Annotated in this window: 80 protein-coding genes, 2 pseudogenes and 1 riboswitch; of the genes and pseudogenes, 45 read left to right on the forward strand and 37 right to left on the reverse strand. The window is 67.8% G+C overall.

Translation table 11 applies throughout. From position 1 onward, the window contains the following. Together ACTRWB_RS36710 and ACTRWB_RS36715 are read left to right on the forward strand one after the other, a co-directional pair. Positions 1-123, forward strand: a pseudogene (locus ACTRWB_RS36710) (c-type cytochrome biogenesis protein CcsB); the annotation flags it as partial. 135 nt (positions 124-258) lie between these two features. Next, positions 259-768 carry a DUF1269 domain-containing protein gene (locus ACTRWB_RS36715; protein WP_412022174.1) on the forward strand — a complete coding sequence of 170 codons (510 nt, stop codon included), beginning with the start codon at positions 259-261 and terminating at the stop codon, positions 766-768. A 134-nt stretch (positions 769-902) separates the two neighbouring features. Here ACTRWB_RS36715 and ACTRWB_RS36720 read toward each other — a convergent pair whose 3' ends face one another. Beyond that, on the reverse strand, positions 903-1,532 hold the full coding sequence (locus ACTRWB_RS36720; RefSeq protein ID WP_412022173.1) for a lytic transglycosylase domain-containing protein: 630 nt from the start codon (positions 1,530-1,532) through the stop codon (positions 903-905). A gap of 540 nt (positions 1,533-2,072) precedes the next feature. Here ACTRWB_RS36720 and ACTRWB_RS36725 point away from each other — a divergent pair. Next, positions 2,073-2,858, forward strand: coding sequence for a response regulator (locus ACTRWB_RS36725; protein ID WP_412023410.1), 786 nt, complete (start codon positions 2,073-2,075; stop codon positions 2,856-2,858). A gap of 63 nt (positions 2,859-2,921) precedes the next feature. Here ACTRWB_RS36725 and ACTRWB_RS36730 read toward each other — a convergent pair whose 3' ends face one another. After that, entirely contained in the window at positions 2,922-4,202 is a 1,281-nt protein-coding gene (locus ACTRWB_RS36730; RefSeq protein ID WP_446904790.1) for a histidine kinase, read from the reverse strand. A gap of 481 nt (positions 4,203-4,683) precedes the next feature. Here ACTRWB_RS36730 and ACTRWB_RS36735 point away from each other — a divergent pair. The 13 genes and pseudogenes from ACTRWB_RS36735 to ACTRWB_RS36795 form a co-directional block, all read left to right on the forward strand. Further along, positions 4,684-5,247, forward strand: a pseudogene (locus ACTRWB_RS36735) (SCO family protein); the annotation flags it as partial. A gap of 202 nt (positions 5,248-5,449) precedes the next feature. Then, positions 5,450-6,124, forward strand: a complete 675-nt coding sequence (locus ACTRWB_RS36740; protein ID WP_412022171.1) for a response regulator — start codon at positions 5,450-5,452, stop codon at positions 6,122-6,124. Positions 6,125-6,306: 182 nt separating this feature from the next. Further along, entirely contained in the window at positions 6,307-6,756 is a 450-nt protein-coding gene (gene gspG, locus ACTRWB_RS36745) for a type II secretion system major pseudopilin GspG (RefSeq protein ID WP_048251278.1), read from the forward strand. 55 nt (positions 6,757-6,811) lie between these two features. Continuing rightward, the gene (locus ACTRWB_RS36750; RefSeq protein WP_446904791.1) at positions 6,812-8,014 is read left to right on the forward strand and encodes a type II secretion system F family protein; all 1,203 of its coding nucleotides are present in this window, start codon (positions 6,812-6,814) and stop codon (positions 8,012-8,014) included. A gap of 18 nt (positions 8,015-8,032) precedes the next feature. After that, positions 8,033-9,754, forward strand: coding sequence for a GspE/PulE family protein (locus ACTRWB_RS36755; RefSeq protein WP_412022169.1), 1,722 nt, complete (start codon positions 8,033-8,035; stop codon positions 9,752-9,754). Beyond that, entirely contained in the window at positions 9,735-10,616 is an 882-nt protein-coding gene (locus ACTRWB_RS36760; RefSeq protein ID WP_446904792.1) for a hypothetical protein, read from the forward strand. The genes ACTRWB_RS36755 and ACTRWB_RS36760 overlap by 20 nt, the downstream gene beginning before the upstream one ends. After that, entirely contained in the window at positions 10,613-11,143 is a 531-nt protein-coding gene (locus ACTRWB_RS36765) for a hypothetical protein (RefSeq protein ID WP_412022167.1), read from the forward strand. The genes ACTRWB_RS36760 and ACTRWB_RS36765 overlap by 4 nt, the downstream gene beginning before the upstream one ends. Further along, positions 11,140-11,706 (forward strand): hypothetical protein, encoded by a 567-nt coding sequence (locus ACTRWB_RS36770; RefSeq protein WP_419686797.1) that lies wholly within the window; start codon positions 11,140-11,142, stop codon positions 11,704-11,706. Before ACTRWB_RS36765 ends, ACTRWB_RS36770 begins: the two co-directional genes overlap by 4 nt. Continuing rightward, entirely contained in the window at positions 11,703-12,317 is a 615-nt protein-coding gene (locus tag ACTRWB_RS36775; protein ID WP_446904793.1) for a hypothetical protein, read from the forward strand. The genes ACTRWB_RS36770 and ACTRWB_RS36775 overlap by 4 nt, the downstream gene beginning before the upstream one ends. Then, positions 12,318-14,606: a secretin N-terminal domain-containing protein gene (locus tag ACTRWB_RS36780; RefSeq protein ID WP_446904794.1), complete on the forward strand. Its 2,289-nt coding sequence runs from the start codon at positions 12,318-12,320 to the stop codon at positions 14,604-14,606. It abuts the gene before it with no gap. A gap of 3 nt (positions 14,607-14,609) precedes the next feature. After that, complete coding sequence (locus ACTRWB_RS36785) at positions 14,610-15,167, forward strand: type II secretion system protein (RefSeq protein WP_419686803.1); 558 nt, start codon at positions 14,610-14,612, stop codon at positions 15,165-15,167. A 9-nt stretch (positions 15,168-15,176) separates the two neighbouring features. Next, positions 15,177-15,566, forward strand: a complete 390-nt coding sequence (locus ACTRWB_RS36790; RefSeq protein ID WP_446904795.1) for a type II secretion system protein — start codon at positions 15,177-15,179, stop codon at positions 15,564-15,566. Further along, a complete protein-coding gene (locus ACTRWB_RS36795; protein ID WP_446904796.1) occupies positions 15,563-16,186 on the forward strand; it encodes a type II secretion system protein in 624 nt (207 codons plus the stop codon). The genes ACTRWB_RS36790 and ACTRWB_RS36795 overlap by 4 nt, the downstream gene beginning before the upstream one ends. Positions 16,187-16,358: 172 nt before the next feature. Here ACTRWB_RS36795 and ACTRWB_RS36800 read toward each other — a convergent pair whose 3' ends face one another. The 3 genes from ACTRWB_RS36800 to ACTRWB_RS36810 all read right to left on the reverse strand — a co-directional run bounded on the left by ACTRWB_RS36800 (position 16,359) and on the right by ACTRWB_RS36810 (position 20,282). Next, complete coding sequence (locus ACTRWB_RS36800) at positions 16,359-18,323, reverse strand: PhoX family protein (protein ID WP_193097965.1); 1,965 nt, start codon at positions 18,321-18,323, stop codon at positions 16,359-16,361. 165 nt (positions 18,324-18,488) lie between these two features. Next, complete coding sequence (locus tag ACTRWB_RS36805) at positions 18,489-19,682, reverse strand: ammonium transporter (RefSeq protein WP_174915174.1); 1,194 nt, start codon at positions 19,680-19,682, stop codon at positions 18,489-18,491. Between the two features lie 264 nt (positions 19,683-19,946). Next, a complete protein-coding gene (locus tag ACTRWB_RS36810) occupies positions 19,947-20,282 on the reverse strand; it encodes a hypothetical protein (protein WP_193097966.1) in 336 nt (111 codons plus the stop codon). A 193-nt stretch (positions 20,283-20,475) separates the two neighbouring features. Between ACTRWB_RS36810 and ACTRWB_RS36815 the strand changes: the two genes are divergently transcribed. The 4 genes from ACTRWB_RS36815 to ACTRWB_RS36830 all read left to right on the forward strand — a co-directional run bounded on the left by ACTRWB_RS36815 (position 20,476) and on the right by ACTRWB_RS36830 (position 22,972). Continuing rightward, complete coding sequence (locus tag ACTRWB_RS36815) at positions 20,476-20,904, forward strand: hypothetical protein (RefSeq protein ID WP_446904797.1); 429 nt, start codon at positions 20,476-20,478, stop codon at positions 20,902-20,904. Between the two features lie 90 nt (positions 20,905-20,994). Beyond that, positions 20,995-21,426 carry an Rrf2 family transcriptional regulator gene (locus tag ACTRWB_RS36820; RefSeq protein ID WP_129514135.1) on the forward strand — a complete coding sequence of 144 codons (432 nt, stop codon included), beginning with the start codon at positions 20,995-20,997 and terminating at the stop codon, positions 21,424-21,426. 155 nt (positions 21,427-21,581) lie between these two features. Further along, positions 21,582-22,223, forward strand: a complete 642-nt coding sequence (locus ACTRWB_RS36825; protein WP_446904798.1) for an NAD(P)-dependent oxidoreductase — start codon at positions 21,582-21,584, stop codon at positions 22,221-22,223. Positions 22,224-22,501: 278 nt separating this feature from the next. Further along, positions 22,502-22,972, forward strand: a complete 471-nt coding sequence (locus ACTRWB_RS36830; RefSeq protein WP_129514137.1) for an Lrp/AsnC family transcriptional regulator — start codon at positions 22,502-22,504, stop codon at positions 22,970-22,972. Positions 22,973-23,021: 49 nt separating this feature from the next. Here ACTRWB_RS36830 and ACTRWB_RS36835 read toward each other — a convergent pair whose 3' ends face one another. From ACTRWB_RS36835 to ACTRWB_RS36845, 3 genes are read right to left on the reverse strand one after another with little or no spacing between them, the layout of a single operon-like run. Then, entirely contained in the window at positions 23,022-23,795 is a 774-nt protein-coding gene (locus ACTRWB_RS36835; protein ID WP_446904799.1) for an ABC transporter ATP-binding protein, read from the reverse strand. A gap of 4 nt (positions 23,796-23,799) precedes the next feature. After that, positions 23,800-25,488 carry an ABC transporter permease gene (locus ACTRWB_RS36840; RefSeq protein WP_446904800.1) on the reverse strand — a complete coding sequence of 563 codons (1,689 nt, stop codon included), beginning with the start codon at positions 25,486-25,488 and terminating at the stop codon, positions 23,800-23,802. Further along, a complete protein-coding gene (locus tag ACTRWB_RS36845) occupies positions 25,478-26,521 on the reverse strand; it encodes a Fe(3+) ABC transporter substrate-binding protein (RefSeq protein ID WP_129514140.1) in 1,044 nt (347 codons plus the stop codon). Before ACTRWB_RS36845 ends, ACTRWB_RS36840 begins: the two co-directional genes overlap by 11 nt. 242 nt (positions 26,522-26,763) lie before the next feature. Here ACTRWB_RS36845 and ACTRWB_RS36850 point away from each other — a divergent pair, with 242 nt between their 5' ends. Beyond that, a complete protein-coding gene (locus ACTRWB_RS36850) occupies positions 26,764-26,925 on the forward strand; it encodes a hypothetical protein (protein ID WP_009688068.1) in 162 nt (53 codons plus the stop codon). A 147-nt stretch (positions 26,926-27,072) separates the two neighbouring features. On the opposite strand, the gene ACTRWB_RS36855 is transcribed toward ACTRWB_RS36850, so the two are convergent. Together ACTRWB_RS36855 and ACTRWB_RS36860 are read right to left on the reverse strand one after the other, a co-directional pair. Further along, entirely contained in the window at positions 27,073-28,440 is a 1,368-nt protein-coding gene (locus ACTRWB_RS36855) for an amino acid permease (protein WP_412022154.1), read from the reverse strand. 285 nt (positions 28,441-28,725) lie between these two features. After that, positions 28,726-31,017 carry an FUSC family protein gene (locus ACTRWB_RS36860; protein WP_343491703.1) on the reverse strand — a complete coding sequence of 764 codons (2,292 nt, stop codon included), beginning with the start codon at positions 31,015-31,017 and terminating at the stop codon, positions 28,726-28,728. 182 nt (positions 31,018-31,199) lie between these two features. Here ACTRWB_RS36860 and recC point away from each other — a divergent pair, with 182 nt between their 5' ends. From recC to arfB, 4 genes are read left to right on the forward strand one after another with little or no spacing between them, the layout of a single operon-like run. Continuing rightward, entirely contained in the window at positions 31,200-34,538 is a 3,339-nt protein-coding gene (gene recC / locus ACTRWB_RS36865) for an exodeoxyribonuclease V subunit gamma (RefSeq protein ID WP_446904801.1), read from the forward strand. Beyond that, positions 34,535-38,245, forward strand: coding sequence for an exodeoxyribonuclease V subunit beta (gene recB, locus ACTRWB_RS36870; RefSeq protein WP_446904802.1), 3,711 nt, complete (start codon positions 34,535-34,537; stop codon positions 38,243-38,245). The genes recC and recB overlap by 4 nt, the downstream gene beginning before the upstream one ends. After that, complete coding sequence (locus ACTRWB_RS36875) at positions 38,242-40,548, forward strand: AAA family ATPase (RefSeq protein WP_446904803.1); 2,307 nt, start codon at positions 38,242-38,244, stop codon at positions 40,546-40,548. The genes recB and ACTRWB_RS36875 overlap by 4 nt, the downstream gene beginning before the upstream one ends. Beyond that, positions 40,545-40,949, forward strand: coding sequence for an alternative ribosome rescue aminoacyl-tRNA hydrolase ArfB (gene arfB / locus ACTRWB_RS36880; RefSeq protein ID WP_048251302.1), 405 nt, complete (start codon positions 40,545-40,547; stop codon positions 40,947-40,949). Before ACTRWB_RS36875 ends, arfB begins: the two co-directional genes overlap by 4 nt. A gap of 58 nt (positions 40,950-41,007) precedes the next feature. Here arfB and ACTRWB_RS36885 read toward each other — a convergent pair whose 3' ends face one another. The 5 genes from ACTRWB_RS36885 to thiC form a co-directional block, all read right to left on the reverse strand. Beyond that, positions 41,008-42,288: an EAL domain-containing protein gene (locus tag ACTRWB_RS36885; protein WP_446904804.1), complete on the reverse strand. Its 1,281-nt coding sequence runs from the start codon at positions 42,286-42,288 to the stop codon at positions 41,008-41,010. Positions 42,289-42,620: 332 nt separating this feature from the next. After that, positions 42,621-43,547, reverse strand: a complete 927-nt coding sequence (locus ACTRWB_RS36890) for a DMT family transporter (protein ID WP_446904805.1) — start codon at positions 43,545-43,547, stop codon at positions 42,621-42,623. Between the two features lie 125 nt (positions 43,548-43,672). Beyond that, positions 43,673-43,921: a hypothetical protein gene (locus ACTRWB_RS36895; protein WP_446904806.1), complete on the reverse strand. Its 249-nt coding sequence runs from the start codon at positions 43,919-43,921 to the stop codon at positions 43,673-43,675. Between the two features lie 190 nt (positions 43,922-44,111). Beyond that, positions 44,112-44,324: a glycine zipper 2TM domain-containing protein gene (locus ACTRWB_RS36900; protein ID WP_048251306.1), complete on the reverse strand. Its 213-nt coding sequence runs from the start codon at positions 44,322-44,324 to the stop codon at positions 44,112-44,114. A 233-nt stretch (positions 44,325-44,557) separates the two neighbouring features. After that, on the reverse strand, positions 44,558-46,489 hold the full coding sequence (gene thiC, locus ACTRWB_RS36905) for a phosphomethylpyrimidine synthase ThiC (protein WP_446904807.1): 1,932 nt from the start codon (positions 46,487-46,489) through the stop codon (positions 44,558-44,560). A gap of 124 nt (positions 46,490-46,613) precedes the next feature. Next, positions 46,614-46,730: riboswitch (TPP riboswitch) on the reverse strand. 270 nt (positions 46,731-47,000) lie between these two features. Here thiC and ACTRWB_RS36910 point away from each other — a divergent pair. The 3 genes from ACTRWB_RS36910 to ACTRWB_RS36920 all read left to right on the forward strand — a co-directional run bounded on the left by ACTRWB_RS36910 (position 47,001) and on the right by ACTRWB_RS36920 (position 48,800). Beyond that, positions 47,001-47,273, forward strand: coding sequence for a pentapeptide MXKDX repeat protein (locus ACTRWB_RS36910; protein ID WP_048251308.1), 273 nt, complete (start codon positions 47,001-47,003; stop codon positions 47,271-47,273). Between the two features lie 76 nt (positions 47,274-47,349). Further along, positions 47,350-47,982: a cytochrome b/b6 domain-containing protein gene (locus ACTRWB_RS36915; RefSeq protein WP_343491695.1), complete on the forward strand. Its 633-nt coding sequence runs from the start codon at positions 47,350-47,352 to the stop codon at positions 47,980-47,982. A gap of 29 nt (positions 47,983-48,011) precedes the next feature. Beyond that, the gene (locus ACTRWB_RS36920; protein WP_343491694.1) at positions 48,012-48,800 is read left to right on the forward strand and encodes a molybdopterin-dependent oxidoreductase; all 789 of its coding nucleotides are present in this window, start codon (positions 48,012-48,014) and stop codon (positions 48,798-48,800) included. A gap of 25 nt (positions 48,801-48,825) precedes the next feature. On the opposite strand, the gene ACTRWB_RS36925 is transcribed toward ACTRWB_RS36920, so the two are convergent. Then, the gene (locus ACTRWB_RS36925) at positions 48,826-49,107 is read right to left on the reverse strand and encodes a helix-turn-helix domain-containing protein (protein WP_446904808.1); all 282 of its coding nucleotides are present in this window, start codon (positions 49,105-49,107) and stop codon (positions 48,826-48,828) included. Continuing rightward, positions 49,104-49,457, reverse strand: coding sequence for a type II toxin-antitoxin system RelE/ParE family toxin (locus tag ACTRWB_RS36930; RefSeq protein ID WP_129514152.1), 354 nt, complete (start codon positions 49,455-49,457; stop codon positions 49,104-49,106). The genes ACTRWB_RS36925 and ACTRWB_RS36930 overlap by 4 nt, the downstream gene beginning before the upstream one ends. A 525-nt stretch (positions 49,458-49,982) precedes the next feature. Between ACTRWB_RS36930 and ACTRWB_RS36935 the strand changes: the two genes are divergently transcribed. Then, the gene (locus tag ACTRWB_RS36935) at positions 49,983-51,164 is read left to right on the forward strand and encodes an EamA family transporter (RefSeq protein ID WP_446904809.1); all 1,182 of its coding nucleotides are present in this window, start codon (positions 49,983-49,985) and stop codon (positions 51,162-51,164) included. 21 nt (positions 51,165-51,185) lie between these two features. Here ACTRWB_RS36935 and ACTRWB_RS36940 read toward each other — a convergent pair whose 3' ends face one another. The 9 genes from ACTRWB_RS36940 to ACTRWB_RS36980 form a co-directional block, all read right to left on the reverse strand. Then, on the reverse strand, positions 51,186-52,385 hold the full coding sequence (locus ACTRWB_RS36940) for an MFS transporter (RefSeq protein ID WP_129514154.1): 1,200 nt from the start codon (positions 52,383-52,385) through the stop codon (positions 51,186-51,188). A gap of 182 nt (positions 52,386-52,567) precedes the next feature. Further along, a complete protein-coding gene (locus ACTRWB_RS36945; RefSeq protein WP_446904810.1) occupies positions 52,568-53,392 on the reverse strand; it encodes a phosphodiesterase in 825 nt (274 codons plus the stop codon). 109 nt (positions 53,393-53,501) lie between these two features. Next, on the reverse strand, positions 53,502-54,533 hold the full coding sequence (locus ACTRWB_RS36950) for an ABC transporter ATP-binding protein (RefSeq protein WP_129514156.1): 1,032 nt from the start codon (positions 54,531-54,533) through the stop codon (positions 53,502-53,504). Positions 54,534-54,546: 13 nt separating this feature from the next. After that, positions 54,547-55,443: an ABC transporter permease gene (locus tag ACTRWB_RS36955; protein WP_446904811.1), complete on the reverse strand. Its 897-nt coding sequence runs from the start codon at positions 55,441-55,443 to the stop codon at positions 54,547-54,549. Positions 55,444-55,453: 10 nt separating this feature from the next. Then, the gene (locus ACTRWB_RS36960) at positions 55,454-56,278 is read right to left on the reverse strand and encodes an ABC transporter permease (protein ID WP_446904812.1); all 825 of its coding nucleotides are present in this window, start codon (positions 56,276-56,278) and stop codon (positions 55,454-55,456) included. Between the two features lie 17 nt (positions 56,279-56,295). Next, positions 56,296-57,324, reverse strand: a complete 1,029-nt coding sequence (locus ACTRWB_RS36965; RefSeq protein ID WP_193097985.1) for an ABC transporter substrate-binding protein — start codon at positions 57,322-57,324, stop codon at positions 56,296-56,298. A gap of 74 nt (positions 57,325-57,398) precedes the next feature. Next, the gene (locus ACTRWB_RS36970; protein WP_129514160.1) at positions 57,399-58,424 is read right to left on the reverse strand and encodes a LacI family DNA-binding transcriptional regulator; all 1,026 of its coding nucleotides are present in this window, start codon (positions 58,422-58,424) and stop codon (positions 57,399-57,401) included. 275 nt (positions 58,425-58,699) lie between these two features. Next, the gene (locus ACTRWB_RS36975; RefSeq protein WP_446904813.1) at positions 58,700-59,788 is read right to left on the reverse strand and encodes a hypothetical protein; all 1,089 of its coding nucleotides are present in this window, start codon (positions 59,786-59,788) and stop codon (positions 58,700-58,702) included. 1,028 nt (positions 59,789-60,816) lie between these two features. Then, positions 60,817-61,974 (reverse strand): LysR family transcriptional regulator, encoded by a 1,158-nt coding sequence (locus ACTRWB_RS36980; protein ID WP_446904814.1) that lies wholly within the window; start codon positions 61,972-61,974, stop codon positions 60,817-60,819. Between ACTRWB_RS36980 and ACTRWB_RS36985 the strand changes: the two genes are divergently transcribed. From ACTRWB_RS36985 to lpdA, 5 genes are all read left to right on the forward strand, one after another. Then, the gene (locus tag ACTRWB_RS36985; RefSeq protein ID WP_446904815.1) at positions 61,903-62,934 is read left to right on the forward strand and encodes an alcohol dehydrogenase catalytic domain-containing protein; all 1,032 of its coding nucleotides are present in this window, start codon (positions 61,903-61,905) and stop codon (positions 62,932-62,934) included. The two genes, ACTRWB_RS36980 and ACTRWB_RS36985, sit on opposite strands and share 72 nt — an antisense overlap. A gap of 488 nt (positions 62,935-63,422) precedes the next feature. Then, positions 63,423-64,655 carry a 3-methyl-2-oxobutanoate dehydrogenase (2-methylpropanoyl-transferring) subunit alpha gene (locus tag ACTRWB_RS36990; protein WP_412022142.1) on the forward strand — a complete coding sequence of 411 codons (1,233 nt, stop codon included), beginning with the start codon at positions 63,423-63,425 and terminating at the stop codon, positions 64,653-64,655. Further along, a complete protein-coding gene (locus tag ACTRWB_RS36995; protein WP_129514173.1) occupies positions 64,652-65,698 on the forward strand; it encodes an alpha-ketoacid dehydrogenase subunit beta in 1,047 nt (348 codons plus the stop codon). Before ACTRWB_RS36990 ends, ACTRWB_RS36995 begins: the two co-directional genes overlap by 4 nt. A gap of 1 nt (position 65,699) precedes the next feature. Continuing rightward, positions 65,700-67,016 carry a dihydrolipoamide acetyltransferase family protein gene (locus ACTRWB_RS37000; protein WP_446904816.1) on the forward strand — a complete coding sequence of 439 codons (1,317 nt, stop codon included), beginning with the start codon at positions 65,700-65,702 and terminating at the stop codon, positions 67,014-67,016. Positions 67,017-67,021: 5 nt separating this feature from the next. Beyond that, positions 67,022-68,413: a dihydrolipoyl dehydrogenase gene (gene lpdA / locus ACTRWB_RS37005; RefSeq protein WP_412022140.1), complete on the forward strand. Its 1,392-nt coding sequence runs from the start codon at positions 67,022-67,024 to the stop codon at positions 68,411-68,413. A 178-nt stretch (positions 68,414-68,591) separates the two neighbouring features. On the opposite strand, the gene ACTRWB_RS37010 is transcribed toward lpdA, so the two are convergent. Next, positions 68,592-68,795 (reverse strand): hypothetical protein, encoded by a 204-nt coding sequence (locus tag ACTRWB_RS37010; RefSeq protein WP_446904817.1) that lies wholly within the window; start codon positions 68,793-68,795, stop codon positions 68,592-68,594. Between the two features lie 243 nt (positions 68,796-69,038). On the opposite strand from ACTRWB_RS37010, the gene ACTRWB_RS37015 reads away from it, so the two are divergent. Next, positions 69,039-69,668, forward strand: a complete 630-nt coding sequence (locus ACTRWB_RS37015) for an NAD-dependent epimerase/dehydratase family protein (protein WP_446904818.1) — start codon at positions 69,039-69,041, stop codon at positions 69,666-69,668. Positions 69,669-69,692: 24 nt separating this feature from the next. Here ACTRWB_RS37015 and ACTRWB_RS37020 read toward each other — a convergent pair whose 3' ends face one another. Further along, positions 69,693-70,610, reverse strand: a complete 918-nt coding sequence (locus ACTRWB_RS37020) for a LysR family transcriptional regulator (RefSeq protein WP_446904819.1) — start codon at positions 70,608-70,610, stop codon at positions 69,693-69,695. 128 nt (positions 70,611-70,738) lie between these two features. Between ACTRWB_RS37020 and speB the strand changes: the two genes are divergently transcribed. From speB to ACTRWB_RS37040, 4 genes are all read left to right on the forward strand, one after another. Then, positions 70,739-71,689: an agmatinase gene (gene speB / locus ACTRWB_RS37025; RefSeq protein WP_446904820.1), complete on the forward strand. Its 951-nt coding sequence runs from the start codon at positions 70,739-70,741 to the stop codon at positions 71,687-71,689. A 129-nt stretch (positions 71,690-71,818) separates the two neighbouring features. Beyond that, entirely contained in the window at positions 71,819-72,496 is a 678-nt protein-coding gene (locus tag ACTRWB_RS37030; protein ID WP_446904821.1) for an SOS response-associated peptidase family protein, read from the forward strand. Positions 72,497-72,799: 303 nt separating this feature from the next. After that, a complete protein-coding gene (locus ACTRWB_RS37035; protein ID WP_419686858.1) occupies positions 72,800-74,230 on the forward strand; it encodes a purine-cytosine permease family protein in 1,431 nt (476 codons plus the stop codon). A gap of 161 nt (positions 74,231-74,391) precedes the next feature. After that, complete coding sequence (locus tag ACTRWB_RS37040; RefSeq protein ID WP_446904822.1) at positions 74,392-75,462, forward strand: porin; 1,071 nt, start codon at positions 74,392-74,394, stop codon at positions 75,460-75,462. 58 nt (positions 75,463-75,520) lie between these two features. Here ACTRWB_RS37040 and ACTRWB_RS37045 read toward each other — a convergent pair whose 3' ends face one another. After that, complete coding sequence (locus ACTRWB_RS37045) at positions 75,521-76,477, reverse strand: LysR family transcriptional regulator (protein ID WP_446904823.1); 957 nt, start codon at positions 76,475-76,477, stop codon at positions 75,521-75,523. 191 nt (positions 76,478-76,668) lie between these two features. On the opposite strand from ACTRWB_RS37045, the gene ACTRWB_RS37050 reads away from it, so the two are divergent. The 4 genes from ACTRWB_RS37050 (at position 76,669) to ACTRWB_RS37065 (ending at position 80,726) form a co-directional block, all read left to right on the forward strand. Beyond that, complete coding sequence (locus tag ACTRWB_RS37050) at positions 76,669-77,979, forward strand: MFS transporter (RefSeq protein WP_446904824.1); 1,311 nt, start codon at positions 76,669-76,671, stop codon at positions 77,977-77,979. 31 nt (positions 77,980-78,010) lie between these two features. Further along, positions 78,011-79,282, forward strand: a complete 1,272-nt coding sequence (locus ACTRWB_RS37055) for a Zn-dependent hydrolase (protein ID WP_446904825.1) — start codon at positions 78,011-78,013, stop codon at positions 79,280-79,282. A 25-nt stretch (positions 79,283-79,307) separates the two neighbouring features. Continuing rightward, the gene (locus ACTRWB_RS37060) at positions 79,308-80,330 is read left to right on the forward strand and encodes a histone deacetylase family protein (protein WP_446904826.1); all 1,023 of its coding nucleotides are present in this window, start codon (positions 79,308-79,310) and stop codon (positions 80,328-80,330) included. A 105-nt stretch (positions 80,331-80,435) separates the two neighbouring features. Beyond that, positions 80,436-80,726: a hypothetical protein gene (locus ACTRWB_RS37065; protein WP_129514186.1), complete on the forward strand. Its 291-nt coding sequence runs from the start codon at positions 80,436-80,438 to the stop codon at positions 80,724-80,726. Between the two features lie 16 nt (positions 80,727-80,742). On the opposite strand, the gene ACTRWB_RS37070 is transcribed toward ACTRWB_RS37065, so the two are convergent. The 6 genes from ACTRWB_RS37070 to ACTRWB_RS37095 form a co-directional block, all read right to left on the reverse strand. After that, complete coding sequence (locus ACTRWB_RS37070) at positions 80,743-81,705, reverse strand: Csu type fimbrial protein (RefSeq protein WP_446904827.1); 963 nt, start codon at positions 81,703-81,705, stop codon at positions 80,743-80,745. Further along, positions 81,702-84,086: a fimbria/pilus outer membrane usher protein gene (locus ACTRWB_RS37075; protein ID WP_446904828.1), complete on the reverse strand. Its 2,385-nt coding sequence runs from the start codon at positions 84,084-84,086 to the stop codon at positions 81,702-81,704. Before ACTRWB_RS37075 ends, ACTRWB_RS37070 begins: the two co-directional genes overlap by 4 nt. A gap of 7 nt (positions 84,087-84,093) precedes the next feature. After that, on the reverse strand, positions 84,094-84,813 hold the full coding sequence (locus ACTRWB_RS37080; protein WP_129514189.1) for a fimbrial biogenesis chaperone: 720 nt from the start codon (positions 84,811-84,813) through the stop codon (positions 84,094-84,096). A gap of 15 nt (positions 84,814-84,828) precedes the next feature. Beyond that, entirely contained in the window at positions 84,829-85,326 is a 498-nt protein-coding gene (locus ACTRWB_RS37085) for a Csu type fimbrial protein (protein ID WP_226800118.1), read from the reverse strand. Positions 85,327-85,885: 559 nt separating this feature from the next. After that, positions 85,886-87,091, reverse strand: a complete 1,206-nt coding sequence (locus tag ACTRWB_RS37090; RefSeq protein WP_446904829.1) for an MFS transporter — start codon at positions 87,089-87,091, stop codon at positions 85,886-85,888. A gap of 753 nt (positions 87,092-87,844) precedes the next feature. Beyond that, positions 87,845-88,756, reverse strand: coding sequence for a LysR family transcriptional regulator (locus ACTRWB_RS37095; protein WP_446904830.1), 912 nt, complete (start codon positions 88,754-88,756; stop codon positions 87,845-87,847). Between the two features lie 265 nt (positions 88,757-89,021). Here ACTRWB_RS37095 and ACTRWB_RS37100 point away from each other — a divergent pair, with 265 nt between their 5' ends. Beyond that, positions 89,022-89,942, forward strand: coding sequence for a pyridoxal-phosphate dependent enzyme (locus ACTRWB_RS37100; protein WP_446904831.1), 921 nt, complete (start codon positions 89,022-89,024; stop codon positions 89,940-89,942). Positions 89,943-90,186: 244 nt separating this feature from the next. Here ACTRWB_RS37100 and ACTRWB_RS37105 read toward each other — a convergent pair whose 3' ends face one another. Beyond that, positions 90,187-91,284 carry a DUF2242 domain-containing protein gene (locus ACTRWB_RS37105; RefSeq protein ID WP_446904832.1) on the reverse strand — a complete coding sequence of 366 codons (1,098 nt, stop codon included), beginning with the start codon at positions 91,282-91,284 and terminating at the stop codon, positions 90,187-90,189. A gap of 114 nt (positions 91,285-91,398) precedes the next feature. Continuing rightward, the gene (locus ACTRWB_RS37110) at positions 91,399-92,292 is read right to left on the reverse strand and encodes a LysR family transcriptional regulator (protein ID WP_412022123.1); all 894 of its coding nucleotides are present in this window, start codon (positions 92,290-92,292) and stop codon (positions 91,399-91,401) included. A gap of 108 nt (positions 92,293-92,400) precedes the next feature. Between ACTRWB_RS37110 and ACTRWB_RS37115 the strand changes: the two genes are divergently transcribed. Continuing rightward, entirely contained in the window at positions 92,401-93,156 is a 756-nt protein-coding gene (locus ACTRWB_RS37115) for a TerC family protein (RefSeq protein ID WP_446904833.1), read from the forward strand. The last annotated feature ends 67 nt before the right edge of the window (positions 93,157-93,223 follow it).

Here is a 93,223-nt window from a genome sequence, read left to right on the forward strand (position 1 = left end):
ATGAAGGGCCTGCGCGGCGCGGTTGCCGCGTGGTGGGCGCTCACCGGCCTGCTCGTGACGACGTTCGCGTTCCTCGGCGTCAACATGTTCCTGTCCGGGCTGCACAGCTACGGGAAACTTTGATGCGCACGCATGATGTCCTACCGCCTTCTACCCATGTGTTTCGGTGGGTGTTCCCACTTCAAGCGGGGTGCGCGCCGAACAAGAATGTCATCAGCGGGGCCAATGCATGCCTGACGTGAGATGGGGGGAGTCACCATGAGACGCATTTATTTTCTGTTGCCGACGCCGCAAAGCGCGCTGTCGATCGTCGACGAGTTGCTGTTGCTGCGTATCGAGTGGCGGCATATTCATTTCATCGCGAATCACGGCGTCGTGCACGATGGTTTGCAGGAGGCCACGCTGACGCAGCGCAGCGACTTGCTGCCGTCGCTTGCACGCGGCACGATGGTCGGTTGCGCGACCGGGGCGCTGCTGGGGCTGATCGCGCTGGTGTTCCCGCCCGCGGGCTTGCCGATCGCCGGTGGCGCGTTCGTGACGATCACGTTGTCCGGCGCCGGCTTCGGTGCCTGGGCGGCGTCGATGATCGGCGTCAACGTGCCGAGTACACGCCTGAAGCGTTTCGAGGAAGGTATCGAGCGCGGCGAGTTGCTGTTGATCGTCGACGTTCCGAAGGACCGGGTCCACGAGATCGAGCACCTGATCACGCTTCACCACGCGGACGCGCATCTCGAAGGCGAAGATCCGACCGTTCCCGCGTTTCCCTGAACCGTCGGCCGGCCGGCGTGGGTCGGCACATGTTGCCGGGCATCGCGGCAGCGCGATATCCGGCAACGCGTTCGTCTGCGCTGCACGGACTGCGGCGCCGCGGCGCGGATTGCCGGAAACATCAGCCGGAAACTTCAACTCGAATCGAGGAGCCGTTTGTAGCGCGCGAGCACGCGCGGGACATACACGCGCGTTTGCGGCGACGACGGAATGCGATAGCCGGCGCGAATCACGGCATTTTCTCCGGCATTGTAGGCGGCCAGCGTGAGTTCGACGTTGTCCTTGAACATGTCGAGCAGGAAGCGCAGATAGCGCGCGCCGGCCAGCACGTTGTCGCGCGGATTGAACATGTCTCCGCTCGAAAAACGCCGCGCGGTGTCGGGCATCAACTGCATGAGCCCTTGCGCGCCCTTGTCCGAGACCGCCTTCGGGTTGTATCCCGATTCGACGTCGATCACCGCGCGCAACAGTTCGGGTGGTACGCGAAACGCGCGGCTCGCTTCCTCGATCACGTCGGCGAACGAGGGCAGCGCGCCGCCGGCCAGCTTCGATGCGGCGTGCTTCATGTCGGGTGGGGCGGGCGCGTTGCTCGCGACGATCACCTTCAGGCCGGCCGTGCCGAGTTCGTTGGTGAGGATGATCGCACCATTGCTGGTCACCGTGCCGAATATCTGCGCGTTCGCGGCGCACGTCCACGCCGAGCCGAGTGCCACGCATGCGGCAGCGATCGCGATTCTCAATCCGGATAAAGGTCGACGGTGCATCTTCCAGGTCTCCTGCACCTGGATTGTCGGCGACGGGGAATCGGACCGGCAATGGGGCACCTCCCTACACTTCGAGGCCAAAACGGCGGCCGCAAAAAACGGTGCAAAGTTGTTACTCCCGTAACGGCCGGTAATGGGCGGTAACCGGAGAAGATTAACAATCCTTACTACACGGCGTTGGTTTCTTCTCGATTTGGCGTAGTCGCGGCGGGAATGTTTTTATTCATGTTGGAATGCGAGTGACATTCCCGCCATCGGTATTCACACTGACGCGCTGAAAAACATGAAATCGATACAGTTCTGAAACATTTCCGGAGGGCGGCGAGGGTGCGCCGCGGACAGGCGGAATCCGGATCGCCGCCGCCGCAGGCTGGTGGCGCGATGGCGCGATCCTTGCTGTAGCGACACGCATGGCTGTTGGTTGTCGCGAAATTCAATCATCAATCCGGGCAGGGGAAACCACGCAGCGAGCGTTTCCGGAACTGCGCAGGATGTGTCGGTGCGACACGCCGCGCAGGGATGGAGGAACGGGGGATCGTCGTGAATACCAAATGTCGCGTTGTAATTGCAGAGGACCATGACCTGCTGAGAAATGGCCTGCGGTCGATGCTGTGCGCGCAAGGCGACTATGACGTCGTCGGCGAGGCACGGGACGGCAAGGAGGCGTGTCATCAGGCATTGGCGCTGGCTCCCGATCTGATCCTGATGGATCTGTCGATGCGCGGGATGAACGGCATCGATGCGAGCGCAACGATCAAGCGGCGCACGCCGACGGTCCGGATCATCGCGCTCACGGTTCACCAGAGCGAGGAGTACGTGCGGGAGGCGCTGCGGGCGGGGGTCGACGGTTACGTGCTCAAGGACGTTTCGTTCGACGAATTGCTCCTCGCGATGCGCATGGTCAGGCAGGGGAAGAAGCATCTGAGCGCGGACGTGTATGGCTACATGGTCGACTCGTTTGTGACCGGCCGCGAAATGCCTGCGCCGAGAAAGGCCTGGGACATCCTCACCGCGCGCGAGCGTAGTGTGCTGAAGCTGATTGCCGAAGGGCGCACCAACCGACAGGTCGGCCAATACCTGAATCTGAGCCCGAAGACGATCGAGAAGTATCGGGCGAGCATGATGCACAAGCTCCATCTCGCGAACGTGACCGAACTGGTGCTGGTCGCGATGAGCATGGGCTTGTTGACCTCGCTCGCGGCGAAGTGCGCGGAGCCGGATGCGGACGACGTGCCGACTCACTCGATCGACGACGTCGGGGCCCCGGAAGACGCCGGCGCGCATGCGAGACTGGACGATTATCCGCTCGGCGGCATGAAGGATTGACTGCGGGATTAACCGCGCGATTGACGGCGGGGTTGACTGCTTGACCGACTGCGATCGCGCGCGTCAGCAGGCCCAGCTCGCCGAGATGAGCGTGCCCGTGGCGGCCGACGACTGGATCGAGAACGTGCCGCCGTGCGACTCGACGCGGTGCTGCATGCCGATCAGGCCGAGCCCGTCCGTGTGCGCGTCTTCCGTCGTCAGCGTGCGATGCTCGTAGCCGATGCCGTTGTCGCGAATCGTCAGCAGCAGGCCGTCGGCGTCGTGGCGCAAGCCGAGTGCGATCTTGGTGGCCTCCGCATGCTTGACGATGTTGTTGAGCGCCTCCTGCGCGACCCTGAACATGTCCGCCTTCAGATGGTCGGGTATGTCGTCGTCGTCGACATCGCAATCGAACTCGACCGTCAGCGTGTTCACGTCACGCTCGATGCGCCGGCACAGCGAAGCGAGGGCCGCCGACAGGCCGAGCTTGTCGAGCATCGGCGGCCGCAATTCACCGCATATCTGCCGTACTTCGCCGATCGTTTCGCGGATCCGGAGCACCGTCGAATCGAGCAGATTCGCCGCCTCGTCGATTTCGCCGCGACGAATGCGCATCAGCGCGTCTTCATTCATCAGCTTGATGAGCGTCAACGCCTGACCGAGCCCATCGTGCAATTCCGCGGCAAGCCGGTAGCGCTCCTTCTGCTGGCCCATCAGCAGATAGGCGTGGCGGGCAGGCGCGCCCGCGTAGTGCTCCGCGGCTGCATCGTGCGGCTCGGGCTCGAGGGCCGGCGGTTCCTCGAACAGCGTCAGCAACAGGCGCTCGCTGGTTGTCGTGGCGGGAAGCGCCTGCTGGTGCACCATGAACTGTGCGGGATGGCCGGTTCGACCGCTGAGCATCGTCGTGAACGAATGACAGGGAAGGGTGGCGCCTCTGGATAATTCGTCTGCCAATTCGCCGTGGGCATCGTCGAGCGCCATGTCGGACAGATGCTTGCCGACGAGCTCGGCGCTCGAATAGCCGAACAGTGCCTCGGCGCTGCGATTCGCCGAGACGAAGGTTCCGTCGGCCGTGAGAATGGCAAGGGCGGCGCCGCGTGCATCGGTGACGATACCGTCGCCGCGATCGCCCGTGCGCACCGCACCGCGAAGCTTGCGCATCGCATCGATCAGATCGAGCAGCCTGATTTGTGGCCTGGCTGGCTGGCGTTCAATCATGGGAGCTCCCGATGCGCAGTTTTCAGGAAACCGTAAGATTGCGTCCATTCTAGGACGCGACCGACGCACGCCGCAACAAGGGGAATGCGGGGTTGGAGCATGGGGACATCCCGGCACCCGCCAGCGGGTAATCCAGCAAGCGGACATACCCTACCGGCCTTTGGGGGGCGTCATCCCATGACGCTCGGGACCGAATTCAAGACACTGCGCTGACGAGGCACGGAAACGGCCATTGTCTTGTTTATCGTCAGGGGAGGTCGGTATGAAACGGATTGCCAGATCGACGATGGGGGCATTCGTGGTGGCGGGTATCACGATCGCCGCGACCGCCGCGTGGTGCGCGCCCGTCGATAGCGTCGCCGAGGGCGTGGGCGAGAACGTCAGCGAGCGCGTTGGCGAGCATTCCGCCGCGAGTGTCGATGAAAATGCGATGCCTGCGATGCCGGATGTTGCCGCGAGCCCCGACGACCACGCGATGCCGGACGCCGTCGGGCACGTCATGGAGCACGACGCGCAGGGCGCCGCCGGGAGCGCGGTCAAGCAAGCTGATGAAAGCACAACCGAAAGCACGCGCGGAAAAACCGCGGAAAGCAGTACCGGGGACGCCGCCGGACCCGCCACGGAAAACGCGGAGCCAGCCACCGCCGGGACCGCACCCGAAGCAGCCGGCATGCACATGCATCACGTCGTGATGCCGGGCACGATGCACACGACGGCCCAATACACGCTGCCGTCGGTCGACCTCGTGCGAGACGACGGCAAGACCGTATCGCTGGTCAAGGAAGTGGACGACGGCAGGCCGGTGATCCTGACGTTCATCTACACCACCTGCACGACCATCTGTCCGATGATCAGCCAGACCCTCGAGCGGCTGCAGGGCGAGCTGGGCCCCGACCGCGACAAGGTGCACATCGTGTCGATCTCGATCGATCCGGAGCAGGACACGCCGGAGCGGCTCAAGGCCTATGCCGCGCACTTCGAAGCCGGGCCCGAATGGCAGCACTACACGGGCACGGTCGAGGCGAGCATCGCGGCGCAGCGCGCGTTCAACGTCTTTCGCGGCGACAAGATGGCTCACACGCCGGTGACGTTCATGCGGGCCGCACCCGGCCAGCCGTGGCTGCGCATCGACGGCTTCGCGACGCCGACCGAACTGCTCGCGGCCTATCGCGACGTCGTCGCTTCCAACTAGTGTAGTGGCCGGTGCTAAGCGGTACTAAGCGGTGCTTATGTGCCAGCGGAGTCGTGCTCGTGGCAAGGCGCAAACCGCAGCGATGCCCAGTGGCATCGCGAGGATTTGCCACGCAGCCACGGGCGCGAAGGCGCAGCGCATAAGTGCCGATTAGCGCCGTACGCTGCACTAGGTGCAACGCGTCCGTCAGGGAGCGTCGAAATTGGAAAAGAAGCATCGCGTGCTGATCGTCGAGGATCAGCATCTGCTGCGGCTCGGTCTCAGCCACATGGTGTCCGAGCTGGACGACTACTGCATTGTCGGCGAGGCGAGCGGAGGGTTCGAGGCCTGCTGTCTCGCCGCGCAGACGCTGCCCGACCTGATCCTGATGGATCTGTCGATGCCGGGCGGCAGCGGCTTCGAAGCGATTGCCGCGATCAAGCGCGATGCGCCGCGTACGCGGATCATCGTCCTCACCGTCCATCGCAGCGAAGACAACGTCAGGGAGGCGTTCGCGTCCGGTGCGGACGGCTACGTCGTCAAGGATTCGTCGTTCGCCGACCTGGTCCGCGAGATGCGCTTCGTGATGCAGGGCAAGTGCGTGATCAGCCTGGACGCGTATCGGGCCCGCGCCGGCCTGCAGGGGCTGCACGAGACGAGCGCTCACAAGGCGCGCCTGTGGAATGCGCTGACGACCCGCGAGCGCACGGTGCTGCGTCTCGTCGTCGAGGGGCACACGAGCCGGCAGGTCGGCGAGTGCCTCCAGCTCAGCCCGAAAACGGTGGAAAAGCATCGTGCGAACCTGATGCGCAAGCTCGGCATCGTGAACCTGACCGGCCTCGTCCACTTCGCGATCGACATCGGCGTGCTCGCGCTGACCGACGACGACCGTGTGTGAAAACCCTCCATCGCGCCATCGCGCAACTGGGGGGGATCTACCCATGTCGATGGACGGCCCTCCCTACTTCTGACGCGTATCGCCCTGAACAAGAATGCAATCAACGGCTTCAGCGGTGCTGAAGCGGCAGGCGATACAGGGAGAAAGCCGTGCGCGACGAATTGTCCTCGATCCGGCCCGGCATGCCGGGGCTGCAGCGGCAGGGCGGCGGGCTCGCTCGCCGCATCCGTGCGAACCGCGGCTTCACGCTGCTCGAGCTGCTCGTCGTGATGGTCATCATCGGGTTGCTGGCGGGGCTCGTCGCGCCACGGTATTTCGAACAGGTCGGCAAGTCGAACGTGAAGATCGCCCGCGCGCAGATCGTGTCGCTCGGCCAGGCCCTCGATCAGTACCGGCTCGACGTCGGTTTCTATCCGACGACCGAGGAAGGGCTGGATGCGCTCGTCAACAAGCCGCAGAGCGCGCCGCGGTGGAGCGGCCCGTATCTGCAGAAGGCTGTTCCGGTGGATCCGTGGGACCGTCCGTACCAGTATCGCTCGCCCGGCGAGCACGGCGACTACGACCTGTATTCGCTCGGCAAGGATGGGCGCGGCGGCGGCACCGGCGAGAACGTGACGATCTCGTCGTGGTAAGGCGGCGAGGCCCGGCGGCCGTGCCTGTCGTGAGCAGTCAGCAAGGAGAGTCGACGTGAAGTTCGTGCTGCGTGTCTTCGATACGAATGGCTCGGTCCAGACGCTTCGCCTCGACAGCGACTCGCTGGCGACCGCGGCGGCGCTCGCGCGCTCGCGCGGCCTGCGGGTCGTGTCGGTGAGCACCGACGCGCGGCGGCAGCGGCGCGGCGCGCGCCGGTTCGGAATGCCGGGCGCGCGGTTCGACGTCGCGATGTTCGCGCGCGAGCTCGCGGCGCTGCTCGACGCGGGCGTCGGCGTCGTCGACGCATTGCGCACGCTCGGCGGCAACGTGCGGCGCGAAGCGTCCGCGCAGGTGTATCGCGACCTGCTGCGGCAACTGGAGGAGGGGCAGTCGCTGTCGGCGGCGCTCGAGCACGCGAGCCCGATCTTCCCGCCGGTGCTGATCGCGTGCGTGAAGGCGAGCGAGCAGACCGGCGGCCTCGCCGACAGCCTGACCCGTTACTCGCGCAATAGCGCGACGCTCCACGAGCTGCGCGCGCGTGTGGTGTCGGCGGCGATCTATCCGACGGTGCTGTTGTTCGTCGGCGCGGCCGTCGTGCTGTTTCTGCTCGGTTTCGTGGTGCCGCGGTTCGCGTCGCTCCTCGAACACAGCGGCCGCGAACTGCCGCTGATGTCGCGGCTGCTGATGGCGTGGGGCGGCATGGTGCACGCGCACGGCGCCGGGCTGGCGGCCGCGTTTGCGGTGCTGGCCGTGGCAACCGGCGTTGCGCTGCGCCGGCCGGCGCTGAGGATCTGGATCGCCGATCGCCTGCTGGCGCTGCCCGGCATCGGGCAGCATTTCCGCGTGTTTCGCCAGTCCCAGTTCTATCGCACGACGGCGATGCTGGTCGACGGCGGCATTCCCGCCGTTCGCGCATTCGATCTGGCGCGCGGCCTGGTAGGCCGCGCGGACCAGGCCGCGCTCGCGGGCGCGCTGCAGCAGGTCCGCAATGGCGCGAGGATCTCCGATGCGTTCCAGCAGGCCGGCCTCGCGAACGCGATCGGCTACCGCCTGCTGACGGTCGCCGAAAAAACCGGCGGCCTCGGGCCCGTGCTCGACCGGATCGCCGCGTTCCAGGAAGCACAGGTGTCGCGCACGATCGATCTGATCTCGCGACTGATCGAGCCCGCGATGATGATCGTGATCGGCGTGGTGATCGGCGGCATCGTCGTGCTGATGTACCTGCCGATCTTCGAGATCGCGTCGAGCATTCAGTAGGCTGCCCTGGAGACACGCGTGGATACCGTCACCCCCCCACCGGAAGACTTCCCCGACGCGGGCCCCGCGTTGCGCGACGTCCTGCGCGCGCTCGGCAGACAGCACGGCTCCGGCATTCGCGCACTCGAAGTGCTGATGGCGCAGACGGCGCTCGGCGCGGACGAGATGCGCGCGCAGCTCGCCGCGCAATTCCGGATGAAGCCGATCGGGATGCGCGAGCTGGGCCGCCTCGAGCCGGATTTCGACACGGTGCCGTTCGTCGATGCGACGGCGCGCCTGTGCGTGTGCTTCCGCGATCCCGACGGCGGCGACGCGCGGTTGTTCGCGATCGCCGATCCGCTCGATGCACGTACGCGCGGCTGGGTCGAACACCGAATGCGTGCGCGACCGGCGGTGCCGTACGGCTGGGCGCTTGCGAGCGCCGGGGATCTCAACGCGTATCTGACCGTGCGCGAGAAGGATATTCGCGCGATGGACTCGCTCGCGTTCGACGATCCGATCCAGAACGCGCCCGATCCGGCGTCGCTCGCGCTGACGCTGCAGGGCATCAGCAGCGACGACAGTCCGGTGGTGCGCCTGCTCAATTCGACGATCTACGACGCGCTCAAGATGCTCGCGAGCGACATCCACCTGGAATGCCGCGCGAACGGCCTGATGATCAAGTGCCGTGTCGACGGCGTGCTCACCGTGGTGGGCCGCGTCGAGGGCCGGGATGTCGCCGACCAGGTCCTGTCCCGCGTGAAGGTGATCTCCGAGCTCGATATCGCGGAGCGCCGCGTTCCGCAGGACGGGCGCTTCAAGGCGATGTACGCCGGGCGTGAGATCGATTTCCGCGTGTCGATCATGCCGAACCAGTTCGGCGAGGACGCGGTGTTGCGGATACTCGACCGCTACCAGCTGTCCCAGGCCGCGGGCGGCCTGACGCTCGAGGCATTGGGCTTCCAGCCGGGCGACACGCGCTTCATGCGCTCGGTTGCGTCGATGCCGTACGGGATGCTGCTCGTCACGGGGCCGACCGGCAGCGGCAAGACCACGACGCTTTACGCGATCCTCACCGAGATCAACAACGGTCTCGAGAAGATCGTGACGATCGAGGATCCGGTCGAATACCAGCTCGGCGAAATCCTGCAGATTCCGGTCAACGAGGCGAAGGGCCTGACCTTCGCGCGCGGGCTGCGGTCGATCCTGCGGCACGACCCGGACAAGATCATGGTCGGCGAGATCCGCGATCCGGAAACCGCGCAGATCGCCGTGCAGGCCGCGCTGACCGGCCACCAGGTGTTCACGACCGTGCACGCGAACAACGTGTTCGACGTGATCGGCCGCTTCACGAACATGGAGGTCGATCCGTACAGCTTCGTCTCCGCGCTCAACGGCGTGATCGCGCAGCGGCTGCTGCGCCAGTGCTGCCCGGATTGCCTGGCCGAGGACGCGGTGGACGCGGATGCGCTCGCCCGCTCGGGCATCGACCCGGATTCGGCCGGCAGCTACCTGTTTCGGCGCGGCACGGGGTGCGCGATGTGCCGCGGCAGCGGCTATCGCGGCCGGCGTGCGATCGCGGAGGCGCTGCGCATGAACGACGAGCTGAGGCAACTGCTGTCGGAGCGCGCGCCGCTCGGGCACATCAAGGCGGCGGCGCTGCGCCACGGGATGACGACGTTGCGATCGGCGGCAATCGAACTGGTGCGGCGCGGCGAAACGACGCTCGAGGAGATCAATCGTGTCACGATGGTTGAATAACCCGCTTGCGATCGGCGTCGGGACGCGCGAGATCGTCGTCGGCGTCCGTTCGCCCGCACTGTGGCGACCGCGCAAGCGCGCGTTCGCCGCCGATCCGGTCAGCGTCGCGATTCCCGACGCGCAGTTCGGCAGCGAGACGGGCGTGCTCGACGCGCTGCGCGCCGCGCTGGCCGCGACCGGCACGCTACCCGGCGGCGCGGCCGATGCCGCCACCACGCAGGGGCAGGCGCGCGGCGCGCACGTCGTGCTCGACGATTTCTGGTGCCACCACGCGATATTGCGCGGCGACTTCCGTGCGTTGCGCATGCGCGAACTTGAAGAAATCGTGCTCGCCCATTTCTCCGACACATACGGGATCGACGGTGCATCGCTGGTCGTGCGCTTCTGCGTGCAGCAGGGCGGCCGCGCGCTTTTCGCCGGCGCGCTGTCGCGCACGCTGCACGACGGCATCCATGACGCGGGGACATCCGCCCGGGTCCGCATCCGCAGCCTGAGATCGGGTCTTCCGGAGACGCTGAATCGCATCGCGGTGAAAGCCGGCGCCGATGGGCTGCTGATTGTCGTCGCCGATGCGTTGATGCAGGCGATCATGATCGAGCGGGGCGGCTGGGCCGCCTACGATGCGCAACGCCTCTTTCCCGGCGAGTCCGACGACGCGTCGCGGCTGGCCGAACTCGCGGAGCAGTTGTTCGAACGTTCGGCAACGCGGACCGGCCTGAAGTGCGAGGACTGCCCGGTCTATCTGACCGGGATCGACATGGACTTCGCGCCGTTCGATGCGCGATTCGCGGCCGCGGTACGGCTGCCAGGGCCGGCGCTCGCCGGCTCGTCCGCGAGCCGGCTGATGGAGTACGCGCCATGATGCCGATGCTCGATATCGACTTTTGCCGGCGCGGTGCCCGCACCGGGACGAGCGGGGTGATCCTGCTGGGCGTCGCCGTGCTGCTGTGCGCCGCGTGCGGCGCATGGCTGTGGCATGCCTATGCGGAGAACGACCGCGCGCGGGCGAACGCGGAGGCCGCCGAGCATCGGACGCTCGCGCAGCGGCACGTCGTGAAGCCGCCGCCGACGGCGGCCGCGAAGCTCGCGGAAAAGCAGAGCCAGGCGGTGCTGCGCGAACTGACCGTGCCGTGGCAGACGCTGTTCGCGCTCGTCGAGGACTATCCCGACCATGACGTCGCGCTGATCGGCATCGACCAGAACCCGGCGCAAGGCCAGATCCGCATCACTGCCGAAGCGAAGAATCCGGACGCGATGATCGCGTACCTGAAGTATCTGCAGACGAGCGTCGTGCTGCGCGAAGCGGTGCTCAACGGTCATCTCGTCGAGGACAACGTTCCGGGCAAGCCGGTGCGTTTCCAGATCACGGCCGTCTGGAGGACGTCATGAAAACCGACCGGTTGACGGACCGCCTGGCCACGCTGCGTTTCGAGTTGCGGCGCGCCTTCGGTCTGCCGGGACTCGTCGGCCTGCTGCTGATCGGCGCGGCGGCCATCGCGGTCGCGGCGATCGCCAGCCTGGAAGCCGATACGCGCGCGATGCAGGCGCCGGCCGGGGTCGTGCGGGCGACGCACGGCCATCGTCCGGTCGCGGCGCGCGGCGCGCAGGCGGACGCGGTAGCGCTCGACACGTTGCCCGAGCTGTTCCCGCGGTTCTCGCAAAGCGCGGACGACATCGCGTCGATCTTCGCGCAGGCGCGCGACAGCCATCTGACGCTCGGTTCGGCCGAGTATCAGGTGACGACCGAGTCGGGCGCGCACTTCGCGCGCTATCAGGTGCTGCTGCCGGTCAAGGACCAGTACGGTGCGATCCGGCAATTTCTCGCGTCGGTGCTCAATCACGTGCCGAACGCGGCGCTGCAGGAAATCCACGTCGAGCGCCCCGCGGTGGGCAGCAACATCCTCGATGCGCGCGTGCGCTTCGAGCTCATCTACCGGAGCGCCCAGCCATGATTTCCGCCGTCATGAAGCCCGCGTCGCACCGGCGCATCGCGCTGGCGCTGTGCTGTGTCCTCGTTGCCAGCGCCGGGTATCGCGTGCTGGTCGCGGCGATGCAGCAGCCGGCAGCGGTCCCGGCATTCGGCGGCCTGCATCGCGACGGCGGGCATACGCCGCCGGCGCGGACCGCCGCGCACGCCGCGGTGCCCGCGTCCGTGTCCGTGTCCGTGTCCGCGCCACGACCTGCGTCGGCCGGCGCGGCAGCGGCGACGCCGCAGGAGAAGCTCGCCGCGTTGCGCGCGCCGGTGTCCATCGAAGCGGCGCACGACCCGTTCACCGCGTCGTCATGGCTGCCGCCGGCGCCCGTCGTCGTGCCGACGCTGCCCGACACGCGCCCGGCGCCACCGTCGGCGCCGCCGGTCCCGTTCACCTATGTCGGCGAGCAGGACGCCAAGGCGGCGAAGCCGCATGTGTTTCTCAGCAACGGCGATCAGTTGCTGATCGTTTCGCCAGGTGACGTGATCGATGGCCAGTATCGCGTCGAGTCGGTTTCGGAGTCGAACGTGGTGCTGACCTATCTGCCGCTGAACCAGGTGCAGGTGGTGGCCATTCCAAGGGAAAAGTAGATGAAAACCTCATGCACACGGGGTGCGCGCCGCGCTGGGGACAGCGGCCCATCGACATGCCTTTCGCCCTTCACGCCGTTCGATTTCCGGCACGCGCCGGCGAGCCGGATCGCGACGAAACGCGCGCTGGCGATCGCCGTGGCGCTGCTCGCGTGCGGCGGCTGCGCGCATGTGCCGAACGTCCAGGACGATCCGACCAACGCGCAGGTGAGGATCGACGCGTTGCACGCGCGCGACGCCGAAGTCAACCAGTTGCTCGATAACGCCGACCAGTTCCGCAAGCAGAACCAGTTCGACGATGCGGCCCGGTCCGACTACATGGCGACCCAGCTCGATCCGTCGAGCGAGCGCGCCCGCAGGATCGGCACGATGATCGAGCAGGACCGCAAGCATCTGGCGATCCTGCAGGAAGCGGACCGCATGATGAAGCGCGGCTCGTACGCGCAGGCGGCCGAACGCGTGCATCGCGTGCTGGTCGAGGACCCGAGCAATGCGATGGCCGGGCGGATGCAATCGGAGCTCGACGACAAGCGCCGGCAGCAGCACTCGGAACGGGACGACAAGCTCGCCGCTTCGTCGATCATGCGCACGCCGGTGTCGCTGCAGTTCCGCGACGCGAACGTGCGGATGGTGTTCGAGGCATTGTCGCGGACGTCGGGGCTGAACGTCATCTTCGACCGCGACGTGCGCGCCGACCTGAAGACGACGATCTTCGTGCAGAACGCGTCGCTGCAGGACACGGTCGACATGATCCTGTTGCAGAACCAGCTCGACAAGAAGCAGATGAATGCCAACACGCTGTTCATCTACCCGGCGACGCCCGCGAAGGAGCTCGAATACCAGGAGCTCAAGGTGCGCACGTTCCAGCTGTCGAACGTCGACGCGAAGCAGGTCCAGTCGCTGCTCAAGAGCCTGTTGAAGGTGAAGGAGGCCGTGATCGACGAGCACGCGAACACCGTGACGATCCGCGGCACGCCGGACATGATCAAGGTCGCCGACGAGATGATCGCGGCCCAGGACCTGCCGGAGCCGGAGGTGATGCTCGAGGTCGAGGTGCTGGAGGTGTCGCACGAGCGGATGTCGCAGCTCGGCATCAACTGGCCCAACTCGTTCACGGTATCGACGCCGAGCACGGCGAGCACCTGGGGCGCGCTGCATCATCTGCCGGTCAATGCGCTGAATGTCAGCGGCCTGTCCGCCACCGCGGACTTCAAGCTCACGGACACCGATGCGAACCTGCTCGCGAGCCCGCGCATCCGCACGCGCAACAAGGAGAAGGCGCGCATCATGATCGGCGACAAGGTGCCGGTGATCTCGAGCTCGAGCACGCCGAGCACGAGCGGTCCGTCGTTCACGCAGATGATCCAGTACCTGGATGTCGGCATCAAGCTCGAGGTGGAGCCGCAGGTCTATCGCGACGGCGACGTCGGCATCAAGCTGAATCTCGAGGTCAGCAACATCACCAATACGATCCAGAGCAGCAATTCGCAAGGGCTGAACTCGCTCGCGTACCAGATCGGCACGCGCAGCGCGTCGACGAGCCTGCGCCTGCGGGACGGCGAAACCCAGATCATGGGCGGGCTGATCTCGGACGAGGACCGCCGCAACGCGAACAAGGTGCCGGGGCTCGGGCAGATGCCGTTGCTCGGCCGCCTGTTCTCGGATCATGAAGGCGATCACAAGAAGACCGAGATCGTGCTGCAGATCACGCCGCACATCGTCCGGCCGCAGGTCGCGGCGGATGCGGACACGCAGGAAGTGTGGTCGGGCACCGACGTCAACGTGCATGCCGACCAGTTGCGGCTCGATCCGGTGGCGCTGAACGCGGAAGATGCCGCGGCCACGGCCGCGACGCCCGCGACGAAGCCGATGCCAGGCAGCGTGGGCGGCGGCACCACGGGCGGCAGGGCGCCGTCGCCGCTGGAGGCGGCGGCGATCCGGGCGCAGCCGTCGCCGGAGAGCGGGGCGTTCGGGCAGATGCCTGCCGCGCCTCGCACGACGCCGCCGCCCGAACCGTACGGCGGGCGTTTCTCGAGACCGCAGCCCGCGCTGCCCGCGCCCGCGGCGGGCGCGGCACCCGCGAATGGTGACGCGCAGGCGGCCGGGCCGGTGGGCAACGAAGTCGCGCCGGCCCCGGGCACGACCGTGACGCCGGTGGCGTCGCCGGCTGTGCAGGCTGCCGCGCCGGCTGCACCGGCCGCGCCAGCGACGCCGCCTCCGACGCTGCAGATGCCGGCGGGCGATATCCCGAGCGATAACCCGCTTCACCCGATTCAGAACGGGAATTGAACCGTGGCTACCCGGACCGGCACGACGCGCAGCGGCTGCACCGGCCGTCCCGGGCAGCGCGGCTTCACGCTGATCGAGATGGTGATCACGCTCGCGCTCGTGGCGATACTCGCGCTCGCGGTCATGCCATTTTCCGAGCTGGTCGTGCAGCGCCAGAAGGAGCACGAGCTGAGCGTCGCGTTGCGGGAGATCCGCACCGCGCTCGACGCGTACAAGGACGCAAGCGATGCAGGGCAGATCGAAAAGGAAGCGGAAGCGTCCGGCTATCCGCCGTCGCTGGCCGTGCTGGTGACCGGCGTGAAGAACGCCCGGGATCCGAAGGGCGGCCTGCTGATGTTCCTGCGTCGGGTGCCGCGCGATCCGTTCTTCGCGGGCGATCCCGACACGCCCGCCGAGGAGACCTGGGACGTGCGCGCCTATGGCACACCGCTGGATCCGGCGGCCGGCGGTCCGCCGGCTGGCGACGCATCCGGGAGCGCCGAGGCCGGCAAGGACGTGTTCGACGTGACGTCGAAATCCGCGGTCGTCGGCATCAACGGCATCCCGTACAAACAATGGTGACGGTGCAACATGAAACACGCTCGCACGCGCAGGTCCCGCGGATTCACGCTGATCGAGATCGTGGTCGTTATGGCCATCATCGGCCTGCTTCTGACGTTGGCCGTGCCGCGCTACATGCACAGCATCGAGCGCGGGAAGGAACAGGTCCGGCAGCAGAACATCGCCGTGATGCGCAGTGCGATCGACCAATACTACGGCGACAACGGCCAGTACCCGGACACGCTCGACGAACTGGTCGCGAAGCACTATCTGCGTTCGGTCCCGCTCGATCCGGTGAATGGCGACGACAAATGGGCAGCGGTCGCGTCGCCGGACGAGTCGAAGCCGGGCGTCTACGACGTGGTGCCCGCGAGCGGCCCGCAGGGTGTGCCGCCGAGCGCGGCCGGAGCGGCGAAATGAGCCGGGCCGGCCGGACGGCGCGCGCGATGCGCGGCTGCCCGCGTGCCGCGCGTCAGCGCGGACTCGTGCTGCTGGCGCTGCTGATCGCGCTGATGCTTATGTCGATCGCACTGGCAGGGGCGCTGGATGTCTGGTCGCTGCAACGGCGCCGCGAGGACGAGCGGCAACTGCTGTTCGTCGGGGATCAGTACCGGAAGGCGATCGTCCGCTACTACCGTCTGGCGCGCGTGTACCCGCAAACGGTCGACGACCTGCTGGACGACAACCGGTTCGTCAAGCCGGCGCATCATCTGCGCCGTGCCTATCCGGATCCGATTACCGGACAGAACGACTGGGCGTTCCTGTGGCGGGACGATCGCTTCTATGGCGTCTACAGCAACTCGGATCAGGCGACGGTCAAGCGGGCGGGATTTCCGCTGCGATACATGGACTTCGAGGGCGAGGAGACTTACCGCAAGTGGAAGTTTCTGTACCTCGCGCCCGGCCTCACCCTGCCGGCCAGCGACGCGGCCCCGGTGTCCGCGTCCGCGGCCGTGCCTGCCCAGGCGGCGAGCTTCCCGAGCCTGTCCGGGTTCGCGGGCGGCTACCTGCCGGGGCAGTCGCCGTCCGGCCTGCGTTGACGGTCGACCGGTCGCCGCGCGCGCCGGCGTGCGCGCAAAAAAAGGCGCGATGCCCGCATTGGGCATCGCGCACAAACCGGCGTGGAGCGCCGACGAATGAACGGTGATGAAGAAAGGGACGCCCGGTTAGGGACGCCCGGCCAGGGGAGCAAGCCCCCCTCGCGCGAGTCGGTCAGGCCTTCGCGAGCTTGATGCTGGTCTGCTCGGCCGTCAGGTAGCCGACACTTGCGCCGAAGCGATCCTTGAAGTTCGCGCGCACGAGCGGATCGAGCGTCGGCTTGACCTTGTCGTGCAGCGGCGACTCCCAGTCGCCCGCGTGCTGGAAGTTGCTCATGATGTACGTCCAGCCGTTGATCTCGTCGACCGCGTGCAGGCCCGTCGATTCGGCGCCGGCCGGGCACGACAGCACGCGCACGAGCGACTTCGTGTCGACGTTGTAGGCCCACAGGAAGTTGTTCACGTGCATGCCCGAGTCCTCGCCGATGAAGAGCGTGCGCAGCTTTTCGGAGAACTTCAGGTTGTCGGGGTTCGCGATCCTGTCCGGGTTCGCGAGGTTGCCGAGCCCGTCGGCCGCGGCGAGATCCTCGCCGACGAGCGCGGCCGGCGCGCCCATGTCGACCGGCACCCATTCGCTGTCGATCGCGCTGCCCGTCGTGTCGCGCTGGCTGCCCTTCAGGTTCAGCGCGTAGACGGCGCCCGCGGCGATCTTCTTGTCGACCGCGACGTCGCGCGACACCGCGTTGCCCTTGACCATCGACGTCTCGATCCGCGACATCGCCGTATAGACGATCTTGTCCTTCGCGTTCACGGTCGTGCCTTCGAGCTTCGTGAAGGCCATGCTGCCGCCGAGCAGCGCCGCGTAGCGGTGCGTCTCGAGGAATGCGGCCGCCTTTTCCATCCCCGGCTTCACGCGCATCCAGTTGAACTTGCCGCCGAAGTGGATCTTCGCGTAGCTCGCATCGTTCGGATCGGTGGTCGTCAGGTCCATGATGTCCGACGCCTTCAGCGTATTCGCGAGCGCTTCGATCTCGCTGCTGGTCGCGTGGCCGATCTTGATCCACGTGAGCGTCGCGGTGCCCGCGCCGGCCGACGACGTCTGCGTCCACTTCGCGACGTACAGCGTGCCGGCCGACAGGTCGGCCGCCTTGTCGGCGACGAACATGAACAGGCCGCCGTTGGTTGCGTCGTCACCCATCATCACGGTGCGCTGGTCCGGCATCACCTGGATCAGCTCGTGCGAGATGCGGCCGAGGCAGTAGTGCTTCTTCACGGTGCCCGTGCCGTCCGCGTTCACGGTGATCTCGGGCAGGTGGCCGTAGTGGTAGGGGTTCGCCTTCGTCTCGTCGCCGAACGTGTTCTTGCTGAACGCCTTGAACTGCGCGTCGGTCGCGACCTTGGTCGCGTCCGGCTCGTATTCCTCGCTCGACAGGTGCGTGCCCCACGGCGACAGGCTCGCGCCGCAGGTGATCCACAGGCCGTGCGCCTTCGACGTGTCGACGTTGTGGTACTTGACGACCTTCAGCGCGCCGTTGGCCGGATCCTGGTCGAGCGTGAGCACCGCGATCGGCGACGGCAGCTGGCCGTACTGCGATGCGCTGGCCTGGTCACGCGTCGTGTATTCGAACTGCACGACCGCGAACACCGTGTTGCCCTTCACGCCGGGCACGTTCGCGTTCTTCAGCGTGAGCAGCGAGCTGCCGTCCGGGCAGTCGGAATAGAACTGGCGCTCCTTGCCGGCCACCGAACGGTCGATGATCGGCTGGTTGTTGATGTCGTAGTAGCCGCCCGCGAGCGTCGTGCCGCCCTTGCCGTCCGGCACCATGTCGCCCGTCACGAAGAACGGCCGGTACGCGAGCTTGAAGTTGCGCGCCGAGCCGTCCGAGAACGACACCGACAGCGTCGAGCCGACCGTCGTCGTGGCCATCGCGGCCGCGTTGTCGAGCGTGGGTGCTGCCATCGCCGAGAACGTCGCCGACGTATACGCGGCGGCGACCGGGGCCGGCGTCGACGCCGGATTGTCGTCGCCGCCGCAACCCGTCAGCAGGGCCGGCAGCGCGAGGCCGGAAAGAGGCAGCATCGGCGCGCCGGCGAGAATCTTCAGGGCCTGACGACGGGCAGCATTGGGCAACGCGGGCATGTGGAGTCCAGTTTCAGTTGTTGGAAGAATGGCCTTCGCGAAACGGAAGCAGGCGACAAGCAAGCTTCGCGAAGGCAAATTGAAAACTGGACCGAAGTGTAAGGACGCTCGATGAAAGTTTTTTGAATTGAAAACGTAATATTGCGTCGAATGTTCGTCAGGGGCTCAATCGCGTTCGGGCGTCGCCGAGATGCGATGGATCGACAGGTCGGCGCCGTCGAATTCGGCTTCGCGGTCGAGGCGCAGCCCGACGGTCGCTTTCAGCGCGCCGTAGACGAGTGTGCCGCCCGCGGTCGCGATCGCAATGCCGCCGAGCGTGCCGACGAGTTGCGACATGAACGACACGCCGCCGAGGCCGCCGAGCGCGGGCAGGCCGAACACGCCGGCCGCGAGGCCGCCGAGCGCGCCGCACATCCCGTGCAGCGGCCACACGCCGAGCACGTCGTCGATGCGCCACTTGTTCTGCACGCAGGTGAACATCGCGACGAACAGCGCGCCGGCCGCGGCGCCGGTGACGAGCGCACCGATCGGGTGCATCACGTCGGAACCCGCGCATACCGCGACGAGGCCCGCGAGCGGCCCGTTGTACGTGAAGCCCGGATCGTTGCGGCCCGCCATCCACGCGGCGAGCGTGCCGCCGACCATCGCCATCAGCGAGTTCACGGCGACCAGGCCGCTGATCTTGTCGAGCGTTTGCGCGCTCATCACGTTGAAGCCGAACCAGCCGACCGCGAGCACCCATGCGCCGAGCGCGAGGAACGGGATGTTCGACGGCGGGTGCGCGGCGATGCGGCCGTCCTTCGCATAACGGCCGTGACGTGCGCCGAGCAGCAGCACGGCCGGCAGCGCGACCCAGCCGCCGAACGCATGCACGACGACCGAGCCCGCGAAATCGTGGAACGGCGCACCGAACGCATGCGTGAGCCACGCCTGCACGCCGAAGCGCTCGTTCCACGCGATTCCCTCGAAGAACGGATAGATGAAGCCGACGATGATCAGCGTCGCGACCAGCTGCGGGTTGAACTTCGCACGCTCGGCGATGCCGCCGGACACGATCGCCGGGATCGCCGCCGCGAAGGTCAGCAGGAAGAAGAAGCGCACGAGCGCATAGCCGTTGTGCTGCGACAGCGTGCCGATGTCGTCGAAGAATTCGACGCCGTAGGCGATCGTGTAGCCGATGAAGAAATACGCGAGCGTCGACACCGAGAAGTCGACCAGGATCTTCACGAGCGCGTTGACCTGGTTCTTCTTGCGGACCGTGCCGAGTTCGAGAAATGCGAAGCCCGCGTGCATCGCGAGCACCATGACGGCGCCGATCAACAGGAACAGTGTGTCGACGCCGGATTTCAGACCATCCATGCCGTGGCTTCCTTGCGCAAAAAACGGGCAAGGAATGCAAGTATCGAGCCAACTTGGTGAACAGCTGCGTGGAGTTGGTGCTCTGGCCCCGCGCGATGCGGCATTCCGGTGAATCGTGCACGGTCCGGGGGCGCGGCCGGCAGGGGCTGGTGGCCACGTCGGATGCACGCGCGTGGTGCGACGCGTGCGGAACTGGTGCGTGCGGCGGGGCCGGCGGTGCGATGTGGTGCGCAACGGTGCGTCGCAGCGCACCGATCTGGCGCGTCAGTGACGCACGAACAGCACGCGCGGCCGGCGCAGCCGTAGCGCGCACGCGGACCAGTACGCGGCGACGGTTGCCAGCCCGAGCGCGGCGAACGCGAGCGCCGCGAAGCCCGCAAGCGACTGGCCGTCGCCGTCGGGGCCGAGGATGCCTTGCGCGACGATCAGCGCGGCCGTCCAGAAGCCGATCACGGCCTGCGTGAACAGGCGCGCGGACGCGACGCGGCGCGGGCGCCCGGCTTCGGCCAGGCGGCGCGCCGACGGCGGACGCAGGCACAGGAACAGGGTGGCGGCGAGCAGTGCGGCCAGCGCGATGAACCAGTCGATGAGGAAAGCCATGAGAAAAAGGGGACACGTACGAAGCGGATTGAAGCGTGCCCACTTTAGTGGTGTAGCGCCTGCGATTGAATCAGACGAATCCGAAATTGAAAGGCGTTTCTCATCACGGATCGTTATTTGGCGTGTTCCACAGGCGGTATCATCGACGTCGATACAACCACGAGGCCGTGCGACGCGCGGCCGGAGATTGCTGATGAACATGAAGACTTCGCGGGCGCATCGCGTGCCCGGGTCCGCACTGGCGGCCGTCGCCGTCGGTGCGCTGCTGTTGCTCGCCGGCTGCGAGAAATCCGGCGCGCCGGCCACGCAACCCGATACGGCCGCGAGCGCGGCCGCCGATGCCGCGAACAATGCGGCCAAGGCGATCGACCAGGTGGCGAGCACCGTCAACCAGCAGCTCAACGCCGCGAAGGCCGGCATCGCGTCCGCGGCATCGGCCGTGCCGCCGCTGTCCGCGAGCGGACTCGCATCCGCCGCGCAGGCGCAGATCGACGCAGCGGCTTCCGCGGTCGTCGCGCATGCGGCTTCCGAGGCGGGTGCGAAGATCGCGGAAGCCGGCAAGAAGCTTCAGCAGTGGAGCCAGCAGAACGCCGCGGGTGCCAAGCCCGCGAGCGGGGAATGACGCCCGCTTGCACAATTCCCTAAATGTAATTATGATGGTTACACATATCATCGGCTGCGGTACGGGCCGGCGTCGCCGAGTGGGTGAGGAATGAATACCAGCAGCCGCTTCGCGTTTGCCGTTCACGTGCTTGCCTTGCTGTCGATGCAGGAGGGCGTGCCGTTGTCGTCCGACATCATCGCGGGCAGCGTGAACACGAATCCGGCCCTGATCCGCCGGCTGCTGTCGATGCTGGCGGCTGCGGGGTTGACCACGTCGCAGCTTGGCGCGGGCGGTGGCGCGCTGCTGGCGCGCGAGCCCGGCGAGATCACGCTGCTCGACGTGTATCGCGCGGTCGACGATGCGCAACTGTTCGCGCTGCACCGCGAGGCGCCGAACCCCGCGTGTCTGGTCGGGCGGCACATCCAGGGTGTGCTGACCGACTACATCGGCGACGCGCAGCGCGCGATGGAGGCATCGCTCTCCACGCGCACGCTGGTTGACGTCACGGCCGACATGCTGGATCTGGAGCAGCGCACGTAACGCACAGCACGCGTCGGCGGGTGACCGGCGGCAGGCAGGGTAGGAAGTTGGGCGGCGGGCGGTGCCGCAATCGGCGCAACGGTTGGTTCGCTCCGTTTTTTTCGGCCTTATATGTAATCGATTATGTTACACATTTTTCTTTCTGGAGAATCGAGATGACGCAACGTACCTTGAACATCGCGCTGTTTGGCGCCACCGGCATGATCGGCTCGCGTATCGCGGCGGAAGCGGCCCGGCGCGGCCATCGTGTCACCGCGCTGTCGCGCAATCCCGGCGCGGCCGGCGACGGCATCACCGCGAAGGTGGCCGACCTGTTCGACGCGGCCAGCATCGCGGCCGCGCTGCCGGGTCATGACGTGGTCGCGAGCGCGTACGGTCCGAAGCAGGAAGATGCGGCGAAGGTCGTCGCCGTCGCGAAGGCGCTGGTCGCCGGCACGCGCCAGGCGGGCCTGAAGCGGCTCGTCGTCGTGGGTGGCGCCGGTTCGCTCGAAGTCGCGCCCGGCAAGCAGCTCGTCGACAGCGAAGGCTTCCCGGACGCGTACAAGCCGGTCGCGCTCGCGCACCGCGAGGCGCTCGACTATCTGAAGACCGTCGGCGATCTCGACTGGACGTTCTTCGCGCCGGCCGCGCTGATCGCACCGGGCGAGCGGACGGGCACGTTCCGCACGGGCGCCGGCAAGCTGATCGTGGACGCGCAAGGCAACAGCAAGATCTCGGCGGAAGACTACGCGGCCGCGTTCGTCGACGCGCTCGAGCAGGACAGCTTCGTGCGCGAGATCGCGACGGTCGCCTATTGAGCGGCATGACGGCCGGCGGCGCGTAAGCGCCGGCCCGGACGCGGCGCGCCAGCCGCCACGCGCGCGAACTTCAGGCGACGCTACCTTGACGGGTGGCGTCGCCTGTTTCGTTTGGAAAGCGGCGATGGCCGGCGGGATCGTGCACGGGGCGGATTCGTTCGCGCCGCGCGCGTCCCGGATTGGTATTTATACCGGTCGACGCGGTGGGGTGGTTTCCATATTGTTCCCCGTTGTGCAGGATGCATAGAATAAATTTCTATCTACGAGGGACTGGAGAAATGGACGCCATCGATCGCAAGCTGCTGGAGTTGTTGCAGTCGGATGCCACGCTGCCGATCGCGGAACTGGCACAGCGCGTGAACCTGTCCCAGACGCCGTGCTGGAAGCGGGTGCAGCGGCTCAAGGAAACCGGCGCGATTCGCGCGCAGGTGGCGCTGTGCGATCCGCGCAAGCTCGGGGTCGGCACGACCGTGTTCGTCGCGATCCGCACGAACCAGCACACCGAGGAGTGGGCGCAGCGTTTCACGCAGGCGGTGCGCGACATGCCGGAAGTGGTCGAGGTCTACCGGATGAGCGGCGAGACCGATTACCTGCTGCGCGTCGTGGTGGCCGGCATCGACGATTACGACCGCGTCTACAAGCAGCTGATTCGCGCGGTGCCGCTGTTCGACGTCAGTTCGTCGTTCGCGATGGAGCAGATCAAGTATTCGACCGCGCTGCCCGTACGCGATCTCTCCGAGCCGGCTTGACGCGGCACGGGCGCTGCCCGCGCCGCGTGGCGAGGACGGCAGCGCGGGTTCAGCGGCCGCGCGCCAGTGCGCGCGCGCGTTCGTCGGCCAGCGCGTCGCGGCGCACGAAATCCGCGACGAACGGGCTGGCCGGATGGTGATGCAGCGCGTACGGCGTATCCCATTGGGCGAGCTGGCCGTCCTTCATCACGCCGACCCGGTCGGCGATCGCGAACGCTTCGGCCTGGTTGTGCGTGACGAGGATCGCGGTGTGGCCCGTGCGTTTCAGGATGTCGCGCAGCTCGAACGCGAGCCGCTCGCGCGTGTCGACGTCGAGATTCGAGAACGGCTCGTCGAGCAGCAGCAGCTCCGGCGACGGCGCGAGCGCGCGCGCGAGTGCGACACGCTGCTGCTGGCCGCCCGACAACTCGTGCGGATACGCGCCGCCTGAATCGGCCAGGCCGACGAGTTCGAGCATTTCCGCGACGCGCATGCGCCGTTCGGCCTTCGGTATGCGCTGCAGGCCGAACGCGACGTTGTCGGCCGCGCTCAGGTGCGGGAACAGTGCGTAATCCTGGAACATCATGCCGATGCGGCGCCGCTCGGGCGGCACGTCGAGCGACGGCGCCGCAACGGGCGCGCCGTCCAGCACGATGCGCCCCATCCGCACCGGTTCGAAACCGGCGATCGCGCGCAGCACGGTGGTCTTGCCGCAACCCGACGCGCCGAGCAGGCAGCCGATGTCGCCACGCGGCAGCGCGAGGCTCAGCCCGTCGACCACCGTGCGGCGGCCCTGCGGCGTGTCGTAGGCGAGGCAGAGGTCATCGAGTTCAAGCAGGTTCACGGTGTCAGGCTCCGATCTTGTGGCGGGTGCGGGCGAGCAGGATCACGGGCACGAGCCCGGCCAGCACGATCGCGAGCGCGGCGACCGCGCCTTCTTCGTAGGTGCCGCGCGCGGCTTCCGCATACAGCCAGGTCGCGAGCGTGTCGAAGTTCAGCGGGCGCAACAGCAGCGTCGCCGGCAATTCCTTCATCGCGTCGACGAACACCAGCAGCGCGCTCGTCGTGAGCGCGGGCCGCAGCAGCGGCAGGTGCACGCGGCGCAGCGTGCCGCCGGCCGTCTCGCCGAGCGAGCGTGCCGCCTGTTCGAGCGACGGCGGAATGCGTGCGAGTCCGGCCTCGATGCTGCCGGCCGGGATCGCGAGAAAGCGCACGGTATAGGCGATCACGAGCGCGGCCGTGGAACCCATCAGCAGCAGCCCGTCGCGGCCGAGCGCCGCGCCGAACAGCCGGTCGGCCGCCGCGAACGGGATCAGCAGGCCGATCGCGAGCACGGTGCCCGGCACCGCATAACCGAGGCTCGCGATCCGCGCGCACACGCGGGCAGGGCCGGCACGGGCACTGTCGCGTTGCGCGCGCGCGGCCCAGGCGACGACGAGCCCGCATGCGAGCGTCGCGGCGGTGGCGGCGGTCGCGATCGTCAGCGTGTTGGCCAGCCCCGTCATCAATTGCGCGGACACGCCGCCGACGAGATGCAGCCGCTTGCCGGTCTCGACCGCGAGGTATGCGGCCGGCGCGCCGAAACCGAACAGCACGGGCAGCCAGCCGAGCACGGCAGCGCCCAACGCGGCTGCTCCGGTGAGGCGGCGCGGCGCGATCGGCCGCATGCGGCGGCCATGCGCGTAGCGCTGGCGGCGGCGCCCGTAGCGTTCGAGCACGATCATGCCGACGACGATCGCGAGCATCGCGAGCGCGATCTGCGCGGCGCCGGCAAGATCGGAGCGCGTGATCCATGTCGTATAGACGGAGACGGTCAGCGTTTGCACGCCGAGGAATTCCGACGCGCCGATGTCGTTCAGCGTTTCGAGCAGCGCGAGGCTCACGCCGACCGCGATCGCGGGCCGCGCGAGCGGCACGACGACGCGCCAGAACGTCGCGATGCGTCCCGCGCCGAGCGTGCGCGCGGCTTCGAGCAGGCTCGCGGACTGCGTGACGAACATCGCGCGCGTGCTCAGGTAGACGTACGGATACAGCACGAAGCCGAGCACGAAGATCGCACCGGGCAGCGAGCGCAGATCGGGCAGCCGGAACTGGCGCGGGCTGTCGAAGCCGAGCAGCCAGCGGATCGCGCCTTGTACGGGGCCGATCGGGTGCAGCAGGTCGAGATACGCGAATGCGACGATGTAGGTGGGGACCGCGAGCGGCAGCAGCAGCGCCCACGTCAGCATCCGGCGGCCGGGAAAATCGTACGCGGTGACGAGCCACGCGCAGCCGGTGCCGACGATCGACACGATCGCGCCGACACCTGCCAGCAGCAGCAACGTATTGACGAGCGCCTGCGGCAGCACGAATTCGGCGAGATGCCGCCAGTGCGCGAGATCGGCGCCGAACGCGGCGGCCACCAGCACCGCGAGCGGCGCGGCGACCGCGGCCGCGATCGTTAGCGCCGCGATCAGCCACAGGCTGCCCGCGCGCGGCAGCAGGCGCGGCCGGCAGGGCTGGCCGCGGGGGCCGGCGCGCGCTGCATCAGTTGTCAAAACCGACCTTGTCGACCAGCTGGCTTGCCTGCTTGCGATGCTTCGCGATGTCCGCCAGCGGCAGCGGATCGACCTTCAGCGTGCCGAAGCTCGCGATCACCGGATCGAGTTTCACGTTCGCGCGCACCGGGTATTCGTAGTTCGCCTGCGCATACAGCGCCTGCGCTTCCGGCGACACGAGGTATTCGAGCAACTTCACCGCGTTGGCCTTGTGCGGCGCGTGCTTCGCGACCGTCGCGCCGCTGATGTTGACGTGCGTGCCGCCGCTCTTCGCGTTCGCGAACGTGGGCCGCACGACCTTGATCGCGTCGCCCCACTTGCGCGCATCGGTGCCCGGCTCGGAGTTTTTCATGTGGCCGACGTAGTACGCGTTCGCGAGGCCGACGTCGCAGATGCCGCCGAGAATGTCGCGCGCGACGTCGCGGTCGCCGCCCGTCGCCTTGCGCGCGAGGTTCGCCTTCACGCCGCGCAGCCATTTCTCGGTCGCGGCTTCGCCGTCGTGCGCGATCATCGCCGCGACGAGTGCCGTGTTGTACGGATGCTGACCCGAGCGGATGCACACCTTGCCTTTCCATTTCGGATCGGCGAGATCCTCGTAGCGGAACGCGTCGACCTTGAGATCCTTTTCGACGTACAGCACGCGGTCGCGCAGCGACAGCGCATACCAGTCGCCGTTCGCGCCGCGCAGGTTCGCGGGAATCGCGTCGTCGAGCACCTTCGAGCGCACCGGCTGCGCGAGCCCGCCGTCGACGAGATCGAGCAGGTTGCCGACGTCGACCGTCATCAGCACGTCGGCCGGCGACTGCGCGCCTTCCGCCTTCACGCGTTCGAGCAGGCCGTCCTTCACGAACACCGTGTTCACCTTGACGCCGCTCTGCTTCGTGAACGCATCGATGAGCGGCTGGATCAGCTTCGGTTCGCGGGTGGTGTACAGGCTTACTTCCTCGGCGGCATGGGCAAGCGGCGCGAAGGCGGCCGCGGCGAGGGCAAGGGCGCCGGCGAGCGGCAGCAGGCGGGTGCGCGGATTCGACATGGAGACTCCGGTGGGGCAGGTGGACGAGGGAGCGTTCCGGGGCGCGCCTGCCGCCCGAGCGATCCGGAACATTACAAAATGAAAGACTCCGGATTCTAGATCGAAATGGGAACGATTATCAAATGAAAGCTTGAGGCGGGCGGCGGGAAAGGTGGGGAGGGGGAACGGAAACGGGGCGTCGCAGCGGGGGCGCAAGCGCGTAGAATGCCCGCTTCGATGAAATTGACGGAGTTGGCCCGACCATGAACGATCAGCGCAAGAAGAACCCTGTCCGCAACGTGAGCATCCTGATCGTCGTGGCCGTGCTGCTCGTGATCGGGACGATCCTGTACAACGCGATTTCGCAGAAGCGCGCGTACGACGAGGCCCATCCGGCCGAGGCCGCGAGCGCGGCATCGCACTGACGTGACGGCGCGCGGCCCGGTCAGGCCGCGCGTGTGTGCATGAGAAAGGGCGGGAGCCCGCGGCTTCCGGCGCGGCAGACGCCGCGCGGAGCCGGGCAAGACGCGGGTGCCGGAGCCGGCACGCCGCGCAGGCAGGTCAGTCGTGCGTCAACGTGACGCAGGGGCGAACTTCGGGCGGATCCGTGCGTAGAACACGACCGCCAGCAGCGCGAGCCAGGCCGCGCCGACATACAGCGCGACGCGCGTGTCTTCGAACCAGCCGAGCATCACGATCACGAAACCCATGAACGCGATCGTCAGCGCCGGTGCGACCGGCCACAACGGTACCTTGAACTTCAGCGCCGCGACTTCGGCGTTCGACAGGCGACGGCGCATCGCGACCTGCGACAGCAGGATCATCAGCCAGACCCACACGGTCGCGAACGTCGCGATCGCCGCGACCATCAGGAATACGTCCTTCGGCATCAGGTAGTTGAGCACCACGCCGACGAGCAGCGCGCCCGCCATCACGAGCACGGTGACCCACGGCACGCCGTGCCGCGACGTCGTCATCAGCACGCGCGGCGCCTGGCCCTGCCGCGCCATCCCGAACATCATCCGGCCGGCGCCGAAGATGTCGCTGTTGATCGCCGAGATTGCCGCGCTGATCACGACCAGGTTGAGGATCGTCGCGGCCGACTTCACGCCGAGCGCCGAGAAGATCTGCACGAACGGGCTACCGTCGCCGCCGACGCCGGTCCACGGGCTGATCGACATCAGCACGACCATCGTCAGCACGTAGAACAGCAGGATGCGCGCCGGCACCGCGTTGATCGCGCGCGGAATCACGCGCTCCGGGTCCTTCGCCTCGCCGGCGCTCATCCCGATCACCTCGATCCCGCCGTACGCGAAGATCACGACCGACAGCGACGCGATCAGCCCGCCGACCCCGTTCGGCAGGAAGCCGCCGTGGTTCCACAGGTTCGCGAATGTCGGTACGTCGGCCGAATGGCCGAAGTGCATGCCGGTCAACAGGATCGCGACGCCGCCGCCGATCATCGCGACGATCGCGCCGACCTTGATGATCGACAGCCAGAACTCGAGCTCGCCGAACACCTTCACGTGGCACAGGTTCAGCCCGCAGATGATCGCGACGACCCCGAGCACCCAGATCCATTGCGGGACATCCGGAAACCAGAAGCCCATGTAGATGCCGAACGCGGTGATGTCGGCGATTGCGACGATCACCATTTCGAGCGTGTAGGTCCAGCCGGTGACGAATCCCGCGAACGGGCCGAGGTTCTCGGTCGCGTAGTGGCCGAACGAGCCGGCGACGGGTTCGCGCACGGCCATCTCGCCGAGCGCGCGCATCACCATGTAGACGGCCGCGCCGCCAAGGATGTACGCCAGGATCACGGCCGGGCCCGCGAGCTGGATCGCGGACGCCGAACCGTAGAACAGGCCCGTGCCGATCGCCGAACCCAGCGCGAGAAAGCGGATGTGCCGCGCGCTCAGGTGGCGCTGCAAGTTTTTCATCGAGTCTCCGATATCGTTATGCGACGGACCGGGCGAGCGGGGCCGGTCCGATTGGCTCAAGTTGTCTATACAACTTAAATGTGAACGAATGATAACAAGCCGGGCCGGGTGACCGGAATCGGGTATTCCCTGACTGGCGCGATCGGCGCAATAGGGGGTGGGGCGGTCGCGCCGCGTACGGGCGGGCCGCGTGAAGCGGGCGGGTCATGCTTCGGGAGCGTGGTGAATCGGGGCGCGCCGGTGGCCGATCCGCGGTGTGTGCGGGCCGGCCACCGGCGGGGAACGTCAGGCCGGCAGGCGGATCACGCTCGCGTCCTTGCGGATCAGCAGCGACGACGCGAGCATCTGCTTGCACTGGTGCGCGAGCACCTTCAGGTCGTGCGTGAGCTCGGCGCCCACCGCCTCGGACTTTTCCGCGGACACGACCATCGCATCGAGCTCGCGCGTGATCTGCTTCGACGCCTCGAGCTGATCGGCGGGCGGCGGCTCGCCGGCTTCGGCCTTTTCGAGATTGTCGAGCACGGCGGCAAGCCCGCGCTGCAGCGCGTCGTCGTGGACGAGGCCGCCGTCGACCGCACACGCGCTGCGGATCAGCGGCGCGGCGGCCGTGATCTGCGCGCCGAGCACGTGCGTCTGCACGAGCAGGTCGTTCAGTTCGGGCACGAAGCGCTGGTGCGCCTTCGGCTCGATCATCATCCGCTGGAATGCCTGCCCGAGGTTCGCGAACGCGATGTGCACGTCCTTGCGCGCGAGGCGGTAGCGATAGTCGTCGTCGAGGCTCGCAGCCGGGGTCTCGACTGCCGCGGCGATGACCGGCACCACGGCCGCGCCATCGGCGGTGGGCACGGGCGGCGGCGACGCGCCACGCCCGGCGCGCCACACGGCCTCGAAATACTTGCGGGTCGCGGTGAGCATGTCGGTGACCTGCTTGCCCATCAGCCGGTATTCCCAGTACGGGAACAGCCGGCTCGCGGCGATCGCGATCATGCAGCCGACCACCGTGTCGATCGCGCGCTCGCCGATGATCCGCATGCTGCCCGGCGCGAGCAGGTGGAACATCAGCAGCACGTACGACGACGTGAATACGACGCTCGCCGCGTAGTTGAACAGCAGCAGGCTGTAGCTCATCACCATCGACCCGAACATGATCGCGATCAGCAGGTGCGGCTCCTTCACCGTGTAGATCAGCGCGATGCTCGCCGCGCAGCCGATCATCGTACCGATGATCCGCTGCGCGTTGCGTTGTTTGGTGAGCGAATAACCGGGCTTCAGGATGATGATGGTCGTCATCACGATCCAGTACGCGTTCGTGAGCGGCAGCAGCCGGCCGAGCCAGAAGCCGACGGCCACCGCGATCGTCACGCGCAGCGCATGGCGGAAGCTCGGGGAGCTCATGTTCAGGTTCGAGAAGATCAGCAGCGGCGACATCCGGCGGCGCTGCAGGAAGCGCGCGAGCGCCTTGTCGATCTTCAGTTCGGTCTGCTGCGGATCGGCATTGCCGGACAGGTTGCGCCGCATCCGGTCGATCAGGCGCGTCGCGCTCCAGATGCGCCTGAACGTCGCGAGCACGGCCGCATACGCTTCCGCATTGGTGGCCGCGAAGTTCTTCTTGCGCATCAGCTCGATCTCGTACTCGATCGCGCGCAGTTCGGCCTTGACGCTGACGTGCGAATGAGGCGCGCGGTTTTCGAGCACCGCGAGGCCGATCTCCTCGAGATCGGCGGCCGCCTTGCGGATCAGGTCGCGGTAGAAAATGATCAGATCCGAGCCGCCGAAGGTGTTGCGTACGAGCGGGTAGTCGGTGTGCGCGCCGACGAACAGCTCGTGCAGGTCGACGCTGTTGATGAACAGGTTGTACATCGTCGTGCGGCCGGGATCGAGCTTGCCGCGGCGCAGCTTCGGCAGGTTGCGCAGCACGATGTCGCGCGCGGTTTCCTGCGTTTCGACCGCGGTGATCTGCTTGGCGACGAGATTGCGGTAGCACTCGTCGAGATCGGCATCGAGATCGTAGAACTGCGCGCGCGCGAGCAGGTAGTCGGCGCACGCGAACAGGCTCTCGGCGAGCGCCTGCTGCTCGATCCGGCGTGCCTGCCATTGCGACACGAGCGTCGCCCAGTACGTGTACCAGAGGCCGCCCGCGAGAATCCAGCCGGCGTTGATGAACGCCTGCAGCGGCGTGAACTGCTCCTCGAGCGTCATCACCATCATGAACAGCGTCGCGAAGCTGATCTGCGGCCAGCGGTTGCCGTAGACGACGATCAGCGACAGCACGAACGTGAGCGGCACGATCGTGAGCCACAGCGCGAAGATGTTCGGTGTCGCGAGGCCGGTCGCGAGCGCGGCCAGGAAGCCGATCACGCTGCACGCGAGCATTTCGTTGTGCTTGTACTTGAGCGGGCCCGGCATGTCGACGACGCATGCGCCGAGCGCGCCCGTCGAGATCGTGAAGCCGAGCTCCCGGTTGTGAAACACAATGAGGCACAGCACGGCCGGCAACGAGACGCCGACCGCGATCCGCAGGCCGCCGAAAAAGTACTGGCTATAGAAAAACTTTCTGATTTCGACCGAATAGCGCATCGATGGGCTGAATGGCAGACGAAGACACCCGGGGGCGGCGTGTTGACTGGCGACGAGTCTATCGTATTTCGCGGTCCGCAAAACCTGGCTTTCCGGATGACCCTCGCGGCGGCGGTCCATTTGCTATCCTTGGTGATCCTGTTCGCCCGGCCCGGCCGGTGCGAGGTTCCGACGCCCGCTTCATGCTCCATCTCTTCTATTCGAACCGTCACGAAACGCTGGCCGATGCGCTGCTCGAGGATCTGGCCGCGTTCCCGGCCCGCAACGGCCCGTGGGCGCCGCAACAGGTCATCGTGCCGAGCGCGGCGCTGCGCCGCCGCCTCGAGCTCGACATCGCCGCGCGCAGCGGCGTGTGCGCGAACGTCGAGTTCACGTATCTCGCGCAATGGCTGTGGGCGCAGATCGGCCGCGTGCTGACGGTACCCGCGCGTTCGCCGTTCGCACCCGACCGCCTCGTGTGGCGCTGCTACCGGCTGTTCGCGCAGGCGGCCGGCGGCGCGCCGTGGCTCGCGTCGCCGCGGCTTGCCGCGTATCTGTCCGCATCCGACGATGCGATGCGCTACGAACTCGCGCACCGCGTCGCGGCCGTGCTCGATCATTACCTGACGTATCGCCCCGAATGGCTGGCCGCGTGGCAGGCCGGCGAATCCGTGCTGGCCGGCGACGGCGCGCCGCGCGGGATCAGCGACGCCGCGCGCGACGACGAGCGCTGGCAGGCCGCGCTGTGGCGCGCGCTGCTCGCCGAACTGAGCGACAGCGGCACGCCGCCCGCGCATCGTTTCCTCGTCGACGCGCGCCATCTCGATGCGGATGCTGTCGCGCGTGCCGACTGGCCGGAATCGGTCAGCGTGTTCGCGCTGCCGACGATGCCGCCGCTGCATATCGCGCTGTTGCGCGAACTGTCGCGCTGGATCGACGTGCGCGTCTATGCGCTGAACCCGTGCCGCGAATTCTGGTTCGACATCGTGACCGCCGCGCACGCCGAGGCGCTCGATGCGGCCGGGCGGCTCGACTACCAGGAAGTCGGCCATCCGCTGCTCGCCGAATGGGGCAGGCAGACGCAGGCGCAACTGCACATGCTGCACGAACTGACTGAAAGCGCGGCGTCAGGCGACGCGGCGCGTTTCGTCGAGAATCCCGCGCCGACGTGGCTGGCGCGCGTGCAGAACGCGATCCTCGACCTGCAGCCGGAAGCCGAAGCCGGCGACGCACCGGCCGAGCGCGGGATCGAGGTGCACGTGTGCCACAGCCTCGCGCGCCAGCTCGAGGTGCTGCACGACCGGCTGCTCGCGTGGTTCGACGCGGACGCGAGCCTGCAGCCGTCCGACGTGCTCGTGGCGGTGGCCGACCTCGCGGCGGCCGGGCCGCTGATCGATGCCGTGTTCGGCACGGCCGGTGGCGGCGGCGCGCGCGTGCCTTACCGGATCACCGGGCTGCCGCCGTCGCAGGCGAACCCGGTCGCGCGCGTGCTGCTCGACTGGCTCGCGTTGCCGGAACGGCAGGTCGGCGCGCCGGAACTGGTCGAATGGCTGCGCGTCGACGCGGTGGCTGCGCGCTACGGCATCGACGCGGCCGCGCTCGAGACGGTGCAGACCTGGCTCGCGGCCGCCGGCGCGCGGCGCGGGCTGTCGCCGCTCGCGAGCGACGACGCGGCCGTGCCGTCGCCGCGCCATACGTTCTCCGATGCGCTCGCGCGGCTCTTTCTCGGTTATGCGATGCCCGAAGGCGCGGCGCCGGTCGGCGCGTGGCTGCCGATCGAGGCGGCCACGGGCAGCGAGGCCGAACTGCTCGGCCGGCTCGCGCGCTTTACCGACGATCTCGACGGCTTCGCGCGGCGGCTCGCCGAATCGCACACGCCGCGCGGCTGGAGCGAACTGTTTGCCGACACGCTCGCGCGTTTCTTCGATTCGGGTGCCGCGTATGCGGACGCGCTCGCGGGCGTGCGCGACGCACTCGACGCGATGCTGGCCGCGATGACCGAGGGTGCGCCCGACGAAGCGTTGCCGGCGGCCGTCGTCCGAGCGGGGCTGGCCGCGGCGCTCGACGACCCGGCGCGCGGCGGGGTGCCGTGGGGCGGCGTCACGTTCTCGTCGCTGACGAGCCTGCGCGGCCTGCCGTACCGCGTCGTCTGCCTGCTCGGGATGGACGACGGCGTGCTGCCGAGCCTGGCGCGCGCGGATGAATTCGACCTGATGGCCGTGTTGCCGAAGCTCGGCGACCGGCAGCGCCGCGACGACGAGCGCAACCTGTTTCTCGACCTGCTGCTCGCAGCGCGCGACCGGTTGCTGATCGCCTATACGGGCCGCAGCATCCGCGACAACGCACCGTTGCCGCCCGCGGCACTCGTCGACGAACTGCTCGACCATCTCGCGCTCGTCACGGCCGGTCCCGACGCCGTGCCGGACGCGGTCGATGCCGCACGGCGCGCGTTCATCGTCGAGCATCCGCTGCAACCATTCGCGGCCGCCTATTTCCAGCCCGGCAGCGAACTCGTTTCGTATGACGCCGAGCGTGCGACGCTCGCGTCGCTGCTGGCCGCCGATGCGTCGCGCGACGGGTCGCGCGAGCTGCCGTTCTTCGCGCAGCCGCTGCCGGCCGAACCAGTCGAGCCGGTCGCATTCAGCGAATTCGAACGCTTCTGGCGGCATCCCGCGCGGGCGCTGCTGCGCGCGCGGCTCGGCATCGTGCTTGCCGACGCGCAGGCCGAACTGCTCGACACGGAGCCGTTCGCGCTCGACTTCGCCGGTAGCGACGCGCTCGCCGAGCGCGTGCTGCCGCTCTTGATCGAATCGGGCGACGGGGCCGTGCACGATCACGCACTGCGCATCGCGGACGCGAGCCCGGAATTGCCGGGCGGCGCGACGGGCGCCGTGTGGCGCGACCAGGCGCTCGGCTCGATGACGCAGCTCGCGTCGAACGTACGCCGCGCGCTGGCCGACGGCATGGAGCGCCGGCCGTTCTCGCTCGTCGTCGTGCCGGCCTGGCCCGACACGGAACAGGCGCTGTTCGGCGCGGACGACGCGATGCTGTCGGGCGATGCGGTGAGCGCGCCGCTCGAACTGCACGGCACGCTGAACCGGCTGACGCCGGCCGGGCAGATCATCTACCGATATGCGCGGTCGAGTGCGCGCGACTACCTGTCCGCGTGGCTGGCGCATCTCGTCTACTGCGCGGTCGAGCCCGACGGCCCGCGCCGCACGCTGTGGTTCGGCAGCGGCGGCACGTTCGAGCTGACGCCGGTTGCGGCGCCACTCGAGCGGCTCGCGCCGCTTGCCGCGCTGTTTCGCGCGGGGCGGCGCATGCCGCTGCGGTTTTTCCCGCGCAGCGCGTGGGCGAGGGTGTCCGATGGCGAGGCCAAGGCCGCGAGCGTCTGGATCAACGAGCGCGTCGTGAGCGAAGCCGACGATCCGGCCATCGCGATCGCATGGCGCGGCGCGCATGCGTCGCTCGACGAGCCGTTCGGCACACTTGCGCGGCTCGTGTTCGAACCGCTCGTCGAGCATCTGAAGGAGGTCGCATGAGTGCCGTGTCGCAGCCGCAGCAGGCGCTCGAACTCGATGTGTTCGCGTGCCCGCTCGACGGCGTCAACCAGATCGAGGCGTCGGCCGGCACCGGCAAGACCTGGAACATCTGCGCGCTGTATGTGCGCCTGCTGCTTGAAAAGGATCTCGGCGCGGACGAAATCCTCGTCGTGACCTTCACGAAGGCGGCGACGGCCGAGCTGCACGAGCGGATTCGCAGTCGGCTCGCGCAGCTCGCGCATGTGCTCGACACGGGCGACGATGGCGGTGATCCGTTCATCGCGCGCCTGCTCGACACGACGCTCGGCGAAGCAGGCTCGCTCGACCCCGAGACGGCCGCGAAGCGGATCCGCCGTGCACTGCGCGCGTTCGATCAGGCCGCGATTCATACGATCCACGCGTTCTGCCAGCGCGCGCTGCAGGAAGCGCCGTTCGCGGCCGCGATGCCGTTCGCGTTCGACATGGAGGCCGACGACGCGTCATTGCGCTTCGAACTCGCGGCGGACTTCTGGCGCACGCGCGTCGAACCGGCGGCCGCGCGCTGGCCGGGCTTCGCGACCTGGCTCGTCGAATCGGGCGCCGGCCCGGCCGCGCTCGATGCGCAGCTCGCGCGCCGGCTGAAGAAGCCGCTCGCCGCGCTGCGCTGGGACGGTGTGACCGAGCCTGACGAGTCGGCCGAGGCCGCCGCGGCCGAATGCTTCGCCGAGGCGGCGCGGATGTGGGCGGCCGAGCGCGATGCGATCGATGCGCTGCTGCGCACCGCGCAACCCGCGCTGAACCAGCGCTCGCACAAGCCCGATGCGGTTGCCGATGCGCTCGACGCGTGGGCCGCGCATTTCACGCAGGGCGCCGCGACGGCCGCGTTGCCGAAAGCCGCACTGAAGCTCACGCATTCCGCGCTGGTGAAGGCGACGAAAAAAGGCGGCGCAACCCCCGAACATGCGTTTTTCGACGTGGCCGACGCGCTCGAAGCGGCCGTGGCGGCGGCCGAGGCCGCGCAGCGCGCGCGCTGGCTGATGCTGATCGCCGAATGGCTCGACATGGCGCCGGGCGAGCTGGCCGAGCGCAAGCGCACGCGGCGCGTCGTCTCGTTCGACGATCTGCTCGCGAACCTGTACCACGCGCTGCATGCGCACCCGTGGCTCGCCGAGACGCTGCGCGCGCGTTATCCGGCCGCGCTGATCGACGAGTTCCAGGACACCGATCCGCTGCAGTTCGCGATCTTCAACCGGATCTTCGCGCCGGGCGGCCCGCTGTTCCTCGTCGGCGATCCGAAGCAGGCGATCTACAGTTTCCGCGCGGCCGACCTGCATACGTATCTGGCGGCGCGCGCGAGCGCGAGCGCGTGCTACACGCTCGCGGTCAACCAGCGCTCGACGCCCGCGATCGTCGATGCTTGCAACCGCTTCTTCATGTCGAATCCGCGTGCGTTCGTGCTCGACGGGCTCGACTACTACGCGGTGCGTGCCGGCACGCGCGTGCGTGCGCCGTTCGTCGACGAAACCGATCCGGGGCCGGCCGGCGACTTCCGCGTCTGGGCGTTGCCGGGCGGCGAAGGCACGCTGCTCAAGCGCGACGCGCAGGCGCAGGCCGCCCAGGCCTGCGCGGCCGAAATCGCGCGGCTGATGCGCGGCGCGCGCGAAGGGCGCGTGCGGCTGGGCGACACGCCGCTGTCGCCGGGCAACGTCGCGGTGCTCGTGCAGACGCACCGGCAAGGCAGTCTCGTAAAGCGCGTGCTCGCGACATGGGGCATCGGCAGCGTCGAACTGGCGCAGGCCTCGGTGTTTTCGACCGATGACGCCGAGCAGCTCGAACGCGTGCTGGCGGCGATCGATGCGCCGGGCGACCTGCGGCGTTTGCGCGCGGCGCTCGCGGCCGACTGGTTCGGCCTCGATGCCGGGGCGCTGTGGCGGATGGAGCAGGGCGACGGCGATGCGCAACGCGAAGCGTCCGCGGCCGACAGCTCCGACGCGATGAGCTGGGTCGAGCGCTTCTCGCGGTATCGGCTGCTGTGGCGCGAACGCGGTTTCGCGGTGATGTGGCGCACGTTCACGCGCGAGCTGCGGATCGCCGAGCGGCTGATGGCCGGCGCGGACGGCGAACGCCGCGTGACCGACATCAACCATCTGGCCGAACTGACGCAGACACGCGCATCCGCGCAGCCGGGCATCGCGCCGACGCTGCGCTGGCTTGCCGCACAACGGCTCGACGGCGGCGGCGAGGAAGCGCAGTTACGTCTCGAATCCGATCGCAACCTGGTGCAGATCGTGACCGTGCACAAGTCGAAGGGTCTCGAATACGCGATCGTGTTCTGTCCGTTCCTGAACGACGGCGGGCTGCGCGAGCCGCCCGCGTCCGCGCTGCCCGATGCACGCGAGTATCACGACGACGCAGGCGATGCGGTGCTGCATTACGGGTGCGACGACGAGGCGGCCGCACACGCGGCGCGGCAGGCAATGCGCGAGCAGGCCGCGGAACGCGCGCGGCTCGTCTACGTGGCGCTCACGCGCGCGGTCTATCGCTGCTACGTCGTTGCCGGGCCGTATCTGTCGTCGCGCTCGACGCGCGAAGCGCGGCGCAGCGTGCTCAACTGGCTCGTCGCCGGCGCCGGCCAGTCGTTCGATGCGTGGCTCGACGAGCCGCCCGACGAAGCCGCGCTCGACGCGACGTGGCGCGCGCTCGCGGGCGGCCCCGTGAGCGTCGCGCCGCTGCCGGCGCCCGCGCGTCCCGAGCGTCTCGCGGCCGGGCACGATGCATCGCAGACACTCGCGGCGCGTCATGCGACACGCGTGCTGCGCGATGCGTGGCGCATGGCGAGCTTCAGTTCGCTGACCGCGTCGATGGCGCGCGAGGAAGCGGGTATCGCGGCCGTGCCCGACGACGAGTTGCGGCCCGATCACGATGCGCTTGCCGAGGTGGTGCCGGAAGGCGAGTTCATCCTGGCCGATACGGTCGCGCCAGAACCGCCGGACGATGACATCCTCGTGTTTCCGCGTGGTGCGGCGGCCGGCGAGTGCCTGCACCGCCTGTTCGAACTCAGCCGGTTCACCGAGCCTGAGTCGTGGCACAAGGCCGCGCTCGGTGCGCTGCACGACCGGCCGGTCGAGGCCGAGCCGGAACTCGCGACGCGGCTGCCGGCGATGATGGCGCGGCTCGTCGACGACGTCGTGCGCACCGAGCTCGTGCCGGGCATGCGGCTCGCCGATCTCGATCCCGCGAAGCGGCTCGACGAAATGGGGTTCCTGTTCCCGGCGCCGTCGCTCGACCTGACGGCGCTGCGCCGGTTGCTGGTCGCGCACGGTTACCCGGACGTTGCACTGGAGGCGGGCAATCTCGCCGGTTTCATCAAGGGTTTCATCGACATGATCGTCGAACACGACGGCCGCTTCTGGATCGTCGACTGGAAGTCGAACCATCTCGGCACGACGCCGGATGCCTACGGCCCGCGTGCGCTCGACGTCGCGATGGCCGATCACGCGTATCACCTGCAGGCGCTGCTCTACACGGTCGCGCTGCATCGCTACTTGCGCGGGCGGCTGCCCGCTTACGACTACGACACGCACATCGCGGGCTACCTGTACCTGTTCGTGCGCGGCGTGCGGCCCGACTGGCGCAGCGGCGGCGAGCCGGCCGGCGTGCATGCGCGGCGGCCCGCGCGCGCGCTCGTCGACGCACTCGACCGGATGATGGAAGGGGGCCGCGCATGAACGCATCCGACGACTTGCTCGAATTCACCGGCGGCCTCGTCGCGCGGCTGCCCGAACCCGCCGATTTCGGCATCGCGCTCGCGGAAGGCTTCGCGCGTCGCATCGGCGACCTCGCGCGGCGTGCCGGCGCGCCGGCCGCGTCCGCGCGCTGGGCGGCGCGCGCCGCGTTCGCGACGAGCCGTGCGACCGCGGGCGGCCACGTATGCGTCGCGCTCGGCGCGCTCGCGCAGCGCTACGAGGAACCGCTCGACGATATCCGTGCGGCGCTCGCCGCGAGCGGCGTGGTGGCGTTCGGCACGCTCGCGCGCGGCGACGAGCGGCCGCTGATCGTCGACCGGCACGATCATCTGTACCTGTCGCGCTATTTCGATTACGAACGGCGGTTGGCCGATGCGCTCGTGGCGCAGGCCGGTGTCGCCGCGCCGGACGAAGGTCTGTCGCCCGCCCGGTTGCGCGACAGCCTCGCGCGTTACTTCGGGCCCGCGACGGGCGAAGTCGACTGGCAGCGTGTCGCGGCGATCGTCGCGCTGACGGGCAGCGTGACCATCGTCAGCGGCGGTCCCGGCACCGGCAAGACGACGACCGTCGTCGGCGTGCTGGCCTGTTTGCTCGACGCGCACCCGGGGCTGCGCATCGCGCTGGCCGCACCGACCGGCAAGGCCGCGCAGCGGATGCAGGAAGCGCTGCATGCGCGGGCCGGCGACCTGCCGCCCGAACTTGCGGCGCGTTTGCCCGATACGTCGTACACGCTGCATCGGCTGCTGGGCGGCGGCGGGGCGGCCGGTTTCCGGCACCATCGCGACAATCCGCTGCCGTACGACCTGATCGTCGTCGACGAGGCGTCGATGATCGACGTCGCGCTCGCCGCGCATCTGCTCGACGCGCTCGCGCCGGGCGCGCGGCTCGTGCTGCTCGGCGACAAGGATCAACTGGCCGCGGTCGAGGCGGGCGCCGTGTTCGCCGAGCTGAGCGCGCGGCCGGCGTTTACCGCCGCGGCGCGCACGCGCATCGCGCGGGCGCTCGGCATCGACGAGGCGGCATTCGTCGCGGCATTGCCGGTGCCGGACGAAGCCGCTGCGGCAGCAATTCCGGCGGCGAATCCGGTTTCCGAGGTGGCCCGGGCCTCGGCGCCCCCATCGGCATCGGCCGCCGCTCCAACACGCAAGCCGGCGGCTCGGCGGCGAGTCGACGCTCGACAGGCATCGCTCTTCGACGATGAACCGCAGCACGACGAAATTACCGCGGTCGACACTGCGCCGCCTCCCGCAGGCCCGGCACTGACCGATGCCGGTGATGCAGGTCAGGCGGGCGGCGCCCCCGCGTGGATCGAGGCCGACGAACTCGCGTGGCTCGACGCTGTCGAGCTGCCGCCGTTCGACGCGGGCGATGCCGCGCTTGCATCGGTCACGGCGGCGGCGCATGACGAAGCTGCCGCCGTATCCGCCACACCGGCACTCGCACCGGCGCCGCTCGCGGACTGCGTCGTCTGGCTCGAACGTAACTACCGCTTCGGTCTCGATTCGCCGATCGGCCGGCTGTCGCTCGCGATCCGTAGTGGCGACGTGCAGGCCGCGCTCGACGCGCTGCCGGCGGACGACACGGCGGCTGCGTCGTTCCACGACGATGCGGGCGAGTCGCTCGCGTCGACGACGGTCGAACGGCTCGCACGGCGGTTCGGCGCGTACCTCGACGCATTGCGCGATACGCTGGCGGCGCCGGTGCCCGATCCGCTGCCGCTGTTCGATGCGCTCAACCGGTTCCGGATCCTGTGCGCGACCCGCAGCGGCTCGCGCGGCGCGGAGCATGTCAACGCGCTCGTGGCCGCGCATGTGCGGCACGCGGCGCGCGTGCCGCTCGCGGTCGGTGCGCACTGGTTCACCGGGCGGCCGATCATGGTGACGCGCAACGACTATGCGCTCGGGCTGTTCAACGGCGACATCGGCATCGCGCTGCCCGACGCGCACGGCGTGCTGCGCGTGTGGTTCAGGCGCGCGGACGGCACCGTGCGCGCGGTGTCGCCGGCCGCGCTGCCGCCGCACGAAACCGCGTTCGCGCTGACGGTCCACAAATCGCAGGGCTCGGAATTCGACGAAGCCGCGCTCGTGCTGCCGGCATCGTTCGGCCGTGTGCTCACGCGCGAACTCGTCTACACGGCCGTGACGCGTGCACGTACGCGTGTGCAGGTGATCGGGCCGCGGCGCGTGCTGGCGCAGGCGGTCGCAACACGCACGCAGCGCGATTCGGGGCTCGCGGCCCGTGTCGACGAGGCGCTTGCACGGCGCCGCACGGAGGTTTCGCGATGATGATCCGCTATACGCTCGATCCGGCCGAAGTCGAATGGACGGCCGTGCGCGCACAGGGTGCGGGCGGGCAGAACGTGAACAAGGTGTCGAGCGCGATTCACCTGCGCTTCGACATCCGTGCATCGTCGCTGCCGCCTGTCATCAAGGAGCGGCTCCTCGCGCTGTCCGACCAGCGCATCACGCGCGACGGCATCGTCGTGATCAAGTCGCAGGAATACCGCACCCAGGAGAAGAACCGTGATGCCGCGCTGGCGCGCCTCGACACGTTGATCGGCAGCGTCGCGTACACGCCGCGCGCACGGGTCGCGACGCGGCCGACGCGCGCGTCGAAGGAGCGGCGGCTCGAGCACAAGTCGCGCCGCAGCGTGGTGAAATCGGGACGGGGGAAGGTGGTCGACTGACGCACGGTCGACCGGACGTTCCGCGGGCATCGCGGTCGCGCGCACGCCGCGGCGCCGGCTACCGCATCACGGTGCCCGCGCTGTCGAGCACGAAGTCGACGCAGAACACGACGAGCCGGCTCTGCGCGCGGATCGCGACGGCGGCCGTATAACAATCGCGGCCTTCCGTCAGCGAGAAGTGCGGGCCCATCAGCGCGACGCGCCCGGGGGCGGCGATCGCGCGCTGGAAGTACGGGCGCCGCGACCAGTTGCTGTGGGTTTCCGGAAAGAGCGGCGCGAGGCGGGCGACGTTCGGCTGGCCGTCGTCGGACCGCGCACCGATCGACGGCAGGAACTGCTCGCCGATCTCGTCGGTGACGAACACGCGGCGCGCGGCCGGCACCGCGAACACGCGTTGCGCGGCGTCCTGCAGGCTGCCGCTCGCGGAGAACGCGGCCGCGCCGGCGAGCACGAGCCGCTCGATCGCGTCGAAGCCCGGCTGTTCGGCGATGACCGGCGTGTGCCGGCGGGCGATGAAGCGCTGCCACGCGGCATCGAGCATTGCGGGTGCCGCCGCGCTCGCGTTAGCGATCGACATATCGGGCTGGCCGAACTGGAAGCCCTGCACGAAATCGATGTCGGCCTCCATCAGCGACTGCAACGCGTCGTCGCTTTCGACGCCCTCGGCAAGCACCATTGCGCCGGCCTGGTGCAGCATCGACACGAGGTGATGCATGATGCGCCGATCGTCGGCCGACCCGGTCGAGCGCTCGACCAGCGAACGATCCAGCTTGACGATGTCGGGTCGCGCACGCCACACGCGGTCGAAGTTCGAGAAGCCCGTGCCGAAATCGTCGATCGCGATCAGGAAGTCGCGATGCTGGATCATGTCGATCGTACGGGCGAGCGCGGCTTCGTCGCGTGACGGCTGTTCGACGACTTCCAGCACGATCCGGTTCGGCGTCAGCGCGAAATGCCGGCACAGCGCCTCGACGAACTCGCGCTGCACGAGGCCCGAATCAAGCACGCGCGGCGTCACGTTCAGGAACAGCCAGCCGTCGCCGATGCCCTGCGCGACGAAGTTGGCCGTGTGCAGGCAGCGTGCGAGCCGATCGAGCAGCAGCGCATCGGCGTCGCCGCGTGTCTTGTCGAACAGCGCGGTGGGCGAGACCAGCGCGCCGTTTGCGTCGACGACGCGCAGCAGCGCCTCGTAACCGACGACGCGCTTGTGCGTGATCGACAGCACGGGCTGGAACACGCTGCGCAGCGTCGTGGTGCGATAAGTGGCGAGCCAGCCGCTGGGCGTCGGCGTGAGGCGTTCGAGCAGGGATTCGAGGGATAGGTCGCGGGCGGGCTTCATGTCAACGGTGCCCAGGGGCGAGCGGCGGGGCTGCGTCGCGCCGCCACGCTGAAGCCGTCGCACGCGAACGTGGACGCGAAAGAACGTGGGGCATCGTGACCGCCTTCTGCGGATGAGTGTTCGAAGTGTAACTGGAATGCGGTGGCCCGCGTATCAGGGAAATTCCAGACGCACCCGGTGCGCGGCTGCGGCCAGGCCGGCGCCGGCATGCAGCGGGTTTCGGCCACGTGCGCGCGTCACCGTCAGAAGAATGCCGGCACGCCGCCGGCGAACAGTCTTTGCTCGGCCGCCGGCGCGCACCGTGAGGCGGGCGGCCGCGCGCGCCCGAATCTTCAGGTCGCTTCGCCGCTTCGCGGCCCGAGACCGGGAATCCGCTTGATCGCACCGGTCGCGAGCGCGGTGCCGACGAGCACGATCGCGCAGCCCTCGATCATCACGGCTGTCACGTGTTCGCCGAGGAACAGCGCGCCCCACAGCAGGCCGAACACGGGGATCACGAACGTCACGGTAATCGCACGGGCGGGGCCGACGTGCGCGATCAGGTAGAAGAAGATGAAATACGCGATGCCCGTGCATGCGACGCCGAGGCTGAGCACGGCGCCCCATGCGTGCGCGCTGACCGGCGCGGCCGGCCAGGTGGCGATCGCGAACGGCAGCAGCAGGATGGTCGAGCCGATCATGCTGCCGGCCGCGTTGACGAGCGGATCGACGCCGCTGAGCTTGCGCTTCGTGTAATTGGCCGCGATGCCGTACAGCAGCGTCGCGCCGAGCGCGGCGGCGGCGGCGAGTGCGGTCGCGCTGGCGCCCGTGTCGCCGTGCGCATTCGCGATCTGGTTCCACACGAGCGTGAGCACGCCGGCAAAACCGATCACGAGACCGAGCGCGCGCGGCAGCGACAGCTTGTCCTTCAGCCACAGGTACGCCACGAGCGCGCCCCAGAGCGGCGTCGTCGCGTTGATCACCGACGTCAGGCCGGCCGACAGCGTCAGTTCGGCGAACGCGAACAGGCAGAACGGAATACCCGAGTTCAGCGCGCCGACGACAAACAACGGCCACGCATGACCACGCAGCCGGGCGCCGAGATCGGCGGGTTTGAAGCGCGTCAGCGCGAAGCCCGTGAGAAACAGCGCGCCGATGCCCACGCGCAGCGCCATCAGCGGCGCGACGCCGAAATCGACGACGCCGACCCGGATGAACAGGAACGACGCGCCCCACAGGGCAGCGAGTACGGTCAGCAGAATGGCGTTCTTGGGCGACATCGATCGAGGGGGCGGAGGAGGACGGGATGCGGAGAATCTTACACCCCGTTACCTCGCCGTCGTTTCACGATTCGATGAAACGACAAGAAACGGGAATTTCGCCGGCTGACGGCGGCGCGGCCCGCTCAGTGATGGCGCCAGCCGCCGCGTCCGCCGAAGCCGAAATTGAGCGATAGCGCCGGTCCCCAATAACCGCCCCACGCGGGCGCATACGCAGGCGCCGGGTAGTAGTAGACGGGGCCCGGATCGGCGTACACGGGCGCCGGCTGTACCGGTGCGGCCGTGTAATAGCCGCCAGGATAATAACCGTACGGGTAGTAGCAACCGGCGAGCGTCGCGCAGGCGAGCACCGCTGCGGCGAGGGTCCTGTTCATGATGTCTCTCCGGCGGAGCCGGCAATCGGCAGATGCTTAAGCTTAGGCCGCGCACCGATGACACGGTGTGCAAAACGGTAACGGATCATTTCCGGGCGCGCTGTCGCGCGCATCGCGGCGCCGCATGCGAAAACGGCGCTTCCGCACTGCGGAAACGCCGTCCGGCCGACTTTCGCGGCGCGTGGCCGGCTTACTTGCCGACCTGGTTACCGATGATGCCGCCGGCCGCCGCGCCGCCCAGCGTCGACAGCGCACTGCCGCCGATCGCCGCGCCGGCGACGCCGCCGACACCCGCACCGATTGCCGTGTCACGCTGGCGCCTCGACATCGAATCGCAGGCCGACAAACTGGCCACCGTCGCAACGAGGAGCGCACATACCCCAATACGCCGAATCGAGTTCATGATCGTTGTCCTTGTGGTAGTGAATGGAGGACGCGCGACCGGTTGGCGGCCACGCATGAACCCAATCTACGCGCCGCTCCGCGACGCTGCTGTAAGGACTTGTTAAGGCGCTCGCGGTTTCGTAATCAATTGTTTCCCGTGGGTGCGCAGGGACGCGACATGCGCAAAAAAGCCCGCTCGAGAGCGGGCTTCGTGCATCGCGATGCGTTTCCGGTGCGGATCGCCGCGTTCGCTTACTGACGGTGATAGATCTCGGCGCCGGTCTTGACGAACTCGACCGCCTTGACTTCCATCCCCTTCTTCAGCGCTTCGGATTCCGACACACCCTGCTGCGCGGCGAATTCACGCACGTCCTGCGTGATCTTCATCGAGCAGAAGTGCGGGCCGCACATCGAGCAGAAGTGCGCGACCTTCGCCGAATCCTTCGGCAGCGTCTCGTCGTGGAATTCGCGCGCCTTGTCCGGATCGAGACCGATGTTGAACTGGTCTTCCCAGCGGAACTCGAAACGTGCCTTCGACAGCGCGTTGTCGCGCACTTGTGCGCCCGGGTGACCCTTCGCGAGGTCGGCGGCGTGCGCGGCGAGCTTGTACGTGATGATGCCTTCCTTCACGTCGTCCTTGTTCGGCAGGCCGAGGTGCTCCTTCGGCGTCACGTAGCACAGCATCGCGGTGCCGAACCAGCCGATCATCGCGGCGCCGATGCCCGACGTGATGTGGTCGTAGCCCGGCGCGATGTCGGTCGTCAGCGGTCCGAGCGTGTAGAACGGCGCTTCCTTGCACCAGTCGAGCTGGAGATCCATGTTCTCCTTGATCAACTGCATCGGCACGTGGCCGGGGCCTTCGATCATCACCTGCACGTCGTGCTTCCACGCGATCTGCGTGAGTTCGCCGAGCGTCTTCAGTTCGCCGAGCTGCGCTTCGTCGTTCGCGTCGTAGATCGAGCCGGGACGCAGGCCGTCTCCGAGCGAGAAGCTCACGTCGTACGCCTTCATGATCTCGCAGATCTCTTCGAAGTGTTCGTACAGGAAGCTTTCCTTGTGATGCGCGAGGCACCACTTCGCCATGATCGAGCCGCCGCGCGACACGATGCCGGTCATCCGGTTCGCGGTGAGCGGCACGTACTGCAGGCGCACGCCCGCGTGGATCGTGAAGTAGTCGACGCCTTGCTCGGCCTGCTCGATCAGCGTGTCGCGGAAGATTTCCCAGGTCAGGTCCTCGGCCTTGCCGTTGACCTTTTCCAGCGCCTGGTAGATCGGCACCGTGCCGATCGGCACCGGGCTGTTGCGGATGATCCACTCGCGCGTTTCATGGATGTGTTTGCCGGTCGACAGATCCATCACCGTGTCGCCGCCCCAGCGGATCGCCCACGTCATCTTGTCGACTTCCTCGCCGATCGACGACGTGACGGCCGAGTTGCCGATGTTCGCGTTGATCTTCACGAGGAAGTTGCGGCCGATGATCATCGGCTCGGATTCCGGGTGGTTGATGTTCGCGGGGATGATCGCGCGGCCGCGCGCGATTTCGTCGCGCACGAATTCGGGCGTGATCTCGGCCAGCGCGTTCGCGCCGAAGGCCGCGGCGCCGAACGCCTGGCCCGGGTGCTGGCGGCCCATCATCGCGGCGAGCTTCGCGCCGTTCGGGCCGCTCGACTTCAGGCTTTCGAGGTACTCGGCGCGGCGCTGGTTCTCGCGGATCGCGATGTATTCCATTTCCGGCGTGATGATGCCCTGGCGCGCGTAGTGCATCTGCGTGACGTTCTTGCCGGCCTGCGCGCGGCGCGGGTTGCGGTGCAGGCCCGGGAAACGCAGGTCGGCGGTGGCCGGGTCGGCCGCGCGCTCGAGGCCGTAGCGGCTCGACAGGCTGGAGAGCCCTTCGGTGTCGCCGCGCGCTTCGATCCAGCCCTGGCGCAGCGCGGGCAGGCCCGCGCGGATGTCGATCTTGGCTTCCGGATCGGTGTAGGGGCCCGACGTGTCGTACACGTAGATCGGCGGATTCTTTTCGCCGCCGAAGCCGGTGGGCGTGTCGGCCTGCGTGATTTCGCGCATCGGCACGCGGATGTCGGGCTGCGAGCCGGTTACATAAACCTTTCGCGAATTCGGCAGCGGCGCGACAGCGGCGGCGTCGACATGAGCGTCGGCGGACAGAAACTTCGGATTGGCGTTCATGCAATCTCCTGTGTGAGCGCCGGACAGGCGCGTCGGCGCTTGCCCGGAGCCCTTGACGTATGTGGGGCTCGAGCTAAGCAGGAGACGAGGCTTGGTGAGGCGGCGGATTTCGTCAGAAGGATGGCGGCGAAATCCGTACGCTTCCCTGCGCTGGCATTATCCAGATCAGGTTCAAAGGGTATTTCTCACCCGCAATGCCGGTTGTTTGACCGAACGCATTGCAGGACCCCCGCGTTAGCAAGGGCACACGATACACCGGGTTTGCGGCGGTTTCAACCGGGCGTACAGTGGTTATCCCGGTGCAGCCGCAACATGGCGGGCGGCGCGGCAGGCCGGGTGCACCGCAGCACATGCCTTTGCCGTTCGGTCCGGCACCCCGATCGGCGGCGGCCGAGCGGCGCAGCATGACGGGTTGTCCGGCCAGCATAAAAAATATTTTCAGAGCGGCTGTCATTTCCCGCGACGTCGTCCGTCTATTCGGCTCCTTAAACCCATGTTTCGGAGAGATGTCATGAAAAACGTACTGATTGCCGCTTGCGTCGCCGCTCTTGCCACGATTGCAACGGGCGCCTATGCGCAGAACGATGCGATGTCGAAGGACGGCACGTCGATGTCGAAGGACGCGATGGGCCACGACGCGATGGCGAAGGATGGCGCGATGAAGAAGGACGGCATGAAGAAGCACGCGATGAAGAAGGACGCCATGAAGAAAGACGCGATGGGCCACGACGCGATGTCGAAGGGCGACGCGATGAAGAAGGACGCAATGAGCCCGTCGAACTGACGGATGCGCGCGGGGCGCGGCCAGCCGGCTGCACGCGCGCATCGCGTCCCGTCGCAGCACCCCTGGAGTCTTCATCATGCAAACCGTTCCCGCAACGGATCGCGCGCCCGCGACGCCACCCGCGCGCCCGATCCATCCGCCATGGGTGCGCGTGAGCCACTGGCTCAACGCGCTCGCGGCGATCCTGATGGCGCTGTCCGGCTGGCGCATCTACGACGCGTCGCCGATCTATCCGTCGTTCACGTTCGCGCACGGCATCACGATCGGCGGCTGGCTCGGCGGCGCGCTGCAATGGCATTTCGCGGCGATGTGGCTGCTGGTCGCCAACGGGCTGTTCTACCTCGCGATGTCGATCGCGACGGGGCGCTTCGCGCGCAAGATGCTGCCCGTCACGCCGGCGTCCGTGTGGCGCGACGTGCGCGCCGCGCTGGGCGGGCGGCTGTCGCACAACGACCTGAGCGTCTACAACGCGGTGCAGCGTGCCGCGTACCTGACCGCGATCGTCGATCTCGTCGTGCTGGTGCTGTCGGGGCTCACGATCTGGAAGTCCGTGCAATTCCCGCTGCTGCGCGAACTGTTCGGCGGCTATGACAATGCGCGCGTCGTGCATTTCTGGGCGATGTCGCTGCTCGTCGCATTCTTTGTCGTTCATGTCGCGATGGCGCTGCTGGTGCCGCGCTCGTTGCTCGCGATGCTGCGCGGCCGCTGACCCGCACGCCGCGGGCTAAGGAAATCATCATGTCGGAATCCGAAAACAGGCGCGGCGACCCGCGCTGGACGCTCGACCGGAAGTCGCTCGAACTCGATGTGCGCCGCGAGCTCGAGATGCCGTCGCGGCGCCTCTTCAACCGGCGCGTGCTGACGCTCGGTGGCCTGACGATGCTCACCGGCTGCACGCTGCAGGATGACGCATCGGTCAACACGTTCCTCGAGACAGTATCGCGCATGAACGATCGCGTGCAGGCCTGGCTGTTCAGCGGCGAACGGCTCGCGCCGACCTACACCGAAGCCGATATCACGCGGCCGTTCCCGTTCAACGCGTTTTACGCGATCGACGACGTGCCGCACGTCGATGCGTCGACGTATCGGCTCGTGCTGTCCGGCCGCGTGACGGGCAAGCGCGTGTGGACGCTCGACGAGCTGTATGCGCTGCCGCACGCGGAACAGATCACGCGGCATATCTGCGTGGAAGGGTGGAGTGCGATCGGCCGCTGGGGCGGCACGCCGTTCGGCGCGTTTCTCGCGCGCGTCGGTGCCGACACACGGGCGAAATACGTCGGCTTCAAGTGCGCGGACGATTACTACGAGAGCATCGACATGCCGACCGCGCTGCATCCGCAGACGCTGCTCGCGTTCGACTACGACGGCCAGCGGCTGCCGCCGGAATTCGGTTTCCCGATGAAGCTGCGGATGCCGACCAAGCTCGGCTACAAGAACCCGAAGCACATCATGGAAATCTTCGTGACCGATACGTATCCGGGCGGCTACTGGGTCGATCAGGGGTACAACTGGTTCGGCGGATCGTGAGCGGCGCGCGTGACGCGCTCACGCGTCACACCGATTCGCGCACCTGGAGATCGACGCGCAGGCCGACTGCCGCCGCCATGTTCACGAGCGCGTCGAGCCCGAACAGGTTGATCTTGCCGCGCAGCAGGTCGGAGACGCGCGGCTGCGTGACACCCAACTGCTTCGCCGCCTGGGCCTGGCTGAGCTCGAGTTGCGCGATGCGCTGCTTGAGCGCGATCATCAGTTCGGAGCGCAGCTTCATGTTCTCGGCTTCGGCCGGCTGGCCTTCGATTGCGTCCCAGACGTTGGTGTAGCGTTCATTGGTCATCGTTTCAACTCCATCATCAGCGTGCGATAACGCCGGGCGGCCAGGTCGATATCGGGTTTGCTCGTGCGTGCCGATTGCTTCCGGAAACAGTGCAGCACGTAGACGGCATCGGCGAATGTCGCGACGTAGACGATCCGGAACGCGCCGCTCGCATCGCGCAGGCGAATTTCCCGCACGCCGACGCCGATGGTGCGCATCGGCTTCCAGTCGTCGGGCGCGAAGCCGCGCTGTACCTGGTCGATCTGGTGGCCGGCGTCGCGTCGCGCGGGCAGTGGAAAGCCACGAAGATCGTCAAGCGCGCTGCCGACGAAAACAACCGGCTTCGGCGGAAGGATGGTTGGATTATACAAAATTTTGTATGGATGGTGCGGGTTTCGAATGGAGGTTGTGGACCGCTGGAAGAGGGCGTGTCGACCGTCACGATAAGCGCGAAGTAGCGGCCGGCGCGCATGATTGGCCGTCAGGCCGATGGTGGGTTCGAGCGGGGCGGATTGCGATGGATTGCGTGTGGAATCGGCACCGACGCCGGCAACGCGCGCGCGTTGCGAATCCGGCCCCGGATTTCACCGGCCCGCCGACCGGAAGCCCGCCAGCCGGATAATGTCGCGCCGAAACATCAGTCCCTATCCTTTCAGACAGGTCTGACGATGCTTTCGAATCCTTGATGCCATAATGCCGAGCGTGCGCAGCCGAAACGGTTGCGCGCGTTTTTTTTGTCCCTCTGCCGCCGCTTGCCGGTTCTCTTTCGTCGCCGTTCGCACTGCCATGTCGTTCCGCACGTTCGCTCTGCCTTCCCGGTCCCGTCAGGACCGTTTGCCGGCATTGCCGGCGTTTTTCAGCGGGGCACGCGGCGCGACGTGCGGGCGGGTCACACGATGACGCCGCTCGACCGCCTCCTCGATTTCCTCGCCCGCTTTTCGTTCCGGATCCGCCTGCCGCAAAGCCGCGGCGGCCGCGTCGCGCTGGCGCTCGTGTTCATCTATTTCGTCTGGGGTTCGACCTACAGCGGCCTGCATTTCGCGCTGCAGTCGTTCCCGCCGCTGCTGCTGTCGGGGATGCGCAACCTGCTCGGCGGGATCGGCCTGTTCATCTTCGCGCTGCGGCGCAAGCCCGAATGGCCGACGTTGCTGGAGATCCGCAATGCGGGGATCGTCGGCACGATGCTCGTCGCGCTGTCGTCCGGCACGATCGCGCTCGGGATCAGCTCGGTCAGCAGCGGCTCGGCCGCGGTGATGGTCGCGACGGTGCCGTTGTTCGCGACCGTGATCGCGGCGGTCGCCGGGCGGCCGGTGACGAAGGGCGAGTGGGCGGCCATCGCGCTCGGGATGGTCGGCATCGTCGTGCTGAATTCGGGCGGCGCAGCGGCGCAGAATTCGGCGCTCGGCACGATCTGCATTCTGGCTGGTGCGCTGTTCTGGGCGGGCGGCGCGCACCTCGCGACGCGGCTCAAGCTGCCGTCCGACCTGTTTCTGTCGACGTCGCTGCAGATCGGCCTCGGCGGCCTGATTTCGACGCTCGTTGCATGGCTGATCGGCGAACGCATCGAACACGTGATGGCCGGGCCGGTGTTCGCGTTCCTGTACCTGATGGTGTTCTGCACGATGGCCGCGTACGTCGCATACGGCTACCTGATCCGTCACACGAGCCCGATCATCGCGAGCAGCTGCATGTATGTGAACCCGATCGTCGCGGTCGCGCTCGGTGCGCTGCTGCTCGGCGAACCGGTGACGATGGCGACCGTGGTCGCGACCGTCGCGATCCTCGGCAGCGTCGGGCTGTCGTTCCTGTTCGATCCGGCCCGCCGGCCCGCGGCGCGCGCGGCGGCCGCCAGTGCGCCGGCGGCGGCGACCGTAGCGGCCGCGTCGGCAGCGGATGTTTCGTCGGCGCCCGAGCAGATCGCGATACCGGATGCGGCGCCCATCCTGACGCCTTCTGCCGTCCCGCTCGCCGTGCCGACCCCGGCTGCCGTGATGGATCCTGCTGCCGTGATCGACCCTGCACAGGCGTTCGCGCTGCCGCCCGCCGACGAACCGGCCGCACCCCGCGCCGACGCGTGACGCCGCGGTGGCCGGTGGCGCTCAGCCGTGCCGGCCGCCTCGATGGTGGGACCAGCCGGCCAGCGCGGTGAACAGCAGCCCGGCCGCGCACATGCCGATCCAGCCGAACGCGTGCCATGCGGCGACGCCGGCCGACGAACCGAGTGCGCCGCCGATGAAATAACACACCATGAACACCGTGTTGACGCGGCTGCGCGCCTCGGGCTTCAGCGCATAAATGCGCGACTGGTTCGAGATCTGCGCGGCCTGCACGCCGACATCCAGCACGATCACGCCGATCACGAGCCCGACGAGGCTCGAACCCGACAGCGCGAAGATCACGAAAGACAGCGCGAGCAGCGCGATCGCGAGCGAGATGATCGCGCGCGGGCCGCGCTTGTCCGCGAAGCGGCCCGCGTACGGCGCCGCGAGCGCGCCCGCCGCGCCGACGATCCCGAACAGGCCGGCCGCCTGCGGGCCGAGATGGAACGGCGCGCCGGCGAGCAGCAACGTGAGCACGGGCCAGAACGCGCTGAACGCCGCGAACAGCGCGGCGCCCGTCAGCGAGGCCTCGCGCAGCCCGCGCAGTTCGACTGCCAGATGCCACATCGAACCGAGCAGCTTGCCGTACGGCAGCGTCGACGTCGGCGAGCTGCGCGGCAGCCGCAGCACGATCACGGCGGCGAGCGCGACGAGCGCCGCGACCGACGCCGCGAACACCGCGCGCCAGCCGAAATACTCGGCGACGAAACCGGCGGCCGTGCGCGCGAGCAGGATGCCGAGCAGCAGGCCGCTCATCACGGTGCCGACCGCGTGTCCGCGTTCGGCCGGCGGCGCGATTTCGGCGGCGAACGGCACGGCCTGTTGCGCGATGGTCGCGAGCACGCCGATCGCGAGGCTTGCGACGGCGAGCACGGCCAGCGACGGCGCGGTGGCCGCGACGATCAGTGCGACCGACAGGCCGGCGATCTGCATCAGGATCAGCCCGCGGCGGTCGAACCGGTCGCCGAGCGGCGCGAGCAGGAACATGCCGGCCGCATAACCGAGCTGCGTGGCGGTCGGCACCGCGCCGATCCAGGACGCGCCGTCGGGAAAGGTTGCGCGGAAGCTGTCGAGCAGCGGCTGGTTGTAGTAGATGTTCGCGACCGATACGCCTGCGATCGTCGCGAGCAGCAACAGCAGGCTGCGCGAGTAGTGGGGCGAGGCGGCGTCGGTCGGGCGGTCGGTGGAAGCGGTGGACATGGCAGCGCGGGCGGAGTTGGACGGCGCGGCGTGCGGCGCACGCGTAGGGTGCGCCGGTGGGCCGGTTGCCGGTCGAGGCTGCCGATCATACCGGAGCACCGTGAATCCTGCCGGGCAGGCAGCGAGCCGGCAAACCGGCACGACCCGCCGGCCGCCGCCTTCATCGTGCGTGCTTTACGCCATCAGTCGACCAGCTCGCCCGTCGGTTCATAGAACGGATACGGCCCGGCGCCTTCGTCCACATACACGTGGTGCGACGTCATTCCCGTCTCCGGCGCATAACGATGCACCGCGAACGCTGGCGGTTCGAGCCGGAACGCGGACGGCGCATCGGCCCGCAGGTCGAATGCGACCTGGTGCGCGGGCGCCGGCACCGCCGACGCGAGCGTGCCGCCGAAACGCGTGAACATCGTGCGGTGCACGTGGCCGCACAGCACGCGCTCGACGTTCGGATAACCGCGCAGCAGCGCGTCGAGTTTCGCGGCGGCGGTGGGTGCGAGACGCAGCGCATCCATGTGGCCGATCCCCGACACGAACGGCGGGTGATGCAGCGCGACGATCACCGGGCGATCGCGCGCGGCGTCGAGCTGCGCGGCGAGCCATCCGAGCCGTGCGTCGCACAGGTCGCCGTGGCTCGCGCCGGGCACCTGCGAGTCGAGCGCGAGCACGCGCACCGCGCCGAGGTCGAGCGCGTACTGCACGAATTCGCCGTCCTGCAGTTCGGCGCGATCGGCGAACGCGCGGCGCAGCCCGGCGCGGTCGTCGTGATTGCCGATCATCAGGTAGTACGGAATCTCGAGCGGCGCGAGCAGGTCGCGCAGGTGCGCATATTCCTCGTCGTGGCCGAAGTCGGTCAGGTCGCCGGTGACGAGCACGGCATCGGGGCGTGGCTCGAGCGCGTTCAGCTTCGCGATGCAGCGCGCGAGCGCGGCCGCCGTGTCGACGCGCCGGTACGCGAGCTGGCCCGGACGCTTGACGTGGAGATCGCTGATTTGAGCAAGCAGCATCGTCGTTCCTCGGAATCGTCTGGTTATTGTGGGGGCGGCGTCGTGCGCCGCGGTGGGGTGGTGCATGGGTGATGCCTGAGTATGACTTGGGTGTTGCCTGATTGTTGCATCACGCGCCGAGCGCGATCAGGCCTTCCGGTGCGATCGTCAGGCCCACCGCGGTGCCGTGCGCGAGCGCGATGCGGCCCGGTACGTCGATCACGAGCGCGTCGGGTGCCGCGTGCTCGATCGTGAGCCGCGTGCGCTCGCCGAGGAACGCGCACGCACCGACCGCGCCGCGCAGCGGCGCATGCGCGGGATCGGCGAGTTGCGCGTCCTCGGGGCGGAAGAACCACTCGTCGGCGGCATGCGGCGTGACGATCGCGCCGCCCGTCGTCACGAGCTTGCCATCACGCCATTGTCCCGCGAGCCGGTTCAGCGTGCCGATGAACTGCGCGACCGTGCGGTTCGCCGGCCGGTAGTAGATGTCGCGCGGCGTGCCGATCTGTTCGATGCGGCCCGCACCCATCACGACGATCCGGTCGCCGAGCTCCATCGCTTCGGCCTGGTCGTGCGTCACGTAGACCGTCGTCACACCGAGCTCGCGCAGCAGCGCATTCATCTCGCGACGCAGCACGTCGCGCAGTTTTGCGTCGAGCGCGGTCAGCGGTTCGTCGAGCAGCAGCACGCGCGGCCGCACGGCCAGCGCGCGAGCCAGCGCGACGCGCTGGCGCTGGCCGCCCGACAGCTGATCGACCGGTTTGTCCGCGTGCGCGTCGAGCCGCATCATCGCGAGCAGCTCGTCGACGCGTTCGCGCAGCGCGCGCGGTTCGGTCTTGCGGATCTTCAGCCCGTAACCGACGTTGCCGCGCACCGTCAGGTTCGGAAACAGCGCGTAGTTCTGGAACACCATGCCGACCTGCCGGCGCTCGATCGGCAGCGACGTCACGTCGTCGTTGCCGAACGCGATCGTGCCGCCGGCATCCGGCGTGTCGAGGCCCGCGATCAGGCGCAGCGTCGTCGTCTTGCCGCAGCCCGATGGCCCGAGCAGCACGAGCGTTTCGCCCGCGCCGATCGACAGGTCGAGCGGTTCGAGCACGCGCGTGCCGCGGAACGTCTTCGCGCAGCCGGTCAGGGTGATGGGAGTGGAATCGAGTTTCATGAGAGCGGAAGAGTCAGCGCGGGCGGCGCTTGAGTGCGCGCGTGCCGGACGGGTCGACGCCGAGCCACTGCATCGCGACGAGGAGCGGCAGCGTCATCAGCAGGAACAGGATCGTGTACGCGCTGCCGACTTCGAGACGCAACGATGCATAGGTGTCGGCGAGCCCGACGGGCAGCGTCTTGGTGTCGGGCGTATGCAGCATCCACGTGAGGTTGAATTCGCCGATCGACAGCGTGAGCACCGCGAGCGCACCCGCGACGATGCCGGGGCGCAGATTCGGCAGCACGATCGTGACGAAGCGCGTGACGAACGATGCGCCGAGGCTCGCCGCGCCTTCCTCGAGCGTGCGCAGGTCGGCGCCGGCCGCGACCGCCGCGACCGCGCGCACCATGAACGGCAGCGTGAACACGACATGGCCGACGACGATGAACCACAGGCTCATCCGGAACGTGGTGAAGCCGCCGTAGACGACCAGCAGCGCGAGCGCCGACGCGAGGCCGGGCAGCGCCACCGGCAGCACGAGCGCTTCCTCGATCGCGCGCGCGATGCGGCTCTTGCTGCGCGCGAGCGCATAACCGGCCGGCACGCCGACGACGAGCACGATCGCGAGCGTCGCGAACGCGACGTAAAGCGACAGCGCGACCGAGCCGTGATACTGCTGCCAAACCTGTTCGAGCCAGCGCAGCGTGAGGCCGCTCGAGATTCCGCGGAAATAGTTGACGGTCAGGCCCGCGAGCACCGACATCACGACGGGCACGATCAGGAACGCGCACAGCAGCAGCGTGACGCCCCATTGCAGCGCGGCGATCGCGCGCGCGCCGGTGACGCGCGGCGCGCGGCGCGCTACGCCGTTCGCGTGCGCGGGAGCGGGCGCCGGCGACGGCGCGGAAGAGCCGGAAAGCGATTGCATGAAGGAATCCTCAGGCCGCGGCGGCGGCGGTGTGGCCCGTGAACCGGCGCGCAAGCGCGAGCACGGCCCAGGTGACGATGCCGAGCACGATCGACAGGCCGGCCGCTGTCGCGATGTTCGCGTTCAGTGTGAACTCGGTATAGATCGTCATCGGCAGCACGTTCAGGTCGGTGGCCAGCGTGAACGCGGTGCCGAATGCGCCCATCGCGGTCGCGAAGCAGATCGCGCCGGCCGCGATCAGGCCCGGCGCGAGCGCGGGCAGCACGATGTCGAGAAAGATGCGCCACGGCGATGCGCCGAGTGAACGCGCGGCTTCCTCAAGCGACGCGTCGAGCTTCGACGCGGCCGCGATCACGGTGACGATCACGCGCGGAATCGAGAAGTACAGGTAGCCGACGAACAGCCCCGCGACCGAATACGCGAATACCCACTTGTCGCCCGTGAGTTTCGCGGACAGCATGCCGATCAGCCCCTGGCGCCCGGCGAGCATGATCACCATGAAGCCGACGACGACGCCCGGGAACGCGAGCGGGAACGTGAGCAGCGCGAGCAGCACGCGTTTGCCCGCGAAGTCGCGGCGCGCGAGCAGCAGGCCGGAGATCGTCGACAGCGCGAGCGTCGCGAGCGTGACGCCGGCGGACAGCGCGACGGTCTCGCCGAGACTCTTCATGTAGCGCGCATTGCCGAGCAGTGCCGCGTACTGCGAGAAGAACGCGCCGTCGGCGGACACCTGCACGAGCGCCGCCATCGGCAGCAGCCAGAACGCGGCGAACACCGCGAGCGCCGGCGCGACGAGCGCGACGCGCCAGCGCAGCGGGAAAGTCAGATCGAGCATCGATTGCGTTCCGCCGCTTACTGCATCACCTGCAGGTACTGCTGGCCGAATGCCTGCTGGCCGGCCGCCATCTTGCCGAAGTCGACCGACTTGGCGCGCGCGTATTCGCTCGCCGGCAGGAACTTCGCGGCGACGTCGGCGCCGAGCGTCTGCGCGCGCACCGGGCGCAGGTACGCGTTGGCCCACAGCTTCTGGCCTTCGTCCGACAGCACGAAGTCGAGCACCTTCTTGCCGTTCGCATCGTGCGGCGCGCCCTTCACGAGGCTCATCACGTACGGCACGGCGATCGTGCCTTCCTTCGGAATCACGAACTCGACGTTCGCGTTGTCCTTGTACTTCGCGCGGTACGCGTCGAAATCGTAGTCGAGCAGGATCGGAATCTCGCCGGACAGCACGCGCGCATACGCGGTCTGCTTCGGCACGATCGGCGCGTTCGCCTTCAGCTTGCGGAACCAGTCGAGTGCCGGCTTGAAGTTGTCGAGGCTGCCGCCGAGCGCTTGGTTGACCGCGACCGCGCCCGCATAACCGACGAATGCGCTCGACGGATCGAGATAACCGACCATGCCCTTGTATTCAGGCTTCAGCAGATCGGCCCACGAGCGCGGCACCGGCTTGCCGTCGAGTGCGTCCTTGTTCACGAAGAAGCCGAGCGTGCCCGAGTGGATCGCGAACCAGTAGCCTTGCGGGTCCTTCAGGTTCGCGGGAATGTCGTTCCAGTGCGCGGGCTTGTACGGCGCGATCACGCCCTTGTCCTTCGCCTGGAAGGCCGACGACACGCCGAGGTAGACGACGTCGGCCACCGGGCTCTTCTGCTCGGCGATCAGCTGCGCGATCGCCTGGCCCGAGTTCTTGTTGTCGAACGGCACGCGGATGCCGGTCTTCTGCTTGATCGCCGCGATCTGCGCGGCCCAGTCGGCCCATTCGGGCGGGCAGTTGTAGCAGATCGCCGATTCGTCGGCGTGAGCGGCGGGCGCGCCCGCGATGAGCGCGGCGCAGGCGAGCGGCGCGGCGAGCGCGCGCAGCAGCGAGGTCAGGCGAAAGGACACGGTAGGTCTCCGGGCGAGTGTGTGGCGCTGGGGTGGTGTGGTTGTCGGGGGGCGTGCTGGCGGGGCGTGCGTATTCAGGCCTTGCGCAATTGCAGGTCGGTGGCCGGCGGCGCGACCGTCGCACCGTCGCGCACCACGTGCGGCAGGATCAGCGACGTGCGTTCGATCGTCGCGCCGCCGATGCATTCGACGAGACGCTGCCATGCGTGGCGGCCGATGTCGCGGTTCGGTGTCGCGACGCTCGCGAGCGGCGGCGCGAGCAATTCGCCGATCGCGATCCCGTCGAAGCCGAGCACCGACAGGTCGTCCGGGATCGAGAAGCCCGCGCGGCGCAGGCCGCGCATCACGACCATCGCGAGCAGGTCGTTGCTGCAGAAGAGGGCGGTCGGGCGGGTCGCCTGGGCGGTGAGATGCGCGAGCACCGCGTCGGGCAGCTCGGGCGCGTTGAAGTCGACTTCGACCGGCGGCAGCGTGGCAACGCCGCTTTCCTCGAGGGCCTGCGCGTAACCGAGATGACGCTGGCGTGCGCGATCCGATGCGGCGAGCGAGCCGGCCAGCATCAGCACGCGACGGTGGCCGCGCGCGGTCAGCAGCCGCACGCCGTCGTACGCGGCGCGACGGTTGTCGACCGACACCGACGGGCGGCGTTGCGTGTCGTTGTGCATCAGCACGTAATGCGGGCCGTCGCGATCGAGCATGTCGAGCAGCGGGTGCGTGTCCGCATCGGCGACGGTGAGGATCAAGCCTTCGACGCGCTGCTCGCGCAGCGTCTCGATCGCGTGACGCTCGCGCGCCGCGTCGTACTCGGTCGTCATCAGGATCAGCTTGAAGCCGGCCGCGGTCGCGAGCTCGTCGATACCTTGCAGGCAGTCGGCGAACACGGGGTTCGACAGCGTCGGCACGACGACGCCGACGAGCCGCGTGCGTTCGCCGCGCAGTTGCCGGCCGAGCGGGCTCGGGCGGAATTGCAGCGTGTCGATCGCGGTGCGGATCGTTTGCAGCGTGGCGGGGCTGACGGTATGCGGGGCGTTGATCGCACGCGAGACGGTGGCGATCGAGAAGCCCGCAAGGGCAGCGACATCCTTGATGGTCGAGGTCATTAAATAACGCGATGTAAACGTTTTCGGCAGGGAAAATTATCGAAAACGTTTGTGACTTCGCGATGACGCACGAGCAGGGAAGGCCCGAAAGGGCGCGAACGGAATCGTGTGAAGGATCGGAGGGCAACGCCGCTGTCGATTGTATCGGCGAAAGCGACCGCGTGCGCGATTCCGTCGTCGGAACGCGTGGTGCCCCGTCGCGCACATGTCTGCGCGACGGGGCAATCGGACGCGATCAGGCTCGACGGCGACGCGCGCGCCGCCGGCGGTTGACGTTACAGCGCGACGAACAGCATGCCGTGCGGGTCCTGAAGAGCGGATGCGTTGCCGACACTCGTCGCGATGGGTGTCAGATGGCCCGACTTCGTATCCAGCTTCATCACCTGACCCTGGCCGGCACTGTAGGCGTCGCCTTGCGAGAACGATGCGTCGACGCGGTAGGTCGTGTTGCTGGCGTCGGTGAACAACATGAAGGTCTTGCCTTGCGGTCCCGGCGCGGGCACCCAGCGCGTATCGTCGACCGGATAGATGGGGCCGTCCTTGTCGTTGAAGAGCGTGAGCGTCAATACGCTGACAGTCTGGCTTGCGCCCGGGTTATGGAGGAACACCAGCTTGCCGTCGGCCTGGCTGTCGAGCACGAGATCGCCGGCGGAATCGATCGCCTCGGAATCGGGGTCCGTCAGGCTCAGTGTCACCGACTGATTGAAAGTCGGATTCGGCGATCCGCCGACGGACGGCGTCAGGTCGGTGGCCTGCGCGTTGCCGGCAAGCACGGGCGCGACGTCGAACGTCGTGCCGTTTGCATTCAGCGTGAGCTGGTCGACCGTCGGTGCGACGGTGCCGGGTGTCGTCGGGTTCGATGCGCTCACATAGATGTTCCCGTTGAGCAACTGCATGTCGTCGAAGCCGCCGCCGTGTGCGGTCGGATTGACGGTCGGCGCGTAGGTTTTCTGCGTGCCGGCCTTGAGGTCGATGATCGTCAGTTCGGGATTGCCGTCCTCGTTGGCCATCGCCCACAGCGTGTTCGTATCGGCGCGAGCCATCAGTCCATCGACGTGGCCCGGCACCGTATACGTCTTGAGCACGTTGCCGCTCAGGTCGTATTGCACGACGTCGTTGGTCAGGCCCGGCACGGAGCCGTCCTTTACGTCGCCGGCTTTCTGATAGCCGATGAAGACCGTGTTGTTGAACTGGACGATCGAGTCGGGCTTGTCGCTGGACGTGGGCGCTTTCGCGAATACGGTCAACGTATAGCCGGACGCGGTGGCGGTGTTCGGTACGGCCGCGGTATTGGTCGGCGCGACACCGGGCGTGGAGGTTGCGTCGTCGCCGCCGCAGGCGGCAAGAAAGACCGATGCTGACATGACGGTTAACAGGGGCTTTCTTAACATTATGTTTTCCTAACTGAATGGATCGTGCGGGATAAGCGAAATGTGCGTATTACCGTCTGTTACGGGCAACGCGGGTCAGGCTATGCCGCGTATATTTCCATTCGGTGACAAACTTCGCGACCCCGCTGCGATTGCCCGAAAGCATTGCTGGCGCTAGCACGGCGAAGCTTAAGGCAGGATTAAGGGGATCGCTCGAATCGTGCGGAACGGCGGATATTCAATGAATTCGGCGCGATAACGTGAGCAGCATGTGCGAGTCGATATCAAGCAAACCTTAATATCGTCGCGCGACGAATGAAAGGTTGGATGTTGAATAACGGTATCGATCCGGCCGGTACGCGGAGATCATCATGCGTTCGAGATTCGACGGCGGGCGTAGTACGGCAGCGGGCATGGGTGGCCGGGGCGTCGACGGTGAAATCGGGTGCCCACGACCGGGAGGGGCCTGACAGGGTCAAATGCGGAAGATCTGGCCGGGCAGTGGTAGAATCCGGTCCGCCCTCTTGCCGGGGTGATGAAATTGGTAAACATAGCGGACTTAAACACGATTGAGTGCCCGGTCGGAAACGGTCGGTGCAGAACCCTTCAAATTCGGTGAAACCCCTGATGCACGCATCGAGGCAACGCCGAGCCAAGCCTCGCGGTATCCGCGAGGAAGGTGTAGAGACTAGACGGGGGGCGCCTAAGGCGCATGGGCAGCGGTCACGCCCGCGCGCGACGGTGAAGGCATAGTCCAGCGCACGAACGGCATCGCGCACGCGACGCCGGCTTCGAAAGAAGCAGTGTGACGAAAATCCGCCGCCTTAATTGGCTTGCCGGTTCAAGTCCGGTCCCCGGCACCACGAACGCTTCCATGCGATTCCATGAAGGTCCGAAAACCCGCGAGAGATCGAGCGCTCGCGGGTTTTTTGTTTTTGCGGTGTTGCATCGGACGTGATGATCCTTCTCGACGCGCGACGCAGCGATTCATACCTCGCTCATGCGTTCGCCAACACAGCCGATCAACCTCGATCGGCACCGGAAGACGGCATACGCAACGTATCGATCAACGCACGCAGCCCGCCCGACACGTGCCGATGACCGGGGTAATACAGACACAGCCCCGGCATGACCGGACACCAGTCGATCAACGCGCGTTCGAGACGTCCGTCGCGCAGCGCATCGTGGACGAGATGATCCGGTACGAACGCGACTCCGATGCCGTCGATCGCGGCATCGACCATCAGCGGCTGATCGGTCAGCGTGAGCGGGCCGCCGACATTCACCGTTTCGACGACGCCGCGACGCTCGAACTCCCAGCGATAGATCGCGCCGCTGTCGAAGCGAAAGCGGATGCAGTCGTGCCCGTGCAGATCCTGCGGCACCTCGGGGCGCCCGCGCGCGGCGAAATAGGCCGGCGAAGCAACTACGGCGAAGCGCACCGGCTCGGACACGCGCACCGCGATCATGTCTTGCGGCACGGCCTCGGCCAGCCGGATCCCCGCATCGAATCCGCCGGCCACGATGTCGCCGAGCTTCCCGTCCGTCACGATGTCGAGGTGGACCTGCGGGTAGTCGCGCAGAAAACCCGCGAGCACCGGTTTCAGCACCATGCGGATCGCGCCTTCGCTGGCGTTGATGCGCACAGTGCCGCTGGGTGTGTCGCGCAACCCGTCGACCGCGAGCATCGCCTCCGCAACTGAAGAGATCGCGGGGCGGAGCTTTTCGACGAGTCGTTCGCCGGCATCCGTCAGCGACACGCTGCGTGTCGTGCGGTTGAACAGGCGAACGCCCAGACGCTGCTCGAGGCTCTTGATCGAATGACTGACCGCCGACGGCGTGACGTCGAGCTCGATCGACGCCGCGCGAAAACTGAGGTGCGTCGCCGCGGCGAGGAACACATTGAGCGAGAACAGATCGCCGCTTTTCAATTGATGAGCTGAATTCATCGTGACATAAAGATTGGCGAGATTGTCATGATAATGCGCCTTTTCTAGACTAGGGCCTTCGTCATCGCAAGCACCGGCCGCCGTGGCAAAGACATCGCGGCGACAGGTGCCGACGGACTGGGCGATGAACACTATGGTCGGATGAACAAGGAGCAGGCAATGAAGATGAAGGCGATCGTGATGACCGGCGCCAATCGGCCCTGGGAAGTTTGGGAAGTGCCGGTTCCGCAAGCCGGGCCGGGGCAGGTGCTGGTGAAGGTCCACGCGTCCGGCATGTGTTACACGGACGTCTGGGCGACGCAGGGCTACGGCGGCGACATTTACCCGCAAACGCCAGGCCATGAGGTGGTCGGGGAAGTGGTCGAAGTCGGCGCCGGTGTGCATGCGCGAAGGGTGGGCGACCGGATCGGCACGACCTGGGTGCAGTCCGCGTGCGGTCGCTGCGCGTACTGTCGCGAACATCGTCCGCTGTCCGGCCAGACGGCCGTGAACTGCGACGCGCCGCGGACCACCGGGTTCGCATCTCAGGGCGGGCATGCGGAGTACATCGCGGTGGCGGCCGAGGGGACGGTGCTGTTGCCCGACGGGCTGGCCTATGTCGATGCCGCGCCGATGATGTGCGCCGGCTACACGACGTGGAGCGGCCTGCGTGATGCGGCGCCGCAACCGCACGAGAAGGTCGCCGTGCTCGGGATCGGCGGCTTGGGACACGTGGCGCTGCAATTGTCCCGGGCGTGCGGTTTCGAGACCATCGCGATCACGCATTCCGCGGACAAACGCGACCTGGCGACCCGGCTGGGCGCGGACCAGGTCGTGGCAAACGGTGCGGAACTGCGCGATCTGGGTGGCGCGGACGTGCTGCTGGTCACGACCAACGAGTTCAGTACTGCAGAGGAAGCGATGGCCGGCTTGCGCGTCGACGGCCGGGTGATCCTCTGCGGGCTCGATTTCACCAAGCCGTTCTCGATCGCGTCGCGGAGCAAGCCGTTCCACATGATGCGTCAGCAGGTAATCGGATCGACCCACGGCGGTCTGCGTTACCTGAGCGAGGTGCTGGACCTCGCCGCCAAAGGCAAGGTCAAACCGATCGTCGAAACATTTGCGCTGGACGAGGCCACCGAAGCATACGGTCGCCTCGCGTCGGGGAAGATGCGTTTTCGCGGCGTATTCACGCCCGCACAAGGCAGCTGAAACTGAAAGTCGCCGGGTGGGTGCGGGGGGGCGTTCACCCGGCAAGCGCGTTCGACCGGTTTGCCGAGCTCGGCATTCGCGCGGTTCCCGTCGATCGACCGGGCTCGTCTTCGATCGACATCCCACTGACGTTGGTTGTCGCCCGATTAAGCGTGGGTCGCTGGCGCGGCCCGCCCCCGATCTTGCGTTCGACATCAATCGCGGCGACGGCCGCGAATTCCTCTCCGGCCCCGGATCGCAGGGGCACGGCACCGCGTGACCGGCAGCCGGCGCCAACCGGCCACCCCGGGCACGCCATCCCGCCATCCCGCGCCTATCATGGCAAATATGCTCACCGCGATCGAGCGGGTTGGTCATCGACGGCCGGCGCGGCATTGCATAGATTCCCAAGGTTGGCGTGCTTATCCGCGCGCCAGCCCGCGCGCAGGCCGGCAACCGGCCGCGCGTTCCTATCAGCGTGAGACACAATCGAGCGTGGAGACGACACGATGAGCCTGTCAGAGCCATTGCGTCTGCATGTGCCGGAGCCCACCGGGCGCCCGGGCTGCAAGACGGACTTTTCCTATCTGCATCTATCGCCGGCCGGCGCGGTTCGCCGCCCGCCGATCGACGTTGCCGCGGTGGACACCGCCCATCTCGCCCGCAGCCTGGTGCGCGTGATCGACGACCGCGGCGAAGCCGTCGGCCCGTGGGCGCCGGACCTCGACGATGCGCGGCTGATTGCCGGGCTGCGCGCGATGCTCAAGACCCGCATCTTCGACGCGCGCATGATGATCGCGCAGCGCCAGAAGAAAATCTCGTTCTACATGCTGAGCCTCGGCGAAGAGGCGATCGGCACCGCGCACGCGATGGCGCTGCGCGACGGCGACATGTGCTTCCCGACCTACCGGCAGCAGAGCATCCTGATCGCGCGCGACGTGTCGCTCGAGCGGATGATCTGCCAGCTGATGTCGAACGAAGGCGATCCGCTGAAAGGCCGCCAGCTCCCCGTGATGTACTCGGATCGCGACGCGGGCTTTTTCTCCATTTCCGGCAATCTCGCGACGCAGTTCATCCAGGCGGTCGGCTGGGCGATGGCGTCGGCGATCAAGGGCGACACGAAAATCGCGTCCGCGTGGATCGGCGACGGCGCGACGGCCGAAGCCGACTTCCATACCGCGCTCACGTTCGCGCACGTGTACCGCGCGCCGGTCGTGCTGAACGTCGTCAACAACCAGTGGGCGATCTCGACATTCCAGGCGATCGCGGGCGGCGAAGGCACGACGTTCGCGGGGCGCGGCGTCGGCTGCGGGATCGCGTCGTTGCGCGTCGACGGCAACGACTTCCTCGCGATCTACGCGGCATCGAGCTGGGCGGCCGAACGCGCGCGCCGCAACCTCGGCCCGACGCTGATCGAGTGGGTGACGTACCGCGCGGGCGCGCATTCGACGTCCGACGACCCGACCAAGTACCGGCCGAGCGACGACTGGTCCCATTTTCCGCTCGGCGATCCGATCGACCGTTTCAAGCGCCACCTGATCGTCAAGGGCATCTGGTCGGACAGCGCGCACGAAGCGCTGACGGCCGAACTCGAGGCCGAGGTGATCGCCGCGCAGAAGGAAGCGGAGAAATACGGGACGCTGGCCGACGACCGGATTCCGTCGCCGGCCTCGATGTTCGACGACGTGTACAAGGAGCTGCCCGCGCACCTGCGCCGTCAGCGCCAGGAACTGGGAGCATGACCATGGCTCAACTCGAGACAGGCACGGCGGCGCAGCCGATGACGATGATCCAGGCGCTGCGCTCCGCGATGGACGTGATGCTCGGGCGCGACAGCGACGTGGTCGTGTTCGGGCAGGACGTCGGGTATTTCGGCGGCGTGTTCCGCTGTACCGAAGGACTGCAGAACAAATACGGAAAGTCGCGCGTGTTCGATGCGCCGATCTCGGAAGGCGGGATCGTCGGCGTGGCGGTGGGGATGGGCGCGTACGGGCTGCGCCCGGTATGCGAGATCCAGTTCGCCGACTATTTCTACCCGGCCTCCGACCAGATCGTGTCGGAAGGCGCGCGGCTGCGCTATCGCTCGGCCGGCCAGTTCATCGCGCCGATGACGATCCGGATGCCGTGCGGCGGCGGCATCTACGGCGGCCAGACGCACAGCCAGAGCCCGGAGGCGATGTTCACGCAGGTGTGCGGCCTGCGCACGGTGATGCCGTCGAATCCGTACGACGCGAAAGGGCTTCTGATCGCGTCGATCGAGAACGACGATCCGGTGATCTTCCTCGAGCCGAAACGGCTGTACAACGGGCCGTTCGACGGCCATCACGAACGGCCCGTCACGTCGTGGCTCAAGCATCCGGCGAGCGCGGTGCCCGAGGGCTACTACACGGTGCCGCTCGATACGGCCGCCGTGGTGCGGCCCGGCAACGACGTGACGGTGCTGACGTACGGCACGACCGTGCACGTCTCGCTCGCCGCGGCCGAAGAAACGGGCATCGACGCGGAAGTGATCGATCTGCGCACGCTGTGGCCGCTCGATCTCGACACGATCGTCGCGTCGGTGCGCAAGACCGGGCGCTGCGTCGTGGTGCACGAGGCGACCCGCACCTGCGGTTATGGCGCGGAACTGGTGTCGCTGGTTCAGGAACATTGCTTCTACCACCTCGAAGCGCCGATCGAGCGCACGACGGGTTGGGATACGCCGTATCCGCATGCGCAGGAATGGGCGTACTTTCCGGGGCCGGCCCGGGTTGGCGAAGCGTTGCGACGCGTGATGGAGGCGTGAGATGGGGATTCATGTCATCAAGATGCCGGATATCGGCGAAGGGATCGCCGAGGTCGAGCTGGTGGCCTGGCATGTGGAAGTCGGACAGACGATCAAGGAAGACCAGCCGCTCGCCGACGTGATGACCGACAAGGCGGCGGTCGAGATTCCGTCGCCGGTGACGGGGAAGGTGCTCGAACTCGGCGGCCGCATCGGCGAGATGATGGCGGTCGGCAGCGAGCTGATTCGTCTCGAAGTCGAAGGCGATGGCAACCTGAAGGCCGGCGCACCGGTGCGGGAAACAAAGGTAGAAACCTCACCGGTTGTGGCGGCAGCGTCGAAGCCGGTCGCCGACGTGCCGGCTGAAAAGCCTGCGGCGCCGCGTCATGACGCGAAACGTGCTCCCGCGGAACCGCGTCGGGCGGAACCTGCGGCGCAGCCGCGCGCGGCGCTCGCGCCGGGCGAACGGCCGCTCGCGTCGCCGGCCGTGCGTCAGCGCGCGTGGGACATGGGTGTCGAGCTGCGCTATGTGCGCGGCACGGGCGACGCAGGGCGGATCCTGCATACGGATCTCGATGCGTATGCGCGCACGGGCAGCGGTGCGGCGCGTGCATCGCAAGCGCACGGCTACGACGAACGCCACGACGAAACCGAAGTGCCGTTGATCGGCCTGCGGCGCGCGATCGCGCGCAAGATGCAGGAAGCGAAGCGCCGCATTCCGCACTTCAGCTACGTCGAGGAAATCGACGTCACCGAACTCGAATCGTTGCGTACCGACCTGAATCGTCGATACGGTGACACGCGCGGCCGCCTCACGCCGCTGCCGCTGCTGATCCGCGCGATGGTGATCGCGTTGCGCGACTTCCCGCAGATCAATGCGCGCTTCGACGATGAAGCGGGTGTCGTCACGCGTTACGGCGCGGTGCACATGGGCGTCGCGACGCAGACGGATGGCGGCCTCACGGTGCCCGTGCTGCGTCATGCCGAAGCGCGCGACGTGTGGTCGATCTCGGCCGAAATCGCGCGGCTCGCCGATGCGGTGCGCGCGAACCGTGCGCAGCGCGACGAACTCAGCGGCTCGACGATCACGATTTCGAGCCTCGGCGCGCTAGGCGGCATCGTGTCGACGCCGGTCATCAATCATCCCGAGGTCGGCATCGTCGGCGTGAACCGGATCGTCGAGCGGCCGATGATTCGCGACGGCGCGGTCGTCGCGCGCAAGATGATGAATCTGTCGTCGTCGTTCGACCATCGTGTCGTCGATGGCGCGGATGCGGCCGAATTCATCCAGGCCGTGCGCGGGGTGCTCGAACGCCCGGCACTGCTGTTCGTGGAGTGAGCGCGATGAAAAACGAACACACCACGCTGCTCGTGATCGGCGGCGGCCCGGGCGGCTACGTCGCCGCGATCCGGGCCGGCCAGCTCGGCATTCCGACCGTGCTCGTCGAGCGCGACCGGCTCGGCGGCACGTGCCTGAATATCGGCTGCATTCCGTCGAAGGCGCTGATCCACGTGGCCGATGCGTTCGAACAGGCGTGCGGCCAGGCCGGCGAAGGGGCACTCGGGATTCGCGTGCGCACGCCCGAGATCGACATCGCGCAAAGCGTCGCGTGGAAGGATGGCATCGTCGACCGGCTGACGCGCGGCGTCGGCGCGCTGCTCAAGAAGAACGGCGTGCGCGTGCTGCATGGCGACGCGCGCGTGATCGACGGCAAGACCGTCGAAGTCGTCTCGGGCGGCCACTCGGCGCAGATCAGTTGCGAGCACCTGTTGCTCGCGACCGGCTCCGAGCCGGTCGAACTGCCGTCGATGCCGTTCGGCGGACCTGTCGTGTCGTCCACCGAAGCCCTGTCGCCCACGACGTTGCCGAAGCGGCTGGTCGTCGTCGGGGCCGGGTATATCGGGCTCGAGCTCGGGATCGTCTACCGCAAGCTCGGCGTCGACGTCAGCGTCGTCGAAGCGGCGGAGCGCGTGTTGCCTGCGTACGATGCCGAACTCGCGCGGCCGGTTGCCGATTCGCTCGCGCGGCTCGGTGTCCGGCTGTGGCTCGGCCACAAGGTGCTCGGGCTCGCGGAGAACGGCGCGGTGCGCGTGCAGGCGGCCGACGGCGCCGAGCAGGCGCTGCCAGCCGATCGCGTGCTGGTCGCGGTCGGTCGCCGGCCGCGCGTCGACGGCTTCGGGCTCGAGTCGCTGCGGCTCGATCGCAACGGCCGCGCGCTGCGGATCGACGACGAATGCCGGACGTCGATGCGCAACGTCTGGGCGATCGGCGACGTCGCCGGCGAACCGATGCTCGCGCATCGCGCGATGGCGCAGGGGGAAATGGTGGCCGAGCTGATCGCCGGCCGGCGCCGCAAGTTCATGCCTGCGTCGATTCCGGCCGTGTGCTTTACCGATCCCGAGATCGTGACGGCCGGCTGGTCGCCGGACGACGCGCATGCGGCCGGCGTCGATTGCGTGAGCGCGTCGTTCCCGTTCGCGGCGAACGGACGCGCGATGACGCTGCAGGCGACCGACGGGTTCGTTCGTGTGGTCGCGCGGCGCGACAATCACCTGATCGTCGGCTGGCAGGCCGTCGGGCGCGGTGTGTCGGAACTGGCCGCGGCGTTTTCGCAATCGCTGGAGATGGGCGCGCGGCTGGAGGACATCGGCGGCACGATCCACGCGCACCCGACGCTCGGCGAAGCGCTGCAGGAGGCCGCGCTGCGTGCGCTCGGGCACGCGTTGCATGTTTGACGCCGGCATCTGACACGGAGACGCCGATGCGCAACGCGCGCATCGGCGGCTTTCCGGTTGCCGCACCGGTGCCGGTGTAGAAGCGGATCTAAAACGGCTGCCCGCGCGTGCGCCTTTTGTCAGGGAAGCGCGCGGGGTTCAACGTGTTGCGCCGTCACATCACGATAAAACGCATCGACTATCTGAGATAACCCCGGTTGTTCGAGTGATAGCAGCCCGCGTTCTCCAGCATCGCGACCTTGACCGGCACATGGCGAATGCGCGCGAGGAACGGCTCGCTCGGATGCAGCGGCGTCCGGCGGTCCGCGGCCGGTTGTGTGAGCAGGATCGGGCCCACGGTAAAGTCCTCCGGCTCGACCGCCGGCCGGACATCAATAGCCATTCAACGGGATGGGGTACGATCGGAGTGGCTATTCGACGCGCACATGGGCGACAAACCGATGCGCGGAGTGCTCCGAAGCCGGCAGCACCGCGAGACCGTTTCGAGATATGCAACGCGTGCGGCTTGTAATTTTTCGAGATGAGGGAAGGTTGTCTGCGCCGGGTCGGCCGACCATCATGTGGAAAGCCGGAAACCGGGCCGCTTCCGGCCCGCCAACGCAGGCTTCACACGGAAGAACCGGACATGAAACTGCTGCTCGTCGGCGCGACCGGACTCGTCGGGCGCCACGTCCTCGAAGTCGCGCTCGCTGATCCGCGGGTCGATCATGTGATCGTCCTCGCGCGCCGGCCGTTGTCGCCGCATCCGAAGATGCGCGCGCTGGAGGTCGATTTCGATCATCTGCCTGGCGAGGCCGACTGGTGGCAGGCCGATGCCGTGATCTGCACGCTCGGCACCACGATGCGGGCCGCCGGCTCGCAGGCGGCATTCCGGCGCGTCGATCACGACTATCCGCTGGCGGTCGCGCGGCTCGCACACCGGTACGGCACGCCGACTTACGTCCTGAATTCCGCACTCGGCGCGGATTCGGCGTCGCGCATCTTCTACAACCGTGTCAAGGGCGAGGTCGAGCAGGCGCTCGCCGGTGTCGGGTTCGCGTCGCTCACGTACGTGCGGCCGGGCCTGATCGGCGGCAGCCGCGATGAATTCAGGGTCGGCGAGCGGATGCTGGTGTTCGCGCTGAACGTCGCGCAACCCGTGTTGCCGGCGAAGTGGCGCGTGAACCCCGCGCGGAAAATCGCCCGCGCGCTGCTCGACGCGGCGCTCGACGCGCGGCCGGGCGTGCAGGTCGTCGCATCGGACCGGCTGGTCTGAAGCGGAAGGGGGGCGGCGCGCCGGCTATTGGCTCGTGAAGCCGTCAAGCCCGCCGAACCGTTCGGCGAGCGCTGCGGTGAATGCATCCAGCGCTTCGCTGCCGTCGGAGTTCCTCGGCGTCGCGAGCTGGAATTCGACCGTGTGGCTCAGCTTGCTCGCGAGCAGCCTGCGCATCTTCCCGGCGGCCACCCATGGCGCCGCGACGTGGTCGGGCAGGAAGCCGACATGCGCGCCGGACAGGATGAAGATCACGTCGGCATCGACGTTCTCGGAGAACGCGGTCGGCTGCGCGTTGCGCAGCGCCGCACCCGACGTGTTCGTCTTGTAGAGCCGCGCGACGTTGCTCGTGCGCGCGATGTCGTTGACCGACACGGTCTTCTTCGCGAACAGCGGATGCCGGGCGCCGCAATGCAGCGACTGGTGTTCGACGAACAGCGGTGCATAGTGCAGCCCGGCCTGGTGGCCCGAAAAGTAGCCGATCGCGAGCTGCAGCTCGCTCTTCAGCAACCTGCGCTCCAGCTCGTCGGGCGGCACCGCGATCATCTCGATCAGCACGTCCGGCGCCTGCTCGCGAAAGCGGCCGACGGCCGCCGCGATCGATTCGACAATGTCCGGCGCGAGCCGCTCGGACAGGCCGATGCGCAACTCGCCGAGCAACGTACCCGACACGTGCTGCGTATCGCGCGTGAACACGTCCATCGCCTGCAGGAGCCGCCGCGTCGACTGCAGCACACGTTCGCCTTTCGGCGTCAGCCGGAACCCGCTTTTGCCGCGGTCGCACAGCCGGAACCCGAGACGGGTCTCGAGCTTGGCCATCTGCGTGCTGATCGTCGACGGCGCCATCCCGAGCGTACCCTGCGCGGCGCTGAAGCCGCCGCTTTCGACGATCGTCAGGAACAGCCGCAGCAACTGCAAATCCATGTCTCTCAGTCGGGTCAGCATGGTGATACATCGCGTTTCGTGAAGTCAGCTTATGTTAGTTCATATTTTTCGTCGGATGCGCTGACGGCAGAATCGGGCACGAGGTCGCCGGCAGCGCGACCGTGTCCCCTTCAGACAGGAATCCGACGATGAGCCAGAACGATCTCGCGTTCACGCGCGACAGCCTCTACGGCACACAAGCCGAACCGACCTTCGCGGGCGCGACGAGCTTCATGCGCCGGCGTTTCAGCCGCGATCTCGATGGCGTCGACCTCGCGATCACCGGTGTGCCGTTCGATTCCGCCGCATCGCACCGGCCCGGCACGCGCTTTGGCCCGCGCGGGTTGCGGATCGCGTCGACCGGCATCGCGTGGGAGCGCCCGTGGCCGTGGTCGTTCGATCCGTTCGACGTGCTGGCCGCGGTCGACTATGGCGATTGCGCATTCGATCTCGGGCAGCCCGAATCGGTGCCGGGCGCGATCGAGCGGCATGCCGAGGCGATCCTCGCGCGCGGCTGCGCGATGCTGACGCTCGGCGGCGATCACTTCATCACGTATCCGCTGCTGAAGGCGCATGCGAAGGTGCACGGGCCGCTGTCGCTCGTGCATTTCGATGCGCATACCGACACGTGGCCCGACCGCGACGTGAAGCGTATCGATCACGGGACGATGTTCTATCACGCGGCGCGCGAAGGGTGGGTCGTGCCCGAGCGGTCGGCCCAGGTCGGCATCCGGACCACCAACGACGAACCGATGGGATTCGACATCCAGGATGCGCGCCGCGTGCATGCGTCGACGCCCGCCGCGGTCGCCGCGCGCATTCGCGAGCGCGTCGGCGATCATCCCGTGTACCTGACCTTCGATATCGACTGTCTCGACCCGGCGTTCGCACCGGGCACCGGTACGCCGGTCGCGGGCGGGCTGTCGAGCCATCAGGCGTTCGAGATCCTGCGGCACCTGGAAGGCATCAACCTGATCGGCATGGATGTGGTCGAGGTGTCGCCGCCGTATGATCATGCGGAAATCACGTCGCTGGCCGGCGCGACGATCGCGCTGGAACTGATCTGCCTGTATGCGTCGCGCCGTCGCGGCGCGCGGTGACGGCGGGCGTCGGCCGAATTTCGGCGCATCATCGATTCGTAAAACTGTTTCGTCATACAAAGCAATAGCGCGATCGCGACACCTGCGCTGACCTACGATGGAAACATTGCTTCCATCGTTCGCCGAACCGTGTGCACCCACTACCGCGCCCCCGGCGAAGACCCGGGCATCAGTGAACTGAAGATCGGCATCGGCGATCTGTACCGCCGCGACCCGTGGGCACCCGATGTCTATCCCGACTACGCGGCGCCGCTTGCGCGCGCCGACGGCGACGGCCTTGCGGTCGTTGCGGCCGTGTTCGGCTTCTGGCCGAAATTCATGCAGCCCGAACGGATCGACGAGAACGGCCGGAAAAGCAGGAAGCTCGACACGGTGAACGCGCGGGCTGAAACGGTCGGCTCGTCGCGGCTGTACGGCAACGCCTGGCGCAACGGCCAGCGCTGCCTGATCCCGGTGCGCTGGATCTGCGAGCCGTGCTACGAGAGCGGCCGCAACGTGTGGCACCGGATCGGCGTCGACGGCTGGCAACCGTGCTGCGTCGCCGGCATCTGGCGACGCTACGAAGGCGGCGACGGCCGCGCATGCGTCGGCATGGCGATGCTCACGGTGAACGCCGACGACCATCCGCTGTTCTCGCGGATGCATCGGCCCGGCGACGAGAAGCGGGGCGTCGTGATCCTGCGCCGCGACGACTACGACGAATGGCTGCACGCGCGCGACATCGAAGTTGCGCGGCGCATGCTGAACCTGCTCCCCGCCGCCGACATGACGGCCGCGCCCGATCAGGCGCCTTCCACCGGCGCCTGACCTTTCATTTTTCCAACCTCCGATCGGCGGCAAAACCAGCCCGACGCATCCCAATTGTTCGGACAATTTCTAAAATGGATCGATACCGGGTAATCACCGATATCTCGCAAGTTGTATATACAAGATCATCCGCTGGCAATGTCGGCACACGTCGTGTCGCTTGCGCGCCAGCGTGCAGACCGTGCGTGCGTGGCGCATGCCGGCGATCCACGGCGCCCCGCACCCGAAGAGCCGAAAGGGCGGCTCGCAGATTCCTGTCTTGTTCAAACCATTCGCGATCCTGAGTATTTTGGAGATTTCCCCGTGTCAACGAATCCCAGTGGAAAAGCCGGCGGCCTGATCGAGGTACGCTCGATCGACTTCATTCCCGACGCCGAGCGCCACGGCGGCTTGCTGAGCCAGTTCACGCTGTGGCTGTCGGCCAACATGCAGATCACGGCCATCGTCACGGGCGCGCTCGCGGTCGTGCTCGGCGGCGACGTGTTCTGGTCGCTGGTCGCGCTGCTGCTCGGCCAGCTCGTCGGCGGCGCGGTGATGGCGCTGCACGGCGCGCAAGGGCCGCAGCTCGGGCTGCCGCAGATGATTTCGAGCCGCGTGCAGTTCGGCGTGTACGGCGCGATGATCCCGATCGTGCTCGTGTGCCTGATGTACATCGGCTTTTCCGCAAGCGGCTCGGTGCTGGCCGGGCAGGCCGTCGCGCAGCTGCTGCACGTCGACGACGCGGCCGGCATCCTGCTGTTCGCGGCCGTGATCGTCGTGCTGACCGTGTTCGGCTATCGCGCAATCCACTTCGTCGGCCGGATCGCGAGCGTGGTCGGCATCGTCGCGTTCGTCTACATGTTCTCGCAGCTGTTCGCGAACCACGATATCGGCGCGCTGCTCGCGAACAAGCATTTCTCGCTCGCGAGCTTCCTGCTGTCGATGTCGCTGTCCGCGTCGTGGCAGATTGCATTCGGCCCGTACGTGGCCGACTATTCGCGCTACCTGCCACGCTCGACGTCGTCGGTCGCGACGTTCCTCGCGGTCGGCCTGGGTTCCGTGATCGGCGCGCAGGCGGCGATGGTGTTCGGCGTGTTCGCGGCCGCGCTGGCCGGCGGCCAGTTCGCGCACCACGAAGTGTCGTATATCGTCGGCCTCGGTTCGACGGGCGCCGTGGCCGCGCTGCTGTACTTCAGCATCGCGTTCGGCAAGGTGACGGTGACGGCGCTCAACGCGTACGGCAGCTTCATGTCGATGGCGACCATCGTCAGCGGTTTCCGCGGCAAGGGTGCCGTGTCGTCGAAGAGCCGTCTCGTCTACATCTTCGGGATGATCTGCGTGTCGACGCTGATCGCCCTCGCGGGCCGTCATTCGTTCCTGAAGGAATTCACCGCGTTCATCCTGTTCCTGCTCGCGTTCTTCACGCCGTGGAGCGCGATCAACCTGGTCGACTACTACTGCTTCACGCGCTCGCGCTACGACGTGCCGGCGCTGTCCGATCCGGATGGCCGCTACGGCCGCTGGAACGTGATGGCGATCACGATCTACGTGGTCGGCATCCTGGTGCAACTGCCGTTCATGTCGACGCACATCTATACGGGGCCGCTCGTCGACGCGCTCGGCGGCACCGACATCTCGTGGATCCTCGGCCTGATCGTACCGGCCGTGCTGTATTACGTCGCCGCGCGTGCGTCACGACGCAGCATCCCCGAACGCCTGATCCTGCCGATCGAGCGCGGCGAAGTTCACCACTGACCACGCGCATCGCGCATCGGGCCGGCGCGCTGCCGGCCTGAGCGTCGCGCCGAGCCTGGCGCCGCCTGCATCAGGCTCTCCCCCACATTCACTTTCCCGCGATGCCGGTGCGGCGCGACTGCCGCGCCCGGCGTCGTTTCATTCTCTTTCTATTGAATAGTATGACTAAACAAATGAAAGCCCGCGGCAGCGATTCCCGGGTGTGGCCGGTGCACGCCGGTCTTCGCATGACGGTGGCGGCCGCGTGTCTCGCCGGATCGGGCGCCGCGCTCGCGCAGGACGGCGTCACGCTGTACGGCGTGATCGACGAATTCGCGCAGTACGTGAATACCGGCAACGGCTATACGGCGGCGATCGGCTCGGGTGGTCAGTGGGGCAGCCGGTTCGGGCTGAAGGGCGGCGAGGATATCGGCGGCGGGCAGAAGATCGAGTTCGCGCTGGAGAACGGCTTCAACCCGAACGACGGTTCGCTGGCGAGTTCGGGCAACATGTTCAACCGGCAGGCGTGGGTCGGCGTCGCCGGGCAGTGGGGCAAGGTGCGCGCGGGCCGCCAGAATTCGCCGCTGTTCAACGACCAGGGCGGGCAGGACGCGTTCGGCGGCGTCACGCAGGCGTCCGGCATGGACAACCTGACCGTGTTCGCGTTCCGCACCAGCAACACGCTGTCGTACCAGAGCCCGGAGATCGCCGGTTTCCAGGGCGGGCTGTATTTCGGGTTCGGCGATGCGGGCGGCGTGCGCTCGGCCGGCTCCAGCCAGCAGTTCGACCTGACCTACGAGCACGGGCCGTTCGCGGCGTTCGTCGCGGGCCAGTGGCTGAAGAACGCAACGGCGACCACCACCGATCGCACGATCATGGCCGGCGCGTCGTACGCGATCGGCAAGGCGACCGTGTACGGCGGTTTCTCCGCGGTGAAGTGGGCCGACTTCGGGATCGATTCGCGCGTGTACGGGCTGTCGGTCAAATACCAGTTCAACCCGGCCAACTATGTCGCGCTCGGTTACGCATATCTGCACGACCAGTCGTCGCAGGGCAACAATGCGGACCAGCTCGGGCTGATGTACGAGTACGACCTGTCGAAGCGCACGAGCTTCTACGGCGCGCTGTCCTACCTGCGCAACCGCAACCAGGCCGGCTACACGCTCGCCGGCGCGGCGAACCCGGGCCTGCCGCTCGCGTATCCGGGCGCGAATGCGCGCGGCGTGCAGCTCGGCATCGTGCATCGCTTCTGACGATGGCGACGCGCCGGGCCGTGTGTGCCTGGCGCCTTCCTCGGGCGCGTTCGCGCCCTTACTTCCCCAGCCGCTCCGCGAGCGAATAGCGCTGCATGCAGCGCTCCATCGCGTCGAGAAACGCGTGCTCGGCCGCGTTCATCTTGCGGTCGCGATGCCACAGCAGGAACACGTCGACATCGACGAGTCCGTCCTCCGGCGGCAATCGCCACAGCCGCTGCTGCGCGATGTCGTCGCGCACGATGTGCTCGGGCAGGCAGCCGATTCCGTAGCCCGCGAAGATCAGCCGCCGCACTTCCTCGAGGCTCGGCGACGACGCGACGATGCGCCCCGTGAAGCCCTTCTGGTCACGGAACACGGTGAGCGGCGACAGGCTGTCGCCGATCTGGTCGCTCGTGAACGACACGAAATTTTCCGCGAGCAGATCGTCCATCCGCAGTTGCGTCTGCCCGAACAACCGGTGATGGCGGCCGCAGTAGATCGCATAACGCTGGCGCAGGAAGCAGCGCATCTCCAGCTTGTCGTGCGGCGTGCGGCACAGGCCGAGCCCGGCCGTGGCCGTCTTTTGCAACAGCGACGACAGGATGTCCGACGAGCGCATCACCTCGATCTGCAGGTCGATGCGCGGGTATGCGCGATGGAAGTCCGCGAGGAACTCGTCGTAGACGGGCGACTCGATGCGGCTCACCGTCAGCAGCCGGATCGACCCGGTCAGGTCGGCCGTGCTGTCGTCGATTTCCGTTTCGAGGCGCGAGATGCCGCCGTAGATGTCGCTCGCGATCCGGTACACGGCTTCGCCGGCCGGCGTCGGCGCGAAGTGCGCGCCGCGCCGCTCGATCAGCCGGCGCTCGAGTGCGTCCTCGAGCCGCCGCAACGCCTGGCTCACGGCCGGCTGCGTGACGTGCAGGCGCGCGGCCGCGCGGCTCACGCTGCGCTCCTGCATGATCACCAGGTAGGTGCGCAGCAGGTTCCAGTCGAGGCGGTCGTTCAGGAACGGGGCGAGGTCGGGGCGCATCGGGTCTCCGGGCGAGGCGTTGAAGCGAACATTAGTTAAATTTATATGGTGAATAATAACTTGAAATTTGACTAATGATTTGCGGTCGCCGATAAAGGAGGGGTGCCGCAGCGTGCGGCGCGAGGCCGCGCCAGACGGCTGCCATCACGATATTGCGCGTCGCGCCGCAGCGGCGCGCGTCAGGAGCCCGCATGACCCAGTCCCTTTCTTCCACCCGCCAGCCGGGACGCGCCGCGATGGCCGCGTTCATCGGCACGATGATCGAGTGGTACGACTTCTACATCTACGCGACCGCTGCCGCGCTCGTGTTCGGCGAACTCTATTTCCCGTCGCACGACCCGTTCGTCAGCACGATGGCGTCGTTCGCGACGTTCGCGGTCGGCTTCTTCGCGCGCCCGCTCGGCGGCGTCATCTTCGGCCATCTCGGCGATCGCATCGGCCGCAAGAAGGCGTTGATGACGACACTGATGATGATGGGCGTCGCGACCGTCTGCGTCGGGCTGCTGCCCGATTATTCGAAGGTGGGCGTGCTCGCGCCGGTGCTGCTCGTCGCGTTGCGCGTCGTGCAGGGGATCGCGGTCGGTGGCGAATGGGGCGGTGCGGTGCTGATGGCGGGCGAGCACGCGCCGCAGGGGCGCCGCACGTTCTTCGCATCGTTCGCGCAGCTCGGCAGCCCGGCCGGGCTGATCCTGTCGCTGATCGCGTTCCGCGCGGTCACGTCGATGGACAAGGCCGACTTCCTCGCGTGGGGCTGGCGCCTGCCGTTTCTCGCGAGCTCGGTGCTGCTCGTGGTCGGCATCCTGATCCGGCTCGGCGTGAACGAGTCGCCGGAATTCGCGCGCGTGAAGGAAGCGAACCGCACGGTGAAGCTGCCGGTCGCCGAAGTGTTCCGTTCCGCGTCGGGGCTCGTGTTCCTCTGCATCGGCGCGAACACGATCGGGATCGCGGGCGTCTATTTCACGAACACGTTCATGATCGCGTACACGACGCAGTACGTCGGCGTATCGCGTTCGCTGATCCTCGACAGCCTGTTCGCGGTCGCGATCATCCAGTTCGTCGCGCAGCCGATCGCCGCATGGACCGCGGAGCGCATCGGCGGCGCACGCTTCCTGAAGCTCGCGGCGCTGCTCGCGATGCTGTCGCCGTATCCGATGTTCATGCTCGTGCAGGGCGGCACGTCCGTGTCGCTCGTCGCGGGCATCGCGCTCGCGGTCGTGTGCATGGCCGGTTTCTATTCGGTGATCGCGGGTTTCGTGAGCGAGGTGTTTCCCGCGCATGTGCGCTATTCGGCGATCTCGCTCGCGTACCAGATCTGCGGCGCGCTCGCGGGTGGCCTGACGCCGCTCGTCGGCACGTGGCTCGCGCATCGCTTCACGGGCCAATGGTGGCCGCTCGCGGTGTTCTACACGTGCCTCGCCGGCATCTCGCTGCTTTGTATCGTCGCGCTCGACGCGCGCCGGGCGGCGCAGCCGGCCGCCGCCGAAGCGCTCGGCTCGCATTGAATATCAACGAAAGCATTCATCCGGAGTACGTATGGAACACCTGCTGGAAATCGACGGCGCCCGTCTGTGGCAGAGCCTGGCGGACATGGCGCGCGTCGGCGCGACGCCGCGCGGCGGCGTGCGGCGCCTCGCGCTCACCGACGACGACCGGCGCGGGCGCGACCTGTTCGCGCAGTGGTGCCGCGACGCGGGGATGACGGTGAGTGTCGACGCAGTCGGCAACCTGTTTGCGCGGCGAGACGGCGCCGATGCGCACGCCGCGCCGGTGCTGATCGGCAGCCATCTCGACACGCAGCCCGAAGGCGGCCGCTTCGACGGTGTCTACGGCGTGCTCGCCGCGCTGGAACTCGTGCGCACGCTGAACGACGCGGGCATCGTGACCGGCAAGCCGCTGGAGATCGTGTCCTGGACCAACGAGGAGGGCGCGCGTTTCGCGCCGGCGATGCTCGGTTCGGCCGTGTTCACGGGCGCGTTGCCGCTCGCCGATGCGCTCGCGAAGCAGGACGCCGACGGCGTCACGCTCGGCGCGGCCCTCGATGCATGCGGCTATCGCGCCACACGCACGACGGGCGGCGCGGTCGATGCGTATTTCGAGGCGCATATCGAACAGGGGCCCGTGCTCGAGGCGAACGGCACGACGATCGGCATCGTCACGGGCGGGCAGGCGATCCGCTGGCTCGACGTGACGGTGACGGGCGTGGCCGCGCATGCGGGCACGACGCCGATGCCGTATCGCAAGGATGCGTATTTCGCGAGCGCGCAGATGGCGCTCGAACTGGAGCGGATCGTCTCTGGTTATGCGCCGCGCGGCCTTGCGACGATCGGGCAGGTCGGCATCCGCAACGCGTCGCGCAACACCATTGCCGGCGACGTGACGTTCACGGTCGACCTGCGTCATCACGACGATGCCGAAGTCGATGCGATGGAGCGCGACCTGCGCGAGGCGTGCACGCGTGTCGCTGCGGCGCGTGGCGTGCAGGTCGCGATCGACACCTGCTGGCGCAGCCCGGCGACGCCGTTCGATCGCGACTGCGTGGAACAGGTCGCGCAAGCGGCCGCCGCGTTCGGCTACACGAACGAACGGATCGTCAGCGGCGCCGGCCACGACGCGATCCTGCTCGCGCGCCGCTTTCCGACCGCGATGGTGTTCATCCCGTGCGTCGACGGCCTGTCGCACAACGAGGCCGAGGATGCGCTGCCCGACGACGTGACGCGCGGCACGAACGTGCTGCTCCACGCGGTGCTGGCGCGTGCAGGCGTCGCGGCGAGCGTCGAAGCTGAAGCCACCGCGCCGGGTGCATGACGCGGCGAACCGACGAGGACGAACGATGAAAACCTACTTCCATCCCGAACAACTGCTGCACCATCCGCGCAGCTACCTGTCGCGCGGCCAGATGCGCGAACCGCAGGAAGTGCCCGAGCGCGCGGCGCGCCTCGTTGCAGCCGTCCGGTCGCTCGACTTCGACGTGTGCGAGCCGGCCGACCGCGGCACCGCGCCGATCACGGCCGTGCACGACATGAACTACCTGCGCTTTCTCGAGGACGCGCACCGCGACTGGAAACAGATGCCCGACGACTGGGGCGACGAAGTGATGTCGAACGTGTTCGTGCGCGATCCGAACCCGCTGCGCGGCGTGCTCGCGAAAGCCGCACGCTACCTCGCCGACGGCAGTTGCCCGATCGGCGCGAACACGTGGCGCGCCGCGTACTGGTCCGCGCAAGGTGCACTCGCGGCTGCTGCCGACGTCAACGACGGCGCACGCGAAGCGTACGCGTTGTGCCGGCCGCCCGGCCATCACGCGCGCCGCGACGCGGCCGGCGGCTTCTGTTACCTGAACAATGCGGCGATCGCCGCGCAGTCGCTGCTCGGCCGCCATCGCCGAGTCGCGATCCTCGACACCGACATGCATCACGGGCAGGGCGTGCAGGAGATCTTCTACGGCCGCGACGATGTGCTGTACGTATCGATCCACGGCGACCCGACCAACTTCTACCCGGTCGTCGCGGGCTACGAGGAAGAGACGGGTGCGGGCGCGGGCGACGGCTTCAACCTCAACCTGCCGATGCCGCACGGTTCGCCGGAATCGGCGTTCTTCGCACGGCTCGACGACGCGCTGCGTGCGCTCGCGCGGTTCCAGCCCGATGCGCTCGTGCTCGCGCTCGGCTTCGACATCTACAAGGACGACCCGCAATCGCAGGTCGCCGTCACGACCGACGGGTTCGGGCGGCTCGGTGGCGCGATCGGCGCGCTTGGCCTGCCGACGGTGATCGTGCAGGAGGGCGGTTATCACCTCGAAAGCCTCGATGCGAATGCGCGTGCGTTCTTCGGCGGGTTCGCCGCCGCGCGCTGATCGATTCAGCAGGGGCCGGATCGGGTGCGCGCGGCTTCACGTTTTCCGCGCGCACGCGGATAATTCGCGCATATGCTGGACGATTGCACGAAGGAGGGCCGAACGATGAACGCAACCGGCCGAATCAAACACGGCACGCTCGCGCTCGCGGCGCTGGGCGCATGGTCGCTCGCCGGCGGTACCGAGCCGTCGATTCCGCTGCGGGTCAGTCTCACCATTCCGGAAATCTGTACGATCGGCGCGGGCGCGCGCGAGGCCGCCGATGCGGACATGCCGAGCGTCAGCTGCGTGCATGGCACGCCGTTCGTGCTGAGCCGCGCACCGCTGCCAGACGTGCGAACGGCGCCGCGCAGCGTCGGTGCGGGCGCGCCGCCCGCGTGGACCGTCACGTTCTGAACGGCTCCCTTTCCCGCTAGAAGCTGATCGTCGCGGTGATCTTGTCGCTGTAGTTGCCGGGCGCGGGCGTGGTCTGCGCCGGTACCGCGCCGTATACGGTCACGACCTGCGACGTGCCCGTGCCGACGCCCGTGACCGTCGAGCTGCCGCCCGTGCCGTCGCCCCACGCGATCGAGCGCGCGGCGTCCGTGTAAAGCCCGTAACCGATCGTGCCGCCGCCGCCGCTGCGCTGCATCTGGCGCGCCGTCACATTGCCGGTGCCGCCGCCGTCCAGCGCGATCTTCCATGAGTCGCCGTTCGTGCATTGCGCGGTGATCGAGCCGGTCGCCGCGAGTGCGCCGGACAGCAGGCTCGCTGTGCCGAAGCTGACGTTGGTCGCGCTGATGGTGCAGTTGTTGGTGACGTCCGCGGTCGCCGTGAACGGGAAGGTGCCGTTCGACGTCGTCAGCGATGCGCAGGTCGGCGCGCCGAGCAGGTAGAACCCCGTGTTGATCGACGTCGTGGTGCCGCTGAACAGCTGCGAGTAGGTCGTGGTGCTGTTGCCGGTGGTCGGCACGGTCGGCTGGTTCGCGGCGATCTGCCCATACACCGTGACCGTCGCGCTTGCGCTCGTCGCGAGCGCGGGTTTGGTGAGCGTCACCGACGCGGGCGTCGTGCCGGAATACACGGAACCCCACGCGACCGAATGCGCGCCATCGAGATAGAGGTCGTACTGCATCGCGTTGCCGCCGTTGACGAGGCTGCGCGGGCTCGTGCCGCCGAGATTCAGGCACACGAGCACGTTCGGCGTCAGCGTGACGGCGGACCACGTGCACGTGACGCTGACGGTGCCGGTCGCGGTGACCGACGCGAGCGAGATCGGGCTGACCAAGCCGAAGCTCACCGTCGACGCGGTGGCCGTGCACGATTCGGCCTGCGCGTGGCGCGGCACGCCGCACCACGCGGCGAACGCGATTGCGAGCAGCAGGACGAGCCTCATGGCGCGGCCCGGCAGGTGAGCGGGCCGACGGTCGGCAGCGTGCCGTTGCCGGGCGTCGTGAACGCGAATTCCGCGACGCAGCGTTGTGTGCCGTAGTCGATCACGAGATGGTTGTCCTCCTTCAGTCCGTCGATGAACGTGAGCCCGTCGTAGCCGACGATCGTGTCCGCGCCGCTTTCGGCGTGATGCACGCGCGCGCCGGCCGGCAGCGGGCGGCCGGCCGCGTCGCGCAGGATCACCGACGCCGCGCGATAGCGCGATACGCCAAAATGCGCGACGACGCCCGATTGCGCCTGCGGCACGACCGTCATCGACGTGCGGGCGATTCGCGCATCGGCGGGCAGCTTCATCGAATCGATCGCGACCTGGTTGTTCTGGTACGCGTTCAGGTCGGGCACGAGCAGGTGTCCGGCGCGATCGGTCGTGCCGATCACGCGATTCTCGTGCAGCACCGGAATGCCCGCGACGCCGTCGGTCGACACGAGCGCGAAGCCGTCGTCGATCCGGCGCGACAACTGCAGGCTGCTATCCATGAACACCAGCGCGCCGCTGACGTCGAGCGACGCGCCGGTCTGGCGGTCGATGGTCTGCGCGGCCGCGATGACCTCGCCCGCATGGCCGAGATAGCGCAACTGCGCTTGCCGATACGGCACCGCGCCGGTGCCGCCGGTCTGCGCACCCCAGCCCCAGCCGCCGTCGTAGTCGGGCGGGCGGCTCGCGTCGACGGTGTAGTTCGACTGGCCGCGCTGGCGGCCGACGGTCGCGTTGATCGACGTGTTGCGGCCGAGCCCGATGTTCAGCGACACGAACGCGCCGTTCGTGCCCTGCTGCGCGAAATCGCGGTAGGCGCTCACGCTCAGCGACGCGAGATCGCCGAGGCTCAGCGTGTACGACACCGTGCCGATCCGCGCGCTCGGGCCTTGCGGCAGCCGGAAGCCGATATAGCTGAGCGACAGCGTCTGGCGGTGCATGAACGGCAGCGCGAGCGTCGCCTGGTCGGTCGCCGACGGCACCGACGCGCCTTCGCGCGACGCGAGATCGCCGTAGCGGCCGAAGGCGCGGATGGTCTGCGCGTTGATCGAGAAGCGCGGTGCGATCAGCTGGTAGCCGACGCTCACCTGCGTGCCCGGATAACGGCCGACGCTGCCCGCGACCGCGCCGCTCACGACGCCCGCATAACCGAGACGCATCAGCGCGCCGACGCCGGTGTTGAGTACGCCGCCGGCCGCTTCCGCATGCCCCTCGACGGTCAGCGCGTCGCTGACGCCGCGCCGCATCGAGCCGCTGACGGCTGGCCGCGCGTCGTAGTCGAACGACTGCAGCCCATAGTTGCGGCGCAGGAAGCCGGCTTCGAACGAATAGCTCGACAGCCCGGGGGACAGCATGCGCGTATCGACGTAGAGCGGCACCGAGGTCGCGACGGTGCGCCCGAGCGCGTCGCGCGTGATGACGGTCGCCTGGCCGGCGCCCGTGATACCCGGCACGTCGTGGATGATGAACGGGCCGCTCGGCACGTTGCCGGTGTACTGGCGCACGTTGTTGATGTACAGGTCGACCGCCGACGGCACGGCGGCGGAGCCCGCGAGCGACGGGATCGGGAACGTCACGAGATCGGGCCGCAGCGCGAAGTTGCTGCGCCACTGGAAGCCGCCGAGGCGCACCGCGCGCGTCCACGCGAGCGATCCCGAGATCGCGTCGCCGATCTGCGTCGTGCTCGGCCGTGCCGGGTCCGAATGGCTCCACGATGTCTCGAAGCGCGTGTAACGCCGCTCGCCGTTGTAGAAGGTCGCGGTGCCGGTGCTATTGAACACGCCGTTCGGATCGAAGTAGCGCACGTCGGTGTAGAGCGAGAACTGCCAGTCGCCGATCGTCTGCGCGTATGCCTCGTAGTTGATCGCGATCCCGCGCGACGCGGTGGCCGCCTGCGTGGCCGGCAACGCGCGGCTGTCGACCGCGTACGGGCGGCGCAGCGTGTCGGGCATCTGCAGGTCGACGCTCTGGCGCGCCACGTCGTAGCGGTAGCGCAGGCCGGGAATCGTGTCGAGATCGACCGTCGCCGCGTCGGCGATGCCGAGCCGGTCGGTCGCGAAACCGATCGTGCGCAGGTCGGCGCCGCTCGCAGACAGGTGGCCGTCGCGTTCGCGGAAGTGCGCGAGCAGCGCCGTGTTTTCGCCGTTGACGCTGACTTCGAGGATCACGTCGTGCACGCTGTCGGTCATCACGAGCGCCGTGGGTTCGTCCGCGCGCGCGTAGCCGGGGGCGAGCAGGCCGCTGACCACGGCGGCCGCGAGCACGGCGCGCGCCGCGCGTCGCGGCGTTCCGCGTCCGATGGCCGGAAACGGGCCGGCGCGTGGCGAAGGGGAAGGGGCCGGGCGGCGCACCGGCGGTCTAGCCCGGCGGCTCCACCGCGACGACCGCGCTGGCCGGCTGCGAATTGACGGCCGCGCGCACCGTGACCTTGCCGCCGAGCGCGACGCCGGCCGGCAGCGGCACGCTCCACTGGCTGGTGCGGCCCGCGAGCGCGTAGCCGAGCAGCCCGTGCGTAAGCGGGTACGCGTGGCCGTCGCCGGTCACGAGCTCGACCGACGCCAGCTGCGCGCGGCGCGCGCCGCCGTTGCGCACGCGCAGCACCCAGCCGCCGTTGCTGCGCAGCAGCGTCCAGTCGAGCTGCGGCGCGCCGTTGATCGCGGGCTCGACGAATACCGGAATCGAGTAGCGCAGCCGGATCGACACACCGTTGGTCGATGCCTCGCCTGGCTGCGGCAGCTCGTCGATCAGCAGCCGGTAGCTTTGCTCGATACCGGACGGCGTGCGCGACGCGCGCACGACACGGATCAACTGCTCGGACTGCGTGCCGACCTCGATCAGCGGCGGGCTCGCGACGAGATCCTGCGTGGGCGTCAGCCTGTCCTGGCCGTCGGCCTGGTCCCAGCGGAACACGCGCACCTGCCCGTACACGGGGCGCTCGCCCGAATTGCGCAGCGTGATGCCGGTGGCCGTGTCGTCGGTGCCGAATTCGATCGTGACGGGGGAAATCTGCAGCGACGCGGCGTGCGCGGCGCCGGCCGCGCACAGCAGCGCGGCGAGCGTTCGACGTATTGCGGTCATGCGAGGCGGCGCCGGTCAGAAGTAAACGGTTGCGGTGACGGTCGTCTGATAGGTGTCGGGCTTCGGCGTCGTCTGCGTGGGCACCTGACCGTAGACGGTGAATGACTGCGCGGTGCCCGAGCCGGTGCCGGCCACCGTGTCGGTGCCTTGCGTGTTGCCCCAGATCGTCGTGTGTCCGGCATCCTGGTAGAGCTGGAAGCCGACGGTCGTCGACGTGTTGCCGGTTGCCGTGCCGGCCATCAGGCGGCTCGAGACGGTCGACCCCGCGACCTGGCCCGCGTCGAGACCGACGTTGTACGGTGTCGTATTGGTGCAGGTGACGCTCAAGGTCGTCTGCTGGTTGAGCGCGGCGGACAGCACGCCGTTGGTGCCGAACGCCAGCGGATTCGCGGTGATCGCGCAGTTCGGCTGCAGCGTCAGCGTGACGTTGAAGGTGGAGGTTGCAGTGCCGTTCGAATAGGTGGCCGCGTCGGCGGCGGGCGTCGCAAGGCCGATTGACAGTGCGAGCGACAAAACCGTGGAAGCGATGGCGACTTTCACAATGGTCCCCCGTCGATTTGTTTTTCATTGGATTTGTGCCGCGCGTTGTTTGCCACGACTTCATTAATCCTGATACGAATCGGCGAGTCTTTCAATCTCAAAGTTCGAGTTGTCTCATTTTGTCACGGTCGAATTTTTCTTTATGTTAATAAAGACTGGAAGCATTGCGTTTTTTGATCTTGTCTTGCGCGATTCGGGTGAAAGTTTTGCCTGCGAAACGGCAACGTGGTCGTGACTCATGTAGGGTGTGACACGATTTTCATGAATAACATCGATTATTGAATCATTTAATAAAAATCGGAAACCAATGCGCTTGATGGAATGGGTTGGCGGCGAATCATTTGAGCGGATTGAACCGATTCCAGTAGTCCGGTGAATGGATTTGATTTTCGCGGCGACGGAGTGCAGCGATATTCCGGATTTTTTGATTGAAGAATCGGAGATTACGGATTGACAGCTGAAAACGAAAACGGCCGCATTGCGCGGCCGTAGGCAGGTGGACACTATTGGACGCCGGTCCGACGTATCGCGATTACGAATTCGCGGTGGCCGGCGCGCGGCGGCGCTGCGCAATCTGCAGCATGACGAGCGCGAGTCCGGCTGCGGCGATCAGCCCGCCGACGAGCGGCACCGCCGCGTAGCCGAAGCCGGCCGAAATCGCCGCACCGCCGGCTGCCGCGCCGACCGCGTTGCCGAGGTTGAACGCGCCGATGTTGACCGCCGATGCGAGCCCCGGCGCTTCGTGGGCCGCGCGCATCACGCGCATCTGCAGCGGCGGCACGACCGCGAACGTCGCGACACCCCAGACGAGCAGCGTGACGGCGGCGCCCGCATGCGTGCTGGCGAGCAGCGGGAACGCGGCCATCGTCGCGATCAGCAGTAACAGGAAACCGATCAGCGTGCTGTCGAGCGAGCGGTCGGCGAGGCGGCCGCCCGCGATGTTGCCGATCGAGAAGCCGACACCGATCAGCACGAGCATCGCGGTCATGAAACCGGGCGTCGCGCCGGTCAGGTGTTCGAGCGTCGGCGCGACATACGTGTAGAGCGTGAACATCGCACCGGCGCCGAGCACCGTCGTCCCGAGCGCGCCGAGCACGATAGGCCGTGTCAACACCGACAGTTCGGCACGCAGGTTGGGCATCTTGCCGGCTTCGCCCTTCGGCAGCGCGGCGAACAGGCCGGCGATCGCGATCAGGCCGAGGCCCGCGGTCGCCACGAACGACATGCGCCAGCCGATGATCTGGCCAAGCCAGGTCGCGGCCGGCACGCCGCCGACGTTCGCGATCGTCAGCCCCATGAACATCGTCGCGACCGCGCTGGCCTGCTTTTCGCGCGGCACGAGGCTGGCCGCGACCACCGAGCCGAGCCCGAAGAACGCGCCGTGGTTGAGGCTCGTCACGAGGCGCGCGAGCAGCAGCGTCGTGTAGTCCGGCGCGACGGCCGACAGCAGGTTGCCGATCGTGAAGATCGACATCAGCGCGATCAGCGCCGAACGGCGCGACCAGCGCGCGAGCAGCAACGTCATCAGCGGCGCGCCGACCATCACGCCGATCGCATAGGCGCTGATCAGCATGCCGGCCTGCGGGATCGACACGTGCACGCCGTCGGCGATCACGGGCAGCAGGCCCATCGGCGAGAACTCGGTCGTGCCGATGCCGAACGCACCGGCGGCGAGCGCCAGCAGCGGCAGCGCGGCACTGCCGCCCGGGCGGGAAGGGGAAGAAGTCGTGGCGTTCACGCGATGGGCTCCGGTATTCGAGAGGCAACGGCACGGAGCCGTTGCGGATAGCGCGAAGTGTGCCCGCATTACTTTTGCGGAAAAAGCCGCGTTGGAAGGAAATTATCTTGATTTCATGTCAACAATGCGGGACGCGGGCGCATGCGCGCGAAACTCGCTGATGGCGCTCGGGCGGGGCGGGAGAACGATGGAGCCTTTCGGGATCGGCTTTTGTAAAGAGAAAGGGAGGTTCATCGCCCGGCGAATCGCGATCCGATGGCGGTTCGCAATCGATCGATGGCAGACCCGCGCGACGATTCGGGCATCGTGCGGCGACCGCGCGGTCGGGCAGATCCGGCCGGCTGTTCAAGCGCCGGTCACACGCGGCGCGAACATCGCCTCCTGGCTGAAAGTGCTTTGTCGGCAAGGCGTGCGGGAAAAAAAGCCCCGGCCACAGGGGGACCGTGACCGGGGCGGAAACGCATCCTCTCTTTGGCACGAGGGTTGGATGCGTGCGAAGTATATTTCGGCACATGACAATTCGAACGGGCGTTAAACGGCCGTTTTTGGTGCCAATTTAAAAATGCCGGCGCTGCGGCATCCGTCGTCATCGTTTGGAGAGATTTTTAGTGGGCACGACGCCGTTGTTTAGCGCGTCAATACGGCTAAATCGTCGCTCTAACGGATATCGGAATCCGCTCGTCAATTGGTGACGCGAATCGCGTCGCAGGATCGCTTGCCCGACGCGGCCGGCGCCCGGCGTCCGACGCCTGGTCAATCCGGCGCACCGGCCGCGTCGCGCACGGTCGCAAGAAACCGCGCGACGACCGGCGACGGTACGGCCGCCGCGCCGTCGAACACGAACTCGATGTCGAAGCGGCTCGCGAGCTCGTCGAGCGCGACGAGCCGGACCGTGCGCGGACAGGTGGGCGACGCGCTTTCCGGCACGAATGCACAGCCCATCCCGGCCGCGACGAGGCCGATCAGCGTCGGGATGTCGCTGCCGACCTGTGCGATGCGCGGCGTGAAACCGGCCTGCTGACACTGCGCCATCAGGAACCGGTGGTGCGCGGCCGAGCGCTGCGCGTCGAACCAGACGAACGGCTCGTTCGCGACGTCGGCCAGCGTACGCGGCGTGTCGACGCGTCCGCCCGGCGGCGCGGGCATCGCGAGCACGAAGCGGTCGCTCAGCAGCCGCACGCCCGACAGGTGCGGCGCCTCGTCGCGACGCCACGCCATGATCCCGCCGTCGAGCTGGCCGCGCACCAGCGCGCTCGCCTGTTCGGCCGACAGCATCGGCGCGATCGACAGCTTCACGTCCGGGCACGCATCGCGAAACGCCTTGAGGACGTTCGCGACGACCGGCAGCGGCAGGCAGTTCGGCAGCGCGCCGAGCCGCAATTCACCCAGCTGGCCGGCCGCGCTGCGCAACGCGCGCTCACGGCTGTCCTGCAGCGTCGCGAGCAGGCCGGTCGCATCCTGCAGGAAGCTCGCGCCGGCCGCCGTGAGCGTGACGCCCGTGGCGCGGCGGATCAGCAGCGGCGTGCCGATCGCGTCCTCGAGTTCGCGGATCTGCCGCGACAGCGCGGGCTGGACGATGCCGGCCGCACGGGCGCCGCCCATCACGCTGCCGGCTTGCGCGACAGCCACGAAGTAGCGCAGGTGACGCAGTTCGATCTGGCGCATGTGGTGTCCATTCCGGTTCGTTGATATACCTGTGAAGCATAACAAACGTCATTCGATGGTATTGGAAAGCATGACGGGCGTGCCGTACGATGGCCGTCATTGCCGCACTCGCTCACGAGTCGTGTGCGTTCCCTTCGTTTCCATCTCGCCGCGTCCGATCCCATGCCNAAAGCATGACGGGCGTGCCGTACGATGGCCGTCATTGCCGCACTCGCTCACGAGTCGTGTGCGTTCCCTTCGTTTCCATCTCGCCGCGTCCGATCCCATGCCGCTTCATATCCCGACCCCTTATATCCGCTCGCAAATCGCGTCCCGCCGGCTCGGCAGGACCATCCGGCTGAAGCTCGATGCGCTGCAGCCGTCGGGCTCGTTCAAGCTGCGCGGCATCGGCGCCGCCTGCGAAGCGCGGCATGCGGCCGGCGCGCGGCGGTTCGTGTCGTCGTCGGGCGGCAACGCGGGCATCGCCGTCGCGTATTGCGGCCGCGAACTCGGCGTGCCGGTGCTCGTCGTCGTGCCGGAAAGCGCGTCGGCCCGCGCGCGCGAGCTGATCCGCGTCGAAGGCGCCGAGCTCGTCGTGCACGGCGCGAGCTGGGCCGAGGCGAACGCGTTTGCGCAGTCGGCCCTCGGCGAGCACGACGCGTTCGTGCATCCGTTCGACGACCGCGTGCTGTGGCAGGGCCACGCGACGATGATCGACGAGATGGCGGCGGCCGGTCCGAAGCCCGATGCGGTCGTGCTCGCGGTCGGCGGCGGCGGGTTGCTGTGCGGCGTGCTCGAAGGGCTGGCGCGCAACGGCTGGCACGATGTGCCGGTCGTCGCGGCCGAAACGGAAGGCGCCGACTGTTATGCGCGCTCGCTCGCGCAGGGGCACCCCGTCGAATTGCCGGCGATCACGAGCATCGCGACGTCGCTCGGCGCGAAGCGACCGTGCGACGCGGCAGTCGAATGGGCGACGCGCCACGAGATCCATCCCGTCGTCGTATCCGATGCCGAAGCGGTGGACGCGTCGCTGCGGTTTCTCGACGAACACCGGATCGTCGTCGAGCCCGCGTGCGGCGCCGCGCTGGCCGCGCTCGAGCGGCCGGTGCCCGTGCTGGCGTCGGCAAAGGAGATCGCCGTGATCGCCTGCGGCGGCGTGACGGCGACCGTCGAGGATCTGCAGACGCTGCGCGCGAAGTTGCGGTAAGCGGGGAGGCGGCGCGCGGGTTTGTCGGGTAACGGCCGGATGGTTGTTGGCTTCGGTGACCGTGGGCGTCTGCCTCGCGTGGGCTGCCACGAGGCGTCACGGTCGCTTTCCCGTTGAGACAATGATGGCTACGCAGTCGGCAGGTAGCCTGAGGCGCGGGATTTTCTGCGGAGAATGACGGGGAAGGAGAGCGTATCGTCGCGCTGCGCGGGATGCGGGCCAGCGCGACGATATGGACGGCCTGTCAGTTCGCGGTCGGTGCGCTTGCACCGGACGGTGCTGACGACGAGGCGGGGTTGGCGGCGGCAGGCGCCGGCGTTTTGTCCGCCGGCGCAGGCGACGCGCTCGAAGGCGCGGATGCCGATGCGGGGGCAGATGCCGCGGCGGCAGGTGCAGCCGAGACCGGCGTAGCTGCGGCCGGCGCCGATGCTGCGACGGCAGGCGCCGATACAGGGCTGGAAGTGGGCACAGGCGTGGAAGCTGACACAGGAGCCGAAGCCGGCGCAGGTGCCGAACCGGACGCCGCCACAGGCGCCGATGCAGCCACCGACCCCGAAGCCCCCGCCGGCGCGGCAGCACGCATCGCAGCCGGCACAACGACGGCCGACGCAGCAGCCGGCACGACATTCGCACCCGATTCAGGCACCACACCCGGCACCGAAAGCGGCACCGGCGCGGCGGGCGGCGTCGGCACGACCGGCGTCGTCATCTTCATCGGTTCGCCTTGCGGCGTCGGCGCGGGTTCGGGCAGCGGCGTGACGGCTTCCTTCTCGGCGGCCTTCACGGTCGCGCGGTCGCGGCGGGCCGGGTCGATCTTCAGGAAATGGTCGACGAGATTGAAGAAACGCTCATAGAACACGCCGGCGGGAATCGTCTCGCTCGCGGTCTTGACGAGCGCATCGTCGCTCGACCCGATCGGCAGCGACAGCGAGCCGAACACGCTCAGGCCGACGCTGGCCGACGTATTCGACTTCTTCAGCGTGTAGCGGTCCTGCACCGCGTTCACGTAAGCGATGCTCGACGAGCCGTCCGCGTTCGCATCCGCGCACACGACGTGAAACTCGATCACGACGTGCATGTCGTTGTTCGGCTGGAAATTCTTGCTGCCGTCGACCGCGTCGTTGCGCGACGACGACACCACGTAACCCTGGCTCAGCAGCGCGCGCCGCGCGGCCTCGCAGGTCGCGTCGGATTTCGAGTGGAACGTATGCGCATACGGGCTGGTCGTCGCATCGAACTGTTCCTGCTGGTAGATCGGCTTGGGCGGCGACGAGCACGCCGCCAGCACGGTCGCGGCCGCGAGCGCGTACGAAACGGAAAACAGGCGAAATCGGTTGTGCATGGCGTCTTTCAGAAGGCTCGCGAGATGTCGCGCAGTGGCGGTGCGTGGATGATGCGCGCGGCAATCTCGTATGGCCGGGGCGTCATTATAGTTTCGTTTGATGTCGCGCTCGCTTCAGCCGGCCGGCGCGGCGCGCGTCATGGCGAGCAATTGCGACGTCAGCGGATGGTGTTCGCCGCGCCGCGAGCGGATCGCGTGGATCTCTTCCGTCACGTCGCCGGCGCGTCCGAGCCGCCTGAGGCCGCGCAGCAGCGACGCATCGTTCGCGCCGAGCTCGCTCAGCGGAAACACGCCGAGGCCGCGCGCCGCGAACACGGCCATCAGCGCGCTGTCCTCGAATTCCCCGGCCACGCGCGGCACGATCCGCTCCGCTTCCAGCCACTGGTCGAGGCGCGCGCGCAGCGCCGAATGCGCGGTCGGCAGCAGCACGGGCAGGTCGGCCAGGCACTGCGGAAAGCGTTGCCGCGCGGCCGGCGTGACGAGCGCCGCGGGCCCGTACCAGTCGACCGGCGACGCGACGAGCCGCTCGCTCGTCACGCGCAGGTTCGAACCGGACGGCGCGCCCTGGCCGGCCAGCACGAGATCGAGGTGATGCAGCGCGAGTTCCGCGAGCAGCGCATCGTGCTCGCCCTCGTGGCACAGCAGCCGCAGCGTGGGCGTGTCGAGCACCGGTGCGAGGATCGCGTGCGCGGCGAGCTTCGAGATGCCGTCCGCGAGGCCGACCGCGAGCCGCACGGTCGGCTGGCTGGCCGCCGCGCGCACTTCGTCGGGAATCAGCCGTCCCATCTCGAAGATCGCTTCCGCGCGCGCAAATGCGGCCTGGCCCGCGTCGGTCATCGTGACGCCGCGCCCGGCCGGGCGCAGCAATTGGTGCCCGAGCGATTTCTCGAGCTCGCGCACCTGCGCGCTGATCGTCTGCACGGCCATGTCGAGCCGTCCGGCCGCCCGCGCGAAGCCGCCTTCCTTCACGACGACCCAGAAATAGTACAGATGTCGGAAATTCAGCATCGGATCGATATATCGGAAAAACCGAACCTAAATTCAGATTCTCTCTGATTTTTCCGAAGTTCGGGGCGGAATATCATCGGGCTTTCCACTTTCGTATCGGCCCATTTCATGGACTACCTGCTGACGCTTGCCGCCGACCCCGCCGTCTGGGCCGCGCTCCTGACGCTCGTCGTGATGGAAGTCGTGCTCGGCATCGACAACCTGATCTTCATCTCGATCCTCAGCAACAAGCTGCCCGAAGCGCAGCGCGCCCGCACGCAGCGCCTCGGCATCGCGCTCGCGCTCGTGATGCGGCTTGCGCTGCTCGGCAGCGTCGCGTGGATCGCGAGCCTGACCAAACCGGTGTTCACGCTCTTTGACCACGCGTTCTCGTGGCGCGACATGATCCTGCTGTCGGGCGGCCTGTTCCTCGTATGGAAGGCGACCACGGAGATCCATCATCACGTGTCGCACGACGGCGAAGGCGCGGGCGGTTCCGGCGGCGCGGCCGGCCTGACGGTGTGGGCCGCGATCGGCCAGATCGTGATGCTCGACATCGTGTTCTCGATCGACAGCATCGTGACCGCGATCGGCATGACCGAGCACGTCCCGATCATGTTCGTCGCGGTGATCGTCGCGGTGGCCGTGATGCTGTTCGCCGCGCAGCCGCTCGCACGCTTCATCGACCGCAACCCGACCATCGTGATGCTCGCGCTGTCGTTCCTCGTCGTGATCGGCATGACGCTGATCGCCGAAGGCTTCGGTTCGCACGTGCCGAAGGGTTACATCTACGCGGCGATGGCGTTCTCGGCGTTCGTCGAGGGCATGAACATGCTGGCGCGGCGCGCGAAGTCGAAGCGCGCCGCGCGGGTGGAAGGCCGTTGAGCGGGCGCGTGCGAGGCCGGCCACGATGGCGGCCGGCTCGCGCGCCTGCATCCGGAATGCGTACGTC

Source organism: Burkholderia sp. YIM B11467 (genome assembly GCF_052952715.1).

Bases quoted from the DNA above. Each gene is read 5' to 3' on its own strand.
- ACTRWB_RS36715 (WP_412022174.1), top strand. From the start codon at position 259: ATGAGACGCATTTATTTTCTGTTGCCGACGCCGCAAAGCGCGCTGTCG.
- ACTRWB_RS36720 (WP_412022173.1), bottom strand. From the start codon at position 1,532: ATGCACCGTCGACCTTTATCCGGATTGAGAATCGCGATCGCTGCCGCA.
- ACTRWB_RS36730 (WP_446904790.1), bottom strand. From the start codon at position 4,202: ATGTCCGCTTGCTGGATTACCCGCTGGCGGGTGCCGGGATGTCCCCAT.
- gspG (WP_048251278.1), top strand. From the start codon at position 6,307: ATGCCGGGGCTGCAGCGGCAGGGCGGCGGGCTCGCTCGCCGCATCCGT.
- ACTRWB_RS36765 (WP_412022167.1), top strand. From the start codon at position 10,613: ATGATGCCGATGCTCGATATCGACTTTTGCCGGCGCGGTGCCCGCACC.
- ACTRWB_RS36770 (WP_419686797.1), top strand. From the start codon at position 11,140: ATGAAAACCGACCGGTTGACGGACCGCCTGGCCACGCTGCGTTTCGAG.
- ACTRWB_RS36775 (WP_446904793.1), top strand. From the start codon at position 11,703: ATGATTTCCGCCGTCATGAAGCCCGCGTCGCACCGGCGCATCGCGCTG.
- ACTRWB_RS36780 (WP_446904794.1), top strand. From the start codon at position 12,318: ATGAAAACCTCATGCACACGGGGTGCGCGCCGCGCTGGGGACAGCGGC.
- ACTRWB_RS36790 (WP_446904795.1), top strand. From the start codon at position 15,177: ATGAAACACGCTCGCACGCGCAGGTCCCGCGGATTCACGCTGATCGAG.
- ACTRWB_RS36795 (WP_446904796.1), top strand. From the start codon at position 15,563: ATGAGCCGGGCCGGCCGGACGGCGCGCGCGATGCGCGGCTGCCCGCGT.
- ACTRWB_RS36800 (WP_193097965.1), bottom strand. From the start codon at position 18,323: ATGCCCGCGTTGCCCAATGCTGCCCGTCGTCAGGCCCTGAAGATTCTC.
- ACTRWB_RS36805 (WP_174915174.1), bottom strand. From the start codon at position 19,682: ATGGATGGTCTGAAATCCGGCGTCGACACACTGTTCCTGTTGATCGGC.
- ACTRWB_RS36810 (WP_193097966.1), bottom strand. From the start codon at position 20,282: ATGGCTTTCCTCATCGACTGGTTCATCGCGCTGGCCGCACTGCTCGCC.
- ACTRWB_RS36815 (WP_446904797.1), top strand. From the start codon at position 20,476: ATGAACATGAAGACTTCGCGGGCGCATCGCGTGCCCGGGTCCGCACTG.
- ACTRWB_RS36820 (WP_129514135.1), top strand. From the start codon at position 20,995: ATGAATACCAGCAGCCGCTTCGCGTTTGCCGTTCACGTGCTTGCCTTG.
- ACTRWB_RS36825 (WP_446904798.1), top strand. From the start codon at position 21,582: ATGACGCAACGTACCTTGAACATCGCGCTGTTTGGCGCCACCGGCATG.
- ACTRWB_RS36830 (WP_129514137.1), top strand. From the start codon at position 22,502: ATGGACGCCATCGATCGCAAGCTGCTGGAGTTGTTGCAGTCGGATGCC.
- ACTRWB_RS36845 (WP_129514140.1), bottom strand. From the start codon at position 26,521: ATGTCGAATCCGCGCACCCGCCTGCTGCCGCTCGCCGGCGCCCTTGCC.
- ACTRWB_RS36850 (WP_009688068.1), top strand. From the start codon at position 26,764: ATGAACGATCAGCGCAAGAAGAACCCTGTCCGCAACGTGAGCATCCTG.
- ACTRWB_RS36855 (WP_412022154.1), bottom strand. From the start codon at position 28,440: ATGAAAAACTTGCAGCGCCACCTGAGCGCGCGGCACATCCGCTTTCTC.
- ACTRWB_RS36860 (WP_343491703.1), bottom strand. From the start codon at position 31,017: ATGCGCTATTCGGTCGAAATCAGAAAGTTTTTCTATAGCCAGTACTTT.
- recC (WP_446904801.1), top strand. From the start codon at position 31,200: ATGCTCCATCTCTTCTATTCGAACCGTCACGAAACGCTGGCCGATGCG.
- recB (WP_446904802.1), top strand. From the start codon at position 34,535: ATGAGTGCCGTGTCGCAGCCGCAGCAGGCGCTCGAACTCGATGTGTTC.
- ACTRWB_RS36875 (WP_446904803.1), top strand. From the start codon at position 38,242: ATGAACGCATCCGACGACTTGCTCGAATTCACCGGCGGCCTCGTCGCG.
- arfB (WP_048251302.1), top strand. From the start codon at position 40,545: ATGATGATCCGCTATACGCTCGATCCGGCCGAAGTCGAATGGACGGCC.
- ACTRWB_RS36885 (WP_446904804.1), bottom strand. From the start codon at position 42,288: ATGAAGCCCGCCCGCGACCTATCCCTCGAATCCCTGCTCGAACGCCTC.
- ACTRWB_RS36890 (WP_446904805.1), bottom strand. From the start codon at position 43,547: ATGTCGCCCAAGAACGCCATTCTGCTGACCGTACTCGCTGCCCTGTGG.
- ACTRWB_RS36895 (WP_446904806.1), bottom strand. From the start codon at position 43,921: ATGAACAGGACCCTCGCCGCAGCGGTGCTCGCCTGCGCGACGCTCGCC.
- ACTRWB_RS36900 (WP_048251306.1), bottom strand. From the start codon at position 44,324: ATGAACTCGATTCGGCGTATTGGGGTATGTGCGCTCCTCGTTGCGACG.
- thiC (WP_446904807.1), bottom strand. From the start codon at position 46,489: ATGAACGCCAATCCGAAGTTTCTGTCCGCCGACGCTCATGTCGACGCC.
- ACTRWB_RS36910 (WP_048251308.1), top strand. From the start codon at position 47,001: ATGAAAAACGTACTGATTGCCGCTTGCGTCGCCGCTCTTGCCACGATT.
- ACTRWB_RS36915 (WP_343491695.1), top strand. From the start codon at position 47,350: ATGCAAACCGTTCCCGCAACGGATCGCGCGCCCGCGACGCCACCCGCG.
- ACTRWB_RS36920 (WP_343491694.1), top strand. From the start codon at position 48,012: ATGTCGGAATCCGAAAACAGGCGCGGCGACCCGCGCTGGACGCTCGAC.
- ACTRWB_RS36925 (WP_446904808.1), bottom strand. From the start codon at position 49,107: ATGACCAATGAACGCTACACCAACGTCTGGGACGCAATCGAAGGCCAG.
- ACTRWB_RS36935 (WP_446904809.1), top strand. From the start codon at position 49,983: ATGACGCCGCTCGACCGCCTCCTCGATTTCCTCGCCCGCTTTTCGTTC.
- ACTRWB_RS36940 (WP_129514154.1), bottom strand. From the start codon at position 52,385: ATGTCCACCGCTTCCACCGACCGCCCGACCGACGCCGCCTCGCCCCAC.
- ACTRWB_RS36945 (WP_446904810.1), bottom strand. From the start codon at position 53,392: ATGCTGCTTGCTCAAATCAGCGATCTCCACGTCAAGCGTCCGGGCCAG.
- ACTRWB_RS36950 (WP_129514156.1), bottom strand. From the start codon at position 54,533: ATGAAACTCGATTCCACTCCCATCACCCTGACCGGCTGCGCGAAGACG.
- ACTRWB_RS36955 (WP_446904811.1), bottom strand. From the start codon at position 55,443: ATGCAATCGCTTTCCGGCTCTTCCGCGCCGTCGCCGGCGCCCGCTCCC.
- ACTRWB_RS36960 (WP_446904812.1), bottom strand. From the start codon at position 56,278: ATGCTCGATCTGACTTTCCCGCTGCGCTGGCGCGTCGCGCTCGTCGCG.
- ACTRWB_RS36970 (WP_129514160.1), bottom strand. From the start codon at position 58,424: ATGACCTCGACCATCAAGGATGTCGCTGCCCTTGCGGGCTTCTCGATC.
- ACTRWB_RS36975 (WP_446904813.1), bottom strand. From the start codon at position 59,788: ATGTCAGCATCGGTCTTTCTTGCCGCCTGCGGCGGCGACGACGCAACC.
- ACTRWB_RS36985 (WP_446904815.1), top strand. From the start codon at position 61,903: ATGAAGATGAAGGCGATCGTGATGACCGGCGCCAATCGGCCCTGGGAA.
- ACTRWB_RS36990 (WP_412022142.1), top strand. From the start codon at position 63,423: ATGAGCCTGTCAGAGCCATTGCGTCTGCATGTGCCGGAGCCCACCGGG.
- ACTRWB_RS36995 (WP_129514173.1), top strand. From the start codon at position 64,652: ATGACCATGGCTCAACTCGAGACAGGCACGGCGGCGCAGCCGATGACG.
- ACTRWB_RS37000 (WP_446904816.1), top strand. From the start codon at position 65,700: ATGGGGATTCATGTCATCAAGATGCCGGATATCGGCGAAGGGATCGCC.
- lpdA (WP_412022140.1), top strand. From the start codon at position 67,022: ATGAAAAACGAACACACCACGCTGCTCGTGATCGGCGGCGGCCCGGGC.
- ACTRWB_RS37010 (WP_446904817.1), bottom strand. From the start codon at position 68,795: ATGGCTATTGATGTCCGGCCGGCGGTCGAGCCGGAGGACTTTACCGTG.
- ACTRWB_RS37015 (WP_446904818.1), top strand. From the start codon at position 69,039: ATGAAACTGCTGCTCGTCGGCGCGACCGGACTCGTCGGGCGCCACGTC.
- ACTRWB_RS37020 (WP_446904819.1), bottom strand. From the start codon at position 70,610: ATGCTGACCCGACTGAGAGACATGGATTTGCAGTTGCTGCGGCTGTTC.
- speB (WP_446904820.1), top strand. From the start codon at position 70,739: ATGAGCCAGAACGATCTCGCGTTCACGCGCGACAGCCTCTACGGCACA.
- ACTRWB_RS37040 (WP_446904822.1), top strand. From the start codon at position 74,392: ATGACTAAACAAATGAAAGCCCGCGGCAGCGATTCCCGGGTGTGGCCG.
- ACTRWB_RS37045 (WP_446904823.1), bottom strand. From the start codon at position 76,477: ATGCGCCCCGACCTCGCCCCGTTCCTGAACGACCGCCTCGACTGGAAC.
- ACTRWB_RS37050 (WP_446904824.1), top strand. From the start codon at position 76,669: ATGACCCAGTCCCTTTCTTCCACCCGCCAGCCGGGACGCGCCGCGATG.
- ACTRWB_RS37055 (WP_446904825.1), top strand. From the start codon at position 78,011: ATGGAACACCTGCTGGAAATCGACGGCGCCCGTCTGTGGCAGAGCCTG.
- ACTRWB_RS37060 (WP_446904826.1), top strand. From the start codon at position 79,308: ATGAAAACCTACTTCCATCCCGAACAACTGCTGCACCATCCGCGCAGC.
- ACTRWB_RS37065 (WP_129514186.1), top strand. From the start codon at position 80,436: ATGAACGCAACCGGCCGAATCAAACACGGCACGCTCGCGCTCGCGGCG.
- ACTRWB_RS37070 (WP_446904827.1), bottom strand. From the start codon at position 81,705: ATGAGGCTCGTCCTGCTGCTCGCAATCGCGTTCGCCGCGTGGTGCGGC.
- ACTRWB_RS37080 (WP_129514189.1), bottom strand. From the start codon at position 84,813: ATGACCGCAATACGTCGAACGCTCGCCGCGCTGCTGTGCGCGGCCGGC.
- ACTRWB_RS37095 (WP_446904830.1), bottom strand. From the start codon at position 88,756: ATGCGCCAGATCGAACTGCGTCACCTGCGCTACTTCGTGGCTGTCGCG.
- ACTRWB_RS37100 (WP_446904831.1), top strand. From the start codon at position 89,022: ATGCCGCTTCATATCCCGACCCCTTATATCCGCTCGCAAATCGCGTCC.
- ACTRWB_RS37105 (WP_446904832.1), bottom strand. From the start codon at position 91,284: ATGCACAACCGATTTCGCCTGTTTTCCGTTTCGTACGCGCTCGCGGCC.
- ACTRWB_RS37110 (WP_412022123.1), bottom strand. From the start codon at position 92,292: ATGCTGAATTTCCGACATCTGTACTATTTCTGGGTCGTCGTGAAGGAA.
- ACTRWB_RS37115 (WP_446904833.1), top strand. From the start codon at position 92,401: ATGGACTACCTGCTGACGCTTGCCGCCGACCCCGCCGTCTGGGCCGCG.